Origin of the sequence: Sanguibacter inulinus, from assembly GCF_013415325.1 — a bacterium.
In the GTDB taxonomy this organism is placed as follows: domain Bacteria; phylum Actinomycetota; class Actinomycetes; order Actinomycetales; family Cellulomonadaceae; genus Sanguibacter; species Sanguibacter inulinus.
In genome coordinates, this window is record NZ_JACBYE010000002.1 from 56,100 (window position 1) to 171,442 (window position 115,343).

At 69.9% G+C, this 115,343-nt stretch carries 102 protein-coding genes and 2 tRNA genes (2 of these 104 cut by a window edge); 28 read left to right on the forward strand and 76 right to left on the reverse strand.

What is annotated here, in order from left to right:
• From rplQ to HZZ10_RS01430, 44 genes are all read right to left on the reverse strand, one after another.
• A protein-coding gene (gene rplQ, locus HZZ10_RS01215; protein WP_056128725.1) for a 50S ribosomal protein L17 crosses the window boundary here: on the reverse strand, positions 1-457 show its 5' portion. The gene continues 89 nt to the left of window position 1, outside the view; only the first 457 of its 546 coding nucleotides appear in the window; its start codon is at positions 455-457; its stop codon lies off the left edge, out of view.
• A 58-nt stretch (positions 458-515) separates the two neighbouring features.
• Entirely contained in the window at positions 516-1,520 is a 1,005-nt protein-coding gene (locus HZZ10_RS01220; RefSeq protein ID WP_056128722.1) for a DNA-directed RNA polymerase subunit alpha, read from the reverse strand.
• A gap of 162 nt (positions 1,521-1,682) precedes the next feature.
• On the reverse strand, positions 1,683-2,090 hold the full coding sequence (gene rpsK / locus HZZ10_RS01225) for a 30S ribosomal protein S11 (protein ID WP_056128719.1): 408 nt from the start codon (positions 2,088-2,090) through the stop codon (positions 1,683-1,685).
• A gap of 94 nt (positions 2,091-2,184) precedes the next feature.
• Entirely contained in the window at positions 2,185-2,559 is a 375-nt protein-coding gene (gene rpsM, locus HZZ10_RS01230; RefSeq protein WP_056128718.1) for a 30S ribosomal protein S13, read from the reverse strand.
• A 214-nt stretch (positions 2,560-2,773) separates the two neighbouring features.
• On the reverse strand, positions 2,774-2,887 hold the full coding sequence (gene rpmJ, locus HZZ10_RS01235) for a 50S ribosomal protein L36 (RefSeq protein ID WP_009740505.1): 114 nt from the start codon (positions 2,885-2,887) through the stop codon (positions 2,774-2,776).
• 60 nt (positions 2,888-2,947) lie between these two features.
• Positions 2,948-3,169 carry a translation initiation factor IF-1 gene (gene infA / locus HZZ10_RS01240; RefSeq protein ID WP_012867920.1) on the reverse strand — a complete coding sequence of 74 codons (222 nt, stop codon included), beginning with the start codon at positions 3,167-3,169 and terminating at the stop codon, positions 2,948-2,950.
• A 195-nt stretch (positions 3,170-3,364) separates the two neighbouring features.
• Positions 3,365-6,274, reverse strand: coding sequence for a LuxR C-terminal-related transcriptional regulator (locus HZZ10_RS01245; protein WP_179912124.1), 2,910 nt, complete (start codon positions 6,272-6,274; stop codon positions 3,365-3,367).
• A gap of 170 nt (positions 6,275-6,444) precedes the next feature.
• Positions 6,445-7,284, reverse strand: coding sequence for a type I methionyl aminopeptidase (gene map, locus HZZ10_RS01250; protein WP_179912125.1), 840 nt, complete (start codon positions 7,282-7,284; stop codon positions 6,445-6,447).
• 16 nt (positions 7,285-7,300) lie between these two features.
• Entirely contained in the window at positions 7,301-7,885 is a 585-nt protein-coding gene (locus HZZ10_RS01255; RefSeq protein ID WP_056128712.1) for an adenylate kinase, read from the reverse strand.
• The gene (secY, locus tag HZZ10_RS01260; protein WP_056128707.1) at positions 7,882-9,171 is read right to left on the reverse strand and encodes a preprotein translocase subunit SecY; all 1,290 of its coding nucleotides are present in this window, start codon (positions 9,169-9,171) and stop codon (positions 7,882-7,884) included. Before secY ends, HZZ10_RS01255 begins: the two co-directional genes overlap by 4 nt.
• A 221-nt stretch (positions 9,172-9,392) precedes the next feature.
• The gene (rplO, locus tag HZZ10_RS01265; RefSeq protein WP_179912126.1) at positions 9,393-10,022 is read right to left on the reverse strand and encodes a 50S ribosomal protein L15; all 630 of its coding nucleotides are present in this window, start codon (positions 10,020-10,022) and stop codon (positions 9,393-9,395) included.
• Between the two features lie 2 nt (positions 10,023-10,024).
• Entirely contained in the window at positions 10,025-10,207 is a 183-nt protein-coding gene (gene rpmD / locus HZZ10_RS01270) for a 50S ribosomal protein L30 (RefSeq protein ID WP_012867926.1), read from the reverse strand.
• Complete coding sequence (rpsE, locus tag HZZ10_RS01275; RefSeq protein WP_056128705.1) at positions 10,207-10,878, reverse strand: 30S ribosomal protein S5; 672 nt, start codon at positions 10,876-10,878, stop codon at positions 10,207-10,209. The genes rpmD and rpsE overlap by 1 nt, the downstream gene beginning before the upstream one ends.
• Before the next feature lie 40 nt (positions 10,879-10,918).
• Entirely contained in the window at positions 10,919-11,290 is a 372-nt protein-coding gene (gene rplR, locus HZZ10_RS01280) for a 50S ribosomal protein L18 (protein ID WP_056128702.1), read from the reverse strand.
• A 2-nt stretch (positions 11,291-11,292) separates the two neighbouring features.
• A complete protein-coding gene (rplF, locus tag HZZ10_RS01285; protein ID WP_056128700.1) occupies positions 11,293-11,832 on the reverse strand; it encodes a 50S ribosomal protein L6 in 540 nt (179 codons plus the stop codon).
• 24 nt (positions 11,833-11,856) lie between these two features.
• Entirely contained in the window at positions 11,857-12,255 is a 399-nt protein-coding gene (gene rpsH / locus HZZ10_RS01290; protein ID WP_012867930.1) for a 30S ribosomal protein S8, read from the reverse strand.
• Positions 12,256-12,330: 75 nt separating this feature from the next.
• On the reverse strand, positions 12,331-12,516 hold the full coding sequence (locus HZZ10_RS01295) for a type Z 30S ribosomal protein S14 (protein WP_012867931.1): 186 nt from the start codon (positions 12,514-12,516) through the stop codon (positions 12,331-12,333).
• A gap of 1 nt (position 12,517) precedes the next feature.
• Positions 12,518-13,087, reverse strand: coding sequence for a 50S ribosomal protein L5 (rplE, locus tag HZZ10_RS01300; RefSeq protein WP_012867932.1), 570 nt, complete (start codon positions 13,085-13,087; stop codon positions 12,518-12,520).
• Positions 13,087-13,437 carry a 50S ribosomal protein L24 gene (rplX, locus tag HZZ10_RS01305; RefSeq protein ID WP_012867933.1) on the reverse strand — a complete coding sequence of 117 codons (351 nt, stop codon included), beginning with the start codon at positions 13,435-13,437 and terminating at the stop codon, positions 13,087-13,089. Before rplX ends, rplE begins: the two co-directional genes overlap by 1 nt.
• A 2-nt stretch (positions 13,438-13,439) precedes the next feature.
• The gene (gene rplN, locus HZZ10_RS01310) at positions 13,440-13,808 is read right to left on the reverse strand and encodes a 50S ribosomal protein L14 (protein ID WP_012867934.1); all 369 of its coding nucleotides are present in this window, start codon (positions 13,806-13,808) and stop codon (positions 13,440-13,442) included.
• A gap of 161 nt (positions 13,809-13,969) precedes the next feature.
• Complete coding sequence (gene rpsQ / locus HZZ10_RS01315; protein WP_056128698.1) at positions 13,970-14,272, reverse strand: 30S ribosomal protein S17; 303 nt, start codon at positions 14,270-14,272, stop codon at positions 13,970-13,972.
• Positions 14,273-14,279: 7 nt separating this feature from the next.
• Positions 14,280-14,519: a 50S ribosomal protein L29 gene (rpmC, locus tag HZZ10_RS01320; RefSeq protein ID WP_056128695.1), complete on the reverse strand. Its 240-nt coding sequence runs from the start codon at positions 14,517-14,519 to the stop codon at positions 14,280-14,282.
• Positions 14,519-14,938 (reverse strand): 50S ribosomal protein L16, encoded by a 420-nt coding sequence (gene rplP, locus HZZ10_RS01325; RefSeq protein WP_012867937.1) that lies wholly within the window; start codon positions 14,936-14,938, stop codon positions 14,519-14,521. Before rplP ends, rpmC begins: the two co-directional genes overlap by 1 nt.
• 2 nt (positions 14,939-14,940) lie before the next feature.
• Positions 14,941-15,771, reverse strand: a complete 831-nt coding sequence (gene rpsC, locus HZZ10_RS01330) for a 30S ribosomal protein S3 (RefSeq protein ID WP_012867938.1) — start codon at positions 15,769-15,771, stop codon at positions 14,941-14,943.
• A complete protein-coding gene (gene rplV, locus HZZ10_RS01335; RefSeq protein ID WP_012867939.1) occupies positions 15,771-16,142 on the reverse strand; it encodes a 50S ribosomal protein L22 in 372 nt (123 codons plus the stop codon). Before rplV ends, rpsC begins: the two co-directional genes overlap by 1 nt.
• Positions 16,143-16,203: 61 nt before the next feature.
• Positions 16,204-16,485, reverse strand: coding sequence for a 30S ribosomal protein S19 (gene rpsS, locus HZZ10_RS01340; RefSeq protein WP_012867940.1), 282 nt, complete (start codon positions 16,483-16,485; stop codon positions 16,204-16,206).
• Between the two features lie 15 nt (positions 16,486-16,500).
• Positions 16,501-17,340, reverse strand: a complete 840-nt coding sequence (rplB, locus tag HZZ10_RS01345; RefSeq protein WP_056128683.1) for a 50S ribosomal protein L2 — start codon at positions 17,338-17,340, stop codon at positions 16,501-16,503.
• A gap of 32 nt (positions 17,341-17,372) precedes the next feature.
• Complete coding sequence (gene rplW / locus HZZ10_RS01350) at positions 17,373-17,678, reverse strand: 50S ribosomal protein L23 (protein WP_056128680.1); 306 nt, start codon at positions 17,676-17,678, stop codon at positions 17,373-17,375.
• On the reverse strand, positions 17,675-18,379 hold the full coding sequence (rplD, locus tag HZZ10_RS01355) for a 50S ribosomal protein L4 (RefSeq protein WP_056130617.1): 705 nt from the start codon (positions 18,377-18,379) through the stop codon (positions 17,675-17,677). The genes rplW and rplD overlap by 4 nt, the downstream gene beginning before the upstream one ends.
• Positions 18,380-18,383: 4 nt before the next feature.
• Positions 18,384-19,043: a 50S ribosomal protein L3 gene (gene rplC, locus HZZ10_RS01360; RefSeq protein WP_056128676.1), complete on the reverse strand. Its 660-nt coding sequence runs from the start codon at positions 19,041-19,043 to the stop codon at positions 18,384-18,386.
• A 20-nt stretch (positions 19,044-19,063) separates the two neighbouring features.
• Positions 19,064-19,372, reverse strand: coding sequence for a 30S ribosomal protein S10 (gene rpsJ, locus HZZ10_RS01365; protein ID WP_012867945.1), 309 nt, complete (start codon positions 19,370-19,372; stop codon positions 19,064-19,066).
• A gap of 504 nt (positions 19,373-19,876) precedes the next feature.
• Positions 19,877-21,067: an elongation factor Tu gene (gene tuf, locus HZZ10_RS01370; RefSeq protein ID WP_056128674.1), complete on the reverse strand. Its 1,191-nt coding sequence runs from the start codon at positions 21,065-21,067 to the stop codon at positions 19,877-19,879.
• A gap of 131 nt (positions 21,068-21,198) precedes the next feature.
• The gene (gene fusA / locus HZZ10_RS01375; protein WP_056128660.1) at positions 21,199-23,301 is read right to left on the reverse strand and encodes an elongation factor G; all 2,103 of its coding nucleotides are present in this window, start codon (positions 23,299-23,301) and stop codon (positions 21,199-21,201) included.
• A gap of 114 nt (positions 23,302-23,415) precedes the next feature.
• Positions 23,416-23,886: a 30S ribosomal protein S7 gene (gene rpsG / locus HZZ10_RS01380; RefSeq protein ID WP_012867950.1), complete on the reverse strand. Its 471-nt coding sequence runs from the start codon at positions 23,884-23,886 to the stop codon at positions 23,416-23,418.
• Position 23,887: 1 nt separating this feature from the next.
• The gene (rpsL, locus tag HZZ10_RS01385) at positions 23,888-24,262 is read right to left on the reverse strand and encodes a 30S ribosomal protein S12 (RefSeq protein ID WP_012867951.1); all 375 of its coding nucleotides are present in this window, start codon (positions 24,260-24,262) and stop codon (positions 23,888-23,890) included.
• A 616-nt stretch (positions 24,263-24,878) separates the two neighbouring features.
• The gene (locus HZZ10_RS01390; RefSeq protein WP_179912127.1) at positions 24,879-28,760 is read right to left on the reverse strand and encodes a DNA-directed RNA polymerase subunit beta'; all 3,882 of its coding nucleotides are present in this window, start codon (positions 28,758-28,760) and stop codon (positions 24,879-24,881) included.
• Positions 28,761-28,897: 137 nt separating this feature from the next.
• A complete protein-coding gene (gene rpoB, locus HZZ10_RS01395; RefSeq protein ID WP_056130614.1) occupies positions 28,898-32,410 on the reverse strand; it encodes a DNA-directed RNA polymerase subunit beta in 3,513 nt (1,170 codons plus the stop codon).
• 554 nt (positions 32,411-32,964) lie between these two features.
• Positions 32,965-33,348: a 50S ribosomal protein L7/L12 gene (gene rplL, locus HZZ10_RS01400; protein WP_056128654.1), complete on the reverse strand. Its 384-nt coding sequence runs from the start codon at positions 33,346-33,348 to the stop codon at positions 32,965-32,967.
• 81 nt (positions 33,349-33,429) lie between these two features.
• Positions 33,430-33,960: a 50S ribosomal protein L10 gene (rplJ, locus tag HZZ10_RS01405; RefSeq protein WP_012867955.1), complete on the reverse strand. Its 531-nt coding sequence runs from the start codon at positions 33,958-33,960 to the stop codon at positions 33,430-33,432.
• Between the two features lie 467 nt (positions 33,961-34,427).
• Positions 34,428-35,144, reverse strand: a complete 717-nt coding sequence (gene rplA / locus HZZ10_RS01410) for a 50S ribosomal protein L1 (RefSeq protein ID WP_056128651.1) — start codon at positions 35,142-35,144, stop codon at positions 34,428-34,430.
• Between the two features lie 104 nt (positions 35,145-35,248).
• Positions 35,249-35,680, reverse strand: a complete 432-nt coding sequence (gene rplK / locus HZZ10_RS01415) for a 50S ribosomal protein L11 (RefSeq protein ID WP_056128648.1) — start codon at positions 35,678-35,680, stop codon at positions 35,249-35,251.
• A gap of 72 nt (positions 35,681-35,752) precedes the next feature.
• On the reverse strand, positions 35,753-36,589 hold the full coding sequence (gene nusG / locus HZZ10_RS01420) for a transcription termination/antitermination protein NusG (protein ID WP_179912128.1): 837 nt from the start codon (positions 36,587-36,589) through the stop codon (positions 35,753-35,755).
• A 133-nt stretch (positions 36,590-36,722) separates the two neighbouring features.
• Positions 36,723-37,001: a preprotein translocase subunit SecE gene (secE, locus tag HZZ10_RS01425; protein WP_179912129.1), complete on the reverse strand. Its 279-nt coding sequence runs from the start codon at positions 36,999-37,001 to the stop codon at positions 36,723-36,725.
• A 108-nt stretch (positions 37,002-37,109) separates the two neighbouring features.
• Positions 37,110-37,182, reverse strand: a tRNA-Trp gene (locus tag HZZ10_RS01430).
• 265 nt (positions 37,183-37,447) lie between these two features.
• Here HZZ10_RS01430 and HZZ10_RS01435 point away from each other — a divergent pair.
• The 4 genes from HZZ10_RS01435 (at position 37,448) to HZZ10_RS01450 (ending at position 41,280) form a co-directional block, all read left to right on the forward strand.
• Positions 37,448-38,404 carry an ABC transporter ATP-binding protein gene (locus tag HZZ10_RS01435; protein ID WP_179912130.1) on the forward strand — a complete coding sequence of 319 codons (957 nt, stop codon included), beginning with the start codon at positions 37,448-37,450 and terminating at the stop codon, positions 38,402-38,404.
• Entirely contained in the window at positions 38,401-39,297 is an 897-nt protein-coding gene (locus HZZ10_RS01440; protein ID WP_179912131.1) for an ABC transporter permease, read from the forward strand. Before HZZ10_RS01435 ends, HZZ10_RS01440 begins: the two co-directional genes overlap by 4 nt.
• On the forward strand, positions 39,284-40,591 hold the full coding sequence (locus HZZ10_RS19980) for a sensor histidine kinase (RefSeq protein WP_179912132.1): 1,308 nt from the start codon (positions 39,284-39,286) through the stop codon (positions 40,589-40,591). Before HZZ10_RS01440 ends, HZZ10_RS19980 begins: the two co-directional genes overlap by 14 nt.
• Positions 40,592-40,668: 77 nt before the next feature.
• Positions 40,669-41,280 (forward strand): response regulator, encoded by a 612-nt coding sequence (locus HZZ10_RS01450; RefSeq protein WP_179912171.1) that lies wholly within the window; start codon positions 40,669-40,671, stop codon positions 41,278-41,280.
• Positions 41,281-41,295: 15 nt separating this feature from the next.
• Here HZZ10_RS01450 and HZZ10_RS01455 read toward each other — a convergent pair whose 3' ends face one another.
• Complete coding sequence (locus HZZ10_RS01455) at positions 41,296-41,802, reverse strand: flavodoxin domain-containing protein (protein WP_179912133.1); 507 nt, start codon at positions 41,800-41,802, stop codon at positions 41,296-41,298.
• A 154-nt stretch (positions 41,803-41,956) separates the two neighbouring features.
• On the opposite strand from HZZ10_RS01455, the gene HZZ10_RS01460 reads away from it, so the two are divergent.
• The 3 genes from HZZ10_RS01460 (at position 41,957) to HZZ10_RS01470 (ending at position 45,239) form a co-directional block, all read left to right on the forward strand.
• Positions 41,957-43,138, forward strand: coding sequence for an adenosine deaminase (locus tag HZZ10_RS01460; RefSeq protein WP_179912134.1), 1,182 nt, complete (start codon positions 41,957-41,959; stop codon positions 43,136-43,138).
• Complete coding sequence (locus tag HZZ10_RS01465) at positions 43,135-43,878, forward strand: uracil-DNA glycosylase (RefSeq protein ID WP_056128626.1); 744 nt, start codon at positions 43,135-43,137, stop codon at positions 43,876-43,878. Before HZZ10_RS01460 ends, HZZ10_RS01465 begins: the two co-directional genes overlap by 4 nt.
• Before the next feature lie 158 nt (positions 43,879-44,036).
• A complete protein-coding gene (locus HZZ10_RS01470) occupies positions 44,037-45,239 on the forward strand; it encodes a TerC family protein (RefSeq protein WP_056128624.1) in 1,203 nt (400 codons plus the stop codon).
• Positions 45,240-45,432: 193 nt separating this feature from the next.
• Here the strand turns inward: HZZ10_RS01470 and HZZ10_RS01475 are convergent, their stop codons facing one another.
• Positions 45,433-46,296: an MYG1 family protein gene (locus tag HZZ10_RS01475; protein ID WP_056128621.1), complete on the reverse strand. Its 864-nt coding sequence runs from the start codon at positions 46,294-46,296 to the stop codon at positions 45,433-45,435.
• A 260-nt stretch (positions 46,297-46,556) separates the two neighbouring features.
• On the opposite strand from HZZ10_RS01475, the gene HZZ10_RS01480 reads away from it, so the two are divergent.
• Positions 46,557-49,181, forward strand: coding sequence for a phosphoenolpyruvate carboxylase (locus HZZ10_RS01480; RefSeq protein ID WP_218928328.1), 2,625 nt, complete (start codon positions 46,557-46,559; stop codon positions 49,179-49,181).
• Positions 49,182-49,449: 268 nt separating this feature from the next.
• Entirely contained in the window at positions 49,450-52,218 is a 2,769-nt protein-coding gene (locus HZZ10_RS01485; protein WP_179912136.1) for a cation-translocating P-type ATPase, read from the forward strand.
• A 12-nt stretch (positions 52,219-52,230) separates the two neighbouring features.
• Here the strand turns inward: HZZ10_RS01485 and HZZ10_RS01490 are convergent, their stop codons facing one another.
• Positions 52,231-53,289 carry a threonine aldolase family protein gene (locus tag HZZ10_RS01490; protein ID WP_308507454.1) on the reverse strand — a complete coding sequence of 353 codons (1,059 nt, stop codon included), beginning with the start codon at positions 53,287-53,289 and terminating at the stop codon, positions 52,231-52,233.
• Between the two features lie 90 nt (positions 53,290-53,379).
• On the opposite strand from HZZ10_RS01490, the gene HZZ10_RS01495 reads away from it, so the two are divergent.
• Both HZZ10_RS01495 and HZZ10_RS01500 read left to right on the forward strand, forming a co-directional pair.
• On the forward strand, positions 53,380-53,616 hold the full coding sequence (locus HZZ10_RS01495) for a hypothetical protein (protein ID WP_179912138.1): 237 nt from the start codon (positions 53,380-53,382) through the stop codon (positions 53,614-53,616).
• Between the two features lie 49 nt (positions 53,617-53,665).
• A complete protein-coding gene (locus HZZ10_RS01500) occupies positions 53,666-54,586 on the forward strand; it encodes an AEC family transporter (RefSeq protein WP_179912139.1) in 921 nt (306 codons plus the stop codon).
• A gap of 142 nt (positions 54,587-54,728) precedes the next feature.
• Here the strand turns inward: HZZ10_RS01500 and mgtE are convergent, their stop codons facing one another.
• The 5 genes from mgtE to recQ form a co-directional block, all read right to left on the reverse strand.
• Positions 54,729-56,102 (reverse strand): magnesium transporter, encoded by a 1,374-nt coding sequence (gene mgtE, locus HZZ10_RS01505; RefSeq protein WP_179912140.1) that lies wholly within the window; start codon positions 56,100-56,102, stop codon positions 54,729-54,731.
• Positions 56,103-56,616: 514 nt separating this feature from the next.
• Entirely contained in the window at positions 56,617-58,434 is a 1,818-nt protein-coding gene (locus HZZ10_RS01510) for a carbohydrate-binding domain-containing protein (RefSeq protein WP_179912141.1), read from the reverse strand.
• Positions 58,435-58,531: 97 nt separating this feature from the next.
• Positions 58,532-59,941 (reverse strand): amino acid permease, encoded by a 1,410-nt coding sequence (locus HZZ10_RS01515; RefSeq protein ID WP_179912172.1) that lies wholly within the window; start codon positions 59,939-59,941, stop codon positions 58,532-58,534.
• 195 nt (positions 59,942-60,136) lie between these two features.
• Positions 60,137-63,976 (reverse strand): DEAD/DEAH box helicase, encoded by a 3,840-nt coding sequence (locus HZZ10_RS19755; protein WP_179912142.1) that lies wholly within the window; start codon positions 63,974-63,976, stop codon positions 60,137-60,139.
• 67 nt (positions 63,977-64,043) lie between these two features.
• Positions 64,044-65,894: a DNA helicase RecQ gene (gene recQ / locus HZZ10_RS01525; RefSeq protein WP_179912173.1), complete on the reverse strand. Its 1,851-nt coding sequence runs from the start codon at positions 65,892-65,894 to the stop codon at positions 64,044-64,046.
• 274 nt (positions 65,895-66,168) lie between these two features.
• Here recQ and HZZ10_RS01530 point away from each other — a divergent pair, with 274 nt between their 5' ends.
• Entirely contained in the window at positions 66,169-66,891 is a 723-nt protein-coding gene (locus tag HZZ10_RS01530) for a GntR family transcriptional regulator (protein WP_179912143.1), read from the forward strand.
• Between the two features lie 179 nt (positions 66,892-67,070).
• Positions 67,071-68,447, forward strand: coding sequence for an MFS transporter (locus tag HZZ10_RS01535; protein ID WP_179912144.1), 1,377 nt, complete (start codon positions 67,071-67,073; stop codon positions 68,445-68,447).
• Here HZZ10_RS01535 and HZZ10_RS01540 read toward each other — a convergent pair.
• The 4 genes from HZZ10_RS01540 to HZZ10_RS01555 form a co-directional block, all read right to left on the reverse strand.
• Positions 68,421-69,392 (reverse strand): glycoside hydrolase family 43 protein, encoded by a 972-nt coding sequence (locus HZZ10_RS01540; RefSeq protein ID WP_179912145.1) that lies wholly within the window; start codon positions 69,390-69,392, stop codon positions 68,421-68,423. The genes HZZ10_RS01535 and HZZ10_RS01540 overlap by 27 nt on opposite strands.
• Before the next feature lie 89 nt (positions 69,393-69,481).
• Positions 69,482-70,330 carry a carbohydrate ABC transporter permease gene (locus tag HZZ10_RS01545; protein WP_218928308.1) on the reverse strand — a complete coding sequence of 283 codons (849 nt, stop codon included), beginning with the start codon at positions 70,328-70,330 and terminating at the stop codon, positions 69,482-69,484.
• Positions 70,327-71,289 carry a carbohydrate ABC transporter permease gene (locus HZZ10_RS01550; RefSeq protein WP_179912146.1) on the reverse strand — a complete coding sequence of 321 codons (963 nt, stop codon included), beginning with the start codon at positions 71,287-71,289 and terminating at the stop codon, positions 70,327-70,329. The genes HZZ10_RS01545 and HZZ10_RS01550 overlap by 4 nt, the downstream gene beginning before the upstream one ends.
• A gap of 3 nt (positions 71,290-71,292) precedes the next feature.
• The gene (locus HZZ10_RS01555) at positions 71,293-72,606 is read right to left on the reverse strand and encodes an extracellular solute-binding protein (protein ID WP_179912147.1); all 1,314 of its coding nucleotides are present in this window, start codon (positions 72,604-72,606) and stop codon (positions 71,293-71,295) included.
• Positions 72,607-72,977: 371 nt separating this feature from the next.
• Here HZZ10_RS01555 and HZZ10_RS01560 point away from each other — a divergent pair, with 371 nt between their 5' ends.
• On the forward strand, positions 72,978-73,988 hold the full coding sequence (locus tag HZZ10_RS01560; protein ID WP_082543753.1) for a LacI family DNA-binding transcriptional regulator: 1,011 nt from the start codon (positions 72,978-72,980) through the stop codon (positions 73,986-73,988).
• A 165-nt stretch (positions 73,989-74,153) separates the two neighbouring features.
• Positions 74,154-75,983, forward strand: a complete 1,830-nt coding sequence (locus HZZ10_RS01565) for a glycoside hydrolase family 2 protein (RefSeq protein ID WP_179912148.1) — start codon at positions 74,154-74,156, stop codon at positions 75,981-75,983.
• Positions 75,984-76,119: 136 nt separating this feature from the next.
• On the opposite strand, the gene HZZ10_RS01570 is transcribed toward HZZ10_RS01565, so the two are convergent.
• Genes HZZ10_RS01570 through HZZ10_RS19115 form a run of 4 tightly spaced genes read right to left on the reverse strand, consistent with a single transcriptional unit; the run spans position 76,120 to position 82,907 of the window.
• Positions 76,120-79,017 (reverse strand): FAD-binding and (Fe-S)-binding domain-containing protein, encoded by a 2,898-nt coding sequence (locus tag HZZ10_RS01570; protein WP_179912149.1) that lies wholly within the window; start codon positions 79,015-79,017, stop codon positions 76,120-76,122.
• Between the two features lie 32 nt (positions 79,018-79,049).
• On the reverse strand, positions 79,050-79,970 hold the full coding sequence (locus HZZ10_RS01575) for a MurR/RpiR family transcriptional regulator (RefSeq protein WP_056128583.1): 921 nt from the start codon (positions 79,968-79,970) through the stop codon (positions 79,050-79,052).
• Positions 79,971-79,989: 19 nt separating this feature from the next.
• A complete protein-coding gene (locus tag HZZ10_RS01580) occupies positions 79,990-81,150 on the reverse strand; it encodes an exo-beta-N-acetylmuramidase NamZ family protein (protein WP_218928309.1) in 1,161 nt (386 codons plus the stop codon).
• Positions 81,147-82,907 carry a glycoside hydrolase family 3 protein gene (locus tag HZZ10_RS19115; protein ID WP_218928310.1) on the reverse strand — a complete coding sequence of 587 codons (1,761 nt, stop codon included), beginning with the start codon at positions 82,905-82,907 and terminating at the stop codon, positions 81,147-81,149. The genes HZZ10_RS01580 and HZZ10_RS19115 overlap by 4 nt, the downstream gene beginning before the upstream one ends.
• A gap of 183 nt (positions 82,908-83,090) precedes the next feature.
• On the opposite strand from HZZ10_RS19115, the gene murQ reads away from it, so the two are divergent.
• From murQ to cycA, 3 genes are read left to right on the forward strand one after another with little or no spacing between them, the layout of a single operon-like run.
• The gene (gene murQ, locus HZZ10_RS01585) at positions 83,091-84,023 is read left to right on the forward strand and encodes an N-acetylmuramic acid 6-phosphate etherase (RefSeq protein WP_179912150.1); all 933 of its coding nucleotides are present in this window, start codon (positions 83,091-83,093) and stop codon (positions 84,021-84,023) included.
• A gap of 4 nt (positions 84,024-84,027) precedes the next feature.
• The gene (locus HZZ10_RS01590) at positions 84,028-85,062 is read left to right on the forward strand and encodes an N-acetylglucosamine kinase (protein WP_179912151.1); all 1,035 of its coding nucleotides are present in this window, start codon (positions 84,028-84,030) and stop codon (positions 85,060-85,062) included.
• Between the two features lie 58 nt (positions 85,063-85,120).
• Positions 85,121-86,581: a D-serine/D-alanine/glycine transporter gene (gene cycA / locus HZZ10_RS01595; protein WP_179912152.1), complete on the forward strand. Its 1,461-nt coding sequence runs from the start codon at positions 85,121-85,123 to the stop codon at positions 86,579-86,581.
• A gap of 149 nt (positions 86,582-86,730) precedes the next feature.
• On the opposite strand, the gene pth is transcribed toward cycA, so the two are convergent.
• The 6 genes from pth to HZZ10_RS01625 all read right to left on the reverse strand — a co-directional run bounded on the left by pth (position 86,731) and on the right by HZZ10_RS01625 (position 92,006).
• Positions 86,731-87,330 (reverse strand): aminoacyl-tRNA hydrolase, encoded by a 600-nt coding sequence (pth, locus tag HZZ10_RS01600; RefSeq protein ID WP_179912176.1) that lies wholly within the window; start codon positions 87,328-87,330, stop codon positions 86,731-86,733.
• Between the two features lie 295 nt (positions 87,331-87,625).
• On the reverse strand, positions 87,626-88,246 hold the full coding sequence (locus tag HZZ10_RS01605; protein ID WP_056128566.1) for a 50S ribosomal protein L25/general stress protein Ctc: 621 nt from the start codon (positions 88,244-88,246) through the stop codon (positions 87,626-87,628).
• Positions 88,247-88,471: 225 nt separating this feature from the next.
• Positions 88,472-89,122 (reverse strand): SIMPL domain-containing protein, encoded by a 651-nt coding sequence (locus tag HZZ10_RS01610; protein ID WP_179912153.1) that lies wholly within the window; start codon positions 89,120-89,122, stop codon positions 88,472-88,474.
• Positions 89,123-89,239: 117 nt separating this feature from the next.
• The gene (locus HZZ10_RS01615) at positions 89,240-90,223 is read right to left on the reverse strand and encodes a ribose-phosphate diphosphokinase (protein ID WP_056128560.1); all 984 of its coding nucleotides are present in this window, start codon (positions 90,221-90,223) and stop codon (positions 89,240-89,242) included.
• Positions 90,223-91,875, reverse strand: coding sequence for a bifunctional UDP-N-acetylglucosamine diphosphorylase/glucosamine-1-phosphate N-acetyltransferase GlmU (gene glmU / locus HZZ10_RS01620; protein WP_179912154.1), 1,653 nt, complete (start codon positions 91,873-91,875; stop codon positions 90,223-90,225). The genes HZZ10_RS01615 and glmU overlap by 1 nt, the downstream gene beginning before the upstream one ends.
• A 59-nt stretch (positions 91,876-91,934) precedes the next feature.
• Positions 91,935-92,006, reverse strand: a tRNA-Gln gene (locus HZZ10_RS01625).
• A 162-nt stretch (positions 92,007-92,168) separates the two neighbouring features.
• Between HZZ10_RS01625 and HZZ10_RS01630 the strand changes: the two genes are divergently transcribed.
• From HZZ10_RS01630 to HZZ10_RS01665, 8 genes are all read left to right on the forward strand, one after another.
• Entirely contained in the window at positions 92,169-92,882 is a 714-nt protein-coding gene (locus HZZ10_RS01630) for a TetR/AcrR family transcriptional regulator (protein WP_373367304.1), read from the forward strand.
• Between the two features lie 324 nt (positions 92,883-93,206).
• Positions 93,207-94,184 carry an ABC transporter ATP-binding protein gene (locus HZZ10_RS01635; RefSeq protein ID WP_179912155.1) on the forward strand — a complete coding sequence of 326 codons (978 nt, stop codon included), beginning with the start codon at positions 93,207-93,209 and terminating at the stop codon, positions 94,182-94,184.
• A complete protein-coding gene (locus HZZ10_RS01640) occupies positions 94,181-95,389 on the forward strand; it encodes an ABC transporter permease (protein WP_056128551.1) in 1,209 nt (402 codons plus the stop codon). The genes HZZ10_RS01635 and HZZ10_RS01640 overlap by 4 nt, the downstream gene beginning before the upstream one ends.
• Before the next feature lie 47 nt (positions 95,390-95,436).
• Positions 95,437-95,949: a MarR family winged helix-turn-helix transcriptional regulator gene (locus HZZ10_RS01645; RefSeq protein WP_056128548.1), complete on the forward strand. Its 513-nt coding sequence runs from the start codon at positions 95,437-95,439 to the stop codon at positions 95,947-95,949.
• Positions 95,950-95,974: 25 nt separating this feature from the next.
• Positions 95,975-96,661, forward strand: coding sequence for a DedA family protein (locus HZZ10_RS01650; protein WP_179912156.1), 687 nt, complete (start codon positions 95,975-95,977; stop codon positions 96,659-96,661).
• A 37-nt stretch (positions 96,662-96,698) separates the two neighbouring features.
• Positions 96,699-98,483 (forward strand): ABC-F family ATP-binding cassette domain-containing protein, encoded by a 1,785-nt coding sequence (locus tag HZZ10_RS01655; protein WP_179912157.1) that lies wholly within the window; start codon positions 96,699-96,701, stop codon positions 98,481-98,483.
• Positions 98,484-98,598: 115 nt separating this feature from the next.
• The gene (locus HZZ10_RS01660; protein ID WP_179912158.1) at positions 98,599-99,075 is read left to right on the forward strand and encodes a type II toxin-antitoxin system RatA family toxin; all 477 of its coding nucleotides are present in this window, start codon (positions 98,599-98,601) and stop codon (positions 99,073-99,075) included.
• A gap of 249 nt (positions 99,076-99,324) precedes the next feature.
• Entirely contained in the window at positions 99,325-100,728 is a 1,404-nt protein-coding gene (locus tag HZZ10_RS01665; RefSeq protein ID WP_179912159.1) for an MATE family efflux transporter, read from the forward strand.
• On the opposite strand, the gene HZZ10_RS01670 is transcribed toward HZZ10_RS01665, so the two are convergent.
• The 9 genes from HZZ10_RS01670 to HZZ10_RS01710 all read right to left on the reverse strand — a co-directional run bounded on the left by HZZ10_RS01670 (position 100,681) and on the right by HZZ10_RS01710 (position 113,605).
• On the reverse strand, positions 100,681-101,628 hold the full coding sequence (locus HZZ10_RS01670; protein WP_308507455.1) for a 4-(cytidine 5'-diphospho)-2-C-methyl-D-erythritol kinase: 948 nt from the start codon (positions 101,626-101,628) through the stop codon (positions 100,681-100,683). The genes HZZ10_RS01665 and HZZ10_RS01670 overlap by 48 nt on opposite strands.
• The gene (gene rsmA, locus HZZ10_RS01675) at positions 101,625-102,653 is read right to left on the reverse strand and encodes a 16S rRNA (adenine(1518)-N(6)/adenine(1519)-N(6))-dimethyltransferase RsmA (protein ID WP_228086796.1); all 1,029 of its coding nucleotides are present in this window, start codon (positions 102,651-102,653) and stop codon (positions 101,625-101,627) included. Before rsmA ends, HZZ10_RS01670 begins: the two co-directional genes overlap by 4 nt.
• A gap of 47 nt (positions 102,654-102,700) precedes the next feature.
• Positions 102,701-104,200 carry a resuscitation-promoting factor gene (locus HZZ10_RS01680; protein ID WP_179912160.1) on the reverse strand — a complete coding sequence of 500 codons (1,500 nt, stop codon included), beginning with the start codon at positions 104,198-104,200 and terminating at the stop codon, positions 102,701-102,703.
• Between the two features lie 505 nt (positions 104,201-104,705).
• Entirely contained in the window at positions 104,706-105,959 is a 1,254-nt protein-coding gene (locus HZZ10_RS01685; protein ID WP_179912161.1) for a resuscitation-promoting factor, read from the reverse strand.
• A gap of 171 nt (positions 105,960-106,130) precedes the next feature.
• Complete coding sequence (locus HZZ10_RS01690) at positions 106,131-107,042, reverse strand: TatD family hydrolase (RefSeq protein ID WP_179912162.1); 912 nt, start codon at positions 107,040-107,042, stop codon at positions 106,131-106,133.
• A 4-nt stretch (positions 107,043-107,046) separates the two neighbouring features.
• Complete coding sequence (metG, locus tag HZZ10_RS01695) at positions 107,047-108,687, reverse strand: methionine--tRNA ligase (protein ID WP_179912163.1); 1,641 nt, start codon at positions 108,685-108,687, stop codon at positions 107,047-107,049.
• A gap of 10 nt (positions 108,688-108,697) precedes the next feature.
• On the reverse strand, positions 108,698-111,184 hold the full coding sequence (locus tag HZZ10_RS19275) for a DEAD/DEAH box helicase (protein WP_179912164.1): 2,487 nt from the start codon (positions 111,182-111,184) through the stop codon (positions 108,698-108,700).
• 1 nt (position 111,185) lies between these two features.
• Entirely contained in the window at positions 111,186-112,415 is a 1,230-nt protein-coding gene (locus HZZ10_RS01705) for a PQQ-dependent sugar dehydrogenase (RefSeq protein WP_179912165.1), read from the reverse strand.
• A complete protein-coding gene (locus tag HZZ10_RS01710; RefSeq protein ID WP_056128504.1) occupies positions 112,412-113,605 on the reverse strand; it encodes an aminotransferase class I/II-fold pyridoxal phosphate-dependent enzyme in 1,194 nt (397 codons plus the stop codon). The genes HZZ10_RS01705 and HZZ10_RS01710 overlap by 4 nt, the downstream gene beginning before the upstream one ends.
• Positions 113,606-113,712: 107 nt before the next feature.
• Between HZZ10_RS01710 and HZZ10_RS01715 the strand changes: the two genes are divergently transcribed.
• Positions 113,713-114,327, forward strand: a complete 615-nt coding sequence (locus tag HZZ10_RS01715; RefSeq protein WP_179912166.1) for an isochorismatase family protein — start codon at positions 113,713-113,715, stop codon at positions 114,325-114,327.
• A gap of 12 nt (positions 114,328-114,339) precedes the next feature.
• Here HZZ10_RS01715 and rsmI read toward each other — a convergent pair whose 3' ends face one another.
• Entirely contained in the window at positions 114,340-115,173 is an 834-nt protein-coding gene (rsmI, locus tag HZZ10_RS01720) for a 16S rRNA (cytidine(1402)-2'-O)-methyltransferase (RefSeq protein WP_179912167.1), read from the reverse strand.
• A 28-nt stretch (positions 115,174-115,201) separates the two neighbouring features.
• Here rsmI and HZZ10_RS01725 point away from each other — a divergent pair, with 28 nt between their 5' ends.
• Positions 115,202-115,343 carry the 5' end (the start) of a dolichyl-phosphate-mannose--protein mannosyltransferase gene (locus HZZ10_RS01725; RefSeq protein WP_179912168.1) on the forward strand. 1,673 nt of this gene lie beyond the right edge of the window, so 142 of the gene's 1,815 nt are visible here — the first part of the coding sequence; the start codon lies at positions 115,202-115,204; the stop codon falls past the right edge of the window.

Below are 115,343 nucleotides of genomic sequence, written 5' to 3' on the forward strand. Positions count from 1 at the left end.
CCTTCGGGGCGGTCTTCTTCGCGGCCTTCTCGGCCTCGCGGACGACAGACTGCTTGGCGCTCACGGGCTCGAGGATGAGCTCGATGACGGCCATGGGGGCGTTGTCGCCCTTACGGTTGCCGACCTTCGTCACGCGGGTGTAGCCACCGTTGCGCTCGGACATGGCCGGGGCGATCTCGGTGATGAGGCGGTGCAGCGTGGTCGCAGCGTCGCCCTCTTCGCCGGGACGGTTGACCGTCTTGGAGTTGATGGTCTTGGCGACCTGGCGGATGTTGTGCAGGTCTCCGCGCTTCGCCTTCGAGATGAGGCGCTCGGCGAAGGGCTGCAGGCGCTTGGCCTTGGTCACCGTGGTGGTGATGCGGCCGTGCTCGAAGAGGCTCGTCGCGAGGTTCTTGAGGATGAGGCGCTCGTGGGACGGGCTTCCGCCGAGACGCGCACCCTTGGTGGGGGTAGGCATGGTGTGTGCTCCTAGAAAGGTGGGGGTGTGCCGGCCGCTCGCGCGGACGACTCAGACGTCAGGTGTACTGCTCGTCTTCCGTGTCGTCGCCGTCGTAGTAGTCGGCGGTCGAGGGGTCGAAGTCCAGCGGGGAGTCCTTGAGGGACAGGCCGAGCTCGGCGAGCTTGTCCTTGACCTCGTTGATGGACTTCGCACCGAAGTTACGGATGTCGAGCAGGTCTGCCTCGCTGCGTGCCACGAGCTCACCCACGGCGTGGATGCCCTCGCGCTTGAGGCAGTTGTACGAACGGATCGTCAGCTGGAGGTCCTCGATCGGGAGCGCCAGGTCAGCGGCCAGCGCGGCGTCGGTCGGCGACGGGCCGATCTCGATGCCCTCGGCCTCGACGTTGAGCTCACGGGCCAGGCCGAACAGCTCGACCAGCGTCTTACCAGCCGACGCGAGCGCGTCGCGGGGGCTGATGGCCTGCTTGGTCTCGACGTCGACGATGAGCTTGTCGAAGTCGGTGCGCTGCTCGACACGGGTCGCCTCGACCTTGTACGTGACCTTAAGGACCGGCGAGTAGATCGAGTCGACCGGCACGCGGCCGATCTCGGCGTCGAAGGACTTGTTCTGCTGGGCAGAGACGTAGCCACGTCCACGCTCGACGGTGAGCTCGATCTCGAGCTTTCCCTTGTCGTTGAGGGTCGCGATGTGCAGATCGGGGTTGTGCACCTCGACGCCCGCCGGCGGGACGATGTCCGCGGCGGTGACCACACCGGAGCCCTGCTTGCGCAGGTACATCACGACGGGCTCGTCGTTCTCCGAGGAGACGACGAGGTTCTTGACGTTGAGGATGATCTCGGTGACGTCTTCCTTGACACCGGGGACGGTGGTGAACTCGTGGAGCACACCGTCGATCCGGATCGAGGTGACTGCAGCGCCGGGGATCGACGAGAGCAGCGTGCGACGGAGCGAGTTGCCGAGCGTGTAGCCGAAGCCAGGCTCGAGCGGCTCGATGGAGAAGCGTGAGCGGCTCTCCGAGATGACCTCTTCGGTCAGTGTGGGGCGCTGTGCGATAAGCACGTGGGTGTGTTCCTTTCAGCATGCGTCCGCTATATGACGCATCACGAACCCGGGACGAAGATCTCCTCGCCGGGACCTGCAGCTTGCTGCCGGGTGACGGTGCTCTGCCCACGTGCGGGGCACGTGGGCAGAGCACCGTCTCGGCGGTGACGACCGGTCAGGTCAGACGCGGCGGCGCTTGGGCGGGCGGCAGCCGTTGTGCGCCTGGGGGGTGACGTCCTGGATCGAGCCGACCTCGAGGCCAGCGGCCTGGAGGGAGCGGATCGCGGTCTCGCGCCCGGAGCCGGGGCCCTTGACGAAGACGTCGACCTTCTTCATGCCGTGCTCCTGCGCACGGCGTGCAGCGGCCTCGGCGGCGAGCTGCGCGGCGAACGGGGTCGACTTGCGCGAACCCTTGAAGCCGACCTGGCCGGAGGAGGCCCAGGAGATGACCGCACCGGACGGGTCCGTGATGGACACGATGGTGTTGTTGAAGGTGCTCTTGATGTGCGCCTGGCCGATGGCGACGTTCTTCTTGTCTTTACGGCGAGGCTTGCGTGCGCTCTGGGCGCCGCGAGTCTTGGGAGGCATGTGCTGTTTCTTTCCTTGCTCGAGGTCTTCGGATCGCGGGAGAGGTGTTCGGCGGCCGATGTAGAACCGCCGGCTCCCGGCGAACTACTGGCTGCTAGCGGGCCTTCTTCTTGCCGGCCACGGTGCGCTTGGGGCCCTTGCGGGTACGCGCGTTGGTCTTCGTGCGCTGTCCGCGCACGGGCAGGCCGCGGCGGTGGCGCAGACCCTCGTAGCAGCCGATCTCGACCTTGCGGCGGATGTCAGCAGCAACCTCACGGCGAAGGTCACCCTCGAGCTTGTAGTTGCCCTCGAGGTAGTCACGGAGCGAGACGAGCTCGGCGTCGCCGAGGTCCTTCACGCGGACGTCGGGGCTGATGCCCGTCGCTGCCAGCGTCTGCTGGGCGCGGGTACGGCCGACGCCGAAGATGTAGGTGAGTGCAACCTCGAGCCGCTTGTCGCGGGGGAGGTCGACACCGATAAGACGTGCCATGTGCCTTCCGGCTCCTGTACTGCATTCGGAGGTCTGCCGCACCATCTCTCGCGGATTTGCGAGCCCCGGCCTCCGAGCCGAGGGTGACGCCTGGTCGCGGATCTCTCCGTGCCAGCCGTTGGTGGTGCGCTGGGTCGTGCGTGCCCGGTTGTTCAGCCCGCCGGACAGGCACTGGTCGATCTGTGAAGCATGTGCCCTAGAGCACCGAGGCCTCTCAGCCCTGGCGCTGCTTGTGACGCAGGTTCTCGCAGATGACCATGACGCGACCGTGCCGGCGGATCACCTTGCACTTGTCGCAGATCTTCTTGACGCTGGGCTTGACCTTCATCGTGGTTCCTCCGCCGCCGTGTGGCGCATGCGCGCAAGACAGCAGTTGATCGAGTGGTGGTTACTTGTAGCGGTAGACGATCCGGCCACGGGACAAGTCGTACGGGCTCAGCTCGACCACTACGCGGTCCTCGGGGAGGATCCGGATGTAGTGCTGTCGCATCTTGCCCGAGATGTGAGCGAGCACCTTGTGACCGTTGGCAAGCTCCACGCGAAACATCGCGTTCGGCAGCGCCTCGACCACGCTGCCCTCGATCTCGATGACACCGTCCTTCTTCGCCATATCCTCCGCTAACTCTCGTGACGAACATCCTGCCCACGGCCGCGTCGGCCACGCCCGGAACGGGTCCGGGAGACGTGGTCTGCAGCTGTTGCCAGCTGTCGAGACCGTGGAGTGGAGGTGGAAGTGCGCGAGCACTACACACCCAACGAAACATCTTACGGCACGAGACCCGAAACAGGAAAACTGTGCCGCACGTCATGCCATGTCGTCGTCCTCGTAGTCGGCCTCGTCCTCCGCGTCGTCCTCGGCGTCGTCGTGCGGGCGCTCGTCGCCTGCACGCCCGGTGGGCGCGGCGCCCCTGCCGCCGCCCCTCCTCCCCCGGCCGCCCGACCCGCCTCGGCCGCCTGGTCCACCTCGCCGACCGGCGTCCCCAGGGCCTCGTGCTCCCCCGGCGCCGGGTTCCCCGGCGGGGTCGTCGAGCAGCCCCAGGTCGCGCGCCTTCTCGACGGTCTCGACGCTCGAGTGGGTCCCGAGCTTCTGGTAGATGCTCCGCAGGTGCGTCTTGACGGTGTTGGCGGACAAGAACAGCGAGCGGGCGACGCTCGCGAGCGACGGGCTCTCGGCCAGGCTGCGCAGCACCTGCATCTCGCGGCTGCTGAGCCTGGCGCGCGGCGACTCCCCGGGGAACACGCTGTCGCTCTCGGCGAAGCCCGGTGCGTCGAGGACCGCGCGGACCGCAGGCACCTGCGCAGCCAGGTCCTCGAGCACCTCCCGCGGGACCTTGAGGAAGCTGCGCAGCAGCCCGGTCGCCCGGAAGAGGGCGACAGCCTCTTCGAGCGCGACGGCAGCCTCGTGCCTGTGCCCGCGGCCGAGCTCGGCCGCGGCGAGCACCAGCAGCAGGTCGAGACGCATCCGCGGGCCGTTGAGGTGCGTGGCCAACCACGCCGTGCACCTGTCGACGGCCTCGTCCAGGTCCCCCGCGACGAGGTCTGTCCGGGCGCAGGCGAGCGCGACGGCCTCGTACCGCCGGTCCATGCCCGCGACAGCTGCTCGAGCCCGCGAGACGTACCCGAGCCCGAGGTACAGCTCGACCGCAGCCCCTGCCAGCAGAGACTCCCGCAGGCTGCGTGACGCGCTGCTGCCCTCGAGAGCCTGCCGCGCCGCCTCGACCTCCGCCAGAGCCTCGTAGTGGGTGCCGTCCCGCAGCGCGATCTGCGACCGGACCGCGATGACCACGACACCGAGCCCGGACGCACCACCAGGATCGCCGGGCGGCAGCAGAGCCGTCCCGCTGGACGGTTCGAGGCGCTCGAGCGCGACGATCGCCCGGACGGTCTGGACCCCTCGTCCGTCGGCCGTGCGGCCTGCAGTGCTGGCCCGGCCGAGCTCTGAGACGACGGCGGGGACCTCGAGCAGCCACTCCTCAGCCTGCTCCAGATAGCCGAGCAGCGCACAGCACAGGGCGGCACCGACCGCAGACTCCCGCAGCACGAGCGGCCTGCCAGCGCTGCGCGCGAGACCAGCCCCCTGACGGAAGGCCGAGAGCGCGCCCTCGACGTCTCCGGCGAGGAACCGTGTCACCGCCCACTCGTAGAGCAGCGGGGCGAGCTCCCCCTGGGCGGCCGCGTCCGCACCGTCGAGGATCGGCCCGACGCCCACCTGTGCCTGCTCTGCGAGGTGGGTCGCGGCGCCGTAGTCACCGGTGAGGCGCAGCGTGACGATCTGCGCCAGTCCCTCCTCCATCGAGCCGAGCGCCTGGGCGGCCGGACCGGTGCCGTCAGCCGCGGAGCCAGGACCGGCTGCCCGCAGCCCGCGCACAGCGTCGTGCGCCGCGCCACCAGGGTCGCCGCGCTGGGGACGGAGCACGGGCAGCAGGTGCGCGTGCGCGATCCCGAGGCGAGGGTGGCGGGCCAGCACAGTCGCGGGGACCCGTTCGACCACGTCGGCGACGACATCCGGGTGCTCGGCGACCAGGGTCGCCCAGTGACTTTCGACGAGCTCGGCACAGGCTTCCCAGGTCCGCGCCTCGAGCAGGTGCTCGACAGCCTCGCCGACCCGCCCCTGGGTCGTCCGCAGCCGTGCCATGCGGCGCTGGGCGACCCTGTACCGGCGCGGTTCCTCAGCACGGAAGATCTCCGTCGCCGCCAGGGCGACAGCCTCGACGTACCTGAGCCGCACCTGCGTGCCTGCGGTCTCCTGGACGAGCAGACCGACGTCGACGAGCCCGCAGACGATGTCCGCGCAGTCACGCAGGCCTGTGGTCCAGGTCGCGTCGTCGACCGTGAAAGGCCCGATGAAGCCCGTGAGCTGCACAAAACGCTTGAGCGCTGGGTCGGCGAGCTCGTCCCAGACCGATCTGAGATAGGGGAGCCCCGCCGAGAGGTCGAGCCTGTGGCTCGGCACTGCCGGTGTCGCCGGCACCACGGCCGGTCGACCTGTGGCCTCGACAGCAGGTCCGTCGGCCCGCGTCGCGAGGTCTGACCGGGACCGTCCTCCAGGGCGAGCCCGCGGACCAGAGCCGACGAGCACGGCACGCAGCAGCGCGGCCCATCCACCGGTCGCCCGGACGAGTGACCGGACCGACTCGCTCGAGAGGTCGTGACCGAGGGCCGCGACGAGGCGGGTGGTGTCGTCGACCCCGAGCAAGAGGTCCTGGGGTCCGAGGACCACCGAGTCGACGGTCGAGGCGAGGAGCGGCTCGGTGGTCCGCGGGCTCCGCGCCAGCACCACCACGTACAGCAGGTCGAACCGCTGGACGAGCTCGAGGATCTCCCCGGCGACGTGCGGGTCAGGGTTGTCGTCAAAGTCGTCGACGACCACGCAGAGCGGCTCGGTGCGTCCAGCGATCGCTGCGACCACGTCGCTCCGCCCGGGCACGAGGCCTGGCTCGACGGCGCTCAGCCCGGCGCGCCACAGCTCGGCCGCGAGCCGCGCCCAGAACGGGGCGGGCATCCCGTCCGCCAGGACCGACGGCAGCCTGCACGACACCCAGACGAGGTCGTGACCGGGGGTCCGTGCGCGGGCCCACGAGCTGACGAGCGCCGTCTTGCCGTAGCCCTTGGGCGCGCAGATCACCGTGAGCGGCTCGTGGCGGTCGAGCAACGACGTCAGTGCGGGCTTGCCGACGAGGACCGAGGGCGCACGAGGGAGCCTCGGGGGGCGCATGCCACCCCCAGCCCCCCGGTGCTCGGAATCCCACGACATCTGGTCGCCCTGCTCGTCGGTCCTTCTGCTCGAAGGACGGGAGGCCCTGGCTCGCCCAGGAATCGCGAGGCTACCGCCACGGCCTCGACGGTGGGAAGACGATCGGGCGGAGTTCGCCCGCCCGAACCGCGTCAGACCGGGGCGATCTCCACACCCAGGGCCGCGAGGCGGGCTGCGCCGCCGTCTTCGGCCGTGAGGACCCAGAGTCCGTCCTCGAGGATCGCGACGGTGTGCTCCCAGTGGGCGGCCCTCGACCCGTCGCTCGAGACCACGGTCCAGTCGTCCTCGCAGACGTGGGTCAGCTGGTCGCCACGGGTGACCATGGGTTCGACCGCGAGGCACATCCCGGGGCGGATCTTCGCGCCGCGCTCTCGGGTGCGGTAGTTCAGCACGTCCGGGGGCTGGTGCATCGCGGTACCGATACCGTGCCCGACGTAGTCCTCGACGATCCCGTAGCGGGCACCGTCACGCTCGGCGGCATCGGTGATCGAGTCGTCGACAGCGTTCGCGACAGCGCTCAGACGCTCCCCCGACGCGAGAGCTGCCACGCCGGCCCACATCGCGTCGTCCGTGGCACGGATGAGCGCCAGGTCGCGCGGGTCTGCAGCGACCTCTCCCCCGACGACGAAGGACACCGCGGCGTCGGCGTGCCAGCCGTCGACGATCGCTCCGCAGTCGACCGAGACCAGGTCCCCGTGGACCAGGACCCGGCCGCCGGGGATGCCGTGGATGACGGCGTCGTTGACCGAGACGCAGACCGTCGCCGGGAAGCCCTCGTACCCGAGGAAGGACGCCGTGGCGCCGGCATCGGCGATCACGGCCGCGGCCACGGCGTCGAGATCTGCTGTGGTCAGGCCCGCAGCCGCAGCGTCTTCGACAGCCCTCAGGGCCGCGGCGACCACGAGCCCGGCCCTGCGCATGCACGACACCTGCTCAGGTGTCTTGTACTCGATCTTCTCGCGGCCGAACATCGTGGTCTTCTGTCTCTCAGGAGTGCAGCTGGTCGAGCGCACCGAGCAGGCGGGTGGTGACCTCGTCGACGGAACCGATGCCGTCGACCTGGGCCAGGGCGCCACGCTCGGCGTACAGCCGTGCGATCGGCGCCGTCTGCTCGGCGTAGACCGACAGACGGTGCCGGATGACGGGTTCGGTGTCGTCCGCACGACCCTCGATCTCCGCACGGCCCAGGAGCCGCTCGACGACGATCTCAGGGTCGGCGGTGATCTCGACGGCCCCGTCGAGCGTCAGCCCGAGGTCTGTGAGGATCGTGTCGAGCTCGGCCACCTGGGCCACGTTGCGCGGGTAGCCGTCGAGGATGAACCCCTGCTCCCCCGCAGCGACCTTGGAGGCGAGCTTGTCGCGCACCATGGCGTTGGTGACCTCGTCGGGGACGAGCTCGCCCTTCGCGGTGTACTGCTGGGCGAGCAGACCGAGCTCGGTCTCGCCCTTGATGTTCGAGCGGAAGATGTCGCCTGTCGAGATCGCCTCGATCTGGAGCGACTCGGCCAGGCGCGCGGCCTGGGTGCCCTTTCCCGCTCCGGGAGGGCCGAGGAGGACGATGCGTGCGCTCAACGGAGGAACCCTTCGTAGTGACGCTGCTGCAGCTGGGAGTCGATCTGCTTCACGGTCTCGAGACCGACACCGACGATGATGAGGATCGACGTACCACCGAACGGGATGTTGGTGCTGACGTCGAGCAGCAGGAACGTGATGGTCGGGATCAGCGCGATCAGAGCGAGGTAGATCGCTCCGGCCGAGGTGATCCTCGTGATGACGTAGTCGAGGTACTCGGCGGTCGGACGGCCGGCACGGATGCCGGGCACGAACCCGCCGTACTTCTTCATGTTGTCGGCGACCTCGTCCGGGTTGAACGTGATGGCCGTGTAGAAGAAGCAGAAGAAGAGGATGAGGAGCACGTAGAGCACGATGTGCAGAGGTGCCTCGGGCAGCGCGATGTTGCGCTGGACCCACTGCACCCAGCCGGCCTCGGGCGCCGCGAACTGGGCGATGAGTGCCGGGACCGCGAGCAGCGAGGACGCGAAGATCACGGGGATCACGCCGGCCATGTTGATCTTGATCGGGATGTACGTGGTCGAGCCGCCGTACATCTTGCGACCGACCATGCGCTTGGCGTACTGGACCGGGATGCGTCGCTGGGACTGCTCGACGAAGACGACCAGCGCGACGACCACGAGGGTCACCAGGATGACGATGATGAACTTCTGCACGCCACCGGCACCGCCGGCGATCGAGAAGAGCGCGGGCGGGAAGCTCGCGGCGATCGACGTGAAGATCAGCAGCGACATACCGTTGCCGACGCCACGCTCGCTGATGAGCTCACCGAGCCACATGATCAGGCCTGCGCCACCGGTCATCGTGATGACGATGAGCAGCGAGGTCATGAAGCTGTCGTTCGGGATGACGTCGCAGCCCGGCAGCAGCTGACCGTTGCGTGCCATGGTCACGTAGGTCGTGGCCTGCAGGACGGCGAGGCCGATGGTGAGGTAGCGGGTGTACTGCGTGAGCTTCGCTGTACCCGACTGGCCCTCCTTGTGGAGCGCCTCGAAGTGAGGGATCACGACGCGGAGCAGCTGGACGATGATGCTCGCGGTGATGTACGGCATGATGCCGAGCGCGAAGATCGACAGCTGCAGCAGCGCGCCGCCGCTGAAGAGGTTCACCAGACCGAGGAGCTCTCCGCTGCCACCGTCGGCGAGGCAGGCCTGCACGTTCCCGTAGTCGATGCCCGGGGACGGCACGAAGGAGCCGACACGGAACAGCGCCATGATCGAGATCGTGAACAGCAGCTTGCGCCGCAGGTCGGGCGTGCGGAACGCCCTTGCGAATGCGCTGAGCACCAAGTCCTCCTGGTCCGCCGAGGCGGGAAGTCGTCACCGTCTGTGCGGCGTGTGGAGTCGGCACCGAGTGCTCGGCGCCTGTCGATCGCGTGCCGCTGACTCCAGCGGCGCGGGTGTGACTGGACGAGTCTAGTGGATGGCCTGGTCGGACCCGGACATCTGGACCCGCAGACGACAGCAGGGCCGGGAGCGCGTGTGCGCTGCCGGCCCTGCTGTGTGTGTCATGCCTGTGAGACGGAACCGCCAGCTGCAAGGATCTTGTCCTTGGCGGAGCCCGAGAGACGGTCGACCGTCACGTCGAGCTTCACGGTCAGCTCGCCCGTGCCGAGGACCTTGACGAGCTCGCCCTTGCGGACGGCGCCCTTCGCGACAAGGTCGTCCACCGTGACAGATCCACCCTCAGGGTAGAGCGCCGACAGCTTCTCCAGGTTCACGACCTGGTACTCGGTGCGGAACGGGTTCTTGAAGCCACGGAGCTTCGGAAGCCGCATGTGCAGCGGCATCTGTCCACCCTCGAAGCGCTCAGGAACCTGGTAGCGGGCCTTCTGGCCCTTGGTCCCGCGTCCAGCGGTCTTACCCTTGGACGCCTCACCACGACCCACGCGGGTCTTGGCGGTCTTGGCACCCGGAGCAGGACGCAGGTGGTGGACCTTGAGGGTCCCACCTGCACCGGCTGCGGCCACCGGCTCGACAGCCTCAGCCTTGGCGGCCTTGGTCGTCTTCGCCTTCGGGGCTGCCTTGGCGGGCGCCTCGGCTGCAGACTTCGCAGCAGGAGCCTTCTTGGCAGCCGTCTTCTTCACGGGTGCGTCGGTCTCGACGGCCGCGTCCTTCTTGTCTGACTTCTCAGCCATGATCACTCGACCTCCTCGACGGTGACGAGGTGCGCCACCGTGACGACCATCCCGCGGATCTCCGGGCGGTCTTCCTTCACGGCGGTGTCACCGATCCGCTTGAGGCCCAGAGTGCGCAGGGTGTCGCGCTGATTCTGCTTGCCGCCGATGGCGGACTTGACCTGGGTCACCTTGAGACGGGCCATCATGCACCTGCCTCTGCTGCCGGAGCCTTGCCCGCTGCCTGCGCACGGAGCATGGCCGCCGGGGCGACGTGCTCGAGCGGAAGGCCACGGCGAGCAGCAACCTGCTCGGGGAGCTCGAGGCCGCGGAGCGCCGCCACCGTCGCGTGGACGATGTTGATGGCGTTCGAGGACCCGAGGGACTTCGAGAGCACGTCGTGGATGCCGGCGCACTCCAGCACGGCGCGGACCGGTCCACCGGCGATCACACCGGTTCCCGGTGCGGCCGGACGGAGGAAGACGACACCAGCGGCTGCCTCGCCCGTGACGGGGTGAGGAACCGTGCCCTGGATACGAGGGACCTTGAAGAAGTTCTTCTTGGCCTCTTCGACACCCTTGGCGATGGCCGCGGGAACTTCCTTGGCCTTGCCGTAGCCGACGCCGACGGTTCCGTCGCCGTCACCCACCACGACGAGAGCGGTGAAGCTGAAGCGACGACCACCCTTGACGACCTTGGCGACACGGTTGATGGTGACGACGCGCTCGACAAAAGCGCTCTTCTCAGCGGCGTCACCGCGACGACCGTCTCCGCCGCGGCCTCCGCCGCGACGGTCGTTCCTACGGTCGCTGTTGTTGTTCTCGGTGGTGGCGCCGCCCGTGGGGGCGCCGGTGGTGCTGCGCTGCCCTGCAGCCATCAGAGAGTCCTTTGCTTCGATGCGGAAGTGGTTCGCGTCATCACAGGGCCAGACCGCCTTCGCGGGCCCCGTCGGCGACAGCTGCCACTCGGCCGTGGTACTTGTTGCCCCCGCGGTCGAAGACGACTGCCTCGACGCCAGCGGCCTTGGCACGCTCGGCGACGAGCTCGCCGATCTTGCGAGCCTTGGCGGTCTTGTCGCCGTCGAAGGCACGAAGGTCGGCCTCGAGGGTCGACGCCGAGGCGACGGTCTTGCCGACTGTGTCGTCCACGACCTGAGCGGTCATGTGACGAGCAGAGCGGGTAACCACGAGACGCGGCTGAGCAGCCGTGCCCGAGATCTTCTTGCGCAGGCGGAAGTGGCGGCGCTGACGCGCGACGGCCTTGCCCTTGCCCATGATCTTGAGAGCCATGGTTACTTACCAGCCTTTCCGGCCTTGCGACGGACGATCTCGCCCGCGTAACGCACACCCTTGCCCTTGTAAGGCTCAGGCTTGCGGATCTTGCGGATGTTCGCGGCGACCTCGCCCACCTGCTGCTTGTCGATGCCGCTGACCGAGAACTTGGTCGGGGCCTCGACGGCGAAGCTGATGCCCTCGGGGGCCGAGATGACCACCGGGTGGCTGAAGCCGAGTGCGAACTCGAGGTCGGAACCCTTTGCCGTCACGCGGTAACCGGTGCCGACGATCTCGAGCTTCTTCTCGTAGCCCTGGGTCACACCGGTGATGATGTTGGCCAGGAGCGTACGGGTGAGCCCGTGCAGGGCGCGTGAGGTGCGCTCGTCGTTGGGACGGGTGACCGCGAGGGCACCGTCCTCAGCGAGCGAGACCTCGATGGGGGCGGGGATGACGTGCTCGAGGGTTCCCTTGGGACCCTTGACCGTCACCAGCGCTCCGCTGATGCTGACGTCCACTCCGGAAGGAACCGGGACGGGGACTTTGCCGATACGGGACATGGCTATCTCCTCTCCGTCTTCCGATTACCAGACGTAGGCGAGGACTTCCCCACCCACGCCCTTCTGTGCGGCCTGCTTGTCGGTCAGGAGGCCTGAGGACGTGGACAGGATCGCCACACCCAGACCGCCGAGGACCTTCGGCAGGTTCGTGGACTTCGCGTACACACGAAGACCAGGCTTCGAGATACGGCGGATGCCGGCGAGCGAACGCTCGCGGCTCGGGCCGAACTTCAGCTGGATGGTGAGGTACTTGCCCACGGGCGCGTCCTCGACGGTCCAGCCGGAGATGTATCCCTCGGCCTGCAAAATCTCAGCAATGTGCGACTTCAGCTTCGAGAACGGCATCTGAACCGTCTCGTGGTAAGCCGAGTTCGCGTTACGCAGACGCGTGAGCATGTCTGCGATCGGGTCGGTCATCGTCATTGGGCTGTAGCCCTTCCTCGCCGGGGTATCCGGTCCGTGCCTCTACGGGCACCGTCCGGACCTACGACGTAGTTGTTACCAGCTGCTCTTGGTGACGCCGGGAAGCTCGCCGCGGTGCGCCATCTCGCGCACACAGATACGGCAGAGTCCGAACTTGCGGTACACAGAGTGCGGGCGACCGCACTTCTGGCACCGGGTGTAGGCACGAACCGCGAACTTGGGCTTTGCGGCTGCCTTGTTGACCAGGGCCTTCTTCGCCATGTCAGAGCTCCTTGAAGGGGAAGCCGAGACGCTTCAGGAGCGAACGGCCCTCAGCGTCGGTGGTCGCGGTCGTCACGATGGTGATGTCCATACCGCGAACGCGGTCGACCTTGTCGGGGTCGATCTCGTGGAACATGGACTGCTCGTTCAGACCGAACGTGTAGTTGCCGTGTCCGTCGAACTGCTTGGGCGAGAGCCCACGGAAGTCACGGATACGCGGGAGCGCGATCGACAGCAGACGGTCGGCGAACTCCCACATGCGGTCGCCGCGCAGCGTCACGTGGGCGCCGATGGGCATCCCCTCGCGAAGCTTGAACTGGGCGATCGACTTGCGGGCCTTCGTGACCTGCGGCTTCTGACCGGTGATGGCTGTGAGGTCGCGGATGGCGCCCTCGATCAGCTTGGCGTCCTTCGCAGCGTCTCCGACACCCATGTTGACGACGATCTTCGTGAGACCGGCGACCTGGTTGACGTTCTCGTGCGAGAACTCCTCGTGGAGCGCCGGGAGGATCTCCGCGGCGTAGCGGGCCTTGAGGCGAGGCTGTGCCTTCGCGTACGTCTCGGTGCTCATCAGATGTCCTTCGCGGTGTCGCCGTGACCGCGGGTCACGCGGACACGGACCGTACGAGTACGACCGTCTCGCTCGACCTGCTCGGTGCGGGCACCGATGCGCTTGCCGCGCTTTGCCTCGGCGTCGTAGAACTGCACGTTGCTGACGTGGATCGGAGCCTCGACAGACTCGATCCCGCCCGTGCGGGTCCCACGCTGGGTCTGGCCGACCTTGACGTGCTTGGTGACGCGCTGGACACCCTCGACGATGACGCGGTCGGAGTCCGTGAGGACCTCGAGGACGCGACCAGTCTTGCCCTTGTCACGACCGGCGATCACGATCACCGTGTCGCCCTTCTTGATCTTCGCCATGTTCAGAGCACCTCCATCGCCAGCGAGATGATCTTCATGAACTTCTTGTCGCGCAGCTCGCGGCCGACAGGGCCGAAGATGCGGGTTCCACGGGGCTCGCCGTCAGCCTTGAGGATGACAGCGGCGTTCTCGTCGAACTTGATGTAGGAACCGTCGGGACGACGGCGCTCCTTGGCGGTCCGGACGATGACGGCCTTGACCACGTCGCCCTTCTTGACGTTCCCGCCGGGGATCGCGTCCTTGACGGTTGCGACGATGGTGTCGCCGATACCGGCGTAGCGACGGCCCGACCCACCGAGAACGCGGATGCAGAGAATCTCCTTGGCACCCGTGTTGTCGGCGACTCGAAGTCGCGACTCCTGCTGAATCATGTGGTGAACTCCTGTCGTCGAGCTGGTTCTCGTCGTAACGAGCCTTGCCGAACGGATAGCTGACAAGCACTGTAGTAGCTCGTCTCACCCCTGTGGGGCGGACCCGTGGTGACCACAGGTCCGCCCCTCAGGCGTCAGATCTCTACTTCCAAGTGCTGGTGTTACTTGGCCTTCTCGAGGATCTCCACCAGTCGCCACCGCTTGGTAGCGGACAGCGGGCGGGTCTCCATGATGAGGACGAGGTCACCCGTACCAGCAGCGTTCTGCTCGTCGTGCGCCTTGACCTTCGAGGTGCGTCGGATCACCTTACCGTAGAGCGGGTGCTTGACCCGGTCTTCGACCTCGATGACGACGGTCTTGTCCATCTTGTCGCTCACCACGTAGCCGCGCCGCGTCTTGCGGTTCGGCCGGCTGGCGGCGACGTCCTGCTCTGCAGCTGCCTCAGCAGTTGTCTTCTCGCTCATGTCAGCCTCACTCACTCACGCTCGGTGCGGTACGGATGCCGAGCTCGCGCTCACGCAGGATCGTGTAGATCCGCGCGATGTCGCGACGAACAGCCTTGAGCCGACCGTGGCTCTCCAGCTGGCCGGTGGCCGACTGGAAGCGGAGGTTGAAGAGCTCCTTCTTGGACTTCTCCAGCTCGGCGACAAGCTTCTCGTCGTCGAAGCCGTCCAGCTCGCTAGGAGCCAGATCCTTGGTTCCGAAAGCCATCAGTTGCCACCACCCTCGCGCACCACGAAACGGCACTTCATCGGGAGCTTGTGGATAGCGCGACGCATAGCCTCCCGGGCCAGCTCTTCCGGGACACCGGCGAGCTCGAAGACGATCCGGCCGGGCTTGACGTTCGCGATCCACCACTCGGGGGAACCCTTACCTGAACCCATTCGGGTCTCCGCAGGCTTCTTGGTCAGCGGACGGTCAGGGTAGATGTTGATCCAGACCTTGCCACCACGCTTGATGTGGCGGGTCATGGCGATACGAGCAGCCTCGATCTGACGGTTCGTGACGTAGGCCGGCTCGAGAGCCTGGATTCCGTACTCGCCGAAGGCGATCGTGGTACCACCGGTCGCGGCGCCGGAGCGCCCCGGGTGGTGCTGCTTGCGGTGCTTCAGCCTGCGCGGGATCAGCATGCTCAGGCCTCCGTTCCGGTCGGAGCGGCCGGGGCAGCCTCTGCCGGAGCAGCAGCAGCCTGGTCGGCCTGGGCGGGCGCCTCGGCAGCGGCCGGACGCTCGTTACGACGGCCGCCACGAGCGGGACGCTCGCCGCGCGGGCCACCACGGGGCGCACGAGGCGCCTGGTTCGCCTGCGAAGCCGCGAACTCCTTCTCCGTCATGTCGCCCTTGTAGATCCACACCTTGACGCCGATACGGCCGAAGGTGGTGCGGGCCTCGAAGAAGCCGTAGTCGATGTTCGCGCGGAGGGTGTGCAGCGGCACACGGCCTTCGCGGTAGAACTCGCTGCGGCTCATCTCTGCGCCACCGAGACGACCTGCGCACTGGACACGGATGCCCTTGGCGCCGGCGCGCTGGGCGGACTGCATGCCCTTGCGCATCGCACGGCGGAACGACACGCGGCTCGCGAGCTGCTCGGCGATCCCCTGGGCCACGAGCTGAGCATCGATCTCAGCGTTCTTGACCTCGAGGATGTTGAGCTGGACCTGCTTGCCCGTGAGCTTCTCGAGCTCGCCGCGGATGCGGTCTGCCTCGGCGCCACGACGACCGATCACGATGCCCGGACGGGCCGTGTGGATGTCGACGCGGACGCGGTCGCGGGTGCGCTCGATCTCAACCTTCGAGATTCCAGCGCGCTCGAGACCGGTGCTCATGAGCTTGCGGATCTGGACGTCCTCACGGACGTAGTCGCGGTAGCGCTGACCGGGCTTGGTGCTGTCGGCGAACCACCGCGAGCGGTGGTCGGTCGTGATGCCGAGACGGTACCCGTGCGGGTGAACCTTCTGTCCCACTATCGGGCCCTTCCCTTCGTGTCTTCGCGCGGGGCGACAACCACGGTGATGTGGCTGGTCCGCTTGAGGATCTGGCTGGCTCGCCCCTGCGCACGGGGGCGGAACCGCTTGAGGGTCGGCCCCTCGTCGACGAACGCAGCCGTGACGACGAGCTGCTGCTCGTCGAAGGCCACGCTCGCGCGGTCTGCCTTGACCCGTGCATTCGCGATCGCGCTCTCCACGACCTTGCGAATCGGCTCGCTGGCGGCCTGCGGTGCAAACTTCAGCACCGCGACGGCCTCAGTGGCCTGCTTGCCACGGATGAGATCCACGACGCGCCGGGCCTTCTGGGGCGTGACGCGGATGAACCGCACCTGCGCCTTGGCTTCCATTGCTGTCCTGCCTTCTTGTCTGGTCATGACCAAGAGGTCCCTGTCGCTGCTGACCCGGGGGTCAGCGGCGACGGCCCTTCTTGTCGTCCTTCACGTGGCCACGGAAGGTGCGCGTCGGAGCGAACTCGCCGAGCTTGTGACCCACCATCGACTCGGTGACGAACACCGGGGTGTGCTTGCGTCCGTCGTGCACGGCAAACGTGTGACCGAGGAAGTCGGGCGTGATGACCGACCGACGGGACCAGGTCTTGATGACGTTCTTGGTCCCCTTCTCGTTCTGGACGTCCACCTTCTTCTGAAGGTGGCCGTCAACGAAGGGGCCCTTCTTGAGGCTACGAGGCATCTGTCAGGCTCCTTATCAACGCTTCTTGTTGCCGGTACGACGGCGACGGACGATGAGCTTGTCGCTCGCCTTGTTGGGACGACGGGTGCGACCCTCTGCCTGGCCCCAGGGGCTGACAGGGTGACGACCACCGGAGGTCTTCCCTTCACCACCACCGTGCGGGTGGTCGATCGGGTTCATGGCGACACCACGGACTGTCGGGCGCTTGCCCTTCCAGCGCATGCGGCCGGCCTTGCCCCAGTTGATGTTCGACTGCTCGGCGTTGCCGACCTCACCGATGGTGGCGCGGCAGCGCAGGTCGACGTTGCGGATCTCGCCGGACGGCATGCGCAGCTGCGCGAAGTTGCCGTCCTTGGCCACGAGCTGCACCGACACACCAGCCGAACGTGCGATCTTCGCGCCGCCGCCGGGCTTGAGCTCGATGGCGTGGATGACCGTACCGGTCGGGATGTTGCGAAGAGGCAGGTTGTTGCCGGGCTTGATGTCAGCACCGGCGCCGTTCTCGATCGCGTCACCCTGACGCAGCTTGTTCGGAGCGATGATGTAGCGCTTCTCGCCGTCCGCGTAGTGCAGCAGCGCGATGCGGGCGGTCCGGTTCGGGTCGTACTCGATGTGAGCGACCTTGGCGGGCACGCCGTCCTTGTCGTGGCGACGGAAGTCGATGACGCGGTACGCACGCTTGTGGCCACCACCCTTGTGACGGGTGGTGATACGGCCGGAGCTGTTACGGCCACCGGTCTTGTGGAGCGGGCGGATCAGCGACTTCTCCGGCTCCGAGCGCGTGATCTCGACGAAGTCGGCGACGCTGGCGCCGCGGCGTCCGGGCGTCGTCGGCTTGTACTTACGGATTCCCATGGGGATCTGTCCTCAATCTGCTCTCGGCCGGCTCAGCCGACCGGGCCACCGAACATGTCAATCGAACCCTCACGGAGGGAGACGATTGCACGCTTGGTGTCCTTGCGCTTGCCGATACCGAAACGGGTCCGCCGGGTCTTGCCCTTGCGGTTGATCGTGTTGACGGAGGCGACCTTGACATCGAAGATCTTCTCGATGGCGATCTTGATCTCCGTCTTGTTCGACCGCGGGTCGACGAGGAAGGTGTACTTCCCCTCGTCGAGCAGGCCGTAGCTCTTCTCCGAGAGGACCGGCGCGATCAGGATGTCGCGGGGGTCCTTCTGGACGGTGGTGCTCACTTGGCGTCCTCCTTCGCGAGCTGTGCCGACTCGGACTCGGTCGCGACGGCCTTGACCGAAGAACCTGTCGTGGGCCCGGCGAGGAACGCGTCGAGCGCGCCCTGCGTGAAGACCACGTCGTCAGAGACGAGCACGTCGTAGGTGTTGAGCTGGTCAGCGACCAGGAGGTGCACCTGCTCAGCGTTGCGGAGCGACTTCACCGTGAGCTCGTCACCGCGCTCGAGCACAACGAGGACGTTGCGGCGAGGAGCGAGGTTGGAGAGCGAGGTGAGAGCCTGCTTGGTCGACGGCACGCCGTCGACACCGAAACCGGTGACGACGTGGATGCGGCCTGCGCGAGCCCGGTCGGACAGGGCGCCGCGGAGAGCAGCAGCCTTCATCTTCTTGGGGGTGCGCTGCGAGTAGTCGCGCGGCGTGGGGCCGTGGACGACTCCACCACCGGCGAACTGAGGAGCACGGGTCGAGCCCTGACGGGCGCGGCCGGTCCCCTTCTGCTTGTACGGCTTGCGTCCACCACCGCGGACCTCGCCGCGGCTCTTGGTGTCGTGCGTACCCTGACGGGCTGCAGCGAGCTGCGCGACGACGACCTGGTGGATCAGCGGGATGTTCGTCTGGACGTCGAACACCTCGGCGGGGAGGTCGGTCGTGCCGGCCTTCTTGCCTGTGGCGTCGATGACGTCGACGGTGAGCGTTTCAGACATGTCTTCACGCACCCTTCGCGGCACTACGCACGAGGACGACGCCGCCCTTAGGTCCGGGAACTGCACCCTTGACGAGGAGCAGGCCCTTCTCGGCGTCGACCGCGTGAACGGTCAGGTTCTGCGTGGTCTGACGGTCAACACCCATCCGACCAGCCATGCGCACACCCTTGAACACGCGCGACGGGGTCGAGGCCCCACCGATCGAGCCGGGCTTGCGGTGGTTCTTGTGGGCACCGTGGGACGCGCCGACTCCGTGGAATCCGTGGCGCTTCATGACTCCTGCGAAGCCCTTACCCTTGGTGGTCCCGATGACGTCCACGACACTGCCGGAGGCGAAGGCCTCGGCGGTGAGCTCCTGGCCGAGCGTGAACTCGCCGGCGTCGGACGTACGGATCTCGGTCACGTGACGGCGCGGGGTGACCCCGGCCTTCTCGAAGTGACCCTTCAGCGGCTGCGAGACCTTGCGCGGGTCGATCTGGCCGTAGGCGAGCTGGACGGCTGCGTAGCCGTCGACCTCAGCTGTACGGACCTGGGTCACCACGTTGGTGCCGACCTGGACCACGGTCACGGGAACGAGGCGTCCTGCCTCGTCCCAGACCTGGGTCATCCCGAGCTTGGTTCCGAGCACGGCCGTGACGGGCCGTTCGTTCTGCTGGGTAGCCATAGTGATGTCCTCCCCCAGCCTCAGAGCTTGATCTCGATGTTCACGTCCGCGGGCAGGTCGAGACGCATGAGCGAGTCGACCGCCTTCGGCGTGGGATCGATGATGTCGATGAGCCGCTTGTGCGTGCGCATCTCAAAGTGCTCGCGGCTGTCCTTGTACTTGTGAGGCGAACGGATAACGCAGAACACGTTCTTCTCCGTCGGCAACGGCACCGGGCCCACGACCGTCGCACCAGCGCGTGTCACCGTGTCGACGATCTTGCGCGCCGAGCTGTCGATGACCTCGTGGTCGTAGGACTTGAGCCGGATGCGGATCTTCTGTCCCGCCATGGCGTCGTCTGACTCTTTCTCTCGAACTGTCCGACCCCCGCGCTCGGGCGTGTCGCTCTGGGCGACAACCTCTTGCGCTGCACCACTGCGTGGTACGGGGCCGTTGGAAATGTGAACCGCTGGTGCTCGTGAGCACTGAGTGCCCGACGATGCCCAGCTGATCACAACGTCTTCTCACCTGTGTGGAACCGGGGTCCCGTGGCGCCTCGATCTGTCGAAGAACAGAGAGCTCAACACACGGCAACGGCCCTCCTCTGGGAGGACCCGCGGTTCAACACACTGTTCGACTTGAGAATGAGCGCGCCCGTAACAGGCAACTTGACTAGTCTGCCACGGCGAGGTGGAAAAGCCAACCCGCGCCGGGTTGTGACCTGCACCGCCCCTCTGCCGGCAGGCTCAGGAGGTACCACCAGGCACCTCCCCCGCCCCCAGACGCACGAAGACCCGGCAGCCACGAGGGCTGCCGGGTCTCCGGACGAGCTAGCTGGTCAGCTAGGCACTAGATCACTTGAGGATCTTGGTGACCTGGCCCGATCCAACGGTGCGGCCACCCTCACGGATAGCGAAGCCGAGGCCCTCTTCCATGGCGATCGGCTGGATGAGCTCGACCGTCATCTCGGTGTTGTCGCCAGGCATGACCATCTCGGTGCCCTCGGGCAGCGTGATGACGCCGGTGACGTCCGTGGTGCGGAAGTAGAACTGCGGACGGTAGTTCGAGTAGAACGGGTTGTGACGCCCGCCCTCGTCCTTGGCAAGGATGTAGACGCGAGCCTCGAACTCGGTGTGCGGCGTGATGGAGCCGGGCTTGACCACGACCTGGCCACGCTCGACGTCCTCGCGCTTGATGCCGCGGAGGAGGAGACCGGTGTTGTCGCCAGCCTGTGCCTCGTCCATGGACTTGTGGAACGTCTCGATGCCGGTGACGGTCGTCTTCTGCGCGGGGCGGATTCCGACGATCTCGACCTCAGAGTTGAGCGCGAGCGCTCCACGGTCGACCTTGCCGGTGACGACGGTTCCACGACCGGTGATCGTGAAGACGTCCTCGATCGGCATGAGGAAAGGCTTGTCGAGGTCGCGGACGGGGTCCGGGACGTTCTCGTCGACAGCTTCCATCAGGTCCTCGACGGACTTGACCCACTCAGCGTCGCCCTCGAGAGCCTTGAGGCCCGAGACGCGCATGACCGGGGCGTTGTCGCCGTCGAAGCCCTGAGCGGAGAGGAGCTCACGCACCTCCATCTCGACGAGCTCGAGGATCTCTTCGTCCTCGACCATGTCGGCCTTGTTCAGCGCGACCAGCAGGTAGGGGACACCAACCTGGCGGGCGAGCAGAACGTGCTCACGGGTCTGAGCCATCGGGCCGTCGGTCGCCGCGACCACGAGGATCGCGCCGTCCATCTGAGCGGCACCGGTGATCATGTTCTTGATGTAGTCAGCGTGACCGGGAGCGTCGACGTGCGCGTAGTGGCGCTTGCCCGTCTCGTACTCGATGTGCGCGATGTTGATCGTGATACCGCGCTGCTTCTCTTCCGGTGCCTTGTCGATCTCGTCGAACTTGAACTCAGGGTTCACGTCCGGGAACTTGTCGTGCAGCACCTTGGAGATCGCCGCCGTCAGCGTCGTCTTGCCGTGGTCAACGTGACCGATGGTTCCGATGTTGACGTGCGGTTTGGTCCGCTCGAACTTGGCCTTCGCCACTGGGGTCCTCCTGGGACTTGGGTAGTCGTGCCGAACGATGCAGATACTAGCTCGTTTCAGCGGTGTATCTGCGGGGCGTGCGGGTCGCTACAGGTTGATGGTGGTGATACTACGGTTCGACCTGTGGGGACTCACTCGCCCCGGGTCTTCTTGATGATCTCTTCGGCAACGTTCCGAGGAACCTCGGAGTAGCTGTCGAACTGCATCGAGTACACGGCACGACCCTGGGTCTTCGACCGAAGGTCACCGATGTACCCGAACATCTCTGACAACGGCACCTGGGCCCGGATGACCTTGACGCCTGTCGCGTCCTCCATCGACTGGATCATCCCGCGACGCGAGTTGATGTCGCCGATGACGTCACCCATGTACTCCTCAGGAGTACGGACCTCAACTGCCATGACCGGCTCAAGGATAACCGGGTCAGCCCGCTTGACGCCCTCCTTGAGGACCATCGAGCCGGCAATCTTGAACGCCATCTCCGAGGAGTCGACGTCGTGGTACGCGCCGTCGATGACGGTGGCCTTGACACCCACGAGCGGGAAGCCTGCGAGGACACCCTGGCTCATCGCCGCCTGGATACCGGCGTCGATGCTGGGGATGTACTCGCGAGGGATACGACCACCCGTGACAGCGTTGACGAACTGGTACAGCTCGCCCTCGGCGGTCTCGAGGGGCTCGAAGGTGACCTGCACCTTGGCGAACTGACCCGATCCACCGGTCTGCTTCTTGTGCGTGTAGTCGATCTTCTCCGCCGTGCGGCGGATCGTCTCGCGGTAGGCCACCTGCGGCTTGCCGACGTTGGCCTCGACGTTGAACTCGCGACGCATGCGGTCGACGAGGATGTCGAGGTGGAGCTCGCCCATGCCGCCGATGACGGTCTGGCCGGTCTCGTCGTCCAGCTTGACGCGGAACGTCGGGTCCTCTTCGGCGAGCTTCTGGATGGCGACCGAGAGCTTCTCCTGGTCGGCCTTCGTCTTCGGCTCGATGGCCACGTCGATGACGGGCTCGGGGAAGGTCATGGACTCGAGCACGACAGGGCTCGACACGTCGGTGAGCGTGTCACCCGTCGTGGTGTCCTTGAGGCCGATGACCGCGTAGATGTGACCCGCGCTCGCCGAGGCGACAGGGTTCTCCTTGTTGGAGTACATCTGGAAGATCTTGCCCAGGCGCTCCTTCTTCCCCTTGGAGGAGTTGAGGAGCTGTGCGCCGGGCTCGACCTTGCCGGAGTACACGCGGATGTACGTCAGCTTGCCGAAGAACGGGTGAGCCGCGACCTTGAAGGCGAGAGCCGCGAAGGGCTCCGTGGCGTCCGGGTGGCGCTCGATGACCTTCTCGAAGTCACGCACGTCGTGGGCGTCGATGGCCGGCACGTCGAGGGGCGACGGGAGGTAGTCGATGACGGCGTCGAGCATGGGCTGGACGCCCTTGTTCTTGAACGCCGAGCCGCAGAGGACCGGGAAGGCCTCGCCGGCGACGGTGAGCGCGCGGATCGCGGTCTTGATCTCGGGGATCGTGACCTCTTCGCCGCCGAGGTACTTCTCGAGGAGCTCTTCGCTCGACTCGGCGACGTCCTCGATGAGCTGGGCACGGTACTGCTGCGCCTTCTCGACGAGGTCGGCCGGGATCTCCTCGGTCGTGTACGCCTCGCCCATCTTCGTCTCACCGCGCCACATGAGGGCCTTCATCTCGAGCAGGTCCACCACGCCGGTGAACTCGCTCTCGGACCCGATGGGCAGCTGGATGACCAGCGGCTTCGCCTTGAGGCGGTTGATGATGGTGTCGACGGTGAAGTAGAAGTCCGCGCCGAGCTTGTCCATCTTGTTGACGAAGCAGATGCGGGGGACGTTGTACTTGTCGGCCTGGCGCCAGACGGTCTCGGACTGGGGCTCGACGCCCTCCTTGCCGTCGAAGACGGCGACAGCGCCGTCGAGGACGCGGAGCGAGCGCTCGACCTCGACCGTGAAGTCGACGTGTCCGGGCGTGTCGATGATGTTGATCTGGTTCTTGTTCCAGAAGCAGGTCACGGCCGCGGACGTGATGGTGATGCCGCGCTCCTTCTCCTGCTCCATCCAGTCAGTCGTCGATGCGCCGTCGTGGGTCTCACCGATCTTGTAGTTGACCCCGGTGTAGAACAGGATCCGCTCGGTGGTCGTCGTCTTGCCAGCATCGATGTGGGCCATGATGCCGATGTTGCGGACCTTGTTCAGGTCGGTGAGCACGTCCTGTGCCACGGTTTACCTCTTACTGATGGGGGACGGAGCGAGACAAGAGACTGCCGGCCCCGCGAGGGAGGGCAGCGGATGGCCCGGTGCCCCGAGGAAGTACCTCGGGGCACCGGTGCGCCATTACCAGCGGTAGTGCGCGAAGGCCTTGTTGGACTCGGCCATCTTGTGGATGTCCTCACGGCGCTTGACAGCGGCACCGAGGCCGTTGCTCGCGTCGAGGATCTCGTTCATGAGGCGCTCGGTCATCGTCTTCTCGCGACGGGCGCGGGAGTAGTCGGTGAGCCAGCGCAGGGCGAGCGTCGTGGCACGCGCGGGGCGGACCTCGACGGGGACCTGGTAGGTCGCTCCACCGACACGGCGCGAGCGCACCTCGAGGGCGGGGCGGACGTTCTCGAGCGCACGCTTGAGCACGACGACGGGGTCACCCGCGGTCTTCTCGCGCACACCTTCGAGGGCACCGTAGACGATCGCCTCAGCGGTCGACTTCTTGCCGTCGAGGAGAACCTTGTTGATCAGCTGCGTGACGACCGGCGATCCGTAGACCGGGTCGATGACGAGTGGCCGCTTCGGGGCCGGACCCTTACGAGGCATCTCAGCTCTTCTCCTTCTTCGCGCCATAACGGCTGCGAGCCTGCTTGCGGTTCTTGACACCCTGGGTGTCGAGTGCGCCGCGGATGACCTTGTAGCGAACACCGGGGAGGTCCTTCACACGACCGCCGCGGACGAGCACGATCGAGTGCTCCTGGAGGTTGTGGCCGACACCGGGGATGTAGGCGGTGACCTCGACGCCGGAGGAGAGCTTCACGCGGGCAACCTTGCGGAGCGCGGAGTTCGGCTTCTTCGGGGTCGTGGTGTAGACGCGGGTGCACACACCGCGTCGCTGGGGCGAGCCCTTGAGGGCGGGGGTCTTGGACTTCGAGACCTTAGATGTCCGCCCCTTGCGGACGAGCTGCTGAATCGTGGGCACTGCGTCTCCGTGTCTACTCGAGCCCACCGAGATGATCTCGGTGCTGGCTGTGGCATGCGTTGCTGGTCTGTGTCCGCGCTGGGTGCACGAGGGCACCGCAGCTTCAGCTGCACTACGCCACGTACCACCGGCTCGATGGTCCAGAGCGACGCCAGGCGTCGATCCGGAAAAGCCCGCCGCGTCGTCTGGCCGTCGTGGTCCGGTCGTGTCGACCGGCGACCCCTGGCCTCCACCCGTCGAGCCAGAGCAGCGAGCTGCTCGGCGATCAGCGGAGGACGTCTGGGACGCACGATGGCCCGAGAGCACGGGCACGGTGCTCAACAATACCCGGCGGATCCTCGGAGGTCAACGTCGCTGGCCAGGGTCCCACGAGCCGCCGTGGAGCGACTCGCGGTCGCTCTCCCAGAGCCCTGGTCCAGGAGCTCGCGACGCGCTGGAGAGGGCGCCCTTGCGCGCGCCTCTCCCCCACCGGGGACTCTCCGGGAGCCGTACGCAGAGCCCTGCTGAGTGCGCCCCTCTCCCCGTCCGACGGACGAGCAGACGCCCCCGACAGCACAGCAGGGCGGCTCCCGGAGGAGCCGCCCTGCTGTGTCAGACGGTCGAGATCAGATCTCGGTCAGCGGAAGTCCGGACCGAAGTCGATGTCCTCGAGCGGGATGGCCTCGCCCGAGCCCATGCCGAGCGCGGGGAAGTCGATCTCGTCGTACCCGAAGCTCGGGTACAGCTCGGCCTTCGCCTCTTCGGTCGGCTCGACCGTGACCTCGTGGTAGCGGGGCAGACCCGTACCGGCGGGGATGAGCTTTCCGAGGATGACGTTCTCCTTGAGGCCCAGCAGCGGGTCGCGGCGACCGCTCATGGCGGCCTCCGTGAGCACGCGGGTGGTCTCCTGGAAGGACGCCGCAGACAGCCACGAGTCGGTCGCGAGCGACGCCTTCGTGATGCCCATGAGCTCAGGACGACCCGAGGCCGGCTGACCACCCTCGGCGACAGCCTGGCGGTTGGCGTTCTCGAAGCGGCCACGCTCGGCGAGCTCGCCGGGCAGCAGGATCGAGTCACCCGAGTCGAGCACGGTCACGCGACGCAGCATCTGCCGGACGATGACCTCGATGTGCTTGTCGTGGATGTCGACACCCTGCGAGCCGTAGACCTCCTGGACCTCGTCCACCAGGTGCTTCTGGGTGGCACGCGGTCCGAGGATGCGCAGGACCTTCTTCGGGTCGACAGCACCCTGGACGAGCTGGGTGCCGACGACGACGTCCTGGCCGTCCTCGACCAGCAGGCGCGAGCGCTTGGTGACCGGGTATGCGATCTCCTCGGAGCCGTCCTCGGGGGTGAGGACGATCCGACGGGTCCGCTCGGAGTCGTCGATCGTGATCTTACCGGAGTACTCCGCGATCGGGGCCTCACCCTTGGGGGTGCGGGCCTCGAAGAGCTCGGTGACACGTGGCAGACCCTGCGTGATGTCGTCGGCCGACGCCACACCACCGGTGTGGAAGGTACGCATGGTCAGCTGCGTACCGGGCTCACCGATCGACTGGGCCGCGATGATGCCGACGGCCTCGCCGATGTCCACGAGCTTGCCGGTCGCGAGCGAACGGCCGTAGCAGCGGGCGCAGGTACCGACGTGCGACTCGCAGGTGAGCACGGAGCGCACCTTGAGGGTCGTGACGCCCTCAGCGAGCAGAGCGTCGATGAGCACGTCTCCGACGTCGTCGCCCGACTTGCCGAGCACCTTGCCGTCGACCTCGACCGAGGCGGCCAGGGTGCGCGAGTAGATGCTCTGCTCGACCTTGGCGTGGCGCACGAGGCGACCGTCACCGAGGTCTTCGCCCACGGGGAGCGTGAGACCGCGCTCGGTCCCGCAGTCGTCCTCGCGGACGATGACGTCCTGCGAGACGTCGACGAGACGACGGGTCAGGTAGCCCGAGTCTGCTGTGCGCAGAGCCGTGTCGGCCAGACCCTTACGAGCACCGTGCGTGGCGATGAAGTACTCGAGGACCGAGAGGCCCTCACGGTAGTTGGACTTGATCGGGCGAGGGATGATCTCACCCTTCGGGTTCGCCACGAGACCACGCATACCGGCGATCTGACGGACCTGCATCCAGTTACCACGAGCACCCGAGCCGACCATCCTGTAGACCGTGTTGCGCGCAGGGAAGTTCTCCTGCATCGCCTTCGCGACCTTGTCGGTGGCCTGGGTCCAGATCTCGATGAGCTCCTGGCGGCGCTCGTCGTCGGTGATCAGACCCTTGTCGAACTGCTGCTGCACCTTGAGGGCACGAGCCTCGTGCGCCTCGAGGATGGCGGCCTTCTCGGCCTTCGGCGTCGCGACGTCGGAGATCGAGATGGTGATGCCTGAGCGGGTCGCCCAGCGGAAGCCGGCGGCCTTGAGAGCGTCGAGCGACTCGGCGACCTCGACCTTGGGGTAGGTCTCGGCCAGCTCGTTGACGATCTGCGACAGGCGCTTCTTGTCCACGACCGAGTTCACGTACGGGTAGGTGACAGGGAGCAGCTCGTTGAAGAGCGCGCGACCCAGGGTGGTGGTGAAGAGGAGCGGCTCGCCCTCGACCCAGCCCTCGGGAGCCTCGAAGCCGGAGACCGGCGGGACGAGACCCTCCATGCGGATCGTGACGACGGCGTTGAGGTCCAGGCTGCCCTGGTCGAAGGCCATGACGGCCTCGGACACGGAGCTGAACGCGCGGCCCTCGCCGATCGGGTCGACCTTGTCGCTCGTCAGGTGGTACAGACCGATGATCATGTCCTGCGAGGGCATGGTGACCGGGCGACCGTCAGACGGCTTGAGGATGTTGTTGCTCGAGAGCATGAGGATGCGCGCCTCGGCCTGGGCCTCGGCGGACAGCGGCAGGTGGACAGCCATCTGGTCACCGTCGAAGTCGGCGTTGAACGCCGCGCAGACGAGCGGGTGCAGGTGGATGGCCTTGCCCTCGACGAGCTGAGGCTCGAAGGCCTGGATACCCAGGCGGTGCAGGGTGGGTGCACGGTTGAGCAGCACGGGGTGCTCGGTGATGACCTCTTCGAGGACGTCCCACACCGCGGACTTCGCGCGCTCGACCATGCGCTTGGCGCTCTTGATGTTCTGAGCGTGGTTGAGGTCGACGAGACGCTTCATGACGAAGGGCTTGAAGAGCTCGAGCGCCATCTGCTTCGGCAGGCCGCACTGGTGCAGCTTGAGCTGAGGACCGACCACGATGACCGAACGGCCCGAGTAGTCCACGCGCTTGCCGAGGAGGTTCTGGCGGAATCGACCCTGCTTGCCCTTGAGCATGTCGGAGATCGACTTGAGCGGGCGGTTGCCCGGTCCGGTGACCGGACGTCCACGACGACCGTTGTCGAACAGCGAGTCGACAGCCTCCTGGAGCATGCGCTTCTCGTTGTTGACGATGATCTCGGGTGCACCGAGGTCGAGGAGGCGCTTCAGGCGGTTGTTGCGGTTGATGACGCGGCGGTACAGGTCGTTGAGGTCGGACGTCGCGAAACGTCCACCGTCGAGCTGCACCATCGGACGCAGGTCCGGCGGGATGACCGGGACGGCGTCCAGGACCATGCCCGTGGGCGAGTTGGTCGTGGTGAGGAACGCGTTGACGACCTTGAGGCGCTTGAGGGCGCGGGTCTTCTTCTGGCCCTTGCCGGAGCGGATGATCTCGCGCAGCGAGGTCGCCTCGGCGTCGAGGTCGAAGTCCTGGAGCCGCTTCTGGATCGCGGCGGCACCCATCGAACCCTCGAAGTAGTTGCCGTAACGGTCCTGGAGGGCGCGGTAGAGCATCTCGTCGCCCTCGAGGTCGGCGACCTTGAGGTTCTTGAACTTGTCCCAGACCTGCTCGAGGCGCTCGAGCTCGGCGTCAGCACGCTTGCGCAGCTGAGCCATCTCGCGCTCGGCCGAGTCGCGCACCTTGCGGCGTGCGTCGGCGCGGGCGCCCTCGGCCTCGAGCTCGGCGAGGTCGGCCTCGAGACGGCGTGCGCGCGTCTCGATGTCGTTGTCGCGACGGTCGGTGATCTCCTTCTTCTCCAGGTCGATCTCGTTCTGGAGGTTCGGGAGGTCTTCCTGGCGGCCGTCGACGTCGACCGACGTCACCATGTACGCGGCGAAGTAGATGACCTTCTCGAGGTCCTTCGGCGCGAGGTCGAGCAGGTAGCCGAGGCGGGACGGCACACCCTTGAAGAACCAGATGTGGGTGACGGGAGCGGCGAGCTCGATGTGGCCCATGCGCTCACGACGCACCTTCGAGCGCGTCACCTCGACGCCGCAGCGCTCACAGATGATGCCCTTGAAGCGCACGCGCTTGTACTTGCCGCAGTAGCACTCCCAGTCCCGGGTCGGGCCGAAGATCTTCTCGCAGAAGAGTCCGTCCTTCTCGGGCTTGAGGGTGCGGTAGTTGATGGTCTCAGGCTTCTTGACCTCGCCATGCGACCAGGTGCGGATGTCGTCTGCCGTGGCCAGTCCGATACGCAGCTCGTCGAAGACATTGACGTCGAGCAAGGTGGTCCTACTTCCTTCGTCTGCCGGCCTGGTCGGGATGTGTCCCGTCACCGGCGCGGTGGAGGTGCTACAGGGTGTCGGATGGGGCGGGGGTGGAGGTCCCAGCAGGGACTACGCACCCCCGCCCGTCACCGAGATCAGATCTCGTCGATGCTCGCTGCTGCGTTGGGGCGACGCGACAGGTCGATACCGAGCTCTTCAGCGGCGCGGTACACGTCGTCGTCGGACTCGCGCATCTCGATCGAGGTGCCGTCGCTCGAGAGCACCTCGACGTTCAGGCACAGCGACTGCATCTCCTTGAGGAGGACCTTGAAGGACTCCGGGATGCCCGAGTCGGGGATGTTCTCGCCCTTGACGATCGCCTCGTAGACCTTGACACGGCCCGGGACGTCGTCCGACTTGATGGTCAGGAGCTCCTGCAGGGTGTACGCAGCTCCGTACGCCTCGAGGGCCCAGACCTCCATCTCACCGAAGCGCTGGCCACCGAACTGGGCCTTACCACCGAGCGGCTGCTGGGTGATCATCGAGTACGGACCCGTCGAGCGCGCGTGGATCTTGTCGTCCACCAGGTGGTGGAGCTTCAAGATGTACATGTAGCCGACAGCCACGGCCTCGGGGAACGGCTCGCCGGAGCGGCCGTCGAAGAGGCGTGCCTTGCCGTCGGGCTGCACCATGCGTGCGCCGTCGCGGTTCGGGAGGGTGCTCTGGAGCAGACCCGAGAGGGCGTTCTCCTGGAGACCGTCGAAGACCGGTGTCGCCACAGGGTTGCGCGGCTCGGAGGTCGCTGCGACCGCGGGGACGTTCTCCTTCCAGGAGAGGTCACCCTCTGTCGCGAGGTCGATGTCCCAGCCCTGCGCGGCGATCCACCCGAGGTGGACCTCGAGCACCTGACCGACGTTCATTCGTCCCGGGACACCCATCGGGTTGAGGACGATGTCGACGGGCGTGCCGTCCTCGAGGAACGGCATGTCCTCGACCGGGAGGATCGTCGAGATGACGCCCTTGTTCCCGTGACGGCCGGCGAGCTTGTCACCCGCGGTGATCTTGCGTCGCTGGGCGATGTACACGCGGACCAGCTCGTTGACGCCGGCGGGCAGCTCGTCGCCGTCCTCACGGTTGAACGTGCGGACCTCGATGACCGTGCCGGACTCGCCGTGGGGCACCTTGAGGGACGTGTCGCGGACCTCGCGGGCCTTCTCGCCGAAGATCGCGCGGAGCAGGCGCTCCTCCGGGGTGAGCTCGGTCTCGCCCTTGGGCGTGACCTTGCCGACGAGCACGTCGCCCGAGCTGACCTCGGCGCCGATGCGGATGATGCCGCGCTCGTCGAGGTCGGCGAGGACGTCCTCGGAGACGTTCGGGATGTCCCGGGTGATCTCCTCAGGGCCGAGCTTCGTGTCGCGGGCGTCGACCTCGTGCTCCTCGATGTGGATCGAGGAGAGGACGTCGTCCTGGACCAGACGCTGGCTGAGGATGATCGCGTCCTCGTAGTTGTGACCCTCCCACGACATGAACGCCACGAGCAGGTTGCGGCCGAGCGCGAGCTCGCCCTCGTCCGTCGCGGGGCCGTCGGCGAGCACCGAGCCGACCTCGACCCGGGCACCCTCGTCGACCAGCACGCGCTGGTTGTAGGAGGTGCCCTGGTTGGAGCGGCGGAACTTCGCGGCGCGGTAGCTCGTGGTGGTCGCGTCGTCGTTGGCGACGACGATGAGGTCTGCGGAGACCTCGGTGACCACACCGGGCTTCGTGGCGACGATGACGTCACCGGCGTCGATCGCGGCACGACGCTCCATGCCGGTACCGACGAAGGGAGCCTCCGAGCGGACCAGCGGGACAGCCTGGCGCTGCATGTTGGCGCCCATGAGGGCGCGGTTGGCGTCGTCGTGCTCGAGGAACGGGATGAGGGCCGTCGCGACCGACACCATCTGGCGCGGCGAGACGTCCATGTAGTCCACGTTCGAGCCGAGGACGTCGTCGGTCTCTCCACCCTTGAGGCGGACCAGGACGCGCTCCTGACGGAACGAGCCGTCCTCGTTGAGCTCCGTGTTCGCCTGGGCGATGACGTAGCGGTCCTCGTCGTCAGCCGTGAGGTACACGACGTCGTCGGAGACCTTGCCGTTCTCGACCTTGCGGTACGGCGTCTCGATGAAGCCGAAGGGGTTGATGCGACCGAAGGACGCGAGCGAGCCGATGAGGCCGATGTTCGGGCCTTCAGGGGTCTCGATCGGGCACATGCGGCCGTAGTGCGACGGGTGGACGTCACGGACCTCCATGCCGGCGCGGTCGCGGGACAGACCACCCGGGCCCAGCGCGGACAGACGACGCTTGTGCGTCAGACCGGCGAGGGGGTTGTTCTGGTCCATGAACTGCGAGAGCTGGGAGGTCCCGAAGAACTCCTTGATCGACGCCACGACGGGGCGGATGTTGATCAGGGTCTGCGGGGCGATCGCCTCGACGTCCTGCGTCGTCATGCGCTCGCGCACGACACGCTCCATCCGGGACAGGCCGGTGCGGACCTGGTTCTGGATGAGCTCGCCGACGGCGCGGATACGACGGTTGCCGAAGTGGTCGATGTCGTCGGTCTCGACGCGGACCTCGACGGCCTCGCCGTTCTTGACGCCGTCGAGAGCGGTGACGTCGGCGTGCAGGGCTGCGAGGTACTTGATCGTCTTGACGATGTCGGTGACGGTCAGGACCGAGTCGGCCAGGGGCGCGTCGATGCCGAGCTTCTTGTTCACCTTGTAGCGGCCGACCTTCGCGAGGTCGTAGCGCTTGGAGTTGAAGTAGAAGTTCTCGAGGAGCGAGCGACCGGCCTCGACCGTGGGCGGCTCGCCCGGACGGATCTTGCGGTAGAGGTCGACGAGCGCCTCTTCCTCGGTCGTGACGTTGTCCTTCTCGAGGGTGTCGAGGATCGAGGGGAAGGCCGCGAACTCCTCGCGGATCTCCGACTCGGTCATGCCGAGGGCCTTGAGCAGGACCGTGACGGACTGCTTGCGCTTGCGGTCGACGCGGACGCCCACGGCGTCGCGCTTGTCGATCTCGAACTCGAGCCACGCACCACGCTGCGGGATGATCTTCGCGGAGAAGATGTCCTTGTCGCTGGTCTTGTCGGCGGCACGCTCGAAGTACACGCCGGGCGAACGGACGAGCTGCGAGACGACGACGCGCTCGGTGCCGTTGATGATGAAGGTGCCGCGCTCGGTCATCAGGGGGAAGTCACCCATGAAGACCGTCTGGCTCTTGATCTCGCCGGTGTTGTAGTTGAAGAACTCCGCCGTGACGAACAGCGGCGCCGCGTAGGTGAAGTCCTTCTCCTTGCACTCCTCGGCCGTGTGCTTCGGGGGCTCGAAGCGGTGGTTGGAGAACGAGAGAGACATCGAGGAGCCGAAGTCCTCGATCGGTGAGATCTCTTCGAAGATCTCTTCCAGGCCTGAGGTCTCCGGCACGTCCTGGGTCCCGAGCTTCATGGCTGCCGCAACACGCGCGCGCCACTTCTCGTTGCCCAGGAGCCAGTCGAAGCTGTCGGTCTGGAGGCCGAGGAGGTCAGGGACCTCGAGCGGCTCAAAAATCTTGGCGAAGGAGACGCGCCGAGATGCGGTGCGGTTCGCGATTGCGTCGGCGGACGGAGCAGAAGGGGTGCGCGAGGCAGCCAAGAGGGGTCCTTCCCTGCGGATCGAGTGCACGCTGTTGCGCTTGTGAGCCTGGTCGTCCACCCTTGTGGTGTCATCGACACCTGGGTCCCTGTCACAGCCGTGGTTTCACGGCAGCCCCGGGGGCTCACGGATCCTCAGGTCAGATGCCGAGACGGGCTCGGAGCTCTCTCCGAGGGTCGCGGACCGTTCCAGTCGGTTCCGTGAGTGGCTTCGCAGGCACACGCCAGCGCAAAGCGATAGCATAGCCGACCGGGCCAAGTACATGCAACCCGGTCGAGGCGCGCGCAGGATGGCCGGTTGGATGACCGGCGGACCGGTCCCGGCTGCGCGCGAGCGTGGACGACAAGAGTCGACCCCGCAGTCGCCCGGACCGTCGCTCTCGCGCGGCAGCCCGGAGCCCGGCGTCCCCCTGCGAGAGGTGCGGACCGGCGGAGCCGGTCCCGACGTCGAGCAGACGAGAAGGCCCGCACCCCTCGAAGGGGTGCGGGCCTTCTCGCACGATGTGGTCCGCAAAGACGCCAGGCGTCTAGGCGGCCCGAGCCCGGAGGCTCAGATCACTTGAGGGTGACCGTCGCGCCGGCGCCCTCGAGGGCAGCCTTTGCCTTCTCGGCGGTCTCCTTGTTGGCGGCCTCGAGGACCGGCTTCGGAGCACCGTCGACGAGGTCCTTGGCCTCCTTGAGACCGAGGCTCGTGAGGGCACGCACCTCCTTGATGACCTGGATCTTCTTGTCGCCAGCAGCCTCGAGGATGACGTCGAACTCGTCCTTCTCCTCCTCGGCCTCGGCGGCAGCAGCAGCCGGGCCAGCAACGGCGACAGCGGCCGGAGCAGCTGCGGTGACCTCGAAGGTCTCCTCGAATGCCTTCACGAACTCAGAGAGCTCGATGAGGGTGAGTTCCTTGAAAGCTCCGATGAGCTCTTCGGTGGTGAGCTTCGCCATGGTCGGCGTCCTTCCTAGTTGTCCTGCGTGAAGCAGAGGGTGATGTGTGTGCGTGGCCTGCGTCGTCCCGGAGGGGAAGACTCAGGCAGCGCTTTCCTGCGAAGCCTGCTTCTCGCGCAGGGCGTCGATGGTGCGCACAGCCTGTGATGCGGGGGCCGTGAACAGGTAGGCCGCCTGGAAGAGCGAAGCCTTGAATGCGCCCGCGGCCTTGGCCAGGAGCACCTCGCGGGACTCGAGGTCCGCGAGCTTGTTGATGTCCTCAGCGGTCAGCGGGCGTCCGTCGAGGACTCCTGCCTTGATGACCAGCTGGGGGTTCGCCTTGGCGAAGTCACGCAGACCCTTGGCAGCCTCGACCGGGTCACCGGAGACGAAGGCGATTGCCGACGGACCAGCGAGGTCGGCGTCGAGTCCCTCGACACCGGCTTCCTTGGCCGCGATGGCGGTCAGCGTGTTCTTCACCACGGCGTAGGTTGCGTTGCCGCTGAGCGACCGACGCAGCTGCTTGAGCTGCGCGACGGTGAGCCCGCGGTACTCGGTCAGCACTGCAGCGTTGGACTCGCGGAACAGGTCCGTGAGCTCTGCGACTGCGGCTGCCTTGTCCGGCCTCGCCATGGCAATCCTTCCGATGGTGGTGCCGCACGTCTCGCCGGGAATCCGGCTCCCGCCCCGGACACAAAAAGAGCCCCGCGCAGGCGCGGGGCTCACAAGTTCCGGACCAGGTCCGACTCGATCACACTCACCTGCGCTGGCCTCCGTCTGCGACGGGACTTCGATCGGCATGTCCGCGAGCGGGCACGACCGACGACCTGCGGTCTTGGGTACAGATGAATACTACACGCCCCGAGGGGTGCTCAGGACCATCGTGAGCCAGGCCACGCCCTGGCGGCCCGCACCGGCCTGGCCTGCCAATCTCCCTAGCCCACCTAGCCCGACAGGCGGCCTGGCCACCTAGCCCGCCACGCCGTCTGGCCGCCTGGCCGCCTGGCCGCCTGGCCGCCTGGCCGCCTCAGAGAGTGTCCAGACGCGGACGAGGCCGGACCCCCCAGCGGGGATCCGGCCTCGTCGTGGAGCTGAGAGGCTCAGGCCTCGTCGTTCTCGAGCAGCTTCGTCGTCTTCGACTGGTCCACGGGGATGCCGGGGCCCATCGTCGTCGTGAGCGTCGCCTTCGAGATGTAGCGGCCCTTGGAAGCGGACGGCTTCAGACGGAGGACCTCTTCGATCGCGGCTGCGTAGTTCTCCACGAGGGCTTCCTCGGAGAACGACACCTTGCCGATGATGAAGTGGAGGTTCGAGTGCTTGTCGACGCGGAACTCGATCTTTCCGCCCTTGATCTCCGAGACAGCCTTCGCGACGTCCATGGTCACGGTGCCCGTCTTGGGGTTCGGCATGAGGCCACGGGGTCCGAGGACCTTTCCGAGGCGGCCGACCTTGCCCATGAGGTCAGGGGTGGCGACAGCGGAGTCGAAGTCGGTGAAACCGGCTGCGACCTGGTCGATGAGCTCGTCGCCACCGACGACGTCGGCGCCGGCTGCGCGAGCCTGCTCGGCGCGCTCACCCGTGGCGAAGACCAGGACACGAGCGGTCTTGCCGGTGCCGTGCGGGAGGATGACGGTGCCACGGACCATCTGGTCGGCCTTGCGAGGGTCGACGCCGAGACGGAAGGCGACCTCGACGGTCGCGTCCCACTTGGTCACCGAGGTTTCCTTCGCGAGGCGGACGGCCTCGAGGGGGGTGTAGAGGTTGTCGCGGTCGATCTTCTCGGCCGCAGTGCGATATGCCTTGCTGCGCGTTGCCATCTGCTGGTTCTCCTAGCTGCAGTCGTGGTCTACGGGTCCGCGCGGACCCTGCCACTGGCCGCCGGCTGAGCCGGCGGTCGATGAAAGATGAGGGAGAAGGCTTCTCAGCCTTCGACCTTGATGCCCATGGAGCGGGCGGTGCCGGCGATGATCTTCGACGCTGCGTCGATGTCGTTGGCGTTGAGGTCTTCGAGCTTGGTGGTGGCGATGTCACGGACCTGTGCGGACGTGAGGGTCGCGACCTTGACCGTGTGCGGGGTGGGCGAGCCCTTGTCCACGCCAGCGGCCTTCTTGATCAGCTCTGCTGCCGGCGGCGTCTTCGTGATGAAGGTGAAGGAACGGTCTTCGTAGACCGTGATCTCCACGGGCACCACGTTGCCGCGCTGCGACTCGGTGGCCGCGTTGTAGGCCTTGCAGAACTCCATGATGTTGACGCCGTGCTGTCCGAGCGCGGGGCCGATCGGGGGTGCCGGTGTGGCAGCACCGGCCTGGATCTGGAGCTTGATCAGCCCAGATACCTTCTTCTTGGGAGGCATATCGGGTCCTTCGTGTCTTCTGACTCAGTTGTTGACGGGAGCCTGGGTGGCACACGTCCCTCGCCGGACGGCTCAGATCTTGGCGACCTGGCTGAACGACAGCTCGACCGGGGTCTCCCGGCCGAAGATCGAGACCAGCACCTTGAGCTTCTGGCCCTCGGCGTTGATCTCGGAGATCGTGGCAGGCAGCGTGTCGAAAGGTCCGTCCGTGACGGTGACCGACTCGCCGACGGTGAAGTCGACCTCGATCGCCGGGGCGGAACCGCTGCCCTTGGCGCCGGCCTCTGCCTTGGGGGCGATGAGGGGCGCGAGCATCCCGAAGACCTCGTTCTGGGTCAGCGGGACAGGCTGGTGGGTGTGACCGACGAAGCCGGTGACACCGGGCGTGTGGCGCACGGCGCCCCACGACTCGTCGGTGAGGTCCATGCGGACGAGGACGTAACCGGGGATCCGGACGCGGCGGACGATCTTCTTCTGCGCGTTCTTGATCTCGGTGACCTCTTCCATCGGCACCTCGATCTGGAAGATGTAGTCCTCCATGTTGAGGCTCTGGATGCGGTTCTCGAGGTTCGCCTTCACGCGGTTCTCGTAGCCGGCGTAGGAGTGGATGACGTACCAGTCGCCGGGCTTGCCGCGCAGCTCGCGCTTGAAGGCCTCGACGGGGTCTTCGTCCTCGTCGTCGACAGCCGCCTCGGCGTCGGACGCGGACTCGTCGACCGGGGACTCCTCGGCGATCTCGTCGCCGGCCGCCTCGGTCGGCTCCTCGGTCGAGGTCGCGTCGTCGTCGACGGACTCCTCGGTCGGCTGGTCGTCGAGCTCGGTGACCGCGACGTCCGCGTCGGCGCTCTCAGCGTCGCCCGCGACGGCGTCGACGATCTCCTCCGTCGGTTCGAACGACTCCTGAGACACGTGTCAACCTGCTTTCTACTGACGATCCGAGATGGGCCCGGACTACTACCTGATGGACGTGCGACGCGCGGTCACTCGAGAGCACCGCGCGTCATGTTCTGGACCGCCCGCTGTCGCGCGACGGCCGCTCGGCCTAGCCGAAGATCCAGAAGACGCCCTTGTTGATGACGTAGTCGAGCGCGAGCACGAAGGCCATGCAGACGAGCACGAAGACGATCACGACGAGCGTGTAGTTCCAGAGCTCAGACCGCGTGGGGGTGACGACCTTCTTGAGCTCGGCGACCACCTGGCGGACGAAGAGAGCGATGCGAGCGAAGATGTTCGCCTTGGCAGGCGCACCCTTCGGGCTCTTCTTCTCGCCACCGACACCGGCGCTCTCAGCGCTGGCTGCTCCGGCTGCGGAATCGCTCACTGGTTCATCCCTACGTCGTGGCTTGCCTGTTCACGTGCCCATGACCCATCTCCTCGAATCAGACGAGGATGTGCCCAGGCCCGGTCGACGACCGACGAGGACACCAAGCAGGGCAGACAGGACTCGAACCTGCAACCTGCGGTTTTGGAGACCGCTGCGCTACCAATTGCGCCACTACCCTTCGACGGACTGCTCACCCTGCCTGCCGCACCGGACCGACCCGTGAGGGTCGGAGGCACGCCCGATCAGGATGGACGTCATCCACCGAATGAATACTGTACGCGACGCAGGCGCTGGGGTCTAACCAGGTCTGTCTCAGGCCCTCGGACGGGCCGGCCGAGGGCGCTGCGACGGCCTGTCGCAGCGCGCCGTCCTCCGGACGGAGGACCCCCAGGTCGACCGCTCCGACTCTGGTGCGCAGACCGCCACCAGACCAGGCTCGAGCCATGACCACCAGCAGGCAGACAGGCAGGACCTCTCCGGCGATCGAGGTCGTGGGCCTCCACAAGCGCTACGGTTCCCACGCCGCCGTCGACGGTCTCGACCTGCGCGTCGAGCACGGCGAGACCGTCGCGATCCTGGGCCCCAACGGCGCCGGGAAGACGACCACCGTCGAGATCCTCGAGGGCTTCCGGCGGCCTGACGCGGGGACTGTGCGCGTGCTCGGCACAGACCCCTCGCACGCCGGTCGGCAGTGGCGGGACCGCATCGGTGTGGTGCTCCAGGACTCCCGGGACCAGGCCGAGCTCACGGTCCGGGAGATGGTCCGGCACTTCGCCGGCTACTACTCGGCGCCACGCGACCCTGACGAGGTGGTCGAGGCCGTCGGGCTCGCCGCCAAGGCCGGAGCGCGGGCCCGGTCGCTCTCGGGCGGTCAGCGCCGCAGGCTCGACGTCGCCCTGGGGATCGTGGGGGCCCCCGAGCTGCTGTTCCTCGACGAGCCCACGACAGGCTTCGACCCCGAGGCACGCCGCTCGTTCTGGGAGCTGGTGCGCTCTCTGCGGGGAGACGGCACGACGGTCGTGCTGACCACCCACTATCTCGACGAGGCCGCGGCACTCGCCGACCGCGTGGTCGTGGTGACCGCGGGCCGCGTCGCCGCCGAGGGCACACCTACCTCCCTCGGCGGGCCCGAGGCCCGTCGGCCTGTCGTGCACTGGACCCAGGACGGTGCTGCCAGGAGCGAACGGACTGCCCGGCCGACAGCCCTCGTGGCTGAGCTGGCCGCCAGCCTGGCCCTCGACGACGGAGAGGTCCCCGGGCTGAGGATCGATACGCCGACCCTCGAAGACGTCTACCTCGACCTCGTCTCCGCGGGCCGCACCGCCACCAGGCCCTCGGCGGCTGCGCCCGGACGACACCCAGACACCGATGACCTGACGACGACGGAGACGGCACGATGACCGCAGCGACGCACAGCACAGGTACGCACGGCCCAGGCACGCACCACCCAGGCACGACGCGGACGTCGACCCGGCGGCTCCCCGGGATCGTCGCGCTCGGCCTGAGCCGCACCCGGCTCGAGCTGGTGTCGTTCTTCCGAGAGCGCGACGCCGTCGTCTTCATCTTCGCGTACCCGATCCTCATGCTCGCGATCTTCGCGAGCGTCTTCGGTCAGGACGGCGCCACGGCAGGGGGCTCGGGCGAGGACGCCGTGAGCTTCGCCCAATACTTCCTCCCCGGGATGATCGCCACGGGGATGATGCTCACGAGCTTCCAGGCGCTCGCCACGTCGCTCGCGGTCGAGCGCGACGACGGTTCTCTCAAGCGCCTGCGGACCACTCCCCTGCCACCCGTCGCGTTCTTCCTCGGGAAGATCGGTCAGGTCCTGGTCGTCTCGCTCGCGCAGACCACCCTGCTCGTGGCTGCCGGGGCGCTGCTGTTCGGCATCGAGGTGCCCGGCTCCCTCGACGCCTGGGTCACCTTCGCCTGGGTTTTCGTGCTCGGGACCGCCGTCGGAACGGTGTGCGGCATCGCGTTCTCCTCGGTCCCGCGCTCAGGCAGGTCGGTGACAGCAGTCGTCCTGCCCGTCGTGCTGGTCCTGCAGTTCACCTCGGGGGTGTTCTTCGTGTTCTCCGACCTGCCCACCTGGATGCAGAGGTTCGCGGAGGTCTTCCCGCTCAAGTGGATGGCGCAGGGCATGCGCTCGGTGTTCCTCCCCGACAGCGCCCAGGCGGCCGAGGTGTCCGGGTCCTGGCAGCACGGGCCGACAGCCGTCATCCTGGTGGCATGGTTGATCCTCGGGCTCGTCGTGTGCGTGCGCACCTTCCGCTGGCGCCGTCGTGACGACGGCTGAGCCGGCGGGCCTCGCAGCGGACGACGCGATCGACGCCGACGCACGCAGCTGGGCACGGGTCTTGAGGTTCTGGCACCTCGCCTTCTACCTGCTCGTCGGGTTCACCGTCGCGGGGATCCTGGTGAGCGACGACAGGGTCCTGGGCCGCAGCGGTCCCTCGCTCGTCGCCCTCGGCGTGCTCGTCCTGGCCTACGCGACCTTCGGCCAGCGGGCTGCGGCCCGGAGCCTGCACCACGGCCCCGACGCCGCGGTGTGGGCGTACCTCCTCGTGCTCTTCGTGGTCACCTGCGTCGTGACGTCCCTCGACCCGCTGGGCACCATGCTGCTGTTCGTGGCGTACTCGCAGGTCTGGCTGCTCACGCCGAGCATCCGCGTCGGGGCGTGGTTGAGCGCGCTCCTCGCCCTCGTGAGCACCCTCGCGCTGCTGTTCAGGCTCCGAGACGTCGATGCGGCCTCGTGGGCCACCGTGTTCCAGATGGCGCTCGGTCTCGCCTTCAGCATGCTCATGGGCCTGTGGCTGCACTGGATCTTGCGGCAGGGCGCGCAACGGGCCGAGCTGCTCCGATCGCTCCAGGAGGCCCAGGCCGAGCTGGGCCGCACCCAGCACGCCGCGGGCGTGGTCGCCGAGCGCGAGCGCGTCGCGCGCGAGATCCACGACACCCTCGCCCAGGGCTTCACGAGCGTGGTCATGCTCGCCCAGACCGCCGCCGCCGAGGCGCAGCACGGCGAGACCGGCCAGGTGCTGCGCCACCTCGACCTGATCGAGCGGACGGCGCGGGACAACCTCGCCGAGGCACGGGCCCTCGTCTCGGCGTCCTCCCCGGCGCCCCTCGACGCGTCGACGCTGCCGGAGGCCCTGGCACGGCTCGGAGCACGGCTCACCGAGGAGACCGGGATCGAGGTCAGCACGGTGTGCACGGGGAGCGACGCGCTCTCCTCGCCCGTCGAGGTCGCGCTCCTGCGGACGGTCCAGGAGGCGCTGTCCAACGTCCGCAGGCACTCGGGTGCTGCCCGGGTGCAGGTCAGCCTCGAGATCGGCCCCACGGACGCCGTGGTGACCGTGATGGACGACGGGACCGGCCGCGAGGACACTGCCGTGGAAGGATTCGGGCTGCGCGGCATGCGTGAGCGCGTGAGAGCCCTAGGAGGACAGGTGCAGGTCGAAGACTGCGGACCGGAGATCGGCGACGCGTCCACCGTACCGGAGCACGTCGCCGCTGGACGCGGGACCCCGCAGGTCGCGGCGGGCCGCGGGACCCGGCTCGTCGCGCGCGTCCCGAGGATCCTCGCGTGAGCACCGCGGCGTCAGGGCTCCCGGCCGGCGCACCTGCTCCGCCCAGCACCGGGCTCGCGGCAGGAGTCGTCAGGGTCGTGGTCGCCGACGACCACCCTGTCGTGCGTGCAGGGATCGTGGGGATGCTCGGCGTCGAGCCTGACATCGAGGTCGTCGGCGAGGCCGAGGACGGCCGTCAGGCTGTCGACCTCGCGCGCGAGCTGGTCCCCGACGTGGTCGTGACAGACCTGCGCATGCCTGTGCTCGACGGGGTCGGCGCCACCCGCGAGATCGTCGCGCTGCCCGGCCGGACCCGCGTCGTCGTGCTGACGACCTACGAGACCGACGGCGAGATCCTGCGCGCCGTCGAGGCAGGTGCCACGGGCTATCTGCTCAAGGACACGCCGCGTGCTGAGCTGGTCGCCGGGATCCGCGACGCGGCGCGGGGCCAGACGGTGCTCACCCCCTCGGTCGCGACCCGGCTCGTCAGCCAGGTCGGCTCGCGGGCGGAACGGCTCACCCCGCGCGAGGTCGAGGTGCTCCGGGCGGTCGCCCGCGGCCTGAGCAACGCCGCGGTCGGGCAGGAGCTGTTCATCTCGGAGACCACGGTGAAGACCCACCTGATCCGCGCCTTCGGCAAGCTCGGCGTCAACGACAGGACCCACGCCGTGACCGTCGCTATGGAGCGCGGGCTGCTCGGCACCGCATGACGCGCTGCGCCGGGGTCAGACCGCCTCGGCGGTCTCGGCCACGAGCTCGGCTGCGACGCCCTCGGCCCACGCCCTGACGGCATCCATGTCACGGCTGTCGCCGTACTTGCCGCGTGCTGCGAGGATGGCCGCGCGCTCGGCCAGGCTGAGCACGAGGACGTCGAGCTTGCCGGGGAAGTGCCTGTGGCCGCGAGCGCCGAGCGTCTCCATCCGGGCTGTCGTGGCTGGTGCGGAGTTGCCGCGCTTGCTCGGCTGGTCGGCGAGCCCGGAGGAGAACAACCAGACAGGCACCGAGCGCAGATGGTCGGCGAGGCGGTCGACGAGGTCGCGCGCCTCGGGGAGCCACTGGCCGATGTACACAGCGGAGCCGACGACGACGGCGTCGTAGACGCTCACGTCCTTCACGTCTGCGGGTTCGACGACGTCGCACTCAAGCCCGGCCCGCTCGAAGGCCTGGGCGATCACCGACGCGATCTCCCGGGTCGACCCGTGCTTCGACGCTGCGCTGACCAAGACTCGCATCTGGCTCTCCCTCGCTGTGGTGCGCGAGACCAGGGGACCCGGTTCTCGGCACGCCGGGCGCACCTCGCCCGACCTGCACATCATCGACCGGGCCGACAGGGCGTCCGTGGGCCGGAAGTCCCCCGGGACGGCGCCGACCTGGCAGAATCCACAGATGCCTGACGAGACGCAGCAGCCCGGACCACTCGCTCACCCGGCACAGAGCACCGAGAGCACCCAGAGCAGCACCAGTACCACTCACGCTGCTGAGACCGTCCGCACACCTCCCCCGAGCACACCACCTGGCCGCAGAGACCTCGCCACCCTGCCCAAGGCACACCTGCACCTGCACTTCACAGGGTCGATGCGGCAGTCGACGCTCGCGGACCTCGCCGCCGCCCACGGGATGAGGCTGCCGAGCGCGCTGCTCGACCTCGACCCTCTCCGGGTGCCGGCCAACGAGCGCGGCTGGTTCAGGTTTCAGCGTCTGTACGACGCAGCCCGGGCGTGCGTGCGCACCGAGTCCGACATGCGCCGCATCATCCGGGAGGCCGCCGAGGACGACGCCGCCGAGGGGTCGGGCAGGCTCGAGATCCAGGTGGACCCGACGTCGTACGCCCCCTTCGTCGGTGGCATCACCCCGGCCCTCGAGATCGTCCTCGACGAGGCTCGGTCCGCGAGCGCGACGAGCGGTGTCGAGGTGGGGGTCATCGTCGCGTCCTCACGCATGCGCCACCCTCTCGACGCCCGCATCCTCGCGAGGCTCGCCGCCCTGCACGCCGGAGACGGACCGGGCGAGGTCATCGGCTTCGGGCTGAGCAACGACGAGCGGCGCGGTGACACGAGCGCCTTCGCCCCGGCCTTCCGCATCGCCCGCAAGGCCGGGCTGGCCTCTGTCCCCCACGGCGGCGAGCTGCTCGGGCCCGGGCACGTGTCCGAGGTGCTCGACACCCTGCAGCCGGACCGGCTGGGGCACGGCGTGCGGGCGGGCGAAGACCGTCGGGTGCTCGAGCGGATCGTCGAGCAGGACGTGTCGCTCGAGGTGTGCCCGGCGTCGAACGTCTCGCTCGGGGTGTACGCGGACGACGCGCAGGTGCCGCTGCGGGACCTCGTGGACGCGGGGGCGCGGGTCGCCCTCGGGGCCGACGACCCGCTGCTGTTCAGGTCCAGGCTCGTGGGGCAGTACGAGAGCGCGCGCGACGTGCACGGCTTCTCCGACGAAGAGCTCGCGGGTCTGGCCCGGTCCTCGATCCGTGCGAGCCTCGCCGCCGGGTCGACGCAGCGTCGGCTGCTGACCGAGGTCGACGAGTGGCTCGCCGCGCCGGCGCCCGGAGCAGGCGAGGTCGGCAAGGCGTGAGAGAAGGACCCGACCTGGCCCCCGGGGCTCGCACCCTGCTCGAGGTCGACAGGCTCGTCGAAGGATGCACGGCCTGCCCACGCCTCGTGGAGTTCCGCGAGAAGGTCTCGACGGAGCGTCGCGCAGCCTTCCGCGACCAGACGTACTGGGGCCGCGGCGTGCCGAGCTTCGGAGACGAGCAGGCGGGCGTCGTCGTCGTCGGTCTCGCCCCTGCGGCGCACGGCAGCAACCGGACCGGCCGGATGTTCACGGGCGACCGCAGCGGCCAGGTGCTCGTCGCCGCGATGCACAGGACGGGCTTCGCCTCTCAACCGACAGCGGTGTCGCGCGACGACGGGCTCGTGCTGACGGGGGCACGGATCGTCGCCCCCGTGCACTGCGTCCCCCCGGACAACAAGCCGACACCCGACGAGCGTCGCCGCTGCTCCCCCTACCTCGGACGCGAGCTCGAGCTGCTGGCAGCCACGGTCCGGGTCGCCGTGGTTCTCGGCGGGTTCGGATGGGTCGCGCTGCTCGCCACGCTGCGTGACCAGGGCTGGTCGGTGCCGCGGCCCCGACCGCGCTTCGGCCACGGCGCGAAGGTGAGGATCGGGCACCCCGACGGGCGCGAGCTCACGGTGCTCGGCTGCTTCCACGTGAGCCCCCACAACACGAGCACCGGGCGGCTGACACCGCAGATGGTCGACGACGTGCTGCTCGAGGCTCGACGCCTGGCCGGGCTGGACCTGCGGGAGGGCTGAGGTCCTGGTCGCCCACTCGGTGCCCGCCACGTGAGACGGGGGAAACTCCCCGTCGCGCGTGGGAACCTCCCGGGTGCGCGTGACGTTGAGCCATCATGCACACGGGTCGGTAGGTGGTGAACGGCACCACCTCGGCACGCACACTCGAAAGGACCCACATGGAGGTCTCTGGGCTCGTCTGGGGTCTGACGATCGTTCTGATCGTCGGGCTCCTGGCGTTCGACTTCATCTTCCACGTCCGCAAGGCACACATCCCGACGCTGCGAGAGGCAGCGATCTGGTCGTCGATCTACGTCGGGCTCGCGCTCGTCTTCGGCGTCGGCGTCCTCGTCTTCGGGGGATCGCAGATGGGGTCCGAGTACTTCGCCGGCTACATCACGGAGAAGGCTCTCTCGGTCGACAACCTGTTCGTCTTCCTCATCATCATGGCGAGCTTCAAGGTGCCGCGCGCAGACCAGCAGAAGGTGCTGCTCTTCGGCATCGTCTTCTCGCTCATCGCTCGCACAGCCTTCATCTTCGTCGGTGTCGCGCTCATCAACCGCTTCTCGGCGCTGTTCTACCTCTTCGGTCTGTTCCTGCTCTTCACGGCCATCAAGCTGCTCAAGCCCGAGGGCGAGGGCGAGGGCGACGAGGCGAACAACTTCATCATCCGGACGGCCAAGAAGCTGTTCCACACGACCGACGAGTACGACGGCGACAAGCTCTTCACCATGCACAACGGCAAGCGTGCCCTCACGCCGATGCTGCTCGTCATGGTCGCCATCGGCGGTACGGACATCCTCTTCGCCCTCGACTCGATCCCGGCGATCTTCGGTCTGACGCAGAACACCTTCATCGTGTTCACGGCCACGGCCTTCTCGCTCATGGGTCTGCGTCAGCTGTACTTCCTGGTGGACGGGCTGCTCGACCGCCTCATCTACCTGTCGTACGGTCTCGCCGCGATCCTCGGGTTCATCGGCATCAAGCTCGTGCTGCACGCCCTGCACGAGAACAACCTGCCGTTCATCAACGGCGGCGAGCACGTCGACGTCTTCGAGGTCAGCACCCCGCTGTCCCTCAGCGTCATCGTCGGTGTCCTGGCGATCACCGTCATCGCCTCGCTCATGTCCGACAAGGGCAAGGTGCAGAACCTCGTCAACGGCGCTCGCCGCGACGCGTCGCACTACGTGGACCTGTCCTACACGACAGACCCCGCAGAGCGTCACCGTCTCTACGTCGAGCTCCAGGAGACCGAGAGCCGCCTGCAGAAGATCGACCCCAAGTACGCCGACATGTACACCGAGGACGAGGAGCTCAAGGCTCTCATCGCCCAGGCGCACGAGGCGCACGGATCGTTCCGCTCGGAGCCTGACCGCACCTGAGGTCCGGTCCCCCGGCGGTCTGCCGGGCCAGCACGACGAAGCCCCTCACGCACCGCGGTGCGTGAGGGGCTTCGTCGTGCTGTGGCGCTGCCCCGTGGGGCGGGTGCACGCTGCAGGCGCCGCGTCCAGGGCGTGCCGCACGATGCGGCCTCCCGGGCCGCCAGACCGCGTCGTGCGGCTCGCTCTTCAGGTGTCAGGCAGCCAGCGCCTGCCGGAGCATCTCGAGGGCACCCTCGCGGGTCTCGGCCGCGGCGATGAACCCGGCCTTGTGGCAGAACACCGCGTCGGGCACGCCGGTCACCTCGGCGAGCTCGGCGCCGTTGAGGCCGCGCCAGGACTCGGGGAGCTCCTTGCGGGACCCGAACTGCGACGACTCGGGGCGGACGGTCTGGATCGTCCAGTGCCCGGTCGCGCCGGGGAAGACCGTGAAGAGCAGCTTCGACTGCTTGGTGGCGATGCCGCCGTGCGGGACGAACTTCTCGAGGACCACGTAGGTCTTCTTCGGGCTCGCGGCGTAGGCCTCGAGGAAGGTGCGCTCCGCGGCGATCGACGTCTCGTACTTGAGCCTGTAGCGCTGCAGCAGCGTCGTGGCCAGGGCGACCGCGACCTGGAACTGGGAGTCGAAGTCTTCGTCGTCGCCGAGCGGGTTGAACAGCCCGAGCACCTCGGACACGTCGAGCGGGGCGGCGCCGAAGTCGCTCACCGTGTACAGGTCCTGGCCGTTGTCGACGGCGTCGATGGCCTGCACGAGGCGGGAGTCGATCTTCTGCCACACGGCGTCGTCGCCGCAGTACTCCTTGCCGTAGTGCTGCCACAGCAGACCGAAGGCGGAGTAGAGGATCCCGTTGTCGCGGGCACCCGAGCTCAGCTGGTGGTGGTCGAAGCGCCGGGTCTCGACGTCGTAGACGCCGCCGACGTCGAGCACGACGTCGGCCGTCGCGAGGACCTCGGGGTCACGGGTGCGGACCACCTCGGCGTCCGGGAAGAGCTGGGTGAGGAGGGCGACGCCGAAGACGTCGTCTGCGTGGAACTTGCCGTTGTGGGTTGCGATGATCACACCCGACAGCCTACGGGGAGGGGCTGACGCGCCTCACGACCCGCGGTCCCCCGCCTGATCCGGCCGTCGAGGCCCTCTGTGCCCGCCCCATGACCCTCCCGTGACCACCCTGCGTGGTGCTCGTAGCGCCCACCAGACGAGAACGCACTGGCGGACCGGCTGACCCCGGTTAGCCTTGACCGGTGACTGACCACCAGAACGCCTCGTCGAACGACCTCCGCGAGGCCATCCCCGACGACCGTGACGACGCGCGGGACGAGATGCCGGAGAAGCTCCGCGCCGACGTCCGCCTCCTCGGCGACCTGCTCGGCACCATCCTCCGCGAGGCCGGCGGCCCTGACCTGCTCGACGACGTCGAGCGGCTCCGTGGGCTCGTCATCACGGCCCAGAAGGCCCCGGAGTCTGGAGCGATCGACGAGGCAGAAGCCCTCATCGACACCTTCAGCCCCGAGCGGGCCGAAGAGGTCTCCCGTGCCTTCAGCTGCTACTTCCACCTGGTGAACCTCGCCGAGGAGCACCACCGGGTGCGGGTGGTGCACGAGCACGAGGCCGAGCTCTCGCCCGCCGAGGCACACGCCCAGGACTACCTGCCCGACGCGCTGCGTCGCCTCGAGGCCGAGCTCGGCCCGGACGAGACGCGCCGTCGCCTCGCCGGCCTCGAGTTCCGCCCCGTCTTCACCGCGCACCCGACCGAGGCGCGCCGACGCGCCATCGCCGCGTCGATCCGACGGATCACCACGCTGCTCGCGGCGCGCGACGAGTCCTCGCTCGCCGGGGTCTCGCGCCTGGAGAACACCGACCAGCTGCTCGCCGAGATCGACGGTCTGTGGCGCACCTCGCCGCTGCGCACCACCAAGCCCTCGCCCCTCGACGAGGTCCGCACGGCGATGGGCGTCTTCGACGAGACGCTGTTCAGCGTGCTCCCCGAGGTCTACCGCAGGCTCGACACCTGGGTGAACCGCGACGAGCCCGGGGTCTCGACCCCCGTCGCCCCGCCCTTCGTCCGTCTGGGCACGTGGATCGGCGGAGACCGCGACGGCAACCCGAACGTCACGGCGTCGATCACCCGCACCGCAGCAGCGATCGCGAGCGAGCACGTGCTCATCGCGCTCGAGAACGTCGCCGAGCGCGTGGGCCGCACCATGACCCTCGACGCGACGACGACACCGGCCTCCGAGGCCCTCGACCAGCTGTGGCTCTCCCAGCGACAGCTCGCCCCCGAGATCACCGCGGACATCTCGAGCCGCTCCCCCAACGAGCCGCACCGCCGCACGCTGCTCGTCGTCGCCGAGCGTCTTCGCGCGACGCGGCGCCGGGACGCCGACCTGGCCTACCCGACCGCGGCCGACCTGCTCACCGACCTCCGCACGATCCAGGACTCCCTCGTCGCAGCCGGCGCCCGACGGGTCGCGTACTCCGACCTGCAGAAGTTCATCTGGCAGGTGCAGACCTTCGGCTTCCACCTCGCCGAGCTCGAGGTGCGCCAGCACTCCCAGGTGCACCGGGAGACCCTCGCCGAGATCGCCGAGCACGGCGCCGACAGCGCAGCGCTCAGCGAGCGCTCGGTCGAGGTCCTCGACACCTTCCGGGCGATCGCCGCGATCCAGAAGCGCCACGGGGTCGACGCGGCCCGCCGCTACGTCGTGTCCTTCACGACGAACGCCGAAGACCTCGCGAACGTCTACACCCTCGCCGCGCACGCGCTCGGCGGCCCCGAGCTCGCGCCCGTCCTCGACGTCGTGCCGCTCTTCGAGACCTTCGCCGACCTCCAGGCCGCTCCCGGTGTCCTCGCGGAGTACGTGAAGAACCCCCTCGTGGTCGAGCGCCTCGAGGCGACAGACCGCCGCCTCGAGGTCATGCTCGGCTACTCCGACTCCTCCAAGGACGTCGGGCCGGTCTCGGCGACCCTCGCCCTCTACGAGGCGCAGGACAAGATCGCTGCGTGGGCGCAGGACGCCGACATCACGCTGACGCTCTTCCACGGCCGTGGTGGTGCGCTCGGGCGCGGCGGCGGCCCCGCCAACCGTGCTGTGCTGGCCCAGCCCCCGGGCTCAGTCGACGGGCGCTTCAAGCTCACAGAGCAGGGTGAGGTCATCGCGGCCCGCTACGGCGACCCGACGATCGCCACCCGGCACATCGAGCAGGTCGCCGCGGCGACCCTGCTGCAGTCGATGCCCTCGGTCGGCGAGCACAACGCCCAGGCTGCCGAGCGGTTCACCGACGTCGCCGCGACGCTCGACGTGGAGTCGCGCAAGCGGTTCTTCGAGCTCGTGCACGCCGAGGGCTTCCCGCAGTGGTTCGCCCAGGTGACCCCCCAGGAGGAGATCGGTCTGCTGCCCCTCGGCTCGCGCCCTGCCAAGCGTGGGCTGTCGGTCAACTCCCTCGACGACCTCCGGGCGATCCCGTGGGTCTTCGCGTGGACGCAGGCCCGCATCAACCTCACCGGGTGGTTCGGGCTGGGCACGGCTCTCGCGGCTGTCGGCGACGTCGACGAGCTCAAGCGTGCCTACGCCCAGTGGCCGCTCTTCTCGACGATGATCGACAACGTCGAGATGTCCCTCGCCAAGACCGACGTGCGGATCGCCGAGCGCTATCTCGCCCTCGGCGACCGCGACGACCTCGCGACGCTCGTCCTCGACGAGATGGCCCTCACCCGCGAGTGGGTCCTCAAGATCACCGGCAAGACGACGATGCTCGGCAACCTGCACGTCCTCGGGCGCGCGGTCCAGCTGCGCAGCCCGTACGTCGACGCGCTCTCGCTGATCCAGCTCCGCGCGCTGCGTGCCCTGCGCCGCGGTGCACCGCAGGAGCAGGTGCCGCAGCTGCAACGACTGCTGCTGCTGTCCGTCAACGGGATCGCCGCCGGGCTCCAGAACACCGGGTGACCCAGACCGACCCGTCCGACGCAGGCCCTCGACCGCACGTCTCGTGCTGTCGGGGGCCTGCGTCGTCTGCGTGGGGCCCAGGGCTCGCGGGGGTGTGGGCGCACGGGGCTGCGGGCGCACGGGCCCGTCGGCTCGTGGGACCACGGGTCGCTGGAGAGGGCTGGAGCGGGGGCTGCAGTGCCTTCCCCCGGCCTTCTGTCCCAGGCCGGGCCGCAGAGGGCGTGGGACGATCATCGAGGAACAGTTCTCGATCCAGTCAGGTGATGACATGTCGACCACGTCCCCAGCACACCCCCCGAGCCCCCGGCAGACCGCCGACGAGCAGCGCCTGCCCTTCGCCTCGTCCCCCGACGCCGTGCTCGCAGACCTCGACGCGACTGCGGGTGGCCTCTCGGCAGACGACGCCGCACGCCGGCTCGAGACCGCTGGCCCGAACCGGCTGCCAGCGCCGAAGAAGACCAGCGCGATCCGCAGGCTGCTCGGGCACTTCGACGACATCCTCATCTACATCCTGCTCGCCTCGGCCGTCCTCAAGGCCATCCTCGGCGACTGGGTCGACTTCGCGGTGATCCTCGCGGTCGCAATCATCAACGCGGCTGTCGGCTTCCTCCAGGAGGGGCAGGCGGAGAAGGCCCTCGACGGGATCCGCACCATGCTGTCCCTCGACGCCCAGGCCCTGCGGGACGGGGAGTGGAAGGTCGTCGACGCCGAAGACCTCGTCCCCGGTGACGTGGTGCGCGTGAGGTCCGGGGACAGGGTCCCCGCGGACCTGCGCCTTTTGGAGGCGACGAACCTCCAGGTCGAGGAGGCTGCGCTGACGGGCGAGTCCGTCCCGGCAGCCAAGCAGCTCGAGGCCGTGGGACCAGACGCCGGGATCGGCGACAGGTCGACGATGCTCTACTCCGGGACCATCGTCGCGGTCGGTCAGGGCGTCGGGGTCGTCACCGCGACGGGCGCCCAGACCGAGATCGGGCGCATCCAGTCGCTCATCGGCGAGGTCGACCACCTCGAGACGCCGCTGTCGAAGCAGCTCGCGTCCTTCGGCAAGGTGCTGTCCCTCGGGATCCTCGCGATGGCCGGGGTGATGCTCGTCATCGGGCGCGTGATCCACGACTTCGAGCTGCCCGAGCTGGTCTCGGCCGCGATCGGCTTCGCCGTCGCCGCGGTCCCCGAAGGCCTCCCGGCGCTGGTGACCGTGACGCTCGCCCTCGGTGTGCAGCAGATGGCCCGCCGCAACGCGATCACCCGCAAGCTCACGGCCGTCGAGGCGCTCGGCTCTGTCACGACGATCTGCTCGGACAAGACCGGCACACTCACCAAGAACGAGATGACGGCCCGCACCGTCGTCACCGCCGAGGGCACCTACACCGTCGAGGGCCTCGGCTACGCCCCTGAAGGCCGTGTCACGACGGCCGACGGCGGCGACGCGAGCCTCGCCGCGCACGCGGACCTGCGTGCCTTCGTCGAGGCCGCCGTCGCCTGCAACGACGCCAGGGTCGTCGAGGTCGACGGGCACTGGCAGGTCGTCGGTCAGCCGACCGAGGGGGCTGTCACGACCCTCGGCCGCAAGGCCGGCGTCGACCCGTCAGCGGTCGAACGTCTCGCCGTCCTGCCCTTCGAGTCGTCGACCAAGTACATGGCGACCCTCGACAGGGTCGCCGACGGCCGCACTCTCGTCCACGTGGTCGGCGCCCCCGACCGCCTCCTCGACCGCAGCACCCACGAGCGTGGCAGCGACGGGACCCCGGTGCCGATCGACAGGGCACGCTGGGAGGCGACGATCGACGAGCTCGGTGGTCAGGGGCTGCGCGTGCTCGCCGCCGCAGAGAGGGTCGCGGTCTCCGGTGCGACGAAGCTGACCGCAGACGACGCAGAGTCCGACCTCGTGCTGCTCGGTCTCGTCGGGATCGTCGACCCGCCGCGACCCGAGGCCATCCAGGCGATCGCCGACTGCCACCGCGCGGGGATCCGCGTGAAGATGATCACCGGCGACCACATCGGGACTGCCGTCGCGATCGCCCGTGAGCTGGGGATCGTCCAAGGACCGGACGCCGCCCGCGCCCTGACCGGCGCAGAGCTCGAGGCCATGACCCAGGAAGAGCTGCGCACCCGGGTCCGCGAGGTCGACGTGTTCGCCCGCACCAGCCCCGAGCACAAGATCAGGATCGTCAGGGCCCTCCAGTCCCACGGCGAGGTGGTCGCGATGACCGGTGACGGCGTCAACGACGCCCCGGCGCTCACCCGGGCGGACATCGGCATCGCGATGGGCATCAAGGGGACCGAGGCGACCAAGGAGGCTGCTGAGATCGTCCTGGCCGACGACAACTTCGCGACCATCGAGCGTGCCGTCGAAGAAGGTCGGCGGATCTACGACAACATCCGCAAGTCTGTCGTGTTCCTGCTGCCCACGAACGGCGCGCAGTCCCTCGTGATCCTCGTCGCGGTGCTGTTCGGCCTGACGCTGCCGCTCGCCCCCGTGCAGATCTTGTGGGTCAACCTCGTCACCGCCGTCACGCTCTCCCTCGCCCTCGCCTACGAGCCCGCCGAGGACGGCATCATGTCCAGGCCCCCGCGTGGGCCTGGGGGGTCCGTGATCTCGGCCTCGTCGCTGCGGTACGTCGTCGTGGTGTCCGTGCTCATCGGTGCGGCGACCCTCGCGGTGTTCTTCATCCAGCGGGAGTCCGGGGCGTCGACAGCCGTCTCCCAGACCACGGCGGTGACGATGCTCGCCCTCGGTCAGCTCGCCTACCTGTTCAGCTGCAGGTTCATCGGGCAGTCGAGCCTCACGCCCCGCGTGCTGCGCGGCAACCCCGTGGTGTGGATCGCCACCGGCGCCCTCGTCGCGCTGCAGCTGGTGTTCACCTACGTGCCGTTCATGAACTCGTGGTTCGACTCCGCGCCGATCGGGCTGCGCGAGTGGGGCATGACCTTCGGCTTCGCGGTCGTCGTGTTCTTGCTCGTCGAGGCCCTCAAGGCCGTGACCCGGCGCGGCGAGCGCCGGGCCGACGCAGCCCGGCTGCGGGAGCGGGGGGTGTGACGGCTGGGAGGCTCAGGCGTCGCGCTCGGCCCTGAGCTCGCGGCCGATCGCCTCGGCGAAGGTGTCGACGTCCTCCTCCGTGGTGTCGAAGGCGCACATCCAGCGGACCTCGCCGCGGGCGGCATCCCAGTCGTAGAAGGCGAACTGCTCGCGGACCCTGTCTGCCGCGGCCCGCGGGAGGACGGCGAAGAGCCCGTTGGACTCGGTCGGCTGCGAGAAGGACAGCCCCGGCGCCTGCCCCTCCTCGATCATGAGGTCGAGCCTGGACCGCAGCCGGCGTGCCATCGCGTTGGCGCGGGCCGCAGACCGGAGCCAGAGGTCACCGTCGAGGATCGCGAGCAGCTGGGCGGAGACGAAACGCATCTTCGAGGACAGCTGCATGGTCATCTTGCGGATGTAGTCGACCCCGTCGACAGCGTCAGGGTCGAGGACCACGACGGCCTCGCCGAGCACGAGGCCGTTCTTGGTGCCGCCGAAGGAGAGCACGTCGACGCCGACGTCTGTGGTGATCCCACGCAGACTGGTGCCGAGGGCCGCCGCCGCGTTCGCGATGCGTGCGCCGTCCATGTGCACCCGCATCCCGCGCTCGTGGCAGTGCGTGGTGATCGCGCGGATCTCGTCGGGGGTGTAGACGGTGCCCAGCTCGGTCGACTGGGTCAGCGACACCGCGAGGGGCTGGGCGCGGTGCTGGTCGCCCCAGCCCCACGCCTGCTCGTCGATCCGCTCCGGCGTGAGCTTGCCGTCGGGGGTGTCGACGGTCAGCAGCTTGAGCCCGCCGACGCGCTCCGGCGCCGCGTTCTCGTCGTTCTCGATGTGCGCGTAGCGCGAGGTGATGACAGCGCCCCACCGCGGGAGCATCGACATGAGGCTCACGACGTTGGCACCTGTGCCGTTGAAGACGGGGTAGGCGAGCGCCTGCTGGCCGAAGTGACGCTGGACGACCTCTCCCAGGCGCGTGGTCCACGGGTCGGCGCCGTAGGCCCGGGCGTGCCCCGCCCCGACGTCGGCGAGGGCCGCGAGGACCTCGGGGTGGGCACCGGCATAGTTGTCAGAGGCGAAGGTTGGCTGCACGTCGACCACCTTACGTCGCAGGTCCGACGCGTCGCGGGGACCCTGTGGACAGCTGCGGAGGGTGTCGGAGGGCTGGGGTTGAATGGCCTCATGGCCACGTATCTCGCCCGCATCACGGTCCATGACGAGCTCGACCTGGAGTCGATCCTCGGCATGGCCGACGCCCTCGGTGCCGTCGGCACACCTGGCGTCACCGAGACCGCGACGGTCTTCGAGGTCCCCGGGGAGGCACCTGACGCCGGCGTCGCCACGGTGGCGGCCGCCCAGCACGCCGCCGAGGTGCTCGACGGCTTCGAGTACGAGGTGCTCGTCCTCGAGATCTACTGACGGCCGGACCGGCGCACGGGGAGGCGTCTGGAGCAGGCAGGATAGACGGGTGCTCGGAGTCCTCACAGGTTTTGCCATCATCGCCGCGATCATCGCCGTGGGGTACGTCGTGGGACGGATCGGGCTGCTCGGCCCTGACGCCCGGCCCATCCTCGCCCGGCTCGTCTTCTTCGTGCTGGCGCCGAGCCTGCTGTTCACGATCTTGGCCGACGCCGAGGTGGGTCAGCTCTTCTCGCCCCTCCTGGTCGTCTCGCTGCTGGCAGCCGCGACGAGCTTCGCCGTCTACGGGCTCGTCGCCCGGCTGCTCTGGCACCGCGGTGTGGCGGAGACCGTCATCGGCGCACTCTCGGCCGGGTACGTCAACGGCAACAACATCGGGATCCCCGTCGCGGTCTACGTGCTCGGAGACCCCGCCTACGTGGCCCCGGTCATCCTTGTGCAGCTGCTCCTCTTCGCACCGCTCGGGCTCGCGGTGCTCGACGCCGCACAGCAGGGGCGGGTGAGCGTCGGACGGCTCGCGACAGGACCGCTGCGCAACCCGATCATCATCGGCTCGGCCCTCGGGCTGCTCGTCGCCCTGCTCGACGTGACGCCGCCCGAGGCGTTCATGGAGCCGTTCCGGATCATCGGGGGCGCCGCTGTGCCGCTCATGCTGCTGTCCTACGGGATCTCGCTGCACGGCCAGAGGGTCCTCGAGCAGGGGTCGGACCGCCGGGACGCCGTGCTCGCCTCGGCGATCAAGCTCCTCCTCATGCCTGCCGTCGCCTGGACCGCCGGGGTGCTGCTCTTCGACCTCGACCACCAGGAGCTCTTCGTGGTCGTGGCCCTCGCCGCGCTCCCCACTGCGCAGAACGTGTTCAACTACGCCCAGCGGTACAGGCGCGGCGAGACCCTCGCGCGCGACGCGATCTTCGTGACGACCATCGGCTCCCTGCCGGTCCTGCTCGGGGTCGCGGCGGTCCTGCGCTGAGCGGGCGCCCTGGGCTGACCGTGCGGTCCGCTCTGACCAGGGGGGCCGCACCGACCAGACGGATCAGTCCAGCTGGCTCGGACCAGACGGCCCAGCCAGCTGGTCTGAGCAGACAGCTCAGCCAACCGGCTCAGCCGACGGCTCAGCCCAGCTGGTCGATGACCACGCGGGCGATCGAGAAGTAGATGATGAGCCCGGTCCCGTCGATCACCGTGGTGATGAGCGGCCCCGACACGACCGCGGGGTCGATCCCGACCTTCTTGATGACCAGCGGCAGGACCGACGCGACGAGCGAGGTCCACAGGACGATCGCGACCACGGAGAGCGAGACCGTCAGCGCGACGTCGGTCCCCACCCCCTGCACGAGCGCCCGGACCCACGCGACCGAGGCGACAGTCGCCGCGATGAGGACCCCCGTCGCCATCTCCTTGCGGACCACCCGGAACATGTCGCGCATGCGGACCTGCCCCATGGCCATCGCGCGGATCAGCGTCGTGGTGATCTGCGTGCCGGTGTTGCCCCCGGTGCCGATGAGCAGCGGCACGAAGAACATCAGCGCGACGACGCCCTCGAGCTCGCTCTCGAAGTGCTCCATGACCGTCCCGGTATACATGGCGGCGAGGAAGAGCATGAGCAGCCAGGTGATGCGCTTGCGGAACAGGCGCAGCGGCGAGGCCCGCAGGTACGGCACCTCGAGGGGGGACGAGCCTCCCTGACGCTCGGCGTCCTCGGTCATCTCCTGGTCGAGGATGTCGACGACGTCCTCGACGGAGATCACCCCGACGAGCTCGCCCTCGTGGACGACGGGGATGCCCGAGAGGTCGTGCTCGGTGAGCAGCCGCGCCGCGACCTCCTGGTCGGCGAGCGCACCGACGGACACGACGTCGGTGTCCATGAGGTCGCCGATGACCACCCCTGGCTCGGCGAGCACGAGGTCGAGGTAGGAGACGACCCCGACGAGCCTGTGGTCGGGAAGGGCGGTGACGAGCACCTCGTCGTTGTCCAGGGTCGCGGTCCGGGCCTGGTCACGGATGGTCTCGACGGCCTCGGCGACGGTCATCGTCTGGGTGACCGAGACGACCGTGGGGTCCATCCGCGAGCCTGCGCTGTCGTCGGGCCAGGCCAGCAGCCCGCGCAGCGTCGCCGACCGGACGGCTCCGGTGCGGTCGAGGACGTCGCGGCGCTCGTCGGCAGGGAGCCTGCGCAGGATCTCGGCCGACCTGTCGTGGTCGAGGGAGTCGAGGAGCCCGGCGCCGACGGCCGGGGACAAGACGCTCAGGACTGTGACGACGGAGCTGGTGTCGATCGAGTCGAAGAGCTCGCGGGACGTCTCCGGGGTGAGGAGGGCCACGAGGCGGCGGACCTCAGCGTCGGTGAGGTCGTCGACCTGCTCGGTCCGGTCCCACGACCCGGCGACGTCACGCAGCCACGTCTGGACGGCGGCGTCGGTCGAGGCGACGAGGACGTCGCGCAGGTCGGTCGTGGTGCGGGGGGTGGGGGTGGTGTTCTGGCGCACTGGGGCACTCCACTTCGGGTGGGGCCACCGGCGGGTCGTCTGGGCACGTCAGCCGCTGTGCCGCCAGCGCCCGGGGAGGGCGTGGACGTCAGGGCAGCTCACGCGCGGCAGAGGAAGGTCGCTCGGCGGCGCGGGTGGTGTGGACGACGGGCTCCGCGCGCAAGACTCAGGAGACTCGGTGGTCTCAGGGGTCTCTCGCGCGGTGCTCACGTGTCAGGCGCCAGTGCTGGGCTGCCCGCGCCTCTCGGCGGGGAGGTCAGAAGCTGTCAGGGCCGCAGATCGCCTGGGAGCACCGACGCCATGGATAGGTCGCTCGGACTGCAACTCGCTGGCTCCATGGTCGTCACCTCCTCAGGTCGGTCCCCGGGTGCGGTGGTGCGTGCACGTGCTGGCAGGCACCTGTCGGCGCGGCTGTGCGCGCTGCGGGGATGCCTCCACCCTATGCCAGGTCCGTCGGGGCCGGGGGTGACGGTCCTCACCGCCACCCCCGGCCCCGGTGCCGGCACCGTGGGCCTCAGACGGTGACGCTCCCCGCGTCGGTGCTGCCCGAGAGGGTCCCGCCCAGCACCAGCCCGTCGACCTCGTCGCCCGAGACCGTCCCTCCGGAGGTGATCGTGTAGGTGGCACCGGCGACCAGGTCGGGTGTCGAGAAGACGACGGTCTGGAAGCTCTTCGCCGGCGTGTAGGAGGCGACGACGGTCCCGTCCTCGGCGACGAGGCTCACCGTCGTCCCGGCGGGCTGGGCCGCGTCGAAGACCACCATGGTCGACGCCTGCGGTGACGACGCCGCCGGGGACACCGCCATGCCGGCACTGCCCGCCGCGACGAGGACTCCCCCGCTCACCTCGACACCGCTGTTCGCGTCGATCGCCCCGTTGCCGCCGTCCGTGGGACCGTCGACCGTCGTGGTGCCCCCGGTGATGCTGATCGACCCGTTCGAGTCCAGACCGTCACCGCCCGCGTCGACCGTCAGCGTGCCGCCCGAGACGAGCAAGAAGGTCTCGGCGTCGGCCGTGAAGGTCTCCTCGCCGCCCATCCCGCCTCCGCCGCCCATCCCTGCGGGGCCGCCGGTGCCCGACGAGTCCGCCCCGCCGGAGACGTTGATGCCGTCGTCGGTGGCGGTGACGTCGAGGTCTCCGCCGCTCAGCGTGATGCTCGCGGCCTCGAGACCCTCGTAGGAGGCCCGGACCACGACAGTGCCCGCCGAGACTGTCAGCGCACCATCTGCGTGGACGCCGTCGTCGCCGCTCGCGAGGGTGAGCGCCCCGCCCGAGACGGCGACCTGCCCGTCGGAGTGCAGGGCGTCGTCGGCGGAGTCGACGTCCACGGTGCCACCCGAGAGGCGGACGCTCGCCGTGCCCTTGATCCCCTTCGACGACACGTCGGCGAGTACGGTCCCGGTGCTCCCACCGGCCGCGACGATGCTGAGCGTCCCGCCGGAGACGATCGCGTGGGTCTCGGCCTGTATGCCGTCACCGTCTGTCGTGAGGTCGAGGGTGCCGCCGCTGACCGACACGTAGCCGAGCGTCGTGTCGTCGACGTTCGTGGACTTCAGCCCGTCGCCGCCCGCCGTGGCGGTGATCGTGGGGCTCGAGAGCTCGCTGTCCTTGACCACGACGTAGTCCTTGCCGCGGACGGCGTCGTCGGTCGCGGTGACGGTGAGGTCGCCGCCGGAGATCACGAGACCGTCCTTGCTGACGATGCCGTCGCCCGCACTCGCGTCGACGCTCAGCGCACCGGTCCCCGTGATCGTCAGGTCGGCTGTCGAGAAGATCGCACCGTCGGGCTCGTCGGTCGCGCTGTCGGGGTACACGTAGGTGTCGGCGTCAGAGACGCTGTTGATCGAGCCCTCGGCGAGGACGATCATCGCCTTGCCCGCGTCGGTGATCACGACAGGCGCGGACGTCGAGCGGGCGATGTCGACGCCGTCGAAGACCAGCCGGACCACGCCGTCGTCCGCGGAGTCCACGACGACCTGCCCGTCGGTGAGCTCACCCGAGAGCCTGTAGGTGCCCGAGGCCGTGATCGTCACGGTGCTGCCGTCGACCACGACGGCGGCGCTGTCAGAGCTCGCGGTGTCACCGTCGAGCGAGACGGCGATCTCGGCGCTGGTGTCCCACTCGTAGTCCGAGGCCTCGTCGTGGTCACCCGCGACGTCACCCGTCGCGTCGGCGACGGTCGTCGCGACGGTCTCCGTCTCGGCGCTGCTGGTGCTGCTGGTCGAGCCTGGCGACTCTGTCGACGTCCCGGCTGTGCTCGTGGGTGAGCACCCGGCGACCAGGGCGAGGGCGAGCAGGGGGGCGAGGGCGGTGAGGCGGGCGGGACGTCGCACGGTGGGCTCCAGGTGTCTGTCGGTCGGTGTCGACACCAGTTCTACGGAGCGGGTCTATGGCACCCGTGGGCCGTGGCTGTGCGGCGGCTGTGGAGCGTCAGGCGGAGACGCGTGCGCGGGCCGTCCGGCGTCGGGCGACCGCGTAGGCGACGCCCAGCAGCGCGATCCACCCGACACCCACGACGAGCGAGACCCGCGTCGCCTCGGTCACGCCGAGCATGACGACGACCCCGACCATGAAGACGATCGCGAGGACCGGGGCGACGGGCCAGAACGGCACGGGGAACTCCGACGGTCCCAGCTCGCCGCGGGCGATCTTGCGGCGCATCGAGACGTGGGACGCGAGGATCATCAGCCACACCCACACCGTCGCGAAGGTGGCGAGGGAGGCGATGACGAGGAACACGTCGTCGGGCACGAGGGCGTTGAGGACCACCCCGACGGTGAGAGTCGCGGCCATGAGCACCACGGTCATCCACGGGACGCCGTTCTTCGACACCTTGCCGAAGGACGCTGGCGCGTTGCCCGTCCTGGACAGCCCGAAGAGCATCCTGCCGGCGCTGTACACGTCGCTGTTGATCGCGGACAGCGCTGCGGTGATGACCACGGCGTTGAGGATGTGCGCGGCCGCGGGGATGCCGAGACCGTCGAAGATCTGCACGAAGGGGCTGCCGTCGTCGCCGATCGTGTCCCACGGGGAGAGCATCATGAGGATCGCGAGCGTGAAGACGTAGAACACGAGGATGCGCACGGGCACGGTGTTGATCGCTCGCGGCACCACCTGGGCCGGACGGTCGGCCTCGCCGGCCGAGATGCCGATGGTCTCGATCCCCCCGAAGGCGAACATCACGACGGTGAAGCAGGCGAGGAACCCGCCGAGGCCGTTCGGGAAGAACCCGCCGTGGTCGACGAGGTTCGAGGCGCCGACCTGCGCGTCGTCGGCGAGCGAGAAGCCGAAGACGACGATCAGCGCACCGCCGACGATCATCGCGACGATCGCCACCACCTTGACGAGGGACAACCAGAACTCGACCTCGCCGAAGACCGAGACCTTGAGCAGGTTGATCGCGGCGATGACGCAGATGATCGCCGCGACCCACGTCCACCGCGGGACGTCGGGGAACCAGAAGCCCATGTAGATGCCGAAGGCCGTCACGTCGGCGATCGCGACGATCGCCATCTCGAAGGCGAAGGTCCACCCCGTGACGTAGCCGGCGAAGCGCCCGAGATAGGTGTGCGCATACTCGCCGAAGGAGCCGGAGACGGGGTTGCGGACGGTCATCTCGCCGAGGGCGCGCATGACGACGAAGACCGCCATACCTCCGAGGAGGTATGCCAGCAGCACGCTCGGTCCGGCCTGCTGGACAGCGCTCGCTGACCCGTAGAAGAGCCCGGTGCCGATGGCCGAACCCAGTGCGATGAACCGGATGTGCCGCGCCTTGAGCCCGCGCCGCAGGGTCGGGGCTGCTGCTCGCTCCGCCGACGGGTCGACGGGGTCCGGGACCACCGCGTGGTCGGGAGCGTCTGCCGGACGAGCAGCACCCGCGGCGTGCGACGGGCCAGGCTCGGGTGCGAAGGGGGTGGACGGAGCATCGGGAAGGTCGTTCGGCACGTCGAGAAGGCCTTGTCTGCGCAGGGGGGGCGGCCGTCCGATCGGGTGGCGCCGGCCGATTCTACGTCCGTACCGGGCAGAGGTGACAGATCAGCCCAAGAGCTCGCGGACGTCCGTCGCGGTCAGACCCGCCCCACCTGCGGCTCCACCGTCGAGCACGCTCGCGAAGAGCTTCGACTTCGAGGCCTTGAGCGCCATGACCTTCTCCTCGATCGTGTCGGTCGAGACCATGCGGTACACGTTGACGTTGCGCGTCTGACCGATGCGGTGCGCCCTGTCGACGGCCTGGGCCTCGGCCGCAGGGTTCCACCACGGGTCGAGCAGGATGCAGTAGTCCGCGGCGGTGAGGTTGAGGCCAAAACCACCGGCCTTGAGCGAGATGAGGAACACGGAGGTCTCCCCCGAGGTGAAGCGCTCGATGGTCTCGGTCCGCCGGCGGGTGCGGCCGTCGAGGTAGGAGTAGTCGACGTCCTTGCGGTCGAGGTGGTCCCGCACCCGGCCGAGGAACTGCGTGAACTGGCTGAAGATCAGCACGCTGTGGCCCTCGGCGAGGATGTCGTCGAGCATCTCGTAGAGCACCTCGAGCTTGGACGAGGGCACCTTCTCGTGCTCGCTGTCGACCAGGCTCACGTCGAGGCTCGCCTGGCGCAGCACCGTGAGGGACCTGAACACCTCGAAGCGGTGCTCGCCGAACTCGTCGACGAGCCCGAGCACCTTGGTGCGCTCGCGCTGCAGGTACGCGTCGTAGAGCGCACGGTGGCGGGAGTTGAGCACGACGTCGACCACCTGCTCCTGCTTCTCGGGGAGGTCTTTGGCGACGTCTTCCTTGGTGCGGCGCAGCATGAAGGGCGCGATGCGTCGGCGCAGCTGGTCCAGGCGCGAGACGTAGCCCTCCTTCTCGATCGGCTTGGCGTAGTAGTCCTGGAACCTGCCGGGTGTGGGGAACAGCCCCGGGCTGACGACCGACACGATCGACCACAGCTCCATGAGGTTGTTCTCGAGAGGCGTCCCGGTCAGCGCGAGCTTGAAGGGCGCGTCGAGCCGCCGCGCGCACTGGTAGGCCACCGACTGGTGGTTCTTGACGAACTGCGCCTCGTCCAGGATCAGCCCGGCCCAGGCCTGTGTGCGGTACTCCTCGAAACCGAGACGGAACAGCGCGTACGAGGTGACCACGACGTCAGCCCCGGCGACGACCTCGGACAACGGGGTGCGCCGACGCGCCAGGGTCTCGGTGACAGTCACGGCCTTCAGACCGGGGGTGAACCTGCGGACCTCGGCAGCCCAGTTCCCCACGACGCTCGTCGGGGCGACCACGAGGAACGGGGCCGTGCTCCGTGTCTGGGCTACGTTCCCTGTCCCCGTGGCGTCGTCGGCACCGACGACCTCCGGGCGGTCCGAGGCGTCTGGTCCCGGCGAGGTCGCTACGGTCTCCGACGCCGTCGCAGCCTCACGGACGTGCTGCACGAGCGCAAGCGCCTGGAGCGTCTTGCCCAGCCCCATGTCGTCGGCGAGGACACCGCCGAGCCCGTGCTCGTGCAGGAAGGCGAGCCACTCGAACCCCTCCTGCTGGTACTCGCGCATGGTCGCGTCGAGACCCGCCGGCGCGGGGACGGGCCCGGGCCGCGCTCCCCCGGCGAGCGCGCCGACGGCCTCGCGCCACGCCTGCGCCTGACCGCCGACGACCCCGAGCCTCTCGAGCTCGTCGAAGAGCCCCGCCTGGAACCTGTTGACGCGCAGCGTGCCGCCCATCGTGTCCTGCATGGCGCGGGCTTCCTCGATGAGCTCGCGCAGCGCGTGGAAGCGCTCGTCGTCGAGGGAGAAGTGCAGACCGTCGACGAGCAGCAAAGAGGACTTGCCCTTGGCCAAGGCTGTGAAGACGTCAGCGAAGGGGATGAACTGCTGGCCCGCCGTGACGATCACGGCGAGGTCGAACCAGTCGCGGGTCTCCGGCAGCGTCGAGGTCGACACCGAGATCTCGACGTCGTCGGCCCGCCTGTAGTCCACAGCCTCGCCGCGGACCTCGACCACGAGGTCGGTCTCCTCCTGCGCGAGGTCCAGCAAGAGCGGGAGCTGGTCGGTGACGAAGAGAGCCGTGGCGACGTCGGCGAGCTCGGTCCGTCCCACGCGCGCGACGGCGGCTGCGGCCACGTCGGCCAGCCGTGCGGTGTCGTCGGCAGCGCGCCGTGGCTCGGCGGCCGCGCCGGGCAGGCGTGGGGCACGCCCGGCGAGCCTGTCGAGCAGCTGCGTCTCGGCCCGCGGGTCGCGGACGCCCGCGTCGGTCTGCCGGGTGCTCGGCCCGAGGTCGAACCGCAGGGTGTGGGTGGTGCCGTCGTCGTCCTCGACCGCGTAGCGCCACTGCCAGGTCAGACGCAGACCGTGCTCGGGCAGGTGCAGCACGTCGAGGTGCAGCGTGGGCCGTGGGCGCTCGGGCAGCGTGATCGACGGGTCGAGGTCGACAGCGTCGAAGCGGTCTTCGAGGGCGGGCAGGACGCGGAGCAAGAAGCGCCGCTGGTCGGTCTCGGGGACCGTGAGCGGCTCGGGGCGCTCGAGCAGCGCGAGGACCGGGGGGTCGACGGGCGAGGCGAGCGGGGCGAGCACCACCCGGGTCTCCTTGGTGGGAGCCCGGCGGCCCCGCCACGTCACGAGCCCTGTCGGAGGCTCGCCGAGCAGCGACGTCGTCGCACGATCGAGGGGGGTCAGGCCGTGGGGCGTGCCTGCAGCCTCGGCTGCCGACGCGGCTGTGCCGGCGGTCTGCTGGGTCGCGTCTGCGAGGTCGAGAGTGTCCTGCCCGGCGGCGTCGGTCTGCGCGAGCTCGCCCGCACCCGCCAGGTCCACCGACGCCCCCGTAGGGCCGTCAGCCCTGCTGGCGGGGTCGAGCGACGTGGTGTCGGCCTCGATCGCCGCGCCGAGGACCAGTCCCGCCGTCCCGCGGGAGACCGTGAGCCGGGTGCGGGCGGGACCTGCGAGGACGACGGGGCTCTGCGCCTTGTCCGAGTGGACCATCGGCAGGCCAGAGCGTCGGGCCTCGGTGAGCAGCGCCCACAGCGCGGCGCTCGGCAGCTCGTCCGCGTAGACCCACGTCGGCGCCGAGAAGTAGGCAGAGTCGGAGACGCTGATCGCGAGACCGAAGAGCGAACGCAAGATGTCGACGTGGCCGTCCGGGTAGGCCCCGTGACGGTAGTTGAGGAACCTCAGCTCGCTCCACGAGATGCCTGTCCGCACCCAGCGCCCCGTCGCGCTCCGGGTCACCGGACGCATCCCCAGGCGCGGCGAGTCGACCGAGGCGAGCGCTCGCCGTGAAGAACGACCCGTCGGCTCGGTGAGGAGCTCGACCTGGAGGGCGACGTCGTGAGAGCTGCGCAGGTCCCACGGCTTGGGCTTGCGGCCGGGGCGGCCGGGGACGGGCGGGGTGTCGTCGGGCTCGGTGAGGAGGGTCGCGAAGGTCCGTTCCCACTCGGCGCTTCGGCGCGGGGTGGTGCGACCCGTGGCAGGGGACGCGGTCTGCGCGGCGTGACCCGGTGAGCCGGCAGCCCCGCGGGCACTGTCCGTCCCGGGGAGGATCCCGGCGGCCGCACCGCTGTCGGCGCGCTCCCCCGCCGTGTCGGCTGCGACCCCGGCCGCGGCGTCGGCCAGGATCGCCTGCGCGGTGAGTCGGTCGAGGTACGCGAGGAGCGTGGCAGCCGTGTGCTTGCAGTTGAGGCGCACCGGGCAGGAGCACCTGCCGTAGCGCGGGGTCGCCTGCTCTCCGGCGCTCGACATCTCGACGACAGTCACGTACTGCTTGCGGGCCGATCCGCGGACCTGCCCGACGATCGTCGTGCCGTCACCGTTCCGCGCGACCGAGACGACCTGCCCCGCACTGACGTACTCCTCGCCGCGGGCGAAGGTCTCCGAGCCCACGAGCTGGGACACGTCGGCTGCTGAGAACACCCCCGAAGTCTCTCACCGACCGGTGACACGCCGAGCATCGTCGGTCCGGGGCAGCGCTGCCGCTCTATCAGCCGACGGGCGTGACTGCCTCGAGCACGCCGTCACCGAACTTCTCGAGCTTCGCGGCGCCGACCCCGCTGACTGTGCCGAGCTCGTCGGTCGTCGTGGGACGGAGCACAGCGATGTCGCGGAGCGTCGCGTCGTGGAACACGACGTAGGCCGGCACGCCAGACTCTTTGGCCGTCGCGGCGCGCCACGCGCGGAGCCGCTCGAAGACGGCTGCTGCGGTGTCGTCGAGGTCGACGGCGGCCTTCGCCTGCCCCTTGCCGGCCGATCGTGTCCGGGTCCGGGCAGCCTTCGGCGCCTCCCGCCGGAACCGGACCTCACGTGCGCCCGAGAGCACCTCGGCCGAGTCGGCCGTCAGCTGGAGCGTGCCGTAGCCCTCGCCGTCGACCCCGAGCAGGCCACGGGCGAGCAGCTGGCGGACGACCCCGCGCCACTCCCCGTCGGAGAGGTCGCTGCCGATGCCGAAGGTCGACAGGCTGGTGTGACCGAGCTGGGTGACGCGCGGCGTCTCCTTGCCGAGCAAGATGTCCACGAGGTGGCCCGCGCCGTAGCGCTGCCCACGGTCGCGCTCGAGCCGGACGACCGTGGAGAGCAGCTTCTGCGCGGCGACGGTGCCGTCCCACGTCTCCGGGGGCGCGAGGCAGGTGTCGCAGTTGCCGCAGGCCGAGCTCTGCTCACCGAAGTACGAGAGCAGCTGGACGCGTCGGCACTCGACGGTCTCGCACAGGGCGAGCATCGCGTCGAGGTGCGCCGACAGTGCGCGCTTGTGCGTGGCGTCGCCCTCGGACTGGTCGATCATGCGGCGCTGCTGGACCACGTCCTGGAGGCCGTAGGCCAGCCAGGCCGTCGACGGCTGGCCGTCACGGCCCGCTCGCCCGGTCTCCTGGTAGTAGCCCTCGACGGACTTGGGCAGGTCGAGGTGGGCGACGAACCGCACGTCGGGCTTGTCGATCCCCATGCCGAAGGCGATGGTCGCGACCATGACGATCCCGTCCTCGCGCAGGAACTTCGACTGGTTGGCCGCGCGCACGTGGGCGGGCAGCCCTGCGTGGTACGGCAGGGCCGGGATCCCCTGGGCGACGAGGTGCTCGGCGGTCTGCTCGACCGAGTTCCGCGACAGGCAGTAGACGATGCCGGCATCACCGGGGTGCTCGGTCCGCAGGAGCTCGAGCAGCTGGGCGCGCGGGTTGTTCTTCGACGCGATCCTGTACTGGATGTTGGGACGGTCGAAGCTCGCGACGAAGTGCCGTGCGTCCTCGAGCTGGAGCCGGCTCGCGATCTCGCGGTGGGTCGTCTCGGTCGCCGTCGCGGTGAGGGCGATGCGCGGGACCGTGGGCCACCGCTCGTGCAGGATCGACAGGCCTAGGTAGTCGGGGCGGAAGTCGTGGCCCCACTGCGACACGCAGTGCGCCTCGTCGATCGCGAAGAGCGCGACGTCCCCGCGGTCGAGCAGCGCGAGGGTCTCGGGGACCCGCAACCGCTCGGGGGCGAGGTAGAGCAGGTCGAGCGTGCCGTCGACGAAGGCCCCCTCGACCTCTCTGCGCTGCTCCCAGCTCTGCGTGGAGTTGAGGAACCCGGCTTTGACCCCCAGGGCCGACAGGGCGTCGACCTGGTCCTGCATGAGCGCGATGAGCGGTGACACGACCACGCCGACACCCTCGCGGACGAGCGAGGGCACCTGGTAGCAGAGCGACTTGCCGCCACCTGTCGGCATGAGGACGAGAGCGTCCCCTCCCCCGACGACGGTCGAGACGATCTCCGCCTGGTCACCGCGGAAGGCCGGGTACCCGAAGACCGTGTGCAGCACGTCGAGGGCGCGCGGGTCCGCCGGGGCCGAGGACGCAGGGAGCACGGCGGACGGTGTCGGTGCGACCGCCGTCGCGGTCCCGGCACCTGGAGCATCGATGCCCGGGGTGTCGGTGCGAGCGTCGGGTCCGGTCTGCTCAGGCGTGGTCACCGGACCACTCTAGGTCCGGACCGCAGGTCCCCGGGCACTGTCCACAAGGGCCGCTCGGGCGGGGGACGCGCGAGGCACGGGGCGTCGAGCACGAAGCGTAGGATGCAACTTGTATCTATGAAGCGCCGCAGTCCTCCGTGCGGCGTCGCAGCCAGCCCGAGAAGGTCTCATGCCCCCCGCATCCCCCGCGTCCGCGAGCGCGCCCGGCTCTCCGCAGCCCGCTCCCCGACCCGCTGCTTCTGCCTCTGCCTCTGCCTCTGCCTCTGCCTCTGAGCGGGCCTACGCGGCGCTCCGCGCCCGGGTCGTCTCCGGCGCGGTCCCGGGCGGCACGATGCTCAGCGAGGGTGAGGTCGCCGACGAGCTCGGCATGAGCCGGACCCCCGTCCGCGAGGCGTTCCTGCGCCTGCAGGCCGAAGGGTGGATGCAGCTGTTCCCCAAGCGGGGCGCGCTGGTCCGACCGATCGAGCCCGACGAGCTGGCCGAGGTCGTCGAGGCCCGCCACCTGGTCGAGTCCGCCGCGGTCCGTACCGTCACGGCCGACGACGGCGCCACCACGGCCCTGGTCAACAGTCTGCGAGCGCTCGTCGCCGCGCAGCGCGCGGCGGCCGAGAGCGCAGACCTCGACACCTTCGCCCTCCTCGACGTGACCTTCCACCAGACGATCGCCGACGCCGGAGGCAACAGCATCCTCACGGCCTTCTACTCCTCGCTGCGCGACAGGCAGCACCGCATCACCGCGCGCACCGTCCGCGCGGGGCAGGACCGCGTCGAGGCGATCCTCGCGCAGCACACCGAGCTCGTCGACCTCGTGGGAGCAGGTGACGCCGCAGGTTTCGAGGCGGCACTCGCTGCTCACCTCGGCGAGATCCACCGCGGGATCTTCGGCCGATGAGGGGCGCAGGCAGCACGACAGACACCCCAGGAACCACGGGCACCACACCCTCGCCCACCCAGGCCTCCTGGGCGCACAGGTCTTCGACGACCCACGCGAGCCACGAGACTTACGCCGTCCAAGATCCCGGAGCCCCTCAGACCGCACCGTCCGTGCCCGACGCCCAGCCGGACCCCCAGATGACAGCAGCGAACGCTCGCGGCACCCACCCTCGAGCCTGGCTCGCTGCGTGCGGAGTCCTCTTCGCCGTCGCGTGGGGCGGGAACGAGTTCACACCGCTCCTCGTCCTCTACCGCCTCGAAGGACTCTCCGCGCAGTCGGTCAACGTCCTCCTCGGCGCCTACGTGCTCGGGATCGTCCCGGCCCTGCTCGTCGGTGGGCCGATGTCGGACCGCTACGGGCGCCGTCCGCTGCTGCTGCCCGCGCCGCTGCTCGGCGTGCTGGGCAGCGCGCTGATCGCGTGGGGTGCGCACCTGCACGCCCTGCTGTTCGCGGGTCGGGTCTTCTCCGGGCTCGCGCTCGGGCTCGTCATGGCCGTCGGGACCAGCTGGGTCAAAGAGCTCTCGCAGCCGCCCGTCGCCGACCCGGGCGAGCCTGGCGCCGGGGCACGACGTGCTGCCCTCGCCCTGACCGCAGGCTTCGGCCTCGGCGCCGTGGTTGCCGCCGTCCTCGCCCAGTACGGCCCGCTGCCGACGCTGCTGCCCTACGTCGTGAACATCGTGGTGACCGTGGTGCTCATCGTCCCGGCGCTCTCCGCACCCGAGACCACGGTCCGTCAGACCACACCGGGGCGGCTCCGTGACGACCTGCGCATCCCCGCAGCCCGGCACCGACGGTTCCTCAGGGTCGTGCTGCCGATGGCGCCGTGGGTCTTCGCCGTCGCTGCCTGCGCGTACGCGATCTTGCCGGCCCTCGTCGCCCACGAGGTGCCGGGGAACGAGATCGGGTTCTCCGGGCTGCTGTGCTTCGTGGCGCTCTCCTGCGGGTTCGTCGTCCAGCAGCTCGCGCGGGCCGTCGACACACCGCAGTCGTCCAGAGCCGTCGCTGTCGCGCTGGCCGTGACCGTCGTCGGGATGGCGACGGCGTCGTGGGCGGCGGCCACCCTCGACCTGCGGGTCACGGTGCTCGCCGCCGGCGTGCTGGGCTGCGCCTACGGTCTGCTGATGCTCTCGGGGTTGCAGGAGGCGCAACGGATCGCCGGGCCGGACGACCTCGCCGGGATCATCGCCGTCTTCTACTCGATCAGCTATCTCGGGTTCTTCGTGCCGACGGTCTTCGGGGCGCTCTCGGGCAGCCTGAGCTATCCGATCATGCTCGGGGGCGGGGCCGTCGTCGCGCTCGGCTGCCTGCTCGTGGTCGTGGCCAGCTGGCGGGCGCACCTGCCAGCCGACGCCGCGGCGCGGACGCCCTCGGACGCTGAGGTGCGGCCGCCGTCAGCCGCTGACGTGCGTCCGCAGCCTGACGCTGACGTGCATCCGCAGCCCGACGCTGCGGCGCGACGCTCGTCAGAGGCCGCACCGCAGCGGGGGTCAACGGCCGGCAGCGACCTGCCCTGACGGGACCGCCTGCTCGACGTCGGCCGGGACCGGCACCCCGAAGTCGGGGGTGCCGTCCTCGCCCCAGGTGAAGCGCTGGGCGAAGATCATCCTGTCCCACCCGTCCGTCCTGGTGGCGTGGTAGATCATCCAGCCTTCCTGGCCGTCCGGTGAGAGGACGAAGGATCCGTGCCCAGGCCCCAGGACGTCTGCGGTCTTCGAGAACGCCGGCTCGGTGGACTTGGTCCACGACGCCGGGTCGAGCACGTCGTCGCCCGTGAGGGTGAGCAGGCCGTAGGCGTAGTCGTCGGTCCAGCTCGCGCTCGTCGAGTACACGAGGTGCAGAGCACCGTCACGCTCGAGCACCTGCGGCCCCTCCTGGACAGGCATCCCCTGCCGCTCCCACTCTTCGGTCGGCTCCGAGAGGAGCACGCGGGGTCCGGAGATCGACGTCGGGCCGTCCATCTGGGCGATGTAGAGGTTCTGCTGCCCGTCGACCTCGCCCTCCCAGCCCGACCAGACGAAGAACTGCTGCCCCTCGCGGTCCAGCACGGTGCCGTCGATCGCCCAGCGGTCGGTCTCGTCGGTGATCTGACCGTGGTCGACGTACGGACCGAAGGGATCGTCTCCCTCGCTCTCGAGCACGTACATGCGGTGGTTCGCGTTGTCCCCGTCACAGCTCGTCGCTGCCAGGTAGACGAACCACGTGCCGTCGCCGTGGTGGATCTCGGGAGCCCAGACGTCCCGGCACGCCGGCCCGAGGGCCGCCGGCTCCCAGATCTTCTGGCGCGTCCCGGACCAGAGATCGGTGAGGTTGTCGGGCTCGGAGGCCGTGAGCCAGAGCTCGCCGTTCGACCGCGCCTCGAGCATGAGGTAGCGGTCGCCGTCCTCGACCACGTAGGGGTCGTTGCCGAGGTCCGCGACAGGGTTGGCGAAGGTGGGCGCTCCGGTGGTGTCGTCTGCCACCGGGTCTTCTGGTCCGCCCGAGCCGCACCCCGCCAGGAGAAGCACGGCTGCGACGACCACCGCGGCCGCAGGACCGCTGCGCAGCCGCCTCATCCCTTGAGCCCAGCAGTCGCGACAGACTCGATGATCTTTCGCTGGAAGAACACGAAGACGAGCAGAGCCGGGACGCTCGCGATGACCGCACCGGCCATGATGAGCGGCTGGTTGGCGATGTACGCGCTCTGCAGGAGCGGCAGACCGGCCGGCAGCGTCAGGGTGGACGTCGTCGAGAGCGCGTAGACCGGCCAGAGGAAGTCGTTCCAGCTCGCGAGGAAGGTGATCACCGCGATGGTCGACAGGGCCGGCTGCGCGAGCGGCAGCATGACCGACGCGAAGATCCGCACGTCCGACGCCCCGTCGATCCGGGCCGCCTCCTCGAGCTCTCGCGGGAGCCCGAGGAAGAACTGCCGGAGGAAGAACACACCGAAGGCCCCACCGACCGGAGGCAGCATCAGGGCGAGGAGCGAGTCGAGGATCCCGAGGCTGTCCGAGATCAGGTAGGTCGGGATGAGGAACACGAATCCCGGCAGGAACAGTGTCGCGATGACGAGCGAGAACACGATCCCTCGTCCCCGGAAGGTGAACCTGGCGAGCGCGTAGGCGGCGAGCGCCGCCGTGCTGACCACGAGGGCCGTCGTGACCGTCGCTGTGACGACGGAGTTGAAGAACCACCGGACCACCGGAGACTTCCCACCCCAGGCCGTCAGCGGCCTGTAGCTGTCGAGGGTCGCCGGGTCGGGGACCAGCGACGTGCTGGTCGCCGCGTCGAGCTGGGTCTTGAACGACGTCGAGATCATCCACAGGATCGGGACGAGCACGAGGAGGGCGAGGGCGACGAGCACCATGGTGCGGACCACGGTCCTGGTCTGGCGCCTGACCACGGTGTCGGTGACCGTCATGACTGGTCCTCCTTGCCGACGAGGAACCTGAAGTTCAGGATGCTGACGACGACCAGCAGGAGTGCGAGGACGTAGGACATCGCTGTCGCGGAACCCATCCGGGACTCTCCGAGCCCGACGTCGGACATGTACATGATGGCCGAGCGGGTCGCGCCGTTCGGGTCGCCGTCGGTCATGACGTAGGGCTGCCCGAAGACGTTCGCCGAGGCCAGGACGGTGATCATCACGACGAAGACCACGACAGGACGCAGACCGGGCAGGGTGATGCTGCGGAAGGTCCGCCACCGGCCGGCGCCGTCGAGGGCGGCAGCCTCGTACTGGTCGCGAGGGATGCTCTGCAGGCCCGCGAGGTAGATGATCGCGTTGAAGCCGAGCGTCCACCAGAGGGTCGCGCCCACGAGCGACACCCACACCCACGGCTCCTGCTGCAGCCACGGGATGTCGTCACGCAGACCGAGCCCGCCGAGGATCCTGTTGAGGATCCCGTGCTGGGTGTCGAGGACGAACTTCCACAAGACCCCGACCACGGCGACCCCGAGGACGTAGGGCGCGAAGAACGCTGCACGCAGCACGGTCCTGCCGCGGAACGGCTTGTCGACGAGCAGCGCGACGGCGAGCGGCACGGTGACCATGAGCGGGACCGTGAAGAGCGTGAACAGGCCCGTCGCGCGCATGCTCCGCCAGAACGAGGCGTAGTCGAGCGTGCCCGGCGTGAAGAGGTCGACATAGTTGCCGAGCCCGACGAAGGGCCTGTACGAGGGGAAGCTGAAGTCCCAGTCGAAGAGGCTCACGTAGATGCCGTAGACCGCAGGGGCCAGGACGAAGAGCCCGAAGAAGCAGAGATAGGGAGCGAGGAAGAGCCAGGGGACGGCCGCGCGGCCTCGACGACCGCGCGGTGCCCCCTTCTCAGACCCCGCCGCGCCCCGGGTCTGCTCGACCCGGGTCGTGGGGGCTGTCATGGTCTAGTACCCGAACTTCTTCTGGTTGCGGTCGACGATGAGCTGCGCCTCGGCGGCCGAGGCCTCGAGGGCGGCCTGCGGCTCGGTCGTCAGCAGGAGCGCTGCGTTGATCCCCTCTTCGAGCTTGCCGAGGGCGTCCGGCAGACCCGGGAAGTTCTGCGGCAGGACCGTCGTGTCGATCATCGGCCCGAAGACGTCCATCCCCGGGATCGCCGCGAACTCGGCGGACTCGCGGACCGAAGCACGTGCCGGGACCTGGTTGGCCTGGGCCCACACGATCGAGTCCTTGCTCATCGAGTTGATGAAGTACGCCGCGGCCGCGAGCTTGTTGGCGTCGTCCGCGACCTGCTTGGTCGCTGTGAGCTGGTGGGAGCTGCCCCACGTGGCGGCGGTGTCACCGATCACCGGGAGCGGTGCGACGCCCCAGTCGATCGCCTCGAAGGTCGGGTTGGACTGCTCCCAGATGCCACCGATCACGTAGGCGTTCTGGCCGTCGGCGAAGGCCTTCCAGTAGCCGTCCTGCCCGACGTTCTCCGGGCTGTACCCCTTGCGCACGAGGTCGGTGAGCCAGGTGAGCGCCTTGACCCCGGACTCGTCGTCCCACGTCACGGTGCGTCCGTCATCGCTGACGGCCTGGCCGCCCCACTGCGCCTGGAGGGCCGTGAACCACGTGCGCATCCACCCTGTCGAGTCGATCCACATGCCCTGCACGCCCTGCGCTTTGAGGACCTCGAGGTGCTCGAGGAGCTCCTCCCCCGTGGTCGCCGGGGCCTCCGGGTCGAGCCCCGCCGCCCGCAGCACGTCCTTGTTGTAGTAGAGCCCGTGCATGTGGACGTCGAGCGGGATGCCGTACCGGGCGCCGTCGTAGACACCACCGGCCCAGACCGCCTCGGCGAAGTCGTCCTCCTCGAGGCCGAGATCCGAGGCGACGGCGTCGAGACCGATGAGGGCCCCCTGCGCGGCCTGGGTGGACACCTGGTCCATGTGCATCAGCGCGACGTCGGGACCGTTCCCGGACTCCACGGCGACGGGGAGCTTCTGGTAGAAGTCGCCCCACTCCGACGTCGTGACCTTGACGGTGACGTTCGGGTTGGCAGCGTTGAAGGAGTCGACCATCGCGTCGAAGTAGGCACCGTCGGCCCCTGTGAAGCCGTTCCAGAAAGACAGCTCGACCGGGGGTCCGTCGTACGAGTCGCCGCTGACCTGGCTGACGACGGGTGCGTCCTGCGCACCCCCGTCCGAGCCGCAGGCGGCGAGGGTCAGTGCGAGTGTCGCCGCGGCCCCAGCGGCGACGGTTCTGGCGAAGACAAGGTTCATCTCGGTGCTCTCCTTCGAGTTCCGGGCTACCGCGGCGAGCGCGGCACACCTGCTGACCAAGCGGTCGATCCGGACATTACAGCGCTGTAATGCGCACGTCAACGAGGCGGTTGACCCCTGTGGACGAGCCCGGTCTGACGGACGCGCCAGCGGTCAGCCGTCCTCTGAGCCGCACGTGGCACACGTCCCCGTCGGTCCCGTCGCTCCCGTCGCTCCTGGGAACCCGGGCACCCGCCGACCTGCCGCGACCTCGACGTCTGCGCACACAGGTCTCGGCCGCCCGGCTGTAGATTGACCAGCGGCGCGCCGGGACCGGCCGCCCTGCCCGACGGTCGCGCGACCAGCGGCACCGAGGTCCGACGAGGAGGACGATGGCCAGGGTCCGGCTCCAGGACGTCGCAGAGCACGCAGGCGTCTCGATGAAGACTGTGTCCAACGTCGTCAACGACTACCCGCACGTCTCCCCCGCCACGCGCAGCCAGGTGCTCGCCTCGATCGAGGCGCTCGGCTACAGGCCGAACGCGACAGCCCGCCGCCTCGCGACAGGCCGGACCGGGACGCTCGCGCTCGCCGTGAGCGACGTGAGCCTGCCGTACTTCGCCGAGCTGGCGAGCACGATCTCCCGACTGGCGACGAGCCGGGGCTACAGGCTGCTGCTCGAGCAGACCGGCGAGTCTGTCGAGGCTGAGCGCGCGGTCCTCCTCGGCGGCGAGAGCGGGCTGGTCGACGGGATCATCTTCCAGCCGTCGCACATCGCGCTCGACGACCTCGCCCGCTACACGACCGCGACCCCCGTGGTGCTCCTCGGCGAGGGCGACGCCCCCGAGGGCGTGGACACCGTGATGATCGACAACACCGCAGCAGCCCGAGAGGTCACCGAGCACCTGCTGCGCCTCGGCCGGCGCCGGGTGGCCTTCGTCGGGCACGAGGCCCACGGGCTCTCTGCGACCTCCCGTCAGCGGCTCACCGGCTTCGAGACAGCGCTGCGCGAGACGGGCGCACAGGTCGACCCCGCGCTGCTCCTCGCGACCGACGCGATCAGCGCTGAGGCCGCCGAGCGCGCCGTCGGCGACGCGCTCGACGGCGGGCTGCGGTTCGACGCCGCCTTCTGCCGCGACGACCTCGCTGCCCTCGGGGCCCTCAGCGCGCTCCGCAGGCGCGGCGTGCGCGTCCCCGACGACGTCGCCGTGACGGGGTGGGACGACGTCACCCTCACGCGGTTCTCGAACCCGACGCTGACGACGGTCCACCCCGACCTCGACCACCTGGCGCGCAGCGCGATGGATCTCCTCGAAGAACGCGTCGGCGGGTACCGCGGGGCCGGACGGCACGTGGTCGCACCGCACTCGATCAGCGTCCGCGAGAGCGCCCCGTCGGCCTGAGACGACCTCTCGCCGCACCGCTCGACCGTCGGACCGACGCCCGGCTCAGCCAGCCGGCGGGCAGGCGACCGCGCCCCGCAGGCGTCGTCCCCGCCCGCTCAGACGCCGGCACAGCCCTCCCCTCCACCCCTTTACAGCGCTGTAAAGAATGCGCATACTGTCGTCATGAGCACATCTGCTGCCCCGTCACTCGTCCGCGCCTCCGTCCAGGACGGCACCTACCCCCGACCCCAGCTCGTCCGTGCCGACTGGGTCGACCTCTGCGGGACCTGGCAGCTCGCGACCGACGACGCCGACGAGGGTCTGGCCGCGGGCTGGTCCGACGCGGGGTCCTTCGACCGGACCGTCGTCGTGCCCTTCCCGCCGGAGTCCCCGGCCTCGGGCGTCGCAGACACCGGTTTCCACCCCGTCCTCTGGTACCGCCGCGACCTCTCCGCCGACGACCTCGACAGCACCGGACGGTCCGCGGACATGCCGACGGTCTTGCTGCACCTGGGAGCCGTGGACCACCGTGCCGACGTCTGGCTCAACGGCACCTATCTGGGCGGGCACATCGGCGGCTCGACCCCGTTCACGCTCGACGTCACCCGCGCGATCGACCCCGACCGCGCCGTGCAGAATCTCGTGGTCCGCGCCTTCGACGACCCCGCCGACGTGGAGCAGCACCGCGGGAAGCAGGACTGGCAGCGGGACGCCCACAGCATCTGGTACGACCGCACGTCCGGGATCTGGCAGCCCGTGTGGCTCGAGGCCGTCCCCGAGCTGCACGTCACGCACCTCACCTGGACGACAGACCTGCACGCCGGGAGCGTGACCCTCGACGTCGAGCTCAACCGCCGCCCGGCAGCCCCCGTCGACCTCCGTGTCGAGATCGACCACGAGACGTCCCTGCTCGCCTCGGTCACGGTCCAGACCTCCGAGCCGCGCAGCACCGTGCAGATGTCGGTCCCACGCCAGCGCAACGGGCAGGACTACGAGACCCTCCTGTGGAGCCCTGAGCATCCGACGCTGCTCGACGCGCGCGTGCAGCTGGTCCCGGCCGCAGGACAGGCGCCGGCCGCGGCTGACGGCGTGAGCTCGTACCTGGGTCTGCGGTCGGCGTCGACAGGTGGCGGGCACTTCCTGCTCAACGACCGTCCGTACTACGTGAGGTCTGTGCTCAACCAGGGCTTCTGGCCGCAGTCGCACCTCGCTGCGCCGAGCGCCGACGCGCTGCGCGCCGAGGTCCAGCTCATCAAGGACCTCGGCTTCAACGCCAACCGGGTGCACCAGAAGATCGAAGACCCGCGCTTCCTGTTCTGGGCGGACCGCCTCGGGCTGCTCGTGTGGGAAGAGGCGCCGAGCGCCTACCAGTTCTCGGGCACGGCGGTCCGCCGGATGCTCACGGAGTGGAGCGAGGCGATCCACCGGGACGCCTCGCACCCGTGCATCGTCACGTGGGTGCCGATCAACGAGAGCTGGGGCGTCCAGCACGTCGCGCACGACGAGCAGATGAAGCACTACACGCAGGCGCTGTGGCACCTCACCCATGCGCTCGACGGCACGCGTCCCGTGGTGTCCAACGACGGGTGGGAGCTCACAGACTCTGACGTGTGGTCGGTCCACGACTACGACGCCTCGCCCGAGGCGCTCGCCGAGCGGTACCGCGACCCTGCGGCCCTCACCACGCTCCTCGAGGGCGTCGGTCCTGCCGGGCGGCGCATGCGCCTCACCGGCGAGGCCGACCGCGGTCAGCCGGTCATGCTCACGGAGTTCGGCGGGATCACCTTCGCCGCCGGCGCCGAGGACAGCACCTGGGGCTACAGCCGCGTCGGGACGGCCGACGACCTCGACGCGCACCTCTCAGCCGTCGTGGGAGCGGTCCGCGGAGCCCACCTGGCCGGGTTCTGCTACACCCAGCTCGCCGACACCCTGCAAGAGGCGAACGGTCTGGTCGACGAGCACCGCCAGCCGAAGATCCCCGCCGAGCGCATCCGGCAGATCATCAGCGGCTGACGCTCCTCCGCGTACCAGCGGTGCGTGCCCCGGACAGGACATCCAGGGCACGCGCCGCATCACGACAGCCGACCAGGCGCGGCGTCACGGCAGCAGCCGCTCGCCACGACACGACGTCAGGTCATGCGCAGCCTCGTCATGGCCGGGTCGCGCGCTCCAGCAGCTGCAGCACGTGGACGTAGGGGCGGCCCGTCGCGCGCGACATGCCCATCTCGCACGTCCGGTTCGCCGAGGCGTAGGCGTCCAGACGGCCGTCCCGGGCGACCTCGTAGGCTGCGACCTCGGCAGCCTCGCGCGCCGTCGCGCTCGCCGTGAGCTCGGGGTGCAGCATGCCGCGGTCCCCTGCGAAGCCGCAGCACCCCCACGAGGGCGGGACGAGCACCTCGCTCGCGACGACCCCGGCAAGTGCGACGAGGTCCTCGACGATCCCCAGGTGGACCGTCGAGCAGGTGGGGTGCACGGCTGCTGTGCGCAGGCGCTGGGTCACGGTCAGCCGGGCGAGCAGGGACTCGCGGACGAAGGTCACGGCATCGACGATGCGCAGCCTGTCGAAGCGCTCTGTCCAGGTGCCGTCGAGCTGGCTGCCGAGATCGCGCAGGCCGTGGGTGCACGAGCTCGCGTCGGTGACGACGGGGAGCCTGCCGCCGTCGCTGGTCTCCCACAGCGCGGCGACCGTGGAGTACGCCATCGTGCGGTGCCCGTCGGTGAGGCCCTTGGACTGCCAGACCGTGCCGCAGCACAGGCCGTCGACGGCGTCGGGGACGACGACAGCAGCGCCCGCTCGGTCGCAGAGGGACACGAAGGCTCCTTCGGCGCTCTCGAGCAGCCCGTCGGCGCCGCGCTCGGCGGCGAAGATGCCGCCGACGCAGCTGGGGAAGAGCACGACCTCAGGGACTCCTGATCCCCGCTGTCCTCCCCTGCGGCGGCGGCCCGGGCCTGGGAGGTCACCCGAGGCGCTCGGGACGAGCTCGTGCGGGAGCACCGAGCGGGCAGCTGCCGTGACGGCGCCGAGCACGCCTCCGGGCAGGGGTGCTGCCACGGCGAGCCCGGCGCGGGCGGCTGCACCGACAGCGCCCCAGTGCCGGGCAGCGAGGTCTCCGGCGCGCTGGGCAGGGCTGCCGCTGCCGCCTGCCCGCTCGGCGCGGAAGGACTTCATGACCTTCCCGGTGTCGATGCCGACAGGGCAGGCCGTGACGCACAGGGAGTCGGCGGCGCAGAGGTCGACGGCGTCGTAGCCGAAGTCCTCCCCGATCGCGGCGCGCTCGTCGGGTCCGGCTGCGGCCATCGTCCGGAGCAGGACGATGCGCTGGCGGGGTGTGACGGTGAGGTCCTTCGAGGGGCAGACGGGCTCGCAGTACCCGCACTCGACGCAGGCGTCGACCCTCGGGTCGACCTGCGGGACGAGCTTGAGGTGCTCGAGGTGCGCGCGGGGGCTGTCCGGGAGGACCACGCCGGGGTTGAGCAGGCGCTCCGGGTCGAAGAGCTCCTTCACCCCGGTCATCACCGCGAACAGCTCGGGACCGTACTGGCACTCGACGAAGGGTGCCATGACCCGCCCGGTCCCGTGCTCGGCCTTGAGGGACCCGCCCTGGCGGAGCACGAGCTCGACGAGGTCCTCGGTGAAGGCCTCGAAGGCTCTCAGCTCTGCGGGGTCGTCGAGCCGCGGGCTGATCATGAAGTGCAGGTTGCCGTCCTTGGCGTGGCCGAAGACGACGGCGTCGTCGTAGCCGTGGCGGTCGAAGAGGGCATCGAGCTCGGTCATGGTCGCGCTCAGCGCTGGCACCGGGACGACCACGTCTTCGAGGAGGGCCGTGGTGCCGACAGGACGGGCTCCAGCGACGGCTGTGTAGAGCCCCTTGCGCAGCGTCCACAGCGCGGCACGCTCGGCCGGGTCGACGGTGAGCGAGACGGGCAGGGCGAGCGGGAGCTGCGCCGCGACCTCGTCGACGCGGGCTGTCACGGCTGCGAGCGCCTCGGCGTCGTCAGCCTGGAGCTCGAGCAGGAGCGCGGTGTGGCCGTCGAGGACGAGGGAGCGCACCGGGTCCGTCGGGGCGAGGGAGGGCTGGACGACGCGCAGCGATGCGGTGTCCATGAGCTCGAGGGTCCGCGCGCCGGCGCGGGTGAGCGCTCCGAGGGCGTCGGTCGCGTCGGTGAGGGTGGCGAACACGAGCAGCCCTGTGGCGGCGAGCGGGAGGACCGGGACCGTGCGGAAGGTCGCCTGCGCGACGAAGCCGAGGGTGCCCTCGGACCCCACGAGCAGGTGCTCGAGGATCGCGACGGGGGTGTCGTGGTCGAGGAAGGCGTTGACGGAGTACCCCATGGTGTTCTTCATGGAGAACAGGTGCCTGATGCGCTCGACCGAGACCGCGTCGCGCCGGACCCGGTCTCGCAGGTGCAGGAGCCCTGCGTGCAGGGCGGGCTCGGCGCTCTCCAGCCGGGCGTCGGCGTCCGGGTGGCCGGTGTCGAGCACGGTGCCCGAGGGCAGCACGACGACGAGGGAGTCGAGGGTCGCGTAGGTGCTGGCCTCGGTGCCGCAGGCCATCCCCGAGGAGTTGTTGGCGACCACCCCGCCGACTGTGCAGGCGACCTCGCTCGCCGGGTCAGGGCCGAGGCGGCGGCGGTACGGGGCGAGGCGCGCGTTGACCGACCGGATCGTCGCGCCTGGGCCGCAGCGGACCAGGCGGCCCCCGTCGAGCACCTCGACGTCGCGGAACCCGGCCCGGGTGTCGACCTGGAGCCCTGTCCCGCTCGCCTGCCCGGAGAGGCTCGTGCCGCCCGAGCGGAAGGTCACCGGCCGCCCAGCCGCCGATGCCAGCCGGAGGGCCGCGACCACGTCGTCGACCGACTGCGCGGTGACGACGGCGTCGGGGACCAGCAGCACGTGCGAGGCGTCGTGGGCCCTGGCCGCGAGGTCGATCGGCCGCAGGTGCAGCTGATCGGCGGCGAACTGCGCCCGCAGCGCGTCTCGCAGCTCCGCGGCGACCACCTCGGGGGCGTCGTCGGGGGTCGTGCGGGCTGGCGCCTGGGCGGTCATGGGTCCTCCGGTGGTGCGGGTCTAGGACGTCGTCAGGTCCGTTGCGGCCTGCGCGTGGGCTGTCGGCGGTCGCGGACCGCGTCGTAGGTGACCTGGAGCGCGTCGAGGCTGCGCTCGTAGGTCTGCTGGGCGACCCCGACGAACAGGCAGTCGACGACGGTGAGCTGGGCGAGCCGGCTGCCTGTCGCGCCCGAGCGGAACGTGGTCTCGCGTGCCGCCGTGGTGAGGACGTGGTCGGCCTCGCGGGCCAGCGGCGACCTGGGGGCGTTGGTGATCGCCACGGTCACCGCCCCGTTGGCACGGGCCAGGGCGAGGGAGTCGATGGTGTCGGCCGTCAGGCCCGAGTGCGAGATGGCGATCGCGATGCCCCGCTCGTCGAGGAGCGCGGCGGAGACGAGCGCCTGGTGGGGGTCGGGGAAGGAGAACGCGACCTGCCCGATCCTGTGCAGCTTCTGCTGGAGGTCCGCGGCGACGATGCTCGACGCCCCGACGCCGTAGATGTCGCAGCGGTCGGCGGCGATGAGCGCGTGCACGACGGCCTCGAGCTCGGTGATCGACAGGGCCTTGGCGGTGTCCTCGACCGAGCGGGCGTCGGCGTACGAGATCTTCTCGACGACCGAGGCGAGGTCGTCGCCGGGGGCGATGTCACCGGAGAGCTCGAAGGCGGCGTCGGTCCGCGAGCGCCCACCCATCTCGGAGGCGAGGGCGAGGCGCAGCTGCGGGTAGCCCCGCACGCCGAGCTCTCGGCAGAACCTCACGACGGTCGTCTCGGAGGTGTCGCAGGCGTCGGCGAGGTCGGAGATGGTCATCGCGGCGACCTCGGCGGGGCGGGCGAGGATCTGCTCGGCGACGCGTCGGATCGCGGGCTGGAGGTCGGGCAGCAGACCCCGGATGCGCACAGTCAGCGGGACGGCGGGGTCCGTGGTCCCGGGCGCGGCGTGCTCTGTCGTCATGAAGGAAACTTACCTTCGATCAGTAGAGCAGGACAGCGTCGGGCCGGTGGCTCCGCGGGGCCAGCAGCGTCGACACGGGGACCCCGGCGTCGACAGTCGTGCGCAGCGCGTCCGAGCCCCACAGCAGGTCGACGAAGGGACGGCGACCGGGCAGGACCTCGGACGGGCCCGCGGCCCCGGTGCCCGACGGCCCTTCACGTCCCGGACCCGCAGAACCGTCCTGGGCCGAACCGTCCTGGACAGCGGGCTCTGCGGGCTCGGGCAGCCGCCAGCCGAAGTCCTCGGGGTACAGCCTCGCGACGGTCTCGACGAGCAGCACCCCGGTCCGGACGGGCTCGAAGGCCACGGGGTCGCTCACGTGGACCTGGACCCCGCGCACGACCTCCCCCGCGAAGGCGTGGAAGGTGGGCGTGAAGGTCGTGGGACGGAACAGCACACCGGGCAGCTCGAGCGCCGTGAGGGCTGGTGCGAGCCGTGCGTCGACCCACGGTGCCCCGACGATCTCGAAGGGCCGGGTGGTGCCGCGACCCTCCGAGAGCGTGGTCCCCTCGACGATCCCGGTCCCCGCGTAGACGAGGGCCGTCTCGGGAGTCGGCATGTTGGGCGAGGGCATCACCCACGGCAGCCCGGTGGCCGCCCAGAGCATGTCGCGGGTCCAGCCCTCGAGCTCGACGACCCGCACGGGCCCTGTCGGCAGGCCGGCTGCGGCGTCGTCAGCGCGGACCGCGAGCGCGAGCTCACCGGCGGTGAGCCCGTGGCGCTGCGGGACGGGCACCCGTCCGACAAAGCTGGCGAAGGCCGGGTCGAGGTCGGGCCCCTCGACCGCGAGACCGCCGAGCGGGTTTGGCCTGTCAAGGACGACCAGGTCGATGCCCACGCGGGCCGCCGACCGGAGGCAGTCGACGAGCGTCCACACGTAGGTGTAGTAGCGCACCCCGATGTCAGGGAGGTCGACCAGGAGCGTGTCGATCCCCGAGGCCAGCAGCATCGCGTCGAGTGCCTCGTCCGCGGCCAGGTAGGTGTCGTAGACGGGGAGACCCGTGGCCTCGTCGAGCCCGAGGTCGTCGCTCGCCCCGGCCTGCGCGGCGCCGCGCAGACCGTGCTCGGGGCCGAAGAGCGCGACGAGCGGGGCCCCGGCGTCCTGGAGCGCGATCGCGGTGAGCCGGAGATCGGCCGTCACCGCGGTGTCGTTGGTGACCAGGCCCCAGCGTGTCCCGCCGACGAGCGTGGGGTCGGCGACGTCACGCCGAGCGCGAGCAGCCGGCCGAGGTGGCGGGACTGCTCGGGGTCGCGCCAGGCGTCGCGCGTCGCGATGACGAGGACGTCCGGCGTCGACCCGCCGAAGCCCCGGGTCGCGGCAGCCAGGATCGTGTCAGGGTCGTCGTCGAGAGGTTCGGTCCAGACCTGCGCCCCGGCAGCGCCGAGCCTGTCGGCGAGGACGGCGCTCACGTCGACACCTCGCAGCTGCGGGTCGGTCCGCAGACCGACGACGAGGACTCGCGTCCCCGGGGCCCCAGGGTCTAGCACCCAGGTGGTCGACGGGTCTCGCCACACGAGGGAGGCGCGGGCCGCCCGCTCCGCCGTGCTCGCGTGCTGCGGTGTCGCGAGCGGTGCCTCGACGTCGATCCCGTCGCCGGCCAGCCCCAGCCGCTCCTTGAGCCTGAGGATGCGCCGGGCGGAGTCGCGCAGCGCGTCGCGGGAGAGCACGCCGTCCGCGAGCGCCGCCAGGACGGCGTCGATCGCCGCCTCGGGGTCACCGGGCATGAGCAGCTGGTCGACCCCTGCGGCGAGCGCGGCGACAGCGCCCGCGCCAGGTCCGTCGGCCAGCTGCGCGCCGGCCATGTCGAGGGCGTCGGTGACGATCACCCCGTCGAAGCCGAGAGCCTCGCGCAGCTCTCCGGTGACCACGGCACGTGAGTAGGTGGCCGGGGTCCCGGCGTCGACGGCGGGGAACACCAGGTGCCCGATCATCACGGCGTCGACTCCCGCGGCGATCCCGGCGGCGAAGACCGCCCGCTCCTGACGTTCCCACGCGTCCCGGGTGAGCTCGAGGACCGGCAGCCCGAGATGGGAGTCGACCGTGGTGCTGCCGTGGCCCGGGAAGTGCTTGAGGGTCGAGGCGACACCGGCCGCGGCCAGCCCGCGCACCGTCGCGGACACCTGGCGCGCTGCGGCCTGCGGGTCGGCGCCCGGCGAGCGCACCCCGATGACGGGGTTGCGCGGCTCGACGGCGAGGTCGGCGACCGGGGCGAAGGCGTGCCGGATCCCTGTCGCGCGCAGCTCGGTCCCGCTCGTCCGGGCGACCTCCTCCGTGAGCGCGACGTCGTCGGCGGCGGCCAGCGCCTGCGCGGAGGGCAGCCGGGTGCTGCCCTGGCGCAGGCGGCTGACCGTGCCGTTCTCCTGGTCGGCGCTGACCAGCAGAGGCGCGCTCGCGGCCTGCTGCAGGCGACGGACGAGGTGACGGATCGCGTCAGGCGAGTCGCCCTCGGCCGTCTCGGGAAAATAGCAGACGCCGCCGATGTGGCGGGCGGCGACGAGGTCGGCGAGGGCGTCGACGGGGGTGCGCCGCACACCGTCGGTCGCGGCGGGGTGGCCGCCGTCGGCAGTGGTGACCGAGTCGTCAGGACTGTCGGGCTCGTCGACGGTGATGCCCCGCGCGGAGTGGGTCCCGACCGCGAGGCTGAACAGCTGGCCCACGAGCTGCGCATCGTCCCAGCCGTCGACGGCGTCCACGGTGGCGGCAGGGTCCTCGCTGGTGGCAGCATCACCGCTGCGGACTACGTCTCCGGGCTCGGCAGGGCTGGCCTCGGCTGGTCCCGGGGCGGCTGCACCGGGGGCTGCTGCACCGGGGGCGGCTGCACCGGGGGCTGCTGCCCCGCGGGCGAAGGCCCGGGTCGACGACGGTCCAGTCTGAGCCGTTCCGGGGTGCTGAGTCACGAGCGCAGTCTCCGTCGGTGCGAGGTGAGATGTCCATGGGTCGAGGGGAGGCAGGTCCTGCGCGTCCGACAGGGCGGTCTGCGCGTGGGTGGACCCCACCCTCCACGACATCCCGACGGTAACATATTTACCAAGATTGCTATAGGCTCGGCAATCACATACATAGACCGACGAGGAGCAGCTGTGGACACGACGGGCGCGACCGGCGCGGGCGCGGAGATCGACCTGAGCACGCTCACCACCGAGTCCCTCGACCCCCGATACAGCGACCTCGACACCCTGGACGTCGCGGCGCTCACCGCCGCGATGAACGACGCCGAGGCTGAGGTCCCCGTCGCCGTCCGCGCGGCGCTCCCCCAGATCACCGAGGCCATCGAGCAGATCGTCGACAGGGTGCGCGCCGGCGGGCGCATCCTCTACGTCGGCGCCGGGACACCCGGCCGGCTCGGCGTCCTGGACGCCTCGGAGTGCCCGCCGACCTTCTCGACCGACCCGGAGACAGTCCAGGGGATCATCGCCGGCGGACCTGCAGCCCTCCGGGACGCCGTCGAGGGCGCGGAGGACGACACCGCAGCCGGGGCCGCGCTCGTCGACGAGCACCTCGTCACGGCGGCCGACGCGGTGGTCGGGCTGACGGCCTCGGGTCGGACCCCCTACGTGCTCGCGGCCATCGAGGCCGCCCGCTCCGTCGGTGCGCTCACCGTCGGGGTCTCGTGCAACGCCGGGGCCGAGCTGAGCACCGTCGCCGAGCTCGCGATCGAGGTCGTCGTCGGCCCGGAGATCGTCTCGGGCTCGACCCGACTCAAGGCGGGGTCGGCGCAGAAGCAGGTCCTCAACATGATCTCGACAGTGAGCATGGTGCGGCTCGGCAAGACCTATGGCAACCTCATGGTCGACGTCGCCGCGACCAACGCCAAGCTGCGGGTCAGGGCCCGGAGGCTGGTCGAGCAGATCGCTGCGGTCGACCCGCAGACCGCAGACTCCGCCCTCGCCGCCTCGGGCGGGCACGTCAAGGTCGCCGCGGCGATGCTCGTGCACGGCGTCGACAGGCCGACGGCCGAGCGGTGGCTGGCGGACGCCGACGGGCGTCTGCGGACTGTGATCGAAGGGCGGTAGGCAGGTGGACCTCGTCATCGGGGCCGACGTCGGCGGCACGTCGACCAAGGTCGCGCTCGCGACCACCACGGGCCAGCTCATGGCCTACGAGACCGGACCGGGCGGCAACATCCGCTCCTCCCCCGCAGACCTCGGCACGACGCTCCGCCAGACCCTCGGGCGGGCACTCACCGGCCACGACCCCTCCCACGTGCGCGCCAGCCACCTCGGCGTCTCGGGGGCAGGACCCGCGGCCGTCGGCACGGTGACGGCACTCTGCACGACCGCCCTCGAGGGCGTCGGGGTGAACGGCCCCGTCGAGGTCCGCACCGACCTCGACATCGCCTTCGCCTCGGCGGCGACGGGGACCACCGGCCTGCTCCTGCTCGCCGGGACCGGGGCGGTCGCCTGCTCGGTCGAGGACCTCGTGACGGTCGGCCGCTGCGACGGGACGGGCTGGTTGCTCGGCGACGTCGGGTCGGCCGTGTGGTTCGGACGTCGAGCCCTCGAGGCCGCAGCCGCCGACCTCGACGGCCGTGGTCCCGCGACAGCGCTCACCTCTCTCGTCCTTGAGCACCACGGGGTCGACCCGCTCGACGACCCGCGCCAGGGCCTCGTCGCAGCGGTCTACCCCCTCGCCGTCTCGGAGCACGGGGGGCTCGCGCCGCTCGTCCTCACCACAGCAGCTGCCGGCGACACCGTGGCCCAGCAGGTGGTCGACGAAGGTGTCGACGCCCTCGTCCGCACAGCCCACGCAGCACTGACCGACACCCTCGGACCGGGACGCCTGCGCACGCCGCGCCGCCCGGCCGAGCTGGTGCTCGCCGGAGGGCTGCTCACAGCACCCGGCCCCGTCAGGTCCGAGGTCGGCCGCAGGCTCGCCCACGACCTCGACCTCGCTCCAGGTGCTGTCCACGACGCGCTCGCGCCCGTGGTCGGTGCGCTGCGGCTCGCCGTCAGGGCTGCAGGCGGCCCGGACCTGGCTCCCGAGACGCTCTCCACGCTCCGCACAAGGGTCACATCCTGGACAGCAGCGGGTGAGGCGAGTCCGCAGACCTAGGCTGCCACGACCCCAAGGCGCGTCAGCGCACCCGCTGGCGCCGACGAGCGGAGGCAGCATGACCCGCGAGGCAGACCCCACGTCACGCCAGCACAGCACCCCGACGAGCCCTGCCACCGGAGAGCCACAGCTCGAGCGCGCACTCTCCAACCGGCACCTGCAGCTCATCGCCATCGGCGGGGCCATCGGCACGGGCCTGTTCATGGGCTCGGGCAAGACCATCTCGCTCGCCGGTCCGTCGGTGCTGCTCGTCTACGCGGTCATCGGCTTCATGCTGTTCTTCGTCATGCGGGCCCTCGGTGAGCTGTTGCTGTCCAACCTGGGCTACAAGTCCTTCCGCGACATCACCTCGGACATCCTCGGTCCGTGGGCCGGGTTCTTCACGGGGTGGACGTACTGGTTCTGCTGGATCGTCACCGGGATCGCCGACATCGTCGCCATCTCCGGGTACATGGCCTTCTGGGCGCCCGACCTGGCCCGCTGGATCCCGGCCCTCGCGACCATCCTGCTGCTGCTCGGGCTCAACCTCGTGGCCGTGCGACTCTTCGGCGAGCTCGAGTTCTGGTTCGCCATCATCAAGATCGTCGCCATCGTCGCCCTGGTGGCCACCGGGATCGTGCTCGTCGCGATCGCCTTCCAGTCGCCCGACGGCTCGGAGGCCACCCTGACGAACCTGTACTCGGACGGCGGGTTCTTCCCGCACGGGGTCAGCGGGTTCCTCGCCGGGTTCCAGATCGCCCTCTTCGCCTTCGTCGGCATCGAGCTCGTCGGCACGGCCGCCGCAGAGACCAAGGACCCCGAGAAGAACCTGCCGCGGGCGATCAACTCGATCCCCATCCGCATCGTGCTGTTCTACCTCGGGGCGCTCTTCGTCATCATGGCCGTCACGCCGTGGCGCAGCATCTCCCCCGACGAGAGCCCCTTCGTCGCCATGTTCGCCCTCGCCGGGCTGCCCGCCGCGGCAGCCGTCGTGAACTTCGTGGTGCTCACCTCGGCCGCGTCGTCGGCGAACAGCGGGATCTTCTCGACCTCGCGGATGATGTACGGCCTCGCGCAGGAGGACGAGGCGCCCCGCAGCTTCGGGCGGCTCTCGAAGAACCACGTCCCGTCGCGCGGGCTGATCTTCTCGTGCGCGTGCCTCGTGCCGGGGGTCGCGCTGCTCTACACGGGCAAGAGCGTCGTCGACGCCTTCACGCTCGTCACGACGGTCTCGTCGGTCCTCTTCATGTTCGTGTGGACGATGATCATCGTCAGCTATCTGCGCTACCGCCGCGACCGCCCGGAGCTCCACGAGTCCTCGGCCTTCCGCATGCCCGGCGGGGTGGTCATGTGCTGGGTGGTCCTGGCCTTCTTCGCCGCGATGATCGTCGTGCTGCTGCTCGAGAAGGACACCCGAGACGCGCTGCTCGTCACGCCCGCATGGTTCGTGGTCCTCGGTGTCGCGTGGGCCGTCATGCGGCGCCGTGGGCGCGGCGGACGGGCGTCGGTCGCGGCGCCCGACGGGACGACGGCCGTCTGACCTCGGGCGCGCGAGCCCCCCACTCCGGCTGGGGCTCGCCGGCAGGAGCACCCGCACCCGCACCCGCACCCGCACCCGCACGAAGATGCCCGGACCCCGTACGGGGTCCGGGCATCGTCGTCTGCAGGTGTCGTGGCGTCAGGCCAGGGCTACTTCTTGGTGTGGAAGGCCATCTGGGCCTTCTCGAGACCTTCGGTGACGACCATCTCGACGGCGTCGGCGCTCGTGTCGATCAGGAACGGGAGCTCCTTGCGCTCGACCGTCCCGAAGTCCTTGAGCACGAAGTCCGCGGTGTCCATCCGGCCCGGAGGCCGGCCGATCCCCGTGCGGACCCGGAGGTAGTCCTTGGTCCCGAGAGCCTTGCTGATGTCGCGCAGACCGTTGTGCCCGCCCTCGCCGCCGCCGATCTTGCAGCGGACGTCGCCGAAGGGGATGTCGAGCTCGTCGTGGACGACCAGCACGTGGTCAGGCTCGACCTGGAAGTACTGGGCGAGACCGGCGACAGGACCGCCCGAGGTGTTCATGTACGTCGAGGGCTTCGCGAGGACCACGCGCGGCCCCGGGACACCGCCGGGCAGGACGCCGAGGCGCACCTCCGCCACGCTCGCGCGGGACCTGTGCGCGGAGAACGAGCCACCGTGCCGCGAGGCCAGCTCGTCGAGCACCATCTGCCCGACGTTGTGGCGGTTCCCCGCGTACTGCGTCCCGGGGTTGCCGAGCCCCACGACAAGCCACAGCCCGTCTGTCATCGTGTCCACATCTCTCTGCTCGTCGTCACGCTGCTCGTCATCACGCTGCTCATCGCCACTCTGCTCGCCGCCACTCTGCCCACCACGGCTCTGCGTGTCGTCAGTCTGCTCGGCGCCACCCTGCTCGTCTGCCCGGCGCTGTCGTGCAGCGGCGGTGCCGTGCTCGTCGGGCCTCTCGTGAGGCCGCGGTGCGCATCACCGCGAGGTGCGCACGCAGACGCCAGAGCGCCCGGCACCAGAAGGGTACCGGGCGCTCCGTCGACAGATCAGGCCGGAGCCTGAAGGGTCAGGTCGTTCACTCGCTCTCGGCGGCCGATGCCGACGCGGCGGCCTGCTGTGCGGAGACCTCAGCAGCGGCCTCGTCGTCAGCGGAGTTGTCCTGCGGGACCGAGATGAGCACGACGTCGGCGTCGGCCTCGGTGATGAGGGCCGAGCCCTCGGGGAGGACGAGGTCGCCCGCGGTGATGACCGTGCCGGCCTCGCGGCCGGTGACGTCAGCCTCGATCCACTCGGGGAGGTTCGTGGCGAGGGCCTCGAGGACGACCGTCTGCGACTGCACGATGTGGATGGTGCCGGGGACGGGCTCGCCGGTGACGTGCACGTTGACCTCGACCTCGACCTTCTCGCCCTTCTTGACGATGAGGAGGTCGACGTGCTCGATGACGTTCTTGACCGGGTCGCGCTGGACGTCCTTCGCGAGGGCGAACTGCGTGGTGCCGTCGAGCTCGATCTCGAAGAGAGCGTTCGACTGCTTCAGCGCGAGCATCGTCTGGTGGCCGGGGAGGGCGACGTGGACGGGGGCCGTGCCGTGGCCGTAGAGGACGGCGGGGATCTGGTTGTTGCGGCGGGTGCGGCGTGCGGCGCCCTTGCCGAACTCGGTGCGGGCCTCGGCGACGAGCTTGTTGTTGTCAGACACGTGGAACTCCTGGGACAGATGATGGGCCGACGGCCAGTGGGATACCTTCGGCTGTGACCTGGAGCGGCACGTGGTGCGAGAGAAGCTGCCTCACCAGGAAACGGGCGGTGCTCTACGGCGCAGACGACAGACGGACGCGCGGGAGCGGACCGCCCAGTCGATCACGGAGTCTCGACGTTCCGGAGCATTCCGGCCCGTCAGACGTCCCTCGCCGAGGCAACCTGGTCACTGTACAGGCTGGGAGGCTCCAGAGTCGAACTCCCAGCGGACCGTGACGCTCGCCGAGACCTCCTGGGTCCCCGGGTCGACCCCGATCTTCGCGGCCATCGCGTCCGCACGCATCGCCATCGGCCGTGGACCGCCACCTGCGGGAGCACCGTCGAGGACCTCGACCACCCGGCCCAGCGTCCGCCCGGCGAGGGTCGCCAGCTGCTCGGCGACGGCGTGGGCGTCGCGGAAGGCCGCCTCGCGAGCCGCCCGGACCAGCACCTCGGTATCACCCACGACCACGTGCATCGACTCGAGCCGCGCGACCGGCCCGGCTGCGGCCAGGGCTGCGCGCACGCACTCCCCCGCCGCGTCGACGTCACGCACCCGGGCGCGCAGCGTGAGGCGGGCCGTGGTGACCTGCTCGCCACCCTCACGGTTCTCGGTCCAGGTAGAGGTCTGCGCGGTCTGCAGGTCCGCCGCAGCCACCCCGTGGTCGGCGAGGGCCGACCGCGCCGAGTCGAGCCCCGCGGCTGCGGTGTCGAGGGCCTCCTGCACGTCGCGAGCCGTGGCCTCCGCCCCGAGCTCGACGTCGACCACGTCAGGCACCGCCGCGGCGCTGCCCGTCCCGGTCACGGTGATCCCCTCAGACCTGCGCGTCTTCCCCATCCGCCCATCCTCCCCCTCACGCCCACCGACCGCGAGAGCAGCCCCGCAGCACGCGCGACGCCCGGCGCCCCTCGGAGGAGGGAGGCCGGGCGTCGGTCGTGCAGCGAGGGGCGAGGCTCAGGCGTTGCCCTCGAAGAGGGACGTGACCGATCCGTCGTCGAAGACCTCGCGGATGGCGCGGGCCAGCAGCGGGGCGATCGACAGGACGGTGAGCTTGTCGAAGGTGCGGTCTGCGCTGATCGGCAGGGTGTCGGTGATGACGACCTCGCGGGCGCCGCACTCGCTCAGACGCTGTGCCGCGGGGTCGGAGAGCACGCCGTGGGTGGCCGCGATGATGACGTCCTTCGCGCCGGCGGCGAGGATCACCTTGACCGCCGAGGCGATCGTGCCACCGGTGTCGATGAGGTCGTCGACGAGGACGCAGGTGCGACCCTCGACGTCGCCGACCACGCGGTTGGCGACCGACTGGTTCGGCTTGGTGATGTCACGCGTCTTGTGCACGAAGGCCAGCGGGGCGTCGCCCAGCTTGGCGGCCCACTGCTCGGCCACGCGGATGCGCCCGGCGTCGGGCGAGACGACAGCGACGTTCGCGAGGTCGACGCGGGTGCGCACGTAGTCGGTCAGCAGCGGCATCGCCCAGAGGTGGTCGACGGGTCCGTTGAAGAAGCCCTGCAGCTGGGAGCTGTGGAGGTCGACGCTCATGATGCGGTCCGCACCGGCCGTCTTGAACAGGTCCGCCATGAGGCGGGCCGAGATCGGCTCGCGCCCACGGTGCTTCTTGTCCTGGCGGGCGTAGCCGTAGAAGGGCTGCACCACGGTGATCGTCTTGGCGGACGCCCGCTTGAGGGCGTCGACCATGATGAGCTGCTCCATGATCCACTGGTTGATCGGGGCCGTGTGCGACTGCAGGACGAAGACGTCCGCACCGCGCACGCTCTCGCCGAAGCGGACGTAGATCTCACCGTTCGCGAAGTCGTAGGCCGTGGTCGGGACCAGACCGGTCCCGAGCTCACGGGCGACGTCCTTGGCGAGCTCGGGGTGAGCACGGCCAGAGACGAAGACGAGTCGCTTCTCGCCGTCGGGGGAGACGATGCCAGTCATCAGTTGCTGTGTCCTTCAGTGGAGACGTCGGCTCCAGGCTGCGGCGCGGCCTGGTTCGTGGAGGCTGTCGGAGGGCTCGGGACGGGGAGCGTCGCCTGGTGGTCGGCGAGCTCAGCACGCGCCTGCGCACCGAGCCCCTGCGAGGCGGTGTCACCAGCACGGCGGAGCCGCTCGGCGGCACGGGCCGCGTCGCTGCCCGGGCGGCGGCGCTCGACCCAGCCCTCGATGTTGCGCTGCGGGCCTGCCGACACGGCGAGCGCACCCGAGGGGACGTCGCCGCGGACGACGGTGCCGGCCGCGGTGTAGGTGCCGTCGCCGATGTGCACGGGAGCCACGAGCAGGTTGTCGGCGCCGACCCTCGAGAAGGACCCGACCGTCGAGCGGTGCTTGGCGACACCGTCGTAGTTGACGAAGATCGTCGCCGCACCGATGTTCGTGTGCTCGCCGATGGTCGCGTCACCCACGTAGGACAGGTGCGGGACCTTGGAGCCGTCGCCGATCGTCGCGTTCTTCGTCTCGACGAAGCCGCCGATCTTGCCGCCGGAGCCCAGGACGGTCCCCGGACGCAGATAGCTGAAGGGGCCGACGCTCGCGTTGTCGCCGATGACCGCGAGCTCAGCCTGCGTGCGCGACACCGTCGCGTGCTGGCCGACCTCGGTGCTCGTGAGCGTCGTGTCGGGGCCGACCGTCGCGCCCTCGCGGACCACCGTCGCCCCGTAGAGCTGGGTGCCGGGGAGGATCGTCACGTCGCGCTCGAGCTCGACGTCGACGTCGACCCAGGTGGTCGCCGGGTCGACGACCGTGACACCCGAGGCCATCCAGTCGGCGAGGATGCGGCGGTTCATCTCGGCACCCAGGACCGCGAGCTGGACGCGGTCGTTGACACCCTCGACGAGGAAGGGGTCGTCGGTGCGCAGGGCCCGGACCGAGCCACCCTGCGAGCGGGCGATCGCGAGCACGTCGGTGAGGTAGACCTCGCCCTGCGAGTTGTCGCGGTCGAGGTTGCCGAGGCCGTGGCGGAGCACGGCGGCGTCGAAGACGTAGATCGAGGAGTTGATCTCGCGGATCTCGCGCTGCTCGGGTGTGGCGTCGCGGTGCTCGACGATCGAGAGGACCTCACCGGTCGACGCGTCGCGGACGATGCGGCCGTAGCCTGTCGCGTCCTCGACCTCGGTCGTCAGGACGGTGACGGCGTTGCCGTCGGCGTGGTGCGCGGCGAGCAGCTCGCCGAGAGTCCCGGCGTCGAGCATCGGGACGTCGCCCGCGATGACCACGACGGCCCCGGTGACACCGTCGCCGACGCCCCGGCCCTCGCTGCCCTCGGGGACACCGTCGTGCGCCGCCGCGGCGTGCGCGGCGGCATCGAGGACGCCCATGGCGCACTGGACGGCCCGGCCGGTGCCGGGGACGTCGTCCTGGTCGACGACGAGGACGGAGGGGTCGATCTCGAGGGCGTGGCCTGCGACGGCCTCGCGTTCGTGCCTGACGACGACGGCGACCCGCCGCGGGTCGAGGCCACGGGCGGCTGCGAGCGCGTGCCCGAGCATGCTCCGGCCGGCGAGGGTGTGCAGGACCTTGGGGGTGGCAGATCTCATGCGCGTCCCCTCGCCTGCTGCGAGGACGACGACGGCCGCGGGTTGAGCGGTGGTCACGAAGGGACTCCCAGGTGCTCGGGTGGGTCTGCTGACGACGCCACCGATCGTGACGTCCGCTCCGCCCCCAGGACTCGAACCTGGACTAAAGGCACCAAAAACCCTTGTGCTGCCGATTACACCAAGGCGGAAGGAGCTCAGGCCACCCGGGACGCACGTGCACGCAGGCGCTGCCCGGGCGCTCGGACCTCATTCTGCCAGGATTTTCGTGCGCACCAAACGCCGGCCGCACAGGGCAGGTCCGGCATGATGGTGACGTGGCCTCCGACAACAAACGTGCTCCCCGCCCGCGCATGACGGCGAAGGAACGCCGAGAACAGCTCATCGACGTCAGCCGAGCCCTGTTCGCGCAGAAGGGCTTCGAGGGGACGAGCGTCGAGGAGATCGCCGCGAGGGCGCAGGTGTCCAAGCCCGTGGTCTACGAGCACTTCGGGGGCAAGGAGGGCATCTACGCCGTCGTCGTCGACCGGGAGATCCAGGGGCTCACGGGTGCGCTGACCGGCGCCCTGACGGCCGGCGGCCACCCCAAGGTGGTCCTCGAGCGCACGGCGCTCGCCCTGCTCACCTACATCGAGTCCTCCGAGGACGGGTTCCGCGTGCTGGTCCGGGACTCCCCCGTCGCACAGGCGACGGGGACCTTCTCGAGCCTCATCGGTGACGTGGCGACCCAGGTGGAGCACCTGCTCGCCGAGCAGTTCCGGCGGCGCGACCTCGACCCTGCTGTCGCGCCGATCTACGCCCAGATGCTCGTGGGCATGGTCGCCCTGACGGGCCAGCACTGGCTCGACGCCCGGAACCCGAGCAAGCACGAGGTCGCCGCGCACCTGGTGAACCTCGCCTGGAACGGGCTCAGCGGGCTGGAGCGCCGCCCGTCGATGACCGACACGTCGAGCATCGCGAAGACCCCGGGGATCGGGGGCGCACCGCACACCTCGTCGACCGTGAGCCTGCCGGGGGCCGTGCGCCCAGCCGCAGCCCAGACCACCCCGAGACCGACGAGCGCCTGAGCCGAGGCGCTCATCGCCCCCACGCTCCCGGCTCCTCGGCTGCACGCTCCACCTGCGCAGGGCGCGGGCACCAGGGCTACGGGGCGCAGGTGCCGGATCCCTGGGCTCGAGCCCGGAGCCGGGAGCCCGAGGGCGCACGCCCCTCGTCCCTTCGGACGACAGACGTCCAGCCCTCGGTCGTCCGATCGGCTACTTCTGCACTCGATACGCGGGCAAAAGCCGCGAAGCGCCTGACTAGGCAGAATTGCAGGTGTGCCGGGCACCCCCCGCTCCCCTAACCTGGGAGACGTCTGTGCCACCCGACACACCTGCGAGGGAACGACCATGCCCATGCTGGAGATCGACAACCTCTCCAAGTCCTACGGCCCGCTGCGTGCGCTCGACTCCATGTCCTTCTCGGTCGCCTCCGGCGAGATCTTCGGCTTCGTCGGCTCGAACGGCGCCGGGAAGTCGACCACCATGCGGATCGCCCTCGGGGTGCTCGCCGCCGACTCCGGCGAGGTGCGCTGGGACGGCGCTCCGCTCGACGTGGCCGCGCGCCGGACCGTGGGCTACATGCCCGAGGAGCGTGGCCTCTACCCCAAGATGAAGGTCGCCGACCAGCTCGTCTACCTGGCGCGGCTGCACGGCATGAGCGCCTCGGACGCCCGCGCGGCGATGGAGCACTGGACCGAGAAGCTCGGTGTCGCCGCACGGCGCGACTCCGACGTCCAGACCCTCTCCCTCGGCAACCAGCAGCGCGTCCAGCTGGCCGCCGCGCTCGTCCACGACCCGGAGATCCTCGTCCTCGACGAGCCGTTCTCCGGTCTGGACCCCGTCGCTGTCGACGTGATGAGCGGTGTCCTGCGCGAGAAGGCCGACCAGGGCGCGCCCGTCGTCTTCTCCTCCCACCAGCTCGAGCTGGTCGAGCACCTCTGCGACCGTGTCGGCATCATCCGGGCAGGGCGCATGGTCGCGTGCGGGACCGTCGACGAGCTCCGCTCGCACGCCGCACCCCGCTGGCTGGTCGACGCACCCGGTGCGGCACCAGGCTGGGCTGACGCCCTGCCGGGCGCGCGGGTGGTCAGCACGACAGGCTCCCGGACCGTCGTCGAGGTGGGCCGCGAGCCCGACGCCGAGCAGGCGGTCCTGCAGGCGGCTCTCGCGACGGGCACGGTCCGCGAGTTCGCGCCGCAGCGCGCGAGCCTCACCGACCTCTTCCGTGACGTCGTGAGCGCCGAGGCCCCCTCGGACGACACCCCCAGCACCGACACCCCCACGAAGACCAAGCGGTCCTTCCTGAGCAAGGGACGAGCAGCATGAGCACCACGACCGCACCCCTGAGCCCCTGGTCGGCCGTCAGGCTCGTCGCGAGCCGTGAGATCAAGCAGCGCGCCGGCTCGAAGGCCTTCCTGTGGACCACCGTCGTCCTCGTCGTGCTGATCGTCGGCGGGGCCTTCCTCGCCCAGACGCTGCGCGGCGGCGAGAGCACCCTCGCCGTCGGCGTCACGCAGGAGACCGCCGCGCTGGCGGAGTCGGTCACCGAGACGGCCTCGGGTTTCGGCACCACGGCCGAGGTCACCACCGTGACCGAGGAGGAGGGCCGCACCCAGGTGCTCGACGGCGACCTCGACGCCGTCGTGCTCTCGGCCGAGGGCGGCACCGTGAAGGTCATCACGAAGTCGACCCTCGACACCGACCTCAGCTCGGTCCTCACGGTGATCGCCCAGCAGACCGTGCTGGCCGAGCAGGTGACCTCCCTCGGGGGCGACCCCTCCGACGTGAGCCGCGCGGTCGCGCAGGCGAGCGTCGACGTCGAGGCGATCGAGCCCCCTCGCGAGATCGACCCGTCCCAGATCATCTCGGCCTACCTCGTGGGCATCCTCATGTTCATCAGCCTCCAGCTCTGCGGGGCGATGATCGCGCAGGGTGTCGTCGAGGAGAAGTCCAGCCGCGTCGTCGAGCTGCTGCTCGCCACGGTCCGCCCCTGGCAGCTCATGGCCGGCAAGGTGCTCGGCATCGGCGTCATCGGACTGGGTCAGGTGGTCGTGCTGGTCGCGGCGGCCGCCGGGAGCGCTGCGGGCTTCGGCCTGCTCGACGGCATGGACCTGAACCTCGGCGCCACCGTGCTGTGGACGATCGCGTGGTTCCTCATCGGCTTCACCATGTACGCGCTGCTCTTCGCGGCGGCCGCAGCGCTGGTCTCGCGCCAGGAGGACGTCGGCACGGTCACCACGCCGATCCTCATGCTCATGATGATCCCGTACATCGTCAGCGTCTCCGTCGCGCCCTTCGCCCCCGACAGCCCGGTCGTCGTGTGGCTCTCGTACCTGCCGTTCACGTCGCCGCTCATCATGCCCACCCGGGTCGCCGTCGGCGGTGTCGAGATGTGGCAGGTCGCCGTGGTCATGGCGGTCAACATCGCCCTGGTCCCGCTGCTCGTCTGGCTCGCCGGTCGCATCTACTCCAACGCCGTGCTGCGCTCCGGCGCACGCATCAAGCTCAAGGACGCGCTGCGTGCAGCGTGACGCACGAGACAGCCGTCAAGACTCTTGACGTCAAGTAATGTCAGAGGATGAGCTCAGACGAGGTCCGCGAGGACGAGGTGGACCGCATCATCGCGGCCTGGGGCCGCGTGCGACCCGACCTCGATGTGTCCCCGCTCGCGGTCCTGTCGCGCGTCTCGCGGCTCGACAGGCACCTCGACCTGGCTCGCCGCGGGGCCTTCGCCCGCAACGAGCTCGAGCCGTGGGAGTTCGACGTGCTGGCCGCCCTGCGCCGGACCGGTGAGCCTCACGTCCTCTCCCCCGGGGCCCTGGTCACGCAGACGATGGTCACCAGCGGCACCATGACCAACCGCATCGACAGGCTCGCCTCGCGCGGGCTGGTCGAGCGGGAGCCCTCACCCGACGACAGGCGCGGGGTGCTCGTCCGCCTCACGGCGGACGGGCTCGCCCGGGTCGACGCGGCGTTCAGCGACCTGCTGGCCGTCGAGCACGAGGTCCTCACGGTCCTCGATCCGGCGGACGAACCCGCCATCACCGATCTGCTGCGACGGCTCGTCGCCCAGTTCGACACCCTCGGCTGAACCACCGCGAGAGACCAGGACCACCATGCACGCCGCCCTCATCCCCTGGCTCGACCCCGCCACGATCATCCCGAGCATGGGGCCCTGGGCCCTCGTCGGGGTCTGCCTCATCATCTTCGCCGAGACCGGCCTGCTCGTCGGGTTCCTGCTCCCCGGGGACACCCTGCTGTTCTTCGCAGGGCTGCTGACGCACACCGGGGTCATCCCCGTGAACATCTGGTGGGTGTGCCTGGCCATCGGTTTCGCGGCCTTCCTCGGCGGGGAGGTGGGGTACCTCATCGGCCACAGGCTCGGCCCACGGGTGTTCGAGCGCAAGGACTCCGGGCTGTTCAGCACCGAGAACGTCGCCCGGACCAACGCGTTCTTCGAGCGCTTCGGCGCCCTGGCCGTGATCCTCGCGCGCTTCATCCCGGTGGTGCGGACCTTCGCCCCTGTCGCCGCGGGCGTCGCGCACATGAGCTACCGCCGCTACTCGCTGTACAACCTGGTCGGGGCCGTCGTCTGGGGCATCGGGCTGACCATGCTCGGCTTCCTGCTCGGAGGCATCCCGTGGGTGGCCGAGTTCGCCGAGAAGTACATCGACCTCGTGATCCTCGGGGCCGTCGCGCTCACCCTGGTCCCCACGGTCATCCACTACGTGCGGTCGACCCGGAAGGCACGCCGGGCACCCGTGGCGCCTGCACCGCAGGACCCCGAGGTCACCGCCGTCTGAGTCCGACGGGCTGCGCCCGCCCGCGTACCCTTGCCGGGTGGCTCATCTACTCGGGGGCGAATCCCTCCACCTCTCCTTCCCCACCAAGACCGTCTTCGGCTCCGTGACAGTCGGCGTGAACGAGGGCGACCGCGTCGGGATCGTCGGACGCAACGGTGACGGCAAGTCGTCCCTGCTCGCGATGCTCTCCGGGCGCCTCGAGCCCTCCGGTGGACGTGTCACCGTGCGGAACGGCACCCGCGTCGGGGTCCTCGACCAGGGCGACACCCTCGACCCCACCAAGACCGTCGCCGACTCGATCGTCGGCTCGACGCCCGAGCACGAGTGGGCCGGGGACCCGAAGGTCCGCGACGTCATCGCCGGGCTGGTCACCGACCTGCCCTGGGACGGCCTCGTGGGCGAGCTCAGCGGAGGCCAGCGCCGCCGTGTCGCCCTCGCCGCGCTGCTCGTCGGCGACGACGACCTGCTGTTCCTCGACGAGCCCACCAACCACCTCGACGTCGAGGCGATCACCTGGCTCGCCGGGCACCTGCGCACCCGCTGGTCAGCCTCCGCGGGCGGTCTGCTGGTCGTGACCCACGACCGCTGGTTCCTCGACGAGGTCTGCACGGCCACCTGGGAGGTGCACGACGGGATCGTCGAGCCCTTCGAGGGCGGCTACGCGGCGTACATCCTGCAGCGCGTCGAGCGCGACAGGATGTCGGCCGCGACCGAGGCCAAGCGCCAGAACCTCATGCGCAAAGAGCTCGCGTGGCTGCGCCGCGGCGCCCCGGCCCGCACCTCGAAGCCGAAGTTCCGCATCGAGGCCGCCAACGAGCTCATCGCGAACGAGCCGCCCGTGCGCAACTCGGTCGAGCTCGCGCAGATGGCCACGTCCCGCCTCGGCAAGGACGTCGTCGACCTCATCGACGTGTCCGTGAGCTACGGCGACAAGCAGGTGCTCAAGGACATCACCTGGCTCATCGGGCCCGGCGAGCGCACCGGGATCCTCGGCATGAACGGCGCGGGCAAGTCGACGCTGCTCTCCCTGGTCACCGGGGACCTCCAGCCGTCCTCAGGTCGCGTCAAGCGCGGCAAGACCGTCAAGGTCGCCACCCTGACGCAGCAGCTCGCCGAGCTCGAGGACATCGCGAACAACAGGGTGAGCGACGTGATCGCGCGGTACCGCACCTCCTACGTCGCCGGCGGCAAGGAGATGACCCCGGGCCAGCTCCTCGAGCGGCTCGGCTTCACGGCTGTGCAGCTCGCCACCCCGGTCAAAGACCTCTCGGGTGGTCAGCGTCGCCGTCTCCAGCTGCTGCTGATCCTGCTCGACGAGCCGAACGTGCTGATCCTCGACGAGCCGTCGAACGACCTCGACACCGACATGCTGGCCGCGATGGAAGACCTCCTCGACTCCTGGCCCGGCACGCTGCTCGTCGTCTCGCACGACCGCTACCTGCTCGAGCGCGTGACCGACCAGCAGTACGCGATCCTCGACGGCGGGCTCCAGCACGTGCCCGGCGGGGTGGACCAGTACCTGCAGATCATGGCCGGCCGTGCCTCGACCAGCCGGCCCTCCACGCCGACCAGCTCGCAGGGCGGCGGCCAGAGCGCACCGTCGAGCGCCGAGGCGCGCGCCGCGAAGAAGGAGCTCGGTGCCGTCGAGCGCAAGCTCACCAAGCTGACCGACCAGATCGCCGCGGTCCACGCGTCGATGGCCACCCACGACTCGAGCGACTTCACAGGGCTCGGGGAGCTCAACGAGAAGCTCCGCGCCTTCCAGAGCGAGGTCACCGAGCTGGAGATGCGCTGGATGGAGCTCGCCGAGCAGGCTGGCTGAGCCGGCTCTCGCGAAGCAAGGCTCCCGGGAGCGACCTCCGTCGTCGGGTGGGGACCTCTCCCCCGCGGGCGCACGGCAGCGAGCCGTGTGCCCGCGGGCGTGCCAGGCTGGGCCGGTGCCCACAGTCGAGTCGTCGATCATCGTGCCCGTCCCGCCCGCGACGGCCTTCGCCGTGTCGCAGACCACCGGGGAGACCCGGTTGCGCTGGGACCCTTTCATCCGCCGCCAGCAGCTCCTCGACGGCGCCCAGGTCCCGGCGAAGGGGGTCAGGACGCTCACGGTCCACAGGCTCGGTCTGCGGATGGTGAGCGAGTACGTCTCGTACGCCCCGCCGACGACCGTGGGCATGAAGATGATCCGAGGCTCGTGGTTCTTCGAGCGCCTCGCCGGCGGCTGGAGGTTCTCCCCTGTCGACGGCGACCCCACGAGCACCCGGGCCGTCTGGCGCTACAGCTTCGCGTGCCGCCCGCGATGGCTCGCGCCGCTCGCCGAGCGGGTGGGCACGATCCTGCTCCAGCGCGACATCGACGCCAGGATCGCCGGCTTCGCCCGCGGCTGCGCCGACCCTGTGGTGGTGGCTGCGGTCTCCTGAGGCCGGCGTGGTCGACCGGTAGGAAGACTCGAGCCAGCCTCCCCGTCGAATCGATCCGAGATTTTTCTCGAATCGATTCGACATCGGGCCGCGCATCCCCCTAGGCTCGTAGACCGAGGCACAACCGACGTGCCCCACCCCTGACCAGCCCGGCTCCGTCCGTGTCCCTCAGCTGCCCCCGCTGCTGCGCACGCGACCCAGCCTCGCGACGACGTCAGGCCCTCGTCCGCCCACTGCTGAAGCCGTCACATGACAAAGAACCTCACGACAGGTCCCCCTGCCAAGATCATCCTGCTCTTCACCCTCCCCCTGCTCATCGGCAACGTGTTCCAGCAGATGTACGGCTTCGCCGACGCCTTCGTCGTCGGCCGGATCCTCGGGATCGACGCCCTCGCCGCGGTCGGCTCGACAGGCGGGATCGCCTTCCTGCTGCTCGGCTTCGCCTGGGGTCTGACCGCCGGCTTCGCGATCCCGACGGCCCAGGCCTTCGGTGCGGGCGACCCCGCAGCGGTCCGCCGGGCCGTCGCGGCCGGCACGCTGCTCACCGGTGGCTTCGCCGTCCTGCTCACGGCTGTCGCCGTGCCCGTCGCCCGCCCGCTGCTCGAGCTCATGCGGACACCGCCCGAGATCATCGACGACGCCTACCTGTTCATCGTCGTCTCGTTCTGGGGCATCGCCGCGACCATGTTCTTCAACTTCCTCTCGAGCACCATCCGGGCGCTCGGGGACAGCCGGACGCCGCTCGTCTTCCTCGCGATCTCCTGCGTGCTCAACGTGGTGCTCGTCATCGCCTTCATCGCCGGGCTCGGCATGGGGGTCGACGGCGCCGCCCTGGCGACCATCACCTCACAGCTCGTCTCGGTCCTGCTGTGCCTGTGGCTCGTGCAGAAGAAGATGCCGACCCTCCACCTCAGCCGGGAGGACTGGAGGGTGACCCGGGCAGAGCTGGCGACCCAGCTGCGCATCGGGCTGCCGATGGCCTTCCAGTCGTCGATCATCGCGATCGGGACCATCGTGCTCCAATACGCCCTCAACGGGCTCGGCGCCGAGTCCGTGGGCGCCTACACGGCCGCGCAGAAGGTCGACGGTCTGGCGATGGCGCCGCTCGCCTCCTTCGGCCTCGCGATGGCCACCTTCACGGCGCAGAACTACGGCGCCCGGGCCTACGGCCGCATCCGGACCGGGGTCTTCCAGACCTGCCTCATGTCGGTCGGCTTCGCCCTGGCGATCGGGCTGGTCAACGTCCTCTTCGGGCGGCACCTCATCCGGCTGTTCGTCGGCCCCGGCGAAGAGCACGTCGTCGAGCTCGCGCAGACCTTCCTCGTCGTCAACGGGTCGCTCTACGTCGCGCTCGGGCTGCTCTTCGTGCTCCGCAACACCCTGCAGGGCATGGGCCGGTCTCTCGTGCCGACCGTCGCGGGCGTGATGGAGCTCGTCACCCGAGTCGTCGCGGCCCTCGTGCTCGCCTCGCACGTGGGCTTCGTGGGGGTCTGCCTCGCGGCCCCGCTCGCGTGGGTCGCCGCGCTCGTGCCCGTGTGGGTCTCGTACCACCGGCGACGTCGCTGGCTGGCCGAGGAGGAGAGCCTGCTGGCCCAGGAGCTGGAGTCAGCCCAGGCTCTCCTGGACGACGCGGGCTCCGGGTACAGGCCCTGAGGCGCAGACCGAGGAGGCGCACACCCCCGAGGCGACGAAGGCGGCAGCCAGGGCCTCGGCGTGAGCCGAGGACCGCGCGAGCGCGGCGATCGTGGGCCCCGACCCCGACACGACCACACCGAGAGCCCCCGCGGCGCGCGCCACGTCCATCGTCCCCACGAGGTCCGGGGCGAGCCTGAGCGCGGCGGGCTGGAGGTCGTTCGAGAGCGCCGCACCGAGACGCTCGGCGTCCCCGGCGCGCAGCGCGGCCATGAGCGCAGTGTCGGCGTCCTCGGGGAGGTCGGCGGTCCGCGCGTCGTCGTCGAAGCGCCGGAACACCTCAGGCGTCGAGAGCCCGTCGGCGCGCAGCGCGAAGGCCCAGTGGAACTCCCCCTGGGCCATCGCTGGGGTCAGGACGTCCCCGCGCCCGGTCCCGACGGCGGTGTGCCCCTGGAGGCAGAACGGGACATCGGCGCCGAGCCCGGCAGCCAGGCTCAGGAGCTCGGGACGGGTCAGCGCCGTGCCCCACAGGGCGTCGAGGGCCACGAGCGTCGCCGCGGCGTCCGCCGACCCGCCCGCCATGCCGCCTGCCACCGGGATGCCCTTGGTGATCGCCAGGCGCGCGCCGAGCTTGACGCCTGTGTGCTCGGCGAGGGCACGGGCGGCCCGCAGGGCGAGGTTGGAGCCGTCGAGCGGCACGTGCTCGGCCCCCGGGCCCGAGACCTCGAGCGAGAAGCCCGCAGCCGTCGTCGCGGTGACCTCTTCGACGAGGGAGACAGCCTGGAAGACCGTGACGAGCGGGTGGTAGCCGTCGGCCTCACGGGGCCCCACGTGGAGCGACAGGTTGACCTTTCCCGGTGCGCGCGCGGTGACAGAACGCTCGTGCACCCGCACGCTGCTCAGCCTGGTCGTGCGCGTCACGGTCGTGCTGTGCCAGGTCGGACGAGGGGCGTCGTCCCGGCCGGTGACGTCGGGTCCTGCGCGGCCGTGGCGGTTCCGTCCTGCTCGGTCGCGTCGGGCTCGTCCTGCGCGGTCCCGGCGGTCTCGTCCGGCGTGGTCCCGGTGGTCTCGTCCGGCGCAGTCCCAGCCTGGTCGTCGAGCGCCTCGGCGATCCGTGCGAAGTCGTCGACGGTCAGCTGCTCGCCGCGCGTGGTCGGGTCGACGCCGGCGGCCTCGAGGGCCTGCGCGGCCGCCGCGGCGGAGCCGGCGAGCTCGGCGAGCGCACCACGGAGCATCTTGCGGCGCTGGGCGAAGGCCGCGTCGACCACCTCGAAGACGCGCTCGCGGGTCGCCCGGGTCTGGGGGTGAGCCCTGCGCTCGAGGAGGACGAGGGCGGAGTCGACGTTCGGGACGGGCCAGAACACGTTGCGACCGATCGTCGAGGTCCGCCGCGCCGTCGCGTACCACGCGGCCTTGACCGAGGGGATCCCGTAGGTCCGGTTGCCAGGAGGTGCGGCGAGCCTGTCGGCGACCTCCGCCTGGACCATGACGAGCACCCGGTCGAGGGAGTCGAAGCGCTCCAGGAAGGTCAGGAGGACGGGTACGGCGACGTTGTAGGGCAGGTTGGCCACCAGGGCCGTGGGAGCCGGTCCGGGGAGCTCTGTGACCGTCAGGGCGTCCTGGAGCACCACGGTCAGCCTGTCGGACCACTCGGGGGCCCTGTCGGCGAGGGTCTGGGGCAGCTGCTCGGCGAGGACAGGGTCGATCTCGACCGCGACGACCGTCATGCCGGCCTCGAGCAGACCGAAGGTCAACGACCCCAGACCCGGCCCGACCTCGACGACGTGCTGACCGGGCTCGAGACCGGCCGACCTGACGATCTTGCGGACGGTGCCGGCGTCGTGCACGAAGTTCTGACCGAGGGTCTTCGTGGGCCGGACGCCGAGACGCCCTGCCAGGTCGCGGATCTGTACCGGACCGAGCAGGGCGTTCGACGGAGCGTTCATGAGCAAGAGCCTAGAGGGTCTTGCCCACCTGGTGCGTCATCCGAGGCTCAGCGGAGGCCGAGCTTGGACGAGCAGTGCGGCCACTGGCCCCAGCCGGAGCGTGCCTGGAGGGCCTGCGCGAGACGCGTCTGCTCCGCGGGGCTCGCCTGCGACGGGAGCCCGGTGCCGCCGAGCGACTGCCAGGTCCCGACCGAGAACTGGTAGAGCCCGTGGTACAGACCGTTGCTCGAGACGACGGTCGGGTTGCCGCCAGACTCGCACTGCGCGAGCTGGCCCCACACGTCACCTGTCACGACAGGGGCTGCCGGGGCCGGAGCCGACTCGGTCGTGCCACCGTCGGTCGAGGGCGCCGGGGTCGAGCGCACAGTCGGCTTCGGAGCCACGACCTTCGGACGCTCCTTGGTCCCCTGCACGAGCACCTTGGTGACAGGCGCCGTCGTCAGCTCGTCAGAGACGAGCTCGCGGGACTCCTCGACACCGTCGACAGTCGTGACAGAGTTCACGGTCGTCTGGACGCCGTCGACGCCCTCGACCTTGGTCACGACGTCGAGGTCCTTGTAGCGCGTGGGGTCCTCTTCGGTGACGGTCTCGAAGGGCACGGCGGTCTCGACGACCTCGTCCGCGACGGCGACCCGCTGGATGACGATGGTCACCTGCGTGTCGTCGGCCCGGGGGTCGGTGATGACGTCCGGGGCCCCTGTGGCTGCGTCGTCGGGAGCCGGGGTCGCGGGGTCATCGGCCGGTGCAGCCTCAGACGCCGTGGCGTCGACCGTCGCGTCTGCGGCGGGCTCGGCTGTCGCCGCCCGTGCCGCAGCCTGCTCCTGGGCCTCGAGGGCCTCAGGGGTCGGACGCTGCTCGACGCTCAGACGGTCGAGCTCGCCGAGCTCGACGCCCTGCTCCTCGAGGATCGTGTCGACACCCGCGGTGCCGTCCTCGACCTGCGTCGTGGTGCCGTCGACCTGGACCTGGACGGGTCCTTCGAGCGAGAGGCGCAGACCGAGGTCGGTGCGTCCGTCGCCCTGCGAGCGGGAGGCGACGAGGCTGACGTCCGCGCCGCGGTCGGCGTAGGCCGAGAGCAGCTCGTCGGCGTCGACAGCCGTGGTCTTGATGGTCGTGGCGTTGCCGTTCGTCTGCAGCGTGATCTCGCGCGAGTAGCGCACGACCACGTCGGCGCCGTCGGTCAGCGAGGACGCAGCGGCCGGGGCGACGAGGTCGTCGGGGCCGACGGTGACGTCGTTCTCGGCGAGGACGCCCTCGACGGAGCCGGAGAAGGTCGAGACCTCCTGGACCTGGCCGTCGATGTCGAGCATCACGGTCTTGTGGGCGTTGGCGTAGACGGCCGTGCCTGTCGCGAGGACCGCGACGGCGACGCCTCCGACGACGAGCGGGAGCGTGCGGCGTGAGCGGCGCGCGGTCGAGGGTGCAGCACCCTCGGAGAGCGGGGTGGTCTCAGAGAGACCGGCGCCGGCGAGATCGGTGGACTCGCCGGGCTTCGCGGGTCCGCGCTGGTGAGCGCGGCCGGAGAAGACGTGGAGAAGATTTTTCACGGAGATCCAGACGTGGAGCGGTCCGGGCACAAGAGTCGGCTGCGGAGTTGCACCGCCGCCCTCGCGGGCTGTCCGACTGTCCTGATCCGGCGATCGATCCTGTCCGGTCGCCGAGCGCCCCCTGGCGCGGTCCGGACAGCTGTCGCACGGCCGACCTGACCCAGACCGACCCCGCTGCACCGCTCCCTGTGGGGCTCGGTGGTGAGGCGTCGACCGGGTGGCGCGCACCGTGGCAACGATCGACCGTAACCGATCCGTGATCATCCGCCAAGAGGTGCGGGTCACGGTGGCCGTCGAGGAAAACACTCAGAACCGGACGATCCGGGTGGCCAGCGGGTGAAAGATGACGAGGCTCACGGGGTGTCGCGCGACGAGGCGCGAGGAGCCGTGCCCATGTCCGGGAGCACCCTGGCGCCTCTGACCAGCCAGGACCCCCGGGAACGACGGAGCCCCCGCCTGCCGGGAGCGGCGGGCGGGGGCTGTCCGCTCAGAGCGGAGCGCGAGATCAGTAGAAGTTCTTGGCCTTCGAGTGCGACCAGGCCGCGCACGGCGTGCCGTACCTGTCGCTGATGTACCCCAGGCCCCAGGTGATCTGGGTCGCGGCGTTGGTCTGCCAGTCGGCGCCCGCGCTCGACATCTTCGAGCCCGGGAGCGCCTGCGGGATGCCGTACGCGCTGCTGGACGGGTTGTCGGAGGTGACCTTCCAGCCGCTCTCCTTCTGCCACAGCGAGTCGAGGCACGCGAACTGCTCGGAACCCCACCCGCGCTCGGCCACCATGGTCTGTGCGATCGCCCGCGCGGAGCCCGGGTCGACGACCACGAGCGCCGGGTCGGGCAGCTCGAGCGTGCCGACGGCGACGATCTCGTCCTGCGGCTCGACCGTGACCCGTCGGGCGACGACCTCGCGACCGGTCTCGACCCCGTCGACCATCGTCACCGCGTAGGTGGTGAGAGCCTGCCCGAGGACACCCTTCTGGGTGACCTTCGTCTTCCCGACGGGGAGCGTCGCGTCCTCGACCTCCTGGGTCGCGTACGGCAGCACCTCCTGGGTCGACGAGGTGTCGGTCGCGGCGCGGCCGATCGTCACGACCATGCCGTCGACCGTGGCCGCGTCGAGGGCGGCAGCCGTGGCCTCGGCCGTCGAGGCGGCGGCTGCGACGGAGACCGGCGGCGGGTCGAGCGTGACGGTGTCGTCGCTGTCGAGGACGACCCCGGCTGTGAGAAGGAGCTCGCGGACAGTGCCCTCGGTCGAGGAGATCGGCAGCTGCTGGCCGTCGACCGCGAGGGTCACGGTCTTGGGGGTGGTGATGACGAGGGGCTCGCGCCCGACCTCCGCGCTGCGAGAGGCCGAGACGTCGGCGCCCGCGGCACGGTCGCCGAGCTCGTCGAGGACCTCGCCGACGGTGCGCGCCGACGACTGGATCGTCTGGACCGTCCCGTCGATCTCGACCTGCACGTCCCGGACGGTCCGCACGACGATGAGGTCGCCGTCGTTCACGGTGCTCTCCGGGGAGGGGAAGACCTGGTCCTGGGGGTCGACGTCGAGCGAGTCGCTCGCGAGGACGTCGTCCACGGTCCGTGAGAAGCCCGCCACCTCGTGCGCGACCCCGTCGACCTCGACAGTCACCGTCTTGTGGAGCGTGGTGAACGCCGTGGTGCCTCCGACGACAGTCGCCAAGATCAGCGCCTGCGCGAGGAGCCGGGCTGGGCGGCGGCTGCGACGGGCTGAGCGGGAGGTCGACTGGTGGGTCGAGGTCACGGGGCGGGGTGTCCTTCGGTCGGGCGGGTGCGGCCGCAGAGCAGCAGCACGGTCTGGAGGGGATCGACCCCACGGTAGTCCACGCCGGGCGGGCGCACACGGGTGGAATCTCGCGTTCGCCCCTCCTCTACAGGCCCTGCACGACTGCGGCGCGGCGGTCGACGACCACGCTCACCACGTCCCGTAGACGTCCTCCGAGGTCGCAGCCACGCCACGGCACGCGTCCTCGAGCGAGACGTCCTTGACGGCTGCGATGGTCGCCATCGTCACAGGGACGAGGTACGGGGCGTTCGGACGCCCCCGGAACGGGTGCGGTGTGAGGTACGGCGCATCGGTCTCGACGAGCACCTGAGAGAGCGGGACCTCACGGAGAGCGTCACGCAGACCGTCGTTCGGCCGGAAGGTCACCGGTCCGGCGAAGGACAGGTACCAGCCCTGCTCGACGCAGGTACGGGCCATCTCGGCGTCGCCCGAGTAGCAGTGGAAGACCGTGCGTTCCGGCGCACCGTCGGCCAGCAGGACCTCGAGCACCTCGGCGTGGGCGTCGCGGTCGTGGATCTGCAGGGCGAGCCCGAGCTCTTTGGCCAGGGCCACGTGCGCCCTGAAGGAGTCCCGCTGCGCAGCGCGGCCGGCCTCCCCCGTGCGGAAGAGGTCGAGGCCTGTCTCGCCGACCGCCCGGATGCGGTCGTTGCCGCGCGCGAGGTCCGCGACGAGGGAGATCGCGTCGTCGAGGGGCATGGCGTGGTGGTCGCGGACCGTCGCCTCGAGACCGTCGGGACCACGCTCACGCACCCCCGCATGGAGCGGGGCCTCGTTCGGGTGGATCGCGATCGCCCCGAGGAGCTCGGGGCGGTCGCGCACCAGGGCGTCGGTCCACCGGACCGCCGGGACGTCGCAGCCGACCTGGACCATCCGGGTGACACCGACAGCGGCAGCCTCGGCGATCAGCCTGTCGACGCTCGGCACCTCGTCGTCGGGGCCGAGGACGTGACCGATCGAGTCCAGGTGCGTGTGGTTGTCGACCACCGGGTACGGCAATGCCTCCGGGGCCGGGGGCCAGCCCCGCTCACGGGTGCGCGCCAAGGCCTCAGACCTCGTCGAGACGCGGGAACAACGAGGCACCCTTCGTCACGCGCGTCCCGGCCGGCAGGGTGCCGAAGTGGGCAGCGGTCTGGACCGGCTGGTCGTCGAGGGGCCCGAGGGGCTCTTCGGCACCGAGCGCGGTCCACAGGCCCTGAGCCGCCTTCGGCACGACAGGGTTGAGCAGGACCGCGAGGGTCCGCAGCGCCTCGGCCGCTGTCACCAGGATCGTCGCGAGACGGCCACCCTCGACGCCTGCGCCGCTCTCGGTCGTCTCGCCCGGGAGCTTCGCGACCTTCCAGGGCTCCTGCTCGGTGAGGTACAGGTTGGTGGCGTCGACGAGGGTCCACACGGCGTTGATCGCCTCGTTCGGGGAGATCCTGTCGATCGCGGCCTCGGCCTGCGCGACGGCTGCTGCGGCGACCTCCTGGAGCGCGGTCTCGGCGTCGCTCGACGAGCCGGGCCGGGGCAGCGAGCCGCCGAAGTTCTTGGAGATCATCGCGGCCACACGGGAGGCGAGGTTGCCGAAGCCGTTGGCGAGCTCGGCGTTGTAGCGCGCGGAGAGGTCCTCCCACGAGAAGGACCCGTCCTGGCCGAAGGGGATCGCCCGCATGAAGTAGTAGCGGAACGCGTCCGAGCCGAACACGTCGGTGATCTGAGTCGGGGCGATCCCCGTGAGCTTGGACTTGCTCATCTTCTCGCCGCCGACCAGCAGCCAGCCGTGCGCGAAGATCGTCTTGGGCAGCGGGAGCCCCGCGGCCATGAGCATCGCGGGCCAGATCACCGCGTGGAAGCGCAAGATGTCCTTGCCGACGAGGTGCACGTCGGCCGGCCACGTCGCGGCGAAGCGCTCGCGCTCGGCCTCGTCGTCGCTCTCCAGGCCGATCGCCGTCGCGTAGTTGAGCAGCGCGTCGAACCACACGTAGAGCACGTGCGAGGTGTCCCACGGGATCGGGATGCCCCAGTCGAAGGTGTTGCGCGAGATCGAGAGGTCCTGCAGGCCGCTCTTGACGAAGGCGAGGACCTCGTTGCGTGCGCTGGCCGGCTGGACGAACTCGGGGTGCTCCTCGTAGAGAGCCAGGAGGCGGTCTGCGTAGGCGCTCATCTTGAAGAAGTAGTTCTGCTCGGAGAGCATCTCGACAGGGCGGCTGTGGATCGGGCAGAGTTTGAGGCCCTCGTACTCCCCCGTGCCGTCGACCAGCTCGCCCGGGAGCTTGTACTCCTCGCAGCCCACGCAGTACGGGCCCTCGTAGGAGCCCGCGTAGATCTCGCCCTTGGCGTGCAGCTGGCTGATGAACTTCTGCACGCGCTCGGTGTGGCGCGGCTGCGTGGTCCGGATGAAGTCGTCGTTGCGCGCGTCGAGGGTCTCCAGGACGGGCTTCCAGGACGACTCGACGAGGCGGTCGGCCCACTCCTGCGGCGTGACGCCGTTGGCCTCGGCCGTGCGCATGACCTTCTGCCCGTGCTCGTCGGTCCCGGTGAGGAACCAGACGCGCTCCTGGCGCTGGCGGTGCCAGCGGGTCAGGACGTCGCCCGCGACCGTCGTGTACGCGTGCCCGATGTGCGGGGCGTCGTTCACGTAGTAGATCGGGGTGGTGAGGTAGAAGGACTGCGTCCCGGCGGGCGCTGCGGTCTCGTCGTGGGCCATGAGCACAATGCTAGGGCGTCCCGGGGCCCTGGAGGTCGCCCGACCTCCAGCCGAGACGGTCGACGGGCTGGTCGGCCGCCGCGTCGTCGCCGAGCGGGGCCTCTGTGCCTGCCTGGAGGTCGTCTGCGAGCAGGTCGTCCCACACCGGGCCGTAGCCGAGCCGAGCCTGCTCGGCTGCGACCACCTCGCGGGCGAGCACGGCCTCGCTCACGTCGACAGCGCGCGTGGTCCCGGCGGCGAGGCTCGACTCGCGGACGTACTCGTCGAAGAGCTGCTGCTTGGTCGCGAGGATCTCGCGGATCCGCTCGTCGACGGTGTCCTCGACGAGCAGCCTGTGCACGCGGACCGGGCGGACCTGCCCCATCCTGCGCACGCGCGCCACGGCCTGCGCCTCGGTCGTCGGCTTGAGCTGGGGCTCGCAGAGCACCACGACGTTGGCCGCCTGGATGTTCAGGCCCACTCCCCCGGCGTCCACCTGCGCGACGAGCACAGCGCCCGGTGGGGCCGCGGTGAACCTGTCGACCTCGAGCTGGCGCTCGTCGGCGCTGACACCACCCCAGAGCGGCCCGAAGACTGCGGGGAGTCCTCTGGCGGCGGGGTCGAGGTCAGCACGGTCGAGGCCACTCGGGTGCAGGTCGGCTGCCTCGGCATCGGTCTGGGGGCCGGCGCCGTCCCGGCCGCCGGGACCGGCGAGCGTCCTGCAGACGAGGTCGACGACCGAGCGGAAGTACGAGAACACCACGACCTTCTCGCCGTTCGCCGCCGCGTCCTCGAGGATCTCCAGCAGCCGGCCGAGCTTGCTCGACCCGGAGGGGTCGGGGGTCGCGAAGTCGGCGCGGCGCATGTCCATGAACCGCCCTGCTGCGACGGCCGCCTCGTAGACCCGGCGGCCGTCCGGGGTGAGCTCTTCCCACTCGTCGAGCTCTACGAGGTCGGGCAGCTCCACGAGGACGTCCGCGGCGTTGCGGCGCAGGTAGACCGGCGCCATCGTGTGCCGCAGCGTGTCTGCGCCGACCAGACGCAGGTGCGGCGGGAGGCTGTCGACGAGCGCCGGCTGGAGCATCCGCACCAGCCCCAAGAACTCGTCGAGGCGGTTCTCGAGCGGGGTGCCGGTCATGAGGAGCACGCGCCAGCAGCGATCCGCCCACGCGGCCACATCCTGCGAGCGACGGGCACGCGGGTTCTTGACGAGGTGCGCCTCGTCGACGACGAGCAGGTCGAGGACCTCCGCAGCAGCCTCGGGCACGTGCCGCAGCCCCTCGAAGGTGGTGACCGCGACACCACCCTGCGCGAGCCACGCGGCTGCGGCCGCCTCACGCTCTGGTCCGTGGACGCGCCAGGCCTGGAGAGACGACCTGAGGTCGATCTCGCGGAGCCAGCCGACGAGGACGCTCGCCGGGCAGACCACGAGGATGTGCGTCGCACCGGCGGCCACGAGGTGGGCCATCACGGCGACAGCCTGCACGGTCTTGCCGAGCCCCATCTCGTCACCGAGCAGCACACGCCCCTGGTTGAGCACGAACTTCGCACCGAAGGCCTGGTAGCCGCGCAGGCTCACGTCGAGCAGCGAGGTGTCGAGGGTGAGCGCGTCGACCCTGTCGGCCAGCTCGGAGGGGAGCATGCCTGTCGCGGCGAGCACGTCCCGCACGAGGGGGACGATCGCGCCGAGGACCGTGTAGTAGACCGCCGAGCGGCGCTCGAAGTCGTCCCAGAGCGCGAGCGGACCGGGCCCAGGTTCGGCGCAGGCCGACATGAGCCTGGCGACGACCTGCTCCAGACCCGTCGAGGCCAGCCACGGGGTCCAGCCCTCGAGGGCTGCGAGCGCGTCGAGCGCACGTCGACGCGTCGCACGGCGCCTGAAGGCGAAGGTGAGGGCGTTCGTCGCCTGGGACGCGGCCTCGGCCAGCTGCTCGACAGACCGCGCGTAGTCGTCGAGGTCGCGGCGGTGCGGCTCGACGAGAGGCCCCAGCCGCACGAGCAGCTCGAGGTCGCCGAGCAGCCGGGTGCCGGTGGCGTCGTCGCGGTCGAGCGTGATGCGCATCGACTGGCCCTGGGCCGTCGCGTCGGCGAGCTGCTCGACGGCCGCGACGGTGCTCCGTGCTGTGTGGGAGCCGACGCCGTCGAGCGTCTCGAGCTGCTCGGCGCTCACGCCGAGCAGCGAGCCGACTGTCGTGTACCCGGCGTCGAGCAGGGCACGGATGCGCAGGTTCTTGTCCGTGATCTCGGTGAGGCGGTCGACGGTCAGCCCGTCGAGCTCTGCGCGGGTCCGGGCGGCACGGTCGCTGTGGACCTGCTCGGCGATGCGGGTGGTCGCGCCGTCCAGGTGGTCGAGGACGGCTCGCGCTGATGCCGCGAGCGCGACGTGCGCGTCGACGAGCCGTCGGGCCTGCGCTCCTGGTCTGGTCGACGGGCCCGGGGCGGTGGCCTTGGCGGTCTGCACCGAGATGTCCGGCCCGGGCGGGACCGGTCCGCCCTGGCCGGGCTCGCGCACCGCCACGTCAGTCCTCGGTGACGACCACAGGCACGAGGCGGTCGTCACCCTCGCGGGGCTCTCCCCGTCCGTCGGTGTTGTTCGTCAGGACGTAGAGGTCTCCGTCCGCCCCGACCGCCACGGCACGCAGGCGGCCGAGGTCACCCGCGAGCAGCGTCTGCGGGTCTCCGACGCCGTCGGGGGCGAGGGGGACGCGCAGCAGGGCCTCGCCCTGGAGCGCTGCCACGTAGACGCCCTCGTCGGTGACGGCCAGACCGCTCGGCGAGGCCGCGTCGGTCGACCAGCTGACGAGGGGGTCGACGAAGCCTTGGGAGGTGCCGCCGGGCCCCTCGACCGCGGGCCACCCGTAGTTGCCGCCCGAGACCACGAGGTTGAGCTCGTCGAGGCTGTCCTGGCCGAGCTCGGAGGCGAGCATCCGCCCGTCCTGCGCCCACCCGAGGCCCTGCACGTTGCGGTGCCCCAGGCTCCACACCGGCGAACCCGGGACGGGGTTGTCGCGAGGCACCGAGCCGTCGGGGGCGATCCGCAGGATCTTGCCGCCGAGGGAGTCGGGGTGCTGCGCGAGGATCGTCGAGCCCGAGTCGCCCGTCGCGACGTAGAGCATGCCGTCAGGACCGAAGGCGATGCGCCCGCCGTCGTGGGTGGCTGCGGCCGGGATCCCTGACAGGACCGCCGTGAGCTCGCCCAGGGTGGTGCCGTCGAGGGTGCCGCTGAGGACCTCGTTGCCCTCCTCTGCCGTGCGGTAGAAGAACACGAGGTTGTCGTCGGCGAAGGTCGGCGACAGCGCGACGCCGAGCAGGCCGCCCTCCCCCGTGCCTGTCGTGCCCTCGACCAGGTCGTCGGCGCCAGGGCCGGTGAGGGTGGTCGGGGCCGAGGCGTCGGCCGGGACGACCTTGACGGCGCGGGTGTCACGCTCGGTCACGAGCCAGTCGCCGTCGGGCAGCTGGGCCAGTCCCCAGGGGGCTTGGAGGCCCGTCGCGAGCGGGGTGCCGAGAGTCGCGGAGACGGTCTCGACCACGGGGTCACGCGGGTCGAGCGCCCCTTCTGAAGGAGCGTCCGTCGCCTCGTCGGTCGGGTCTGCGGGGTCGGCTCCGTCCTGGGAGCCGTCGGTCGCCGTCGCTGTCCCCGTGGGCGTCGAGAGGGTCTGGTCGTCCGAGCACGCGGCGACAGCAAGGGTCAGCGCTGCGGCGAGGACGAGGGCCGCGGGCCGTCGGGCCGGGTGGGTACGGGGCGTCACAGCAGCGTCAGACCCTTCTTGAGGCCGCGGACGGCCTGGCCGATCCTGTGCTCGTTCTCGATGAGGGCGAAGCGGACGTGGTCGTCACCACCGGCGCCAAAACCGACGCCCGGGGAGACTGCGACGTCGCACTGCTCGATCACGTGGGTCGCGAACTCGATCGACCCCATGTGCCTGTAGGGCTCGGGGATCCGCGCCCAGACGAACATGGTGCCGCCGGGCTTCTCGATCTCCCAGCCGATGCGGTTGAGACCGTCGACGAGGGCGTTGCGGCGCGACTCGTAGACCTGCGAGACCTCGGCGGGGAAGTCTGTGGCCTCGTTGAGGGTGACCGTCGCAGCGATCTGGATCGGCTGGAAGGTGCCGTAGTCGAGATAGCTCTTGAGCTTGGCGAGCGCACCGACCACGTCTTCTCGCCCGACGAGGAAGGCCACCCGCCAGCCGGCCATCGAGAAGGACTTGGTCATGGAGTACAGCTCGACGGCGACCTCGGTCGCCCCCTCGCACTGCATGATCGACGGCGGCGTGAAGCCGTCGAAGGTCATGTCGGCGTAGGCGAGGTCGTGGACGAGCACGACGTCGCGGTCCTTGGCCCAGTCGACCAGGCGCTGCAGGTCGCTCAGCTGCGCGACGGTGGTGGTCGGGTTGTGCGGGAAGGACAGCACGACGACGCGGGGCTTGGGCCAGCCGAGCTCCCACGCCTCCATCACGCGGTCGATGAACCCTGCGGCGTCGGTCCCGTCGCCGATGGGCACCTGCCGGGCGTCCGCCCCGGCGAAGTACGGGCCCCAGATGTGGATGGGGTAGCTGGGCGTGGGGACGATCGCCGCGTCGCCGGGCTGCAGCAGCACCCACATGAGGTGGCTGAAGCCCTCCTTGGCGCCGATGGTCGAGATGACCTGCGTCTCGGGGTCGAGCGTCACGTCGAAGCGTCGCTTGTAGTGGTCGGCGACGGCCTCGCGGAGCTTCGGGATCCCGCGGGAGGAGGAGTACCGGTGGTTGCGCTGGTTGTGCGCGGCCTCGGTGAGCTTGTCCACGGCGATCTGCGGGCTGGGCAGGTCGGGGTTGCCGAAGCCGAGGTCGACGATGTCGCGTCCCTCGCGGCGCGCGGCCAGCTTGAGGGAGTCGATGATCGTGAAGACGTACGGCGGCAGGCCAGGGATGCGGCGGAACTCGATCTCACGGGGCATGCCTGAACCCTACGGCGGGTGCCCCCGGTGGTGCAGCCCGTTCTCACCCTTCGCACAGGTGCTGCCGGCAGCGTCTGGACCTGGGGGTCGCTGGCTAGAGTGGGTGGATGACCTCCGACGCTGTGCAGAGCCTTCCGGACCAGAGCAGCCCCGAGCCCCGCCGGGCCCTGCTCGTGGTCGACGTCCAGCCGACCTTCTGCGAGGGCGGCGCACTCGGCGTCGAGGGTGGCGACGCCGTCGCGCACGCCGTCGCCGACTTCGCCGCGGCGCACCGCGACGACTACGTGCTGGTCGTGACGACCCAGGACTGGCACGTCGACCCGGGCGAGCACTTCAGCGACACCCCCGACTACGTCGACACCTGGCCGCCGCACGGTGTCGCCGGGACCGCCGAGGCCGAGCTGCACCCGGCCCTCGCGGACCTCGCGCCCGACGTCTCGGTCAAGAAGGGCGAGTACCAGGCCGCCTACTCCGGCTTCGAGGGAGTCGACGGCCAGGGTCGTCTGCTCGCAGACGTCCTGCGCGAGGCCCAGATCGAGGCCGTCGACGTCGTCGGCATCGCCGAGTCGCACTGCGTCAAGGCGACGGCCCTCGACGCCCTCCAGCTCGGTCTGGCGACCCGGGTCTTCACGGACCTCACAGTCCCCGTCTCCCCCGACCAGGGCACCCAGGCCCGCGTCGAGATGACCGCAGCAGGAGTCGAGCTCCGCCCCTCCGCCTGACGGCTGCGCGTCCTACTTCGCGGCGAGGGCTGCGGCGTAGAGCTCGCGCTTGTGGACGCCGGCGGCGTCGGCGACGCCCGCGACGGCCTCTTTGAGGCGTTCTCCCCCGGCGACGCGCGACAGCACCTCCGCGACGAGCTCCGCGGTCGTCGCGGTCTCGCGCTGGGGTGCGCCGGAGACGACGATCGAGATCTCGCCGCGGAGCTGCTCCTGGGCGGCTGTCTCGGCGAGCTCGCCGAGCCCGCCGCGCAGCACCTCTTCGTAGGTCTTGGTGAGCTCGCGGCACACTGCTGCCGGGCGGTCCACCCCGAAGGCCTCAGCCATCGCGGCGAGGGTCTGGTCCACGCGGTGCGGAGACTCGAAGAACACCATGGTGCGCCGCTCGTCGGCCAGCAGCTCGAAGGCCCGCGAGCGCTCGCCGGGCTTGCGGGGCGGGAATCCCTCGAAGCAGAACCTGTCGGTCGGCAGGCCGGAGACCGCGAGCGCTGTCAGCACGGCGCTGGGCCCGGGGGCCGAGGTGACGGGGAGCCCACGCTCGATCGCGCGGGTCACGACCCTGTACCCCGGGTCGGAGACCGACGGCATCCCGGCGTCGGTGACGATCAGCACGGTGCCGCCGTTCTCGACGACGTCGAGGAGCTCGTCGGCACGGGCCGACTCGTTGTGCTCGTGGTAGCTGAGGATCCGTCCGGTCATCTTCAGCTCGAGGCGCCCGGCGAGGGCGTGCAGCCTCCGGGTGTCCTCTGCGGCGACGACGTCAGCCTCGACGAGGAGGCGGCGCAGTCGCGGCGAGGCGTCCTCGACGTCTCCGATGGGTGTCCCGGCGAGGATGAGGCGGCCTGTCATGGGGCCAAGCCTGCCATGTCCACCTACGATGACTGGCGTGACAGGGACGAACGGGGCGGACGACGCCGGCACACAGGACGCGTCGACCTCTCCGCAGGTCCCGTCGAGCACCGGTCCGTCAGCACGCGACAGGTCTACGACGACACCCGACCAGCCCACCTCTGGCCCCT

What these genes read in the sequence shown, in the direction of transcription:
- rpsK (WP_056128719.1), bottom strand. Translation starts at nt 2,090, where the DNA reads ATGCCTCCCAAGACTCGCGGCGCCCAGAGCGCACGCAAGCCTCGCCGT.
- rpsM (WP_056128718.1), bottom strand. Translation starts at nt 2,559, where the DNA reads ATGGCACGTCTTATCGGTGTCGACCTCCCCCGCGACAAGCGGCTCGAG.
- rpmJ (WP_009740505.1), bottom strand. Translation starts at nt 2,887, where the DNA reads ATGAAGGTCAAGCCCAGCGTCAAGAAGATCTGCGACAAGTGCAAGGTG.
- infA (WP_012867920.1), bottom strand. Translation starts at nt 3,169, where the DNA reads ATGGCGAAGAAGGACGGTGTCATCGAGATCGAGGGCAGCGTGGTCGAG.
- HZZ10_RS01245 (WP_179912124.1), bottom strand. Translation starts at nt 6,274, where the DNA reads ATGCGCCCCCCGAGGCTCCCTCGTGCGCCCTCGGTCCTCGTCGGCAAG.
- map (WP_179912125.1), bottom strand. Translation starts at nt 7,284, where the DNA reads ATGTTCGGCCGCGAGAAGATCGAGTACAAGACACCTGAGCAGGTGTCG.
- rplO (WP_179912126.1), bottom strand. Translation starts at nt 10,022, where the DNA reads ATGGCTGAGAAGTCAGACAAGAAGGACGCGGCCGTCGAGACCGACGCA.
- rpmD (WP_012867926.1), bottom strand. Translation starts at nt 10,207, where the DNA reads ATGGCCCGTCTCAAGGTGACCCAGGTCAAGTCCGCCATCGGCGGCAAG.
- rpsE (WP_056128705.1), bottom strand. Translation starts at nt 10,878, where the DNA reads ATGGCTGCAGGGCAGCGCAGCACCACCGGCGCCCCCACGGGCGGCGCC.
- rplR (WP_056128702.1), bottom strand. Translation starts at nt 11,290, where the DNA reads ATGGCTCTCAAGATCATGGGCAAGGGCAAGGCCGTCGCGCGTCAGCGC.
- rplF (WP_056128700.1), bottom strand. Translation starts at nt 11,832, where the DNA reads ATGTCCCGTATCGGCAAAGTCCCCGTCCCGGTTCCTTCCGGAGTGGAC.
- rpsH (WP_012867930.1), bottom strand. Translation starts at nt 12,255, where the DNA reads ATGACGATGACCGACCCGATCGCAGACATGCTCACGCGTCTGCGTAAC.
- HZZ10_RS01295 (WP_012867931.1), bottom strand. Translation starts at nt 12,516, where the DNA reads ATGGCGAAGAAGGCCCTGGTCAACAAGGCAGCCGCAAAGCCCAAGTTC.
- rplE (WP_012867932.1), bottom strand. Translation starts at nt 13,087, where the DNA reads ATGAGCACCGAGACGTACGCGAAGGCACAGCCTCGCCTCAAGGCCCGC.
- rplX (WP_012867933.1), bottom strand. Translation starts at nt 13,437, where the DNA reads ATGGCGAAGATCAAGAAGGGCGACACGGTGATCGTGATCGCCGGTCGT.
- rplN (WP_012867934.1), bottom strand. Translation starts at nt 13,808, where the DNA reads ATGATTCAGCAGGAGTCGCGACTTCGAGTCGCCGACAACACGGGTGCC.
- rpsQ (WP_056128698.1), bottom strand. Translation starts at nt 14,272, where the DNA reads ATGAGCGAGAAGACAACTGCTGAGGCAGCTGCAGAGCAGGACGTCGCC.
- rpmC (WP_056128695.1), bottom strand. Translation starts at nt 14,519, where the DNA reads ATGGCTTTCGGAACCAAGGATCTGGCTCCTAGCGAGCTGGACGGCTTC.
- rplP (WP_012867937.1), bottom strand. Translation starts at nt 14,938, where the DNA reads ATGCTGATCCCGCGCAGGCTGAAGCACCGCAAGCAGCACCACCCGGGG.
- rplV (WP_012867939.1), bottom strand. Translation starts at nt 16,142, where the DNA reads ATGGAAGCCAAGGCGCAGGTGCGGTTCATCCGCGTCACGCCCCAGAAG.
- rpsS (WP_012867940.1), bottom strand. Translation starts at nt 16,485, where the DNA reads ATGCCTCGTAGCCTCAAGAAGGGCCCCTTCGTTGACGGCCACCTTCAG.
- rplB (WP_056128683.1), bottom strand. Translation starts at nt 17,340, where the DNA reads ATGGGAATCCGTAAGTACAAGCCGACGACGCCCGGACGCCGCGGCGCC.
- rplD (WP_056130617.1), bottom strand. Translation starts at nt 18,379, where the DNA reads ATGTCTGAAACGCTCACCGTCGACGTCATCGACGCCACAGGCAAGAAG.
- rplC (WP_056128676.1), bottom strand. Translation starts at nt 19,043, where the DNA reads ATGGCTACCCAGCAGAACGAACGGCCCGTCACGGCCGTGCTCGGAACC.
- rpsJ (WP_012867945.1), bottom strand. Translation starts at nt 19,372, where the DNA reads ATGGCGGGACAGAAGATCCGCATCCGGCTCAAGTCCTACGACCACGAG.
- rpsG (WP_012867950.1), bottom strand. Translation starts at nt 23,886, where the DNA reads ATGCCTCGTAAGGGTCCGGCCCCGAAGCGGCCACTCGTCATCGACCCG.
- rplL (WP_056128654.1), bottom strand. Translation starts at nt 33,348, where the DNA reads ATGGCGAAGCTCACCACCGAAGAGCTCATCGGAGCTTTCAAGGAACTC.
- rplJ (WP_012867955.1), bottom strand. Translation starts at nt 33,960, where the DNA reads ATGGCGAGGCCGGACAAGGCAGCCGCAGTCGCAGAGCTCACGGACCTG.
- rplA (WP_056128651.1), bottom strand. Translation starts at nt 35,144, where the DNA reads ATGGCAACGCGCAGCAAGGCATATCGCACTGCGGCCGAGAAGATCGAC.
- rplK (WP_056128648.1), bottom strand. Translation starts at nt 35,680, where the DNA reads ATGCCTCCCAAGAAGAAGGTATCTGGGCTGATCAAGCTCCAGATCCAG.
- HZZ10_RS01435 (WP_179912130.1), top strand. Translation starts at nt 37,448, where the DNA reads ATGACCACCAGCAGGCAGACAGGCAGGACCTCTCCGGCGATCGAGGTC.
- HZZ10_RS01440 (WP_179912131.1), top strand. Translation starts at nt 38,401, where the DNA reads ATGACCGCAGCGACGCACAGCACAGGTACGCACGGCCCAGGCACGCAC.
- HZZ10_RS01455 (WP_179912133.1), bottom strand. Translation starts at nt 41,802, where the DNA reads ATGCGAGTCTTGGTCAGCGCAGCGTCGAAGCACGGGTCGACCCGGGAG.
- HZZ10_RS01460 (WP_179912134.1), top strand. Translation starts at nt 41,957, where the DNA reads ATGCCTGACGAGACGCAGCAGCCCGGACCACTCGCTCACCCGGCACAG.
- HZZ10_RS01470 (WP_056128624.1), top strand. Translation starts at nt 44,037, where the DNA reads ATGGAGGTCTCTGGGCTCGTCTGGGGTCTGACGATCGTTCTGATCGTC.
- HZZ10_RS01480 (WP_218928328.1), top strand. Translation starts at nt 46,557, where the DNA reads ATGCCGGAGAAGCTCCGCGCCGACGTCCGCCTCCTCGGCGACCTGCTC.
- HZZ10_RS01485 (WP_179912136.1), top strand. Translation starts at nt 49,450, where the DNA reads ATGTCGACCACGTCCCCAGCACACCCCCCGAGCCCCCGGCAGACCGCC.
- HZZ10_RS01495 (WP_179912138.1), top strand. Translation starts at nt 53,380, where the DNA reads ATGGCCACGTATCTCGCCCGCATCACGGTCCATGACGAGCTCGACCTG.
- HZZ10_RS01530 (WP_179912143.1), top strand. Translation starts at nt 66,169, where the DNA reads ATGCCCCCCGCATCCCCCGCGTCCGCGAGCGCGCCCGGCTCTCCGCAG.
- HZZ10_RS01535 (WP_179912144.1), top strand. Translation starts at nt 67,071, where the DNA reads ATGACAGCAGCGAACGCTCGCGGCACCCACCCTCGAGCCTGGCTCGCT.
- HZZ10_RS01545 (WP_218928308.1), bottom strand. Translation starts at nt 70,330, where the DNA reads ATGACGGTCACCGACACCGTGGTCAGGCGCCAGACCAGGACCGTGGTC.
- HZZ10_RS01550 (WP_179912146.1), bottom strand. Translation starts at nt 71,289, where the DNA reads ATGACAGCCCCCACGACCCGGGTCGAGCAGACCCGGGGCGCGGCGGGG.
- HZZ10_RS01555 (WP_179912147.1), bottom strand. Translation starts at nt 72,606, where the DNA reads ATGAACCTTGTCTTCGCCAGAACCGTCGCCGCTGGGGCCGCGGCGACA.
- HZZ10_RS01560 (WP_082543753.1), top strand. Translation starts at nt 72,978, where the DNA reads ATGGCCAGGGTCCGGCTCCAGGACGTCGCAGAGCACGCAGGCGTCTCG.
- HZZ10_RS01565 (WP_179912148.1), top strand. Translation starts at nt 74,154, where the DNA reads ATGAGCACATCTGCTGCCCCGTCACTCGTCCGCGCCTCCGTCCAGGAC.
- HZZ10_RS01570 (WP_179912149.1), bottom strand. Translation starts at nt 79,017, where the DNA reads ATGACCGCCCAGGCGCCAGCCCGCACGACCCCCGACGACGCCCCCGAG.
- HZZ10_RS01575 (WP_056128583.1), bottom strand. Translation starts at nt 79,970, where the DNA reads ATGACGACAGAGCACGCCGCGCCCGGGACCACGGACCCCGCCGTCCCG.
- cycA (WP_179912152.1), top strand. Translation starts at nt 85,121, where the DNA reads ATGACCCGCGAGGCAGACCCCACGTCACGCCAGCACAGCACCCCGACG.
- pth (WP_179912176.1), bottom strand. Translation starts at nt 87,330, where the DNA reads ATGACAGACGGGCTGTGGCTTGTCGTGGGGCTCGGCAACCCCGGGACG.
- HZZ10_RS01610 (WP_179912153.1), bottom strand. Translation starts at nt 89,122, where the DNA reads ATGGGGAAGACGCGCAGGTCTGAGGGGATCACCGTGACCGGGACGGGC.
- HZZ10_RS01615 (WP_056128560.1), bottom strand. Translation starts at nt 90,223, where the DNA reads ATGACTGGCATCGTCTCCCCCGACGGCGAGAAGCGACTCGTCTTCGTC.
- HZZ10_RS01630 (WP_373367304.1), top strand. Translation starts at nt 92,169, where the DNA reads ATGACGGCGAAGGAACGCCGAGAACAGCTCATCGACGTCAGCCGAGCC.
- HZZ10_RS01635 (WP_179912155.1), top strand. Translation starts at nt 93,207, where the DNA reads ATGCCCATGCTGGAGATCGACAACCTCTCCAAGTCCTACGGCCCGCTG.
- HZZ10_RS01640 (WP_056128551.1), top strand. Translation starts at nt 94,181, where the DNA reads ATGAGCACCACGACCGCACCCCTGAGCCCCTGGTCGGCCGTCAGGCTC.
- HZZ10_RS01645 (WP_056128548.1), top strand. Translation starts at nt 95,437, where the DNA reads ATGAGCTCAGACGAGGTCCGCGAGGACGAGGTGGACCGCATCATCGCG.
- HZZ10_RS01650 (WP_179912156.1), top strand. Translation starts at nt 95,975, where the DNA reads ATGCACGCCGCCCTCATCCCCTGGCTCGACCCCGCCACGATCATCCCG.
- HZZ10_RS01665 (WP_179912159.1), top strand. Translation starts at nt 99,325, where the DNA reads ATGACAAAGAACCTCACGACAGGTCCCCCTGCCAAGATCATCCTGCTC.
- rsmA (WP_228086796.1), bottom strand. Translation starts at nt 102,653, where the DNA reads ATGAACGCTCCGTCGAACGCCCTGCTCGGTCCGGTACAGATCCGCGAC.
- metG (WP_179912163.1), bottom strand. Translation starts at nt 108,687, where the DNA reads ATGGCCCACGACGAGACCGCAGCGCCCGCCGGGACGCAGTCCTTCTAC.
- HZZ10_RS01710 (WP_056128504.1), bottom strand. Translation starts at nt 113,605, where the DNA reads ATGCCCCGTGAGATCGAGTTCCGCCGCATCCCTGGCCTGCCGCCGTAC.
- HZZ10_RS01715 (WP_179912166.1), top strand. Translation starts at nt 113,713, where the DNA reads ATGACCTCCGACGCTGTGCAGAGCCTTCCGGACCAGAGCAGCCCCGAG.
- rsmI (WP_179912167.1), bottom strand. Translation starts at nt 115,173, where the DNA reads ATGACAGGCCGCCTCATCCTCGCCGGGACACCCATCGGAGACGTCGAG.